Source organism: Streptomyces sp. NPDC001070, assembly GCF_053598835.1.
In genome coordinates this window covers 168,392-281,129 of the sequence record NZ_JBSFLB010000006.1, presented here as the reverse complement: position 1 = coordinate 281,129, position 112,738 = coordinate 168,392, and the positions used below count along the sequence as shown (strand labels likewise).

The 112,738-nt window shown below is 72.8% G+C and carries 100 protein-coding genes and 2 pseudogenes (2 of these 102 cut by a window edge); 51 read left to right on the top strand and 51 right to left on the bottom strand.

Going from position 1 to position 112,738, the window contains the following annotated elements:
• The 4 genes in view from ACWDAS_RS10470 to ACWDAS_RS10455 are tightly spaced (at most 12 nt apart) and all read right to left on the bottom strand, a layout consistent with a single transcriptional unit that may run on beyond the window.
• On the bottom strand, positions 1-321 hold the 5' portion of the coding sequence (locus tag ACWDAS_RS10470) for a TadE/TadG family type IV pilus assembly protein (protein ID WP_450388465.1). Its footprint begins 63 nt before the window's first position; 321 of the gene's 384 nt are visible here — the first part of the coding sequence; it begins with the start codon at positions 319-321; its stop codon lies off the left edge, out of view.
• Positions 318-1,883, bottom strand: coding sequence for an AAA family ATPase (locus ACWDAS_RS10465; RefSeq protein WP_450388464.1), 1,566 nt, complete (start codon positions 1,881-1,883; stop codon positions 318-320). The genes ACWDAS_RS10470 and ACWDAS_RS10465 overlap by 4 nt, the downstream gene beginning before the upstream one ends.
• On the bottom strand, positions 1,880-2,593 hold the full coding sequence (cpaB, locus tag ACWDAS_RS10460) for a Flp pilus assembly protein CpaB (protein ID WP_450388463.1): 714 nt from the start codon (positions 2,591-2,593) through the stop codon (positions 1,880-1,882). The genes ACWDAS_RS10465 and cpaB overlap by 4 nt, the downstream gene beginning before the upstream one ends.
• 12 nt (positions 2,594-2,605) lie before the next feature.
• A complete protein-coding gene (locus ACWDAS_RS10455; protein ID WP_450388462.1) occupies positions 2,606-3,439 on the bottom strand; it encodes a hypothetical protein in 834 nt (277 codons plus the stop codon).
• A gap of 291 nt (positions 3,440-3,730) precedes the next feature.
• On the opposite strand from ACWDAS_RS10455, the gene ACWDAS_RS10450 reads away from it, so the two are divergent.
• Positions 3,731-5,233 carry a chitinase gene (locus tag ACWDAS_RS10450; RefSeq protein WP_450388461.1) on the top strand — a complete coding sequence of 501 codons (1,503 nt, stop codon included), beginning with the start codon at positions 3,731-3,733 and terminating at the stop codon, positions 5,231-5,233.
• A gap of 92 nt (positions 5,234-5,325) precedes the next feature.
• Here the strand turns inward: ACWDAS_RS10450 and ACWDAS_RS10445 are convergent, their stop codons facing one another.
• From ACWDAS_RS10445 to ACWDAS_RS10430, 4 genes are read right to left on the bottom strand one after another with little or no spacing between them, the layout of a single operon-like run.
• Positions 5,326-6,876, bottom strand: a complete 1,551-nt coding sequence (locus tag ACWDAS_RS10445) for a GntT/GntP/DsdX family permease (RefSeq protein WP_450388460.1) — start codon at positions 6,874-6,876, stop codon at positions 5,326-5,328.
• Between the two features lie 52 nt (positions 6,877-6,928).
• Positions 6,929-7,333, bottom strand: coding sequence for a RidA family protein (locus tag ACWDAS_RS10440; RefSeq protein WP_450388459.1), 405 nt, complete (start codon positions 7,331-7,333; stop codon positions 6,929-6,931).
• On the bottom strand, positions 7,330-8,088 hold the full coding sequence (locus ACWDAS_RS10435; RefSeq protein WP_450388458.1) for an IclR family transcriptional regulator: 759 nt from the start codon (positions 8,086-8,088) through the stop codon (positions 7,330-7,332). Before ACWDAS_RS10435 ends, ACWDAS_RS10440 begins: the two co-directional genes overlap by 4 nt.
• Complete coding sequence (locus ACWDAS_RS10430; RefSeq protein WP_450388457.1) at positions 8,085-9,008, bottom strand: sugar kinase; 924 nt, start codon at positions 9,006-9,008, stop codon at positions 8,085-8,087. Before ACWDAS_RS10430 ends, ACWDAS_RS10435 begins: the two co-directional genes overlap by 4 nt.
• A 114-nt stretch (positions 9,009-9,122) precedes the next feature.
• Between ACWDAS_RS10430 and ACWDAS_RS10425 the strand changes: the two genes are divergently transcribed.
• From ACWDAS_RS10425 to ACWDAS_RS10410, 4 genes are all read left to right on the top strand, one after another.
• On the top strand, positions 9,123-10,382 hold the full coding sequence (locus ACWDAS_RS10425) for an alanine racemase (protein WP_450388456.1): 1,260 nt from the start codon (positions 9,123-9,125) through the stop codon (positions 10,380-10,382).
• A 94-nt stretch (positions 10,383-10,476) separates the two neighbouring features.
• Positions 10,477-12,033, top strand: a complete 1,557-nt coding sequence (locus tag ACWDAS_RS10420) for an N-acyl-D-amino-acid deacylase family protein (protein WP_450388455.1) — start codon at positions 10,477-10,479, stop codon at positions 12,031-12,033.
• A gap of 67 nt (positions 12,034-12,100) precedes the next feature.
• Positions 12,101-13,312 (top strand): pyridoxal phosphate-dependent aminotransferase, encoded by a 1,212-nt coding sequence (locus tag ACWDAS_RS10415; RefSeq protein WP_450388453.1) that lies wholly within the window; start codon positions 12,101-12,103, stop codon positions 13,310-13,312.
• An 82-nt stretch (positions 13,313-13,394) separates the two neighbouring features.
• The gene (locus ACWDAS_RS10410; protein WP_450388452.1) at positions 13,395-13,799 is read left to right on the top strand and encodes an SCO4983 family protein; all 405 of its coding nucleotides are present in this window, start codon (positions 13,395-13,397) and stop codon (positions 13,797-13,799) included.
• 192 nt (positions 13,800-13,991) lie between these two features.
• Here the strand turns inward: ACWDAS_RS10410 and ACWDAS_RS10405 are convergent, their stop codons facing one another.
• A complete protein-coding gene (locus ACWDAS_RS10405; protein ID WP_450388451.1) occupies positions 13,992-15,803 on the bottom strand; it encodes a phosphoenolpyruvate carboxykinase (GTP) in 1,812 nt (603 codons plus the stop codon).
• A gap of 256 nt (positions 15,804-16,059) precedes the next feature.
• Here ACWDAS_RS10405 and trhA point away from each other — a divergent pair, with 256 nt between their 5' ends.
• From trhA to ACWDAS_RS10390, 3 genes are all read left to right on the top strand, one after another.
• Positions 16,060-16,761 (top strand): PAQR family membrane homeostasis protein TrhA, encoded by a 702-nt coding sequence (gene trhA / locus ACWDAS_RS10400; protein WP_450388450.1) that lies wholly within the window; start codon positions 16,060-16,062, stop codon positions 16,759-16,761.
• Between the two features lie 145 nt (positions 16,762-16,906).
• The gene (locus ACWDAS_RS10395; protein ID WP_450388449.1) at positions 16,907-18,448 is read left to right on the top strand and encodes an MFS transporter; all 1,542 of its coding nucleotides are present in this window, start codon (positions 16,907-16,909) and stop codon (positions 18,446-18,448) included.
• Positions 18,445-19,056, top strand: coding sequence for an acyl-CoA-like ligand-binding transcription factor (locus ACWDAS_RS10390; RefSeq protein ID WP_450388448.1), 612 nt, complete (start codon positions 18,445-18,447; stop codon positions 19,054-19,056). The genes ACWDAS_RS10395 and ACWDAS_RS10390 overlap by 4 nt, the downstream gene beginning before the upstream one ends.
• A gap of 392 nt (positions 19,057-19,448) precedes the next feature.
• On the opposite strand, the gene ACWDAS_RS10385 is transcribed toward ACWDAS_RS10390, so the two are convergent.
• Positions 19,449-21,479: a thioredoxin domain-containing protein gene (locus ACWDAS_RS10385; RefSeq protein ID WP_450388447.1), complete on the bottom strand. Its 2,031-nt coding sequence runs from the start codon at positions 21,477-21,479 to the stop codon at positions 19,449-19,451.
• Positions 21,480-21,690: 211 nt separating this feature from the next.
• Here ACWDAS_RS10385 and ACWDAS_RS10380 point away from each other — a divergent pair, with 211 nt between their 5' ends.
• A complete protein-coding gene (locus ACWDAS_RS10380) occupies positions 21,691-22,689 on the top strand; it encodes a helix-turn-helix domain-containing protein (protein ID WP_450388446.1) in 999 nt (332 codons plus the stop codon).
• A gap of 72 nt (positions 22,690-22,761) precedes the next feature.
• On the opposite strand, the gene ACWDAS_RS10375 is transcribed toward ACWDAS_RS10380, so the two are convergent.
• Entirely contained in the window at positions 22,762-26,142 is a 3,381-nt protein-coding gene (locus ACWDAS_RS10375) for a S8 family peptidase (RefSeq protein ID WP_450388445.1), read from the bottom strand.
• A 237-nt stretch (positions 26,143-26,379) separates the two neighbouring features.
• Between ACWDAS_RS10375 and ACWDAS_RS10370 the strand changes: the two genes are divergently transcribed.
• Positions 26,380-29,517, top strand: a complete 3,138-nt coding sequence (locus ACWDAS_RS10370; protein WP_450388522.1) for a tetratricopeptide repeat protein — start codon at positions 26,380-26,382, stop codon at positions 29,515-29,517.
• 77 nt (positions 29,518-29,594) lie between these two features.
• Positions 29,595-29,924 (top strand): hypothetical protein, encoded by a 330-nt coding sequence (locus tag ACWDAS_RS10365; protein WP_450388444.1) that lies wholly within the window; start codon positions 29,595-29,597, stop codon positions 29,922-29,924.
• A 43-nt stretch (positions 29,925-29,967) separates the two neighbouring features.
• On the opposite strand, the gene ACWDAS_RS10360 is transcribed toward ACWDAS_RS10365, so the two are convergent.
• The gene (locus ACWDAS_RS10360; protein ID WP_450388443.1) at positions 29,968-30,231 is read right to left on the bottom strand and encodes a hypothetical protein; all 264 of its coding nucleotides are present in this window, start codon (positions 30,229-30,231) and stop codon (positions 29,968-29,970) included.
• A 4-nt stretch (positions 30,232-30,235) separates the two neighbouring features.
• A complete protein-coding gene (gene mca, locus ACWDAS_RS10355) occupies positions 30,236-31,108 on the bottom strand; it encodes a mycothiol conjugate amidase Mca (protein WP_450388521.1) in 873 nt (290 codons plus the stop codon).
• 107 nt (positions 31,109-31,215) lie between these two features.
• Here mca and ACWDAS_RS10350 point away from each other — a divergent pair, with 107 nt between their 5' ends.
• Both ACWDAS_RS10350 and greA read left to right on the top strand, forming a co-directional pair.
• Complete coding sequence (locus ACWDAS_RS10350) at positions 31,216-31,626, top strand: DUF4307 domain-containing protein (RefSeq protein ID WP_450388442.1); 411 nt, start codon at positions 31,216-31,218, stop codon at positions 31,624-31,626.
• Positions 31,627-31,814: 188 nt separating this feature from the next.
• Positions 31,815-32,312, top strand: a complete 498-nt coding sequence (gene greA / locus ACWDAS_RS10345; protein WP_450388441.1) for a transcription elongation factor GreA — start codon at positions 31,815-31,817, stop codon at positions 32,310-32,312.
• An 87-nt stretch (positions 32,313-32,399) separates the two neighbouring features.
• Here the strand turns inward: greA and ACWDAS_RS10340 are convergent, their stop codons facing one another.
• From ACWDAS_RS10340 to ilvA, 3 genes are all read right to left on the bottom strand, one after another.
• Entirely contained in the window at positions 32,400-33,257 is an 858-nt protein-coding gene (locus ACWDAS_RS10340) for an ABC transporter permease (protein ID WP_450388440.1), read from the bottom strand.
• On the bottom strand, positions 33,254-34,216 hold the full coding sequence (locus ACWDAS_RS10335; RefSeq protein ID WP_450388439.1) for an ATP-binding cassette domain-containing protein: 963 nt from the start codon (positions 34,214-34,216) through the stop codon (positions 33,254-33,256). Before ACWDAS_RS10335 ends, ACWDAS_RS10340 begins: the two co-directional genes overlap by 4 nt.
• 238 nt (positions 34,217-34,454) lie before the next feature.
• A complete protein-coding gene (gene ilvA, locus ACWDAS_RS10330) occupies positions 34,455-35,615 on the bottom strand; it encodes a threonine ammonia-lyase (protein WP_450388520.1) in 1,161 nt (386 codons plus the stop codon).
• 232 nt (positions 35,616-35,847) lie between these two features.
• Between ilvA and ACWDAS_RS10325 the strand changes: the two genes are divergently transcribed.
• Genes ACWDAS_RS10325 through ACWDAS_RS10315 form a run of 3 tightly spaced genes read left to right on the top strand, consistent with a single transcriptional unit; the run spans position 35,848 to position 37,081 of the window.
• Positions 35,848-36,342 carry a MarR family winged helix-turn-helix transcriptional regulator gene (locus ACWDAS_RS10325; RefSeq protein WP_450388438.1) on the top strand — a complete coding sequence of 165 codons (495 nt, stop codon included), beginning with the start codon at positions 35,848-35,850 and terminating at the stop codon, positions 36,340-36,342.
• A gap of 32 nt (positions 36,343-36,374) precedes the next feature.
• Positions 36,375-36,836, top strand: a complete 462-nt coding sequence (locus ACWDAS_RS10320) for a sigma factor-like helix-turn-helix DNA-binding protein (RefSeq protein ID WP_450388437.1) — start codon at positions 36,375-36,377, stop codon at positions 36,834-36,836.
• Positions 36,833-37,081 carry a hypothetical protein gene (locus tag ACWDAS_RS10315; RefSeq protein ID WP_450388436.1) on the top strand — a complete coding sequence of 83 codons (249 nt, stop codon included), beginning with the start codon at positions 36,833-36,835 and terminating at the stop codon, positions 37,079-37,081. Before ACWDAS_RS10320 ends, ACWDAS_RS10315 begins: the two co-directional genes overlap by 4 nt.
• Positions 37,082-37,144: 63 nt before the next feature.
• On the opposite strand, the gene ACWDAS_RS10310 is transcribed toward ACWDAS_RS10315, so the two are convergent.
• Positions 37,145-38,299, bottom strand: coding sequence for a cystathionine gamma-synthase (locus ACWDAS_RS10310; RefSeq protein WP_450388435.1), 1,155 nt, complete (start codon positions 38,297-38,299; stop codon positions 37,145-37,147).
• 66 nt (positions 38,300-38,365) lie between these two features.
• On the opposite strand from ACWDAS_RS10310, the gene ACWDAS_RS10305 reads away from it, so the two are divergent.
• The 3 genes and pseudogenes from ACWDAS_RS10305 to ACWDAS_RS10295 form a co-directional block, all read left to right on the top strand.
• Positions 38,366-39,406 carry a hypothetical protein gene (locus ACWDAS_RS10305; protein WP_450388434.1) on the top strand — a complete coding sequence of 347 codons (1,041 nt, stop codon included), beginning with the start codon at positions 38,366-38,368 and terminating at the stop codon, positions 39,404-39,406.
• Positions 39,403-40,047: a peptide-methionine (S)-S-oxide reductase MsrA gene (msrA, locus tag ACWDAS_RS10300; RefSeq protein WP_450388433.1), complete on the top strand. Its 645-nt coding sequence runs from the start codon at positions 39,403-39,405 to the stop codon at positions 40,045-40,047. The genes ACWDAS_RS10305 and msrA overlap by 4 nt, the downstream gene beginning before the upstream one ends.
• A gap of 66 nt (positions 40,048-40,113) precedes the next feature.
• Positions 40,114-40,409: pseudogene (locus ACWDAS_RS10295) on the top strand (serine hydrolase domain-containing protein); the annotation flags it as partial.
• A gap of 224 nt (positions 40,410-40,633) precedes the next feature.
• Here the strand turns inward: ACWDAS_RS10295 and ACWDAS_RS10290 are convergent.
• The gene (locus ACWDAS_RS10290; protein WP_450388432.1) at positions 40,634-41,644 is read right to left on the bottom strand and encodes a LacI family DNA-binding transcriptional regulator; all 1,011 of its coding nucleotides are present in this window, start codon (positions 41,642-41,644) and stop codon (positions 40,634-40,636) included.
• Positions 41,645-41,972: 328 nt separating this feature from the next.
• Here ACWDAS_RS10290 and ACWDAS_RS10285 point away from each other — a divergent pair, with 328 nt between their 5' ends.
• The 3 genes from ACWDAS_RS10285 (at position 41,973) to ACWDAS_RS10275 (ending at position 47,043) form a co-directional block, all read left to right on the top strand.
• On the top strand, positions 41,973-45,320 hold the full coding sequence (locus ACWDAS_RS10285; protein ID WP_450388431.1) for a S8 family peptidase: 3,348 nt from the start codon (positions 41,973-41,975) through the stop codon (positions 45,318-45,320).
• A 171-nt stretch (positions 45,321-45,491) separates the two neighbouring features.
• The gene (locus ACWDAS_RS10280) at positions 45,492-46,433 is read left to right on the top strand and encodes a D-alanyl-D-alanine carboxypeptidase family protein (protein WP_450388430.1); all 942 of its coding nucleotides are present in this window, start codon (positions 45,492-45,494) and stop codon (positions 46,431-46,433) included.
• A 97-nt stretch (positions 46,434-46,530) separates the two neighbouring features.
• Complete coding sequence (locus ACWDAS_RS10275; protein WP_450388429.1) at positions 46,531-47,043, top strand: hypothetical protein; 513 nt, start codon at positions 46,531-46,533, stop codon at positions 47,041-47,043.
• A gap of 51 nt (positions 47,044-47,094) precedes the next feature.
• Here the strand turns inward: ACWDAS_RS10275 and ACWDAS_RS10270 are convergent, their stop codons facing one another.
• From ACWDAS_RS10270 to ACWDAS_RS10260, 3 genes and pseudogenes are all read right to left on the bottom strand, one after another.
• On the bottom strand, positions 47,095-47,781 hold the full coding sequence (locus ACWDAS_RS10270; RefSeq protein WP_450388428.1) for an ABC transporter ATP-binding protein: 687 nt from the start codon (positions 47,779-47,781) through the stop codon (positions 47,095-47,097).
• Between the two features lie 101 nt (positions 47,782-47,882).
• Positions 47,883-49,325: an ABC transporter permease gene (locus tag ACWDAS_RS10265; protein WP_450388427.1), complete on the bottom strand. Its 1,443-nt coding sequence runs from the start codon at positions 49,323-49,325 to the stop codon at positions 47,883-47,885.
• 257 nt (positions 49,326-49,582) lie between these two features.
• A pseudogene (locus ACWDAS_RS10260) lies at positions 49,583-49,888 on the bottom strand (ABC transporter permease); the annotation flags it as partial.
• Between the two features lie 205 nt (positions 49,889-50,093).
• Here ACWDAS_RS10260 and ACWDAS_RS10255 point away from each other — a divergent pair.
• Complete coding sequence (locus ACWDAS_RS10255; RefSeq protein WP_450388426.1) at positions 50,094-51,473, top strand: hypothetical protein; 1,380 nt, start codon at positions 50,094-50,096, stop codon at positions 51,471-51,473.
• Here ACWDAS_RS10255 and ACWDAS_RS10250 read toward each other — a convergent pair.
• Complete coding sequence (locus ACWDAS_RS10250; protein ID WP_450388425.1) at positions 51,461-52,189, bottom strand: LmeA family phospholipid-binding protein; 729 nt, start codon at positions 52,187-52,189, stop codon at positions 51,461-51,463. The two genes, ACWDAS_RS10255 and ACWDAS_RS10250, sit on opposite strands and share 13 nt — an antisense overlap.
• Positions 52,186-54,621, bottom strand: a complete 2,436-nt coding sequence (locus ACWDAS_RS10245; protein WP_450388424.1) for an MMPL family transporter — start codon at positions 54,619-54,621, stop codon at positions 52,186-52,188. Before ACWDAS_RS10245 ends, ACWDAS_RS10250 begins: the two co-directional genes overlap by 4 nt.
• 103 nt (positions 54,622-54,724) lie before the next feature.
• Here ACWDAS_RS10245 and ACWDAS_RS10240 point away from each other — a divergent pair, with 103 nt between their 5' ends.
• From ACWDAS_RS10240 to ACWDAS_RS10230, 3 genes are all read left to right on the top strand, one after another.
• Positions 54,725-55,423, top strand: coding sequence for a response regulator transcription factor (locus ACWDAS_RS10240; protein ID WP_450388423.1), 699 nt, complete (start codon positions 54,725-54,727; stop codon positions 55,421-55,423).
• 553 nt (positions 55,424-55,976) lie between these two features.
• Positions 55,977-57,362, top strand: a complete 1,386-nt coding sequence (locus tag ACWDAS_RS10235; RefSeq protein ID WP_450388422.1) for a sensor histidine kinase — start codon at positions 55,977-55,979, stop codon at positions 57,360-57,362.
• 91 nt (positions 57,363-57,453) lie between these two features.
• Positions 57,454-58,464 carry an aldo/keto reductase gene (locus ACWDAS_RS10230; protein WP_450388421.1) on the top strand — a complete coding sequence of 337 codons (1,011 nt, stop codon included), beginning with the start codon at positions 57,454-57,456 and terminating at the stop codon, positions 58,462-58,464.
• A gap of 48 nt (positions 58,465-58,512) precedes the next feature.
• On the opposite strand, the gene ACWDAS_RS10225 is transcribed toward ACWDAS_RS10230, so the two are convergent.
• Together ACWDAS_RS10225 and xylA are read right to left on the bottom strand one after the other, a co-directional pair.
• Positions 58,513-59,016 carry an N-acetyltransferase family protein gene (locus tag ACWDAS_RS10225; protein WP_450388420.1) on the bottom strand — a complete coding sequence of 168 codons (504 nt, stop codon included), beginning with the start codon at positions 59,014-59,016 and terminating at the stop codon, positions 58,513-58,515.
• A gap of 52 nt (positions 59,017-59,068) precedes the next feature.
• Positions 59,069-60,238: a xylose isomerase gene (gene xylA, locus ACWDAS_RS10220; protein ID WP_450388419.1), complete on the bottom strand. Its 1,170-nt coding sequence runs from the start codon at positions 60,236-60,238 to the stop codon at positions 59,069-59,071.
• Positions 60,239-60,311: 73 nt separating this feature from the next.
• Between xylA and xylB the strand changes: the two genes are divergently transcribed.
• From xylB to ACWDAS_RS10205, 3 genes are all read left to right on the top strand, one after another.
• Positions 60,312-61,724: a xylulokinase gene (gene xylB / locus ACWDAS_RS10215; RefSeq protein WP_450388418.1), complete on the top strand. Its 1,413-nt coding sequence runs from the start codon at positions 60,312-60,314 to the stop codon at positions 61,722-61,724.
• Between the two features lie 267 nt (positions 61,725-61,991).
• Complete coding sequence (locus ACWDAS_RS10210; RefSeq protein ID WP_450388519.1) at positions 61,992-63,140, top strand: ROK family protein; 1,149 nt, start codon at positions 61,992-61,994, stop codon at positions 63,138-63,140.
• A gap of 145 nt (positions 63,141-63,285) precedes the next feature.
• The gene (locus ACWDAS_RS10205; protein ID WP_450388417.1) at positions 63,286-64,173 is read left to right on the top strand and encodes a prohibitin family protein; all 888 of its coding nucleotides are present in this window, start codon (positions 63,286-63,288) and stop codon (positions 64,171-64,173) included.
• Positions 64,174-64,275: 102 nt separating this feature from the next.
• Here ACWDAS_RS10205 and ACWDAS_RS10200 read toward each other — a convergent pair whose 3' ends face one another.
• The gene (locus tag ACWDAS_RS10200; RefSeq protein ID WP_450388416.1) at positions 64,276-65,565 is read right to left on the bottom strand and encodes a L,D-transpeptidase; all 1,290 of its coding nucleotides are present in this window, start codon (positions 65,563-65,565) and stop codon (positions 64,276-64,278) included.
• 249 nt (positions 65,566-65,814) lie between these two features.
• On the bottom strand, positions 65,815-66,189 hold the full coding sequence (locus tag ACWDAS_RS10195) for a hypothetical protein (RefSeq protein WP_450388415.1): 375 nt from the start codon (positions 66,187-66,189) through the stop codon (positions 65,815-65,817).
• A 189-nt stretch (positions 66,190-66,378) separates the two neighbouring features.
• Here ACWDAS_RS10195 and ACWDAS_RS10190 point away from each other — a divergent pair, with 189 nt between their 5' ends.
• Positions 66,379-66,666 carry a hypothetical protein gene (locus ACWDAS_RS10190; RefSeq protein ID WP_450388414.1) on the top strand — a complete coding sequence of 96 codons (288 nt, stop codon included), beginning with the start codon at positions 66,379-66,381 and terminating at the stop codon, positions 66,664-66,666.
• Positions 66,667-66,701: 35 nt separating this feature from the next.
• On the opposite strand, the gene hutH is transcribed toward ACWDAS_RS10190, so the two are convergent.
• The 5 genes from hutH to ACWDAS_RS10165 all read right to left on the bottom strand — a co-directional run bounded on the left by hutH (position 66,702) and on the right by ACWDAS_RS10165 (position 72,612).
• A complete protein-coding gene (gene hutH / locus ACWDAS_RS10185) occupies positions 66,702-68,252 on the bottom strand; it encodes a histidine ammonia-lyase (RefSeq protein ID WP_450388518.1) in 1,551 nt (516 codons plus the stop codon).
• Between the two features lie 118 nt (positions 68,253-68,370).
• Positions 68,371-69,522, bottom strand: coding sequence for a diguanylate cyclase domain-containing protein (locus ACWDAS_RS10180; RefSeq protein WP_450388413.1), 1,152 nt, complete (start codon positions 69,520-69,522; stop codon positions 68,371-68,373).
• Positions 69,523-69,621: 99 nt separating this feature from the next.
• Positions 69,622-70,425, bottom strand: a complete 804-nt coding sequence (locus tag ACWDAS_RS10175; RefSeq protein WP_450388412.1) for an enoyl-CoA hydratase/isomerase family protein — start codon at positions 70,423-70,425, stop codon at positions 69,622-69,624.
• Positions 70,426-70,494: 69 nt separating this feature from the next.
• The gene (locus tag ACWDAS_RS10170; protein WP_450388411.1) at positions 70,495-71,679 is read right to left on the bottom strand and encodes an adenylate/guanylate cyclase domain-containing protein; all 1,185 of its coding nucleotides are present in this window, start codon (positions 71,677-71,679) and stop codon (positions 70,495-70,497) included.
• 90 nt (positions 71,680-71,769) lie between these two features.
• The gene (locus tag ACWDAS_RS10165; RefSeq protein WP_450388410.1) at positions 71,770-72,612 is read right to left on the bottom strand and encodes a biotin--[acetyl-CoA-carboxylase] ligase; all 843 of its coding nucleotides are present in this window, start codon (positions 72,610-72,612) and stop codon (positions 71,770-71,772) included.
• Positions 72,613-72,830: 218 nt separating this feature from the next.
• Between ACWDAS_RS10165 and ACWDAS_RS10160 the strand changes: the two genes are divergently transcribed.
• The 4 genes from ACWDAS_RS10160 to ACWDAS_RS10145 all read left to right on the top strand — a co-directional run bounded on the left by ACWDAS_RS10160 (position 72,831) and on the right by ACWDAS_RS10145 (position 75,499).
• Positions 72,831-74,420 carry an acyl-CoA carboxylase subunit beta gene (locus ACWDAS_RS10160; RefSeq protein WP_450388409.1) on the top strand — a complete coding sequence of 530 codons (1,590 nt, stop codon included), beginning with the start codon at positions 72,831-72,833 and terminating at the stop codon, positions 74,418-74,420.
• A gap of 15 nt (positions 74,421-74,435) precedes the next feature.
• Positions 74,436-74,642, top strand: coding sequence for an acyl-CoA carboxylase epsilon subunit (locus ACWDAS_RS10155; protein ID WP_450388408.1), 207 nt, complete (start codon positions 74,436-74,438; stop codon positions 74,640-74,642).
• Between the two features lie 99 nt (positions 74,643-74,741).
• Complete coding sequence (gene mmpB, locus ACWDAS_RS10150; RefSeq protein WP_450388407.1) at positions 74,742-74,873, top strand: morphogenic membrane protein MmpB; 132 nt, start codon at positions 74,742-74,744, stop codon at positions 74,871-74,873.
• A 5-nt stretch (positions 74,874-74,878) separates the two neighbouring features.
• On the top strand, positions 74,879-75,499 hold the full coding sequence (locus ACWDAS_RS10145) for a Maf family protein (RefSeq protein WP_450388406.1): 621 nt from the start codon (positions 74,879-74,881) through the stop codon (positions 75,497-75,499).
• 22 nt (positions 75,500-75,521) lie between these two features.
• Here the strand turns inward: ACWDAS_RS10145 and ACWDAS_RS10140 are convergent, their stop codons facing one another.
• Entirely contained in the window at positions 75,522-75,983 is a 462-nt protein-coding gene (locus ACWDAS_RS10140; RefSeq protein ID WP_450388405.1) for a hypothetical protein, read from the bottom strand.
• Between the two features lie 376 nt (positions 75,984-76,359).
• On the opposite strand from ACWDAS_RS10140, the gene ACWDAS_RS10135 reads away from it, so the two are divergent.
• Complete coding sequence (locus tag ACWDAS_RS10135) at positions 76,360-78,132, top strand: acetyl/propionyl/methylcrotonyl-CoA carboxylase subunit alpha (protein WP_450388404.1); 1,773 nt, start codon at positions 76,360-76,362, stop codon at positions 78,130-78,132.
• A gap of 101 nt (positions 78,133-78,233) precedes the next feature.
• On the opposite strand, the gene ACWDAS_RS10130 is transcribed toward ACWDAS_RS10135, so the two are convergent.
• Together ACWDAS_RS10130 and ACWDAS_RS10125 are read right to left on the bottom strand one after the other, a co-directional pair.
• Complete coding sequence (locus ACWDAS_RS10130; protein ID WP_450388517.1) at positions 78,234-79,223, bottom strand: DeoR/GlpR family DNA-binding transcription regulator; 990 nt, start codon at positions 79,221-79,223, stop codon at positions 78,234-78,236.
• Positions 79,224-79,379: 156 nt separating this feature from the next.
• Positions 79,380-80,828, bottom strand: coding sequence for an NAD(P)H-quinone dehydrogenase (locus ACWDAS_RS10125; RefSeq protein WP_450388403.1), 1,449 nt, complete (start codon positions 80,826-80,828; stop codon positions 79,380-79,382).
• A gap of 63 nt (positions 80,829-80,891) precedes the next feature.
• On the opposite strand from ACWDAS_RS10125, the gene ACWDAS_RS10120 reads away from it, so the two are divergent.
• The 3 genes from ACWDAS_RS10120 (at position 80,892) to ACWDAS_RS10110 (ending at position 84,397) form a co-directional block, all read left to right on the top strand.
• Entirely contained in the window at positions 80,892-81,329 is a 438-nt protein-coding gene (locus tag ACWDAS_RS10120; protein WP_450388402.1) for a gamma-glutamylcyclotransferase, read from the top strand.
• 215 nt (positions 81,330-81,544) lie between these two features.
• Positions 81,545-82,378 carry a purine-nucleoside phosphorylase gene (locus tag ACWDAS_RS10115; protein WP_450388401.1) on the top strand — a complete coding sequence of 278 codons (834 nt, stop codon included), beginning with the start codon at positions 81,545-81,547 and terminating at the stop codon, positions 82,376-82,378.
• 279 nt (positions 82,379-82,657) lie between these two features.
• Positions 82,658-84,397 (top strand): phospho-sugar mutase, encoded by a 1,740-nt coding sequence (locus ACWDAS_RS10110; protein WP_450388399.1) that lies wholly within the window; start codon positions 82,658-82,660, stop codon positions 84,395-84,397.
• A gap of 89 nt (positions 84,398-84,486) precedes the next feature.
• Here ACWDAS_RS10110 and ACWDAS_RS10105 read toward each other — a convergent pair whose 3' ends face one another.
• The 3 genes from ACWDAS_RS10105 to ACWDAS_RS10095 all read right to left on the bottom strand — a co-directional run bounded on the left by ACWDAS_RS10105 (position 84,487) and on the right by ACWDAS_RS10095 (position 86,780).
• Positions 84,487-85,140 (bottom strand): PH domain-containing protein, encoded by a 654-nt coding sequence (locus ACWDAS_RS10105; protein ID WP_450388398.1) that lies wholly within the window; start codon positions 85,138-85,140, stop codon positions 84,487-84,489.
• Positions 85,141-85,218: 78 nt separating this feature from the next.
• Positions 85,219-86,202 (bottom strand): hypothetical protein, encoded by a 984-nt coding sequence (locus ACWDAS_RS10100; protein ID WP_450388397.1) that lies wholly within the window; start codon positions 86,200-86,202, stop codon positions 85,219-85,221.
• Entirely contained in the window at positions 86,199-86,780 is a 582-nt protein-coding gene (locus ACWDAS_RS10095) for a SigE family RNA polymerase sigma factor (protein ID WP_450388396.1), read from the bottom strand. The genes ACWDAS_RS10100 and ACWDAS_RS10095 overlap by 4 nt, the downstream gene beginning before the upstream one ends.
• A gap of 130 nt (positions 86,781-86,910) precedes the next feature.
• Between ACWDAS_RS10095 and deoC the strand changes: the two genes are divergently transcribed.
• From deoC to ACWDAS_RS10080, 3 genes are read left to right on the top strand one after another with little or no spacing between them, the layout of a single operon-like run.
• The gene (deoC, locus tag ACWDAS_RS10090; protein ID WP_450388516.1) at positions 86,911-87,906 is read left to right on the top strand and encodes a deoxyribose-phosphate aldolase; all 996 of its coding nucleotides are present in this window, start codon (positions 86,911-86,913) and stop codon (positions 87,904-87,906) included.
• Positions 87,907-87,914: 8 nt separating this feature from the next.
• Positions 87,915-89,402, top strand: coding sequence for an aldehyde dehydrogenase family protein (locus ACWDAS_RS10085; RefSeq protein ID WP_450388395.1), 1,488 nt, complete (start codon positions 87,915-87,917; stop codon positions 89,400-89,402).
• A complete protein-coding gene (locus ACWDAS_RS10080; protein ID WP_450388394.1) occupies positions 89,395-90,288 on the top strand; it encodes an aldehyde dehydrogenase family protein in 894 nt (297 codons plus the stop codon). Before ACWDAS_RS10085 ends, ACWDAS_RS10080 begins: the two co-directional genes overlap by 8 nt.
• 123 nt (positions 90,289-90,411) lie before the next feature.
• On the opposite strand, the gene ACWDAS_RS10075 is transcribed toward ACWDAS_RS10080, so the two are convergent.
• On the bottom strand, positions 90,412-90,762 hold the full coding sequence (locus ACWDAS_RS10075) for a hypothetical protein (RefSeq protein WP_450388393.1): 351 nt from the start codon (positions 90,760-90,762) through the stop codon (positions 90,412-90,414).
• A gap of 171 nt (positions 90,763-90,933) precedes the next feature.
• Between ACWDAS_RS10075 and ACWDAS_RS10070 the strand changes: the two genes are divergently transcribed.
• On the top strand, positions 90,934-91,557 hold the full coding sequence (locus ACWDAS_RS10070) for an ATP-binding protein (RefSeq protein WP_450388392.1): 624 nt from the start codon (positions 90,934-90,936) through the stop codon (positions 91,555-91,557).
• A 142-nt stretch (positions 91,558-91,699) separates the two neighbouring features.
• Here ACWDAS_RS10070 and ACWDAS_RS10065 read toward each other — a convergent pair whose 3' ends face one another.
• Positions 91,700-92,458 (bottom strand): SigE family RNA polymerase sigma factor, encoded by a 759-nt coding sequence (locus ACWDAS_RS10065; RefSeq protein WP_450388391.1) that lies wholly within the window; start codon positions 92,456-92,458, stop codon positions 91,700-91,702.
• 190 nt (positions 92,459-92,648) lie between these two features.
• Between ACWDAS_RS10065 and ACWDAS_RS10060 the strand changes: the two genes are divergently transcribed.
• The 5 genes from ACWDAS_RS10060 to ACWDAS_RS10040 all read left to right on the top strand — a co-directional run bounded on the left by ACWDAS_RS10060 (position 92,649) and on the right by ACWDAS_RS10040 (position 96,362).
• Entirely contained in the window at positions 92,649-93,326 is a 678-nt protein-coding gene (locus ACWDAS_RS10060; RefSeq protein WP_319658662.1) for a response regulator transcription factor, read from the top strand.
• A 50-nt stretch (positions 93,327-93,376) separates the two neighbouring features.
• Positions 93,377-94,876, top strand: a complete 1,500-nt coding sequence (locus ACWDAS_RS10055) for a sensor histidine kinase (protein ID WP_450388515.1) — start codon at positions 93,377-93,379, stop codon at positions 94,874-94,876.
• Positions 94,873-95,532 carry a hypothetical protein gene (locus ACWDAS_RS10050; protein ID WP_450388390.1) on the top strand — a complete coding sequence of 220 codons (660 nt, stop codon included), beginning with the start codon at positions 94,873-94,875 and terminating at the stop codon, positions 95,530-95,532. Before ACWDAS_RS10055 ends, ACWDAS_RS10050 begins: the two co-directional genes overlap by 4 nt.
• Before the next feature lie 53 nt (positions 95,533-95,585).
• Complete coding sequence (locus ACWDAS_RS10045) at positions 95,586-96,077, top strand: VanZ family protein (RefSeq protein ID WP_450388389.1); 492 nt, start codon at positions 95,586-95,588, stop codon at positions 96,075-96,077.
• An 84-nt stretch (positions 96,078-96,161) separates the two neighbouring features.
• The gene (locus ACWDAS_RS10040; RefSeq protein ID WP_450388388.1) at positions 96,162-96,362 is read left to right on the top strand and encodes a PspC domain-containing protein; all 201 of its coding nucleotides are present in this window, start codon (positions 96,162-96,164) and stop codon (positions 96,360-96,362) included.
• Between the two features lie 73 nt (positions 96,363-96,435).
• Here the strand turns inward: ACWDAS_RS10040 and ACWDAS_RS10035 are convergent, their stop codons facing one another.
• Positions 96,436-96,765 (bottom strand): hypothetical protein, encoded by a 330-nt coding sequence (locus ACWDAS_RS10035; RefSeq protein ID WP_450388387.1) that lies wholly within the window; start codon positions 96,763-96,765, stop codon positions 96,436-96,438.
• 166 nt (positions 96,766-96,931) lie between these two features.
• Entirely contained in the window at positions 96,932-98,125 is a 1,194-nt protein-coding gene (locus ACWDAS_RS10030) for an adenosine deaminase (RefSeq protein ID WP_450388386.1), read from the bottom strand.
• Positions 98,126-98,226: 101 nt separating this feature from the next.
• Between ACWDAS_RS10030 and ACWDAS_RS10025 the strand changes: the two genes are divergently transcribed.
• Positions 98,227-99,012, top strand: coding sequence for an alpha/beta hydrolase (locus ACWDAS_RS10025; protein ID WP_450388385.1), 786 nt, complete (start codon positions 98,227-98,229; stop codon positions 99,010-99,012).
• A 205-nt stretch (positions 99,013-99,217) separates the two neighbouring features.
• Positions 99,218-99,418 (top strand): DUF5999 family protein, encoded by a 201-nt coding sequence (locus tag ACWDAS_RS10020; protein ID WP_450388384.1) that lies wholly within the window; start codon positions 99,218-99,220, stop codon positions 99,416-99,418.
• Here the strand turns inward: ACWDAS_RS10020 and ACWDAS_RS10015 are convergent.
• Complete coding sequence (locus ACWDAS_RS10015) at positions 99,405-100,385, bottom strand: LysR family transcriptional regulator (protein ID WP_450388383.1); 981 nt, start codon at positions 100,383-100,385, stop codon at positions 99,405-99,407. The two genes, ACWDAS_RS10020 and ACWDAS_RS10015, sit on opposite strands and share 14 nt — an antisense overlap.
• 63 nt (positions 100,386-100,448) lie before the next feature.
• Between ACWDAS_RS10015 and ACWDAS_RS10010 the strand changes: the two genes are divergently transcribed.
• Positions 100,449-101,723, top strand: coding sequence for an MFS transporter (locus tag ACWDAS_RS10010; protein WP_450388382.1), 1,275 nt, complete (start codon positions 100,449-100,451; stop codon positions 101,721-101,723).
• 58 nt (positions 101,724-101,781) lie between these two features.
• On the opposite strand, the gene ACWDAS_RS10005 is transcribed toward ACWDAS_RS10010, so the two are convergent.
• The 8 genes from ACWDAS_RS10005 to ACWDAS_RS09970 all read right to left on the bottom strand — a co-directional run bounded on the left by ACWDAS_RS10005 (position 101,782) and on the right by ACWDAS_RS09970 (position 111,921).
• Positions 101,782-103,059 (bottom strand): thymidine phosphorylase, encoded by a 1,278-nt coding sequence (locus ACWDAS_RS10005; RefSeq protein ID WP_450388381.1) that lies wholly within the window; start codon positions 103,057-103,059, stop codon positions 101,782-101,784.
• Positions 103,060-103,074: 15 nt separating this feature from the next.
• On the bottom strand, positions 103,075-103,497 hold the full coding sequence (locus tag ACWDAS_RS10000; protein WP_450388380.1) for a cytidine deaminase: 423 nt from the start codon (positions 103,495-103,497) through the stop codon (positions 103,075-103,077).
• Positions 103,494-104,783: an ABC transporter permease gene (locus ACWDAS_RS09995; protein ID WP_450388379.1), complete on the bottom strand. Its 1,290-nt coding sequence runs from the start codon at positions 104,781-104,783 to the stop codon at positions 103,494-103,496. The genes ACWDAS_RS10000 and ACWDAS_RS09995 overlap by 4 nt, the downstream gene beginning before the upstream one ends.
• Positions 104,780-105,895, bottom strand: coding sequence for an ABC transporter permease (locus ACWDAS_RS09990; protein ID WP_450388378.1), 1,116 nt, complete (start codon positions 105,893-105,895; stop codon positions 104,780-104,782). The genes ACWDAS_RS09995 and ACWDAS_RS09990 overlap by 4 nt, the downstream gene beginning before the upstream one ends.
• On the bottom strand, positions 105,892-107,442 hold the full coding sequence (locus ACWDAS_RS09985) for an ABC transporter ATP-binding protein (protein WP_450388377.1): 1,551 nt from the start codon (positions 107,440-107,442) through the stop codon (positions 105,892-105,894). Before ACWDAS_RS09985 ends, ACWDAS_RS09990 begins: the two co-directional genes overlap by 4 nt.
• 267 nt (positions 107,443-107,709) lie before the next feature.
• Positions 107,710-108,759 carry a BMP family lipoprotein gene (locus tag ACWDAS_RS09980; protein WP_450388376.1) on the bottom strand — a complete coding sequence of 350 codons (1,050 nt, stop codon included), beginning with the start codon at positions 108,757-108,759 and terminating at the stop codon, positions 107,710-107,712.
• A gap of 154 nt (positions 108,760-108,913) precedes the next feature.
• Positions 108,914-110,116, bottom strand: a complete 1,203-nt coding sequence (locus ACWDAS_RS09975; protein ID WP_450388375.1) for a M20 family metallopeptidase — start codon at positions 110,114-110,116, stop codon at positions 108,914-108,916.
• 242 nt (positions 110,117-110,358) lie between these two features.
• A complete protein-coding gene (locus tag ACWDAS_RS09970) occupies positions 110,359-111,921 on the bottom strand; it encodes a glycosyltransferase (protein ID WP_450388374.1) in 1,563 nt (520 codons plus the stop codon).
• A 206-nt stretch (positions 111,922-112,127) separates the two neighbouring features.
• On the opposite strand from ACWDAS_RS09970, the gene ACWDAS_RS09965 reads away from it, so the two are divergent.
• Positions 112,128-112,738 carry the beginning of a hypothetical protein gene (locus tag ACWDAS_RS09965; RefSeq protein WP_450388373.1) on the top strand. 1,231 nt of this gene lie beyond the right edge of the window, so 611 of the gene's 1,842 nt are visible here — the first part of the coding sequence; its start codon is at positions 112,128-112,130; its stop codon lies off the right edge, out of view.

Sequence of the window (112,738 nt, the reverse complement as noted above, 5' to 3'; positions counted from 1 at the left end):
GTCGAGGCCCGGGAAGACCGAGGGGATGTCGACCTTCGCGGTGGCCCGCACGGAGTCGTCCCCGCTGGTCGTGGTCACCGTCGTACCGTCACGCAGCCAGGAGCTCACGGCCTCCGTGCCCGCGGCCGAGCCGCTCACCCGGTGGTCGTGCAGTGCCTCCATCCGCGCGGCGGCGCGGGCGGCCGTACCGGCCTGGGCCGCGGTGTAGGCGGCGAGGCCCAGTTGCACTCCCGCGAGGGCGATCAGCAGCAGGATCGGCAGCATCCCCAGGAACTCCAGGGAGGCGCTGCCCCGGTCGCGGCGCCGGAAGCGGCCGGTCACGGGGCGTCCGCCCGCTCGTCGACCGCGGCGGCGTGGCCGTGGACGGTCAGCGGGAAGTCGATCGCGCCGGGGAAGAGGACGGGGACCTTGAGCCCGACGGTCACCGTGACCATGCCGTCGGACCTGGTGGTGCCGAAGCCGTCGATCGTCCAGGCGCCCGGCAGGTCGTCGGCTGCCGCCGCGTGGGCGTCCTCGCCGACCGCCGCCGCCCGCGCGGCCTCGTCAGCGGCGTGGCCCGCGAGGGTGAAGGTGTACCCGGCCAGCACCGCCTGCCACACCAGGACGAGCACCAGCAGGATCAGCGGTGTCATGCCGAGCGTCTCCAGGGTGACCTGGCCGCCCTCCCCACGGCCCCGGCGGCCCCGCCGGGGCGCCACGGCGTGCCCGGGGCCGGCGACGCCGACCTCGGCGGCGAGCGTCCACACGCCCTGCTTGACGCTGGAGCGGTTGTCCAGGTCCTGGAGCCGTCCGGCGTCGACGACCGCCTGGAGTTCCCGGTACGCCGCGGGGACCACCGCGGAGGCGACCCGGGTGCCCGTGATGCGGGCGATCAGCGACGGCTGGATCTCGCTGCCGCGGGTGTGCCGGTTGACGGTGAGGACGACGTCCTGGGGCTTGCGGATCTGCAGCCGGTCCCACATGCGCACCATGCGCTTGGCGGCGCGGACGGCGACCACGTCGGGCGTGGTGACCAGCAGCGCGGTGTCCGCGGTCTCGACGGCGACGGCGTTGGCGCCGGTCATCTGGGTGCCGCAGTCGACGATCACGACCTCGTACCGCTGCCGGAGGGCCTGCAGCACGTGCCGGGCCGCGCGGTCGGTGACCTCCTCGCCGCGTTCGCCCTCGCCGGGCGCGAGCAGCAGCGCGGGCCCGGACTCGTGGACGTACATCGCGTCCTGCAGCACGCGTGTCGTCACGTCGGCGATGTCCGCGAGGTCGGCGACCGAGCGGCGGAACTGGACGTCGAGGTAGGAGGCGACGTCGCCGCCCTGGAGGTCGAGGTCGACCAGGGCGGTGGACTTGCCGGCCGCCTGCGCGGCGAGGGCGAGCTGGACGGCGACGACGGTCGTGCCGACGCCGCCCTTCGCGCCGGCGACGGCGACCAGCCGCCCCCCGGGTACGGCCGGCAACGCGGGTTGCCGGGGGCTGAGGTGGCGCCGTACGCCCGCCGCCCAGGCGGCCGCCGCCTCGACGCGGGCGCCGAGCTCGTCGTACGACAGGGGGAGCCCGGCGACGCCGCGCGCGCCGGAGTCCATGGCGCCGGACAGGACGGCGGGGCTCGGGTCGGCGGTGAGCAGGACGACGCCGACCGCGGGGAAGCGCAGCGCGATCTCGCGGATGACCTCGAGCGCGGGCATCGGTGTGATGCGGTCGTGGACGACGACGACCTCGGGCAGTTCGTCGACGCCGGTCTCGGCGGCGCGCGCGAGGACGTCGAGGAGGGTGGTGGAGTCGGGGAGCGCGGGCCCCGGTTCGGCTCCAGGCAGCTGGTGGAGGAGGCCGGTGAGGGCGCGGGCGGTGTCGGGGTCGGGGGTGCCGGACAGGATGCGGACACCGGTCATGAGGCGGCTCCGTCGCGGGCGAGGGTGTAGGTGCGGTCCCGTTCGGAGGGGGCGGTCGCGTCGCCCGGGGCGACGAGGGCGAGGCGTACGTGCCGGGCGAAGGACTCGGCGAAGGCGACCCGCTGGGCGTCGGCGGCGTCGAGGGCGAAGGTGATGGGGACGCCCTGGCTGCTGACGCGGCGGCTGTCGCCGCCGGTGTCGAAGGCCTTGATCTCGCCGACGTCGATGACCCGGGCGTTCGACACGATGATCTTCGAGACCTCGGGGTCGGTGTCCTTGCGCGGGGCGAAGGTGGCGAAGATGTTGACCCTCGCCCCCGGGGTGATCTTCCCGGCGACGCCGGTCTCCGCGTCGATCATGATCGCGATCTCCATCTGCCCGGCCTGGAGCGCGGGCCGTTCGGCGACCATGTCCGTCTGCAGCAGGGAGCCGCGGTGCAGCGGGACGGCGGCTATCTTGCCGCTGAGCCGGCCCACGTCGCGGACGGCGGTGGCGGGCAGCCAGCGCTTCGGTATCCGGACCTCCTGCAGCTGGGAGCGGCCGATGCTCTCGTACGCGGGTACGTCCTCGGCCAGCCGGTACGCGGTCACCTTCGGTCCGACCTGGGAGCGGGCGTCCCCGATGACGGTGACGACTCCGGCGAACGCGGCGATCGCACACAGCGCGGAGACCACGAGGAGGACGACGCCGCGACGCTGACGTGAGTTCATAGAGGTGGGGCCCTATCGCTCAAGTGCCGAGTGCTGGTGGGGGGAGACCTGCGGGACGGGGGACGCCCGGGAGGCCAGGGAGGGGGCGCGGGGACCGGAGTGCACGACCTGGCGCGGCCGCTCGGGGGGCCGGATGCGCTGCTGTCCGTCCACCGCGGCCGAGCAGAACGGGCAGCGGTCGCCGATCACCGCCAGGCCGCACCAGCCGCAGGCGTCCCGGCGGACCGAGGTGACCAGCTGGTAGAGCACGCCGACGTCGGCGATGTAGGCGGTGAACTCCACGAGTCTGCCGGTGCCCCACCAGCGCGCGGAGTCCGCGGGCAGCGGCACCTCCCGCACGTGCTGGCTCCGCCAGGCGCGGGCCAGCGGGCCGGTGACCCAGCCGGGGTCGACGCCGTGGCCGTGCGCGACGGCGAGCTGGGTGAGGAACGCGGGCCCGGCCGGTACGGCACCGGGCTCGGCCTCGCCGAAGTGCGGTTCGGGGTGGGCGAGGACGGCGAAGTGGCGTCCGGGCATGAGGGACTTCAGGTGGGCGCCGACGGGCACGTCCACCCGGTCGAGCCGGGAGACCGAGCCGAGCAGCGCACCGGAGTAGAGGTAGTACGACAGCAGCCGCGCGGCGCCGGCGAGGACGCCGGGCCCGAGGTCGGTGGCGGCGAGCTGGCGCAGTTGCTCGGCCAGGAGGACGGCGGCGAGCGGGGGCAGGTCGACGGGGACGATCGCCACCCGGTCCGCCTCCAGGGCGGCCCGCACGGTGTGGACGCGGCGGCGCAGCGGGTCGGCGGGTTCCGGCGGGACGAGGACGACGAGGTGGCCGTGGGCCTCCAGGGCGGCGGCGGTGCGCATCACATGCTGCTCGAGTGGGAGCGCGAGATCGTCCGCCGTAACCGCTATGACGCTCGACACCCGCGACCTCCCGGAACTCCCGCCCAGTCCCTGCCCGGAGAGCCTATCCGTGCGTAGCCGAAGCAGCGCGGAAAGTCGCCGAACAGTTGATGAATCCGGTGGTACCCACGGGGCGCGGGACTACGCACGACGGCAAAGGCATTGACCAATGGATTGGTCTGGACCAAACTGCGTCCACACAAGAGTGGCCACTCGCGTACCCGCCCAACTCCTCGCCCCCAGGAGGCAGTAGTGGAACACGCACGCCCACGGCGCACCGCCCTCAGAGCCGCGGCGGCCGTCGGCGCCGCCGCCCTCGCGGTGGCGGGATTCGTCGCCACGTCCGGCAGCGCGAGCGCGGCGGACCCCAGCCTGGTGACCAACGGCGGCTTCGAGAGCGGCCTGACCGGCTGGTCCTGCACCGCCTCCAGCGGCGCCTCCGTCGGCACCCCGGTGCACGGCGGCACCAAGGCCCTCCAGGGCACCCCGTCCTCCTCGGACAACGCCCGGTGCTCCCAGACGATCAGCGTCCGGCCCAATTCCACCTACCAGCTGAGCGCCTTCGTGCAGGGCTCGTACGTCTACCTCGGCGCCACCGGCACCGGGATGACCGAGGTCTCCACCTGGACGCCGTCCGCCGCCTCGTACCAGCAGCTCTCCACCAGCTTCACCACCGGCGCGAGCACCACCTCGGTCACCGTCTACCTGCACGGCTGGTACGCCCAGCCCGCGTACTTCGCGGACGACGTGACCCTGCTCGGCGCGGCCGGCACGGCGACTCCCACGCCCACCCCGACGCCGACCCCGACTCCCACGCCCACCCCGACCCCGACTCCCACGCCCACACCGACCCCGACCCCGACCGGCGACGGCTCCCTGCCGCGGCACGTGCTGACCGGCTACTGGCAGAACTTCGACAACGGCGCGACGGTCCAGACCATCGCCCAGGTCCCGAGCCAGTACGACATCATCGCGGTGTCCTTCGCCGACGCCACGACCACGCCCGGCGCGGTCTCCTTCACCCTCGACCCGGCGCTGAACTACCCGGTGAGCCAGTTCAAGGCCGACATCGCGGCGAAGAAGGCGGCGGGCAAGAAGGTCATCGTGTCCGTCGGCGGCCAGAACGGCACGGTCAGCGTCACCGACTCGGCCTCGGCGAACAACTTCGCCGACAGCGTCTGGTCGCTGATGCAGACGTACGGCTTCGACGGCGTCGACATCGACCTGGAGAACGGGATCAACGCGACCTACATGACACAGGCGCTGCGCTCCCTGTCGGCCAAGGCGGGCTCCGGGCTGATCATCACGATGGCCCCGCAGACCATCGACATGCAGTCGACGTCCTTCGGCTACTTCCAGACCGCACTGAACGTCAAGGACATCCTGACCGTCGTCAACACCCAGTACTACAACAGCGGTTCGATGAACGGCTGCGACGGGAAGGTGTACTCGCAGGGCACGGTCGACTTCATCACCGCGCTCGCCTGCATCCAGCTGCAGAGCGGTCTGGCCCCGTCCCAGGTCGGCATCGGCCTGCCGGCCTCCACCCGGGCGGCGGGCAGCGGCTACGTCTCGCCGACCGTCGTCGACAACGCCCTGGACTGCCTGACCAAGGGCACCAACTGCGGCTCCTTCAAGCCGTCCACCACCTGGCCGGCGCTGCGCGGCGCGATGACCTGGTCCACCAACTGGGACGCGTCCAACGGCAACGCCTTCTCCAACACGGTCGGCCCGCACCTCGACGCCCTGCCGTGACGCGGTAGCCGTCCACCGTCCCACCGCGCCCCCGGGAGAGGTCCCGTCCCCCGGGGGCGCGGTGCCCCACAGGCCCGGCGCGCGGGCGCGGGTCAGCGCAGGGGGCGGAAGAACGCCCGGATGTCGGCGGTCAGCTCCGCCGGGTGCTGCATCGCGCCGAAGTGGCCGCCCTCGTCGAACTCCGTCCAGTGCACGATGGCGTTGGCCCGCTCGGCCAGCGTCCGGATGGAGCGGTAGTCGTCGGGGAAGACCGCGACCCCGGTCGCCACGGGGTTGGGCTCCTCCTTCTCCCAGGCCCCGGCGCGGGCGTCCTCGTAGTACAGCCGCGCGGACGACCCGGCGGTGCCGGTGAGCCAGTAGAGGGTGACGTTCGCCAGGAAGTGGTCGCGGTCGACGGAGTCGGCGACGTCGCCGAAGCCGTTGAAGAGCTCGGAGTTCCAGGCGAGCTGCCCGGCCGGGGAGTCGGTCAGCCCGTACGCCAGGGTCTGCGGGCGGGTGGAGTGGATGTGCTGGTAGCCGGCCCGCGACTGGAAGCGGCCCGCGATGCCCAGCCGTTCACGGTCCTCGGGGGTCAGCCGGGCCGACTCCTCCGGGTCGCCCGAGGGGAAGGCGAAGACCTGCAGCACATGCGTGCCGACCAGGCCCTCCGGATGGAGCACGCCCAGCTGCCGGCCGACGATCGCGCCGATGTCCCCGCCGTGCGCGCCCCAGCGCCCGGCGTAGCCGAGCCGTTCCATCAGCTCCACCCAGGCCCGCGCCACCCGGGCGCTGCCCCAGCCGGTCTCCCGGGTCGGCCCGGACAGCCCGTAGCCCGGCAGGGACGGGACGACCACGTGGAAGGCGTCCTCCGGATCGCCGCCATGCCCGCGCGGATCGGTGAGCGGGCCGATCATGTCGAGGAACTCCACGACCGAGCCGGGCCAGCCGTGCGTGAGCACCAGCGGCAGGGCGTCCGGCTCGGGGGAGGTGGCGTGCAGGAAGTGCACGTCGGTGCCGTCGATCGCGGTGACGTACTGCGGGTACCGGTTGAGCCGGGCCTCGTACGCCCGCCAGTCGAAGGCGGTGCGCCAGTACTCGGCCACATCCTTGACCCAGGCCGGCGGCACGCCGTAGTCCCAGCCGGCTCCCGGGAGTTCGTCGGGCCAGCGGGTGCGGCCGAGGCGGTCGACGAGGTCGTCGAGGTCGGACTGGGGGAACTCGACCCGGTAGGGCCGCAGTTCGCCCGCGTGCGCGTTCTCGCTTCGGTGCGTCATGTCCGCGACCCTAGGGACCGATGCGGTCGGTTTCCGTCCGCATCGGTCCCTGGGCCGAAGGGGCGCGGCCGCCGCCGGCGACGCCCCGGGCGAGCCGCCCTGGACGGCGAGGCTCGGTGCCCCGGCGACCGCGAAGCCCGCCACCGACAGCGCGGACTCCACCACCGTCCATGTGCGCAGGGTGTCGCGCTCGCTGATGCCGAAGTACTTGGCGGCCATCCAGAACCCGCCGTCGTCGACGTGCGAGGCGAAGATCGAGCCCGCCGAGATCGCGGCGATCACCAGCAGCCCGGCGGTGCCGGGGATCAGGGCTGTGAGACCGCCGCCGGGGGGGGGACGGGTCCGGGGTTGACGGGGGCTCCCGGCGGGTTTCGGGCATGGGGGGACCACCAGACGGCGTGCGGGTGAAGTGGGGGGCGGGTGACCCGGTGGGGACGGAGGCTCAGTCCAGGACGGCGAGGGCGTCGATCTCGACGAGCAGCCCGGCGGGCAGTCCGACGTAGACCGTCGTGCGGGCGGCGGGGGCACCCGTGAGACCGGCGAAGAACTCGTCGAAGAGGGCGTTGAACTCGGTGAAGTGCGCAGTGTCGGTGAGGTAGACGCGGATCATGACGACGTCCTCCCAGGAGGAGCCGCCCTCCTCCAGAACCGCCTGCACGTTGGCGAGGGTCTGCAGGGTCTGCTCGCGCAGCCCCGGGCCGACGGGCGCGGGGGCCTGGCCCGGCACGGCCGGACCGAAGCCGACCTGGCCGGCGACCTGCAGGATGTTGCCCTTGCGGACGCCGTGGGAGAACTTGGCCGGCGGCGTCGTGTGGGTGGCGGGGGTGATCGCGGTCTTCTCGCTCATCGGGTTCCTTCGCTGGGTTTTCCGGAGTACTCGCGGCTGATCGCCTCCGCTGTGCGCTGGACCTGCGGGCGCAGCTTCAGCAGGTCCTCCGCGCTGACGACCACATTGGGGGCGGAGAGCGAACAGGCGGCCGCGACGCGCCCGTCGGCGCCGCGGATCGGCGCCGCGACGCAGTTGACGGACTCCTCGTGGCCGCCGAGGTCGGCCGCCCACCCCTGCTCGCGGACACGGGCGAGTTCGGCCAGGTGGGCGGCGGCGTCGGGGGTGGAGCGGGCGGTGTAGCGCGGGTACTCCAGGCCCTGTGCCACCGCGCGCCGCTCGGCCTCGGGCAGGTCCGCCAGGAGCAGTTTCGCGACGGCCGCCACCGTGATGGCGACGGGCCTGCCGATCCGCGAGTACATGCGCACCGGGTAGCGGCTCTCCACCTTGTCGATGTAGACCACCTCGCCCTCCTCGTACACCGCGAGGTGGACGGTGTGCCCGGTCAGCTCGTTGAGAGCGACGAGGTGGGGATGGGCGATGCCGCGGACGTCCAGGTTCTCCATGGCCTCCTGGGCGAGGGCGAACAGCCGCGCGCCGAGGCGGTAGCGCTGGTCGTCCTGGCGGTAGACCATGCCGTGCTCGTGCAGGGTGCGCAGCAGGCGCAGCGCGGTGGACTTGTGCACGTCCAGGCGGGCGGCGACCTGTTCGAGGTTGGCGGGCCCCTCCGCGAGCAGGGGCAGGATGCGCAGCGCGCGGTCCACGGTCTGGCTCATGCGCGCAGTCTCCCCCACGCCTCGTCGCCGAGGGCGGCGAGGGAGTCGCCCCGTACCCCGATCACCGCGGCGGCCAGGGCGTGGCCCCGGACGAGCCGGTCCCGCAGGGGCAGCCCGCGCAGCGTGGCCGACAGGAAGCCGGCGGCGAAGGCGTCGCCCGCGCCGACGAGGTCGACGACCGGCGTGTCGGGCGCGGGCACGAAGACCCCTTCGCCGGTGCCCTCGTACGCGGTGGCGCCCCGCGCCCCCTGCTTGACGACGAGGACGGCGGGCCCGGGCAGCACCTCGCGCACGGCGTCGGCGTCCGGCAGGCCCCAGGCCGCCTTCGCCTCGTCCTCGCCCACCAGGACGAGGTCGCAGCGGGCGGCGAGCCCGGCGAGGCGCCCCGCGTCGGCCGAACGCCACAGGGCGGGGCGGTGGTTCACGTCGAAGGAGACCAGCGGGCTTTCCGGGCCGGGGGCGGTGAGCCCGTGGACGAGGTCCGCGCAGCCCTCGGAGAGGGCGGGCGTGATGCCGGACAGATGCAGGACCCGGCCGGCCCAGGCCCCGTGGCGGGCGACGTTGTCCGGGCCCATGGCGGTGGCGGCCGAACCGGCCCGGTAGTACGCGACCTCGCCGTCGCCGGTGCGGAAGCAGACGCCGGTGGGGCGGCCGGGGTCGCGGCGCACCCCGGAGACGTCGACGCCGGCCGCGGCGATCGCCGCCACCAGGTGGTCGCCGAAGGGGTCGGCCCCCACCCGGCTGATCCAGCGCACGGTGTGGCCGAGCCGGGCGAGCGCACAGGCGACGTTGGACTCCGCGCCGCCGGTGCCGCACTCGAAGGAGGCGGCCTCGGCGAGCCGTTCACCGCGCGCCGCGGGCACGAAGGTGACCATGGATTCACCCACGCAGACGACGTCCACGGCCGCGGCCCCTGTCACTTCGGCCCCTCTCCGCGCACCGTTGACCCGGTGCTGGCCGGGATGTTAGACAGCGGGAAACACAGTACGCAACGGCTGTTGCACATATTGCAACGGCGGCGGACGGGAGGCGGGATGGACCAGGTCACGGGCATCGACGAGCTGCACCGGGAGCGGGTGGACCACCGCTTCAAGGGACTCCCGCCGGACGCCGAGGGCCTGACGGTCGGCGAACTCGCCGCCGAACGCCGCACCGTCTTCGACGGCGGCTTCACGACCCCGCTGCTGACGCTCTCCGGCCCCGCCCTGGAGCACAACCTCGCCCAGCTGGCCGGCTACGCCCGCAAGCACGGCCTCGCCTTCGCCCCGCACGGCAAGACCTCCATGGCCCCGCAGCTCTTCGCCCGCCAGATCGACCACGGCGCGTGGGGCATCACCGCCGCCACCCCGCACCAGGTGCGGGTCTACCGGGCGTTCGGCGTGCGGCGCGTCTTCCTCGCCAACGAACTCGTCGACGCGGCGTCGCTGCGCTGGCTCGCCCGCGAACTCGCCGGCGACCCGGACTTCCGCTTCGTCTGCTACGCCGACTCGGTACGCGGGGTCGAGCTGATGGACGCGGCCCTGGCGGAGGCGACCGTCCCGGTCGACGTGGTCGTCGAGCTGGGCGCGGCGGGAGGACGCACGGGCGTACGCGGCGCGACGGAGGCGGCGCGCGTCGCGGACGCGGTCGCCGCGGCGGGGCACCTGCGGCTGGTCGGCGTCGCGGGCTACGAGTCGCCTGCGGCCGACCCTCGCGCCTGGCTCGCCGAACTCATGGCGCTGGCACGGGACTTCGACGCGGCCGGGCGTTTCGGCGCGGCCGAGGAGATCGTGGTGAGCGCGGGCGGCAGCGAATGGTTCGACGCGGTGGCGGAGGCGTTCGATGCCCTCGGCGCGTTGTCGCGCCCCGTGCTCAAGCTCCTGCGTTCCGGGGCGTACGTCACCCACGACGACGTCCACTACCGCGATCTCACCCCCTTCCACGACCGCATCCCCGCGGAGGGGTCGCTGGAGCCCGCCTTCCGCCTCTGGACGCAGGTGCTCTCCCGTCCCGAGCCGGGCCTCGCCCTCCTCAACGCGGGCAAGCGCGACGCGCCGTACGACCTCGACCTCCCGGTGCCGCAGATCGTGCGCCGGGCCGACGGTTCCGCCGTCCCGGCGGCCGGGCTGACGGTCACCAAACTGGCCGACCAGCACGCGTTCGTGGACGTCGCGCCCGACGCGGCGGAACTGGCGGTCGGCGACTGGGTGGGGCTGGGGGTGTCGCATCCGTGCACGACGTTCGACAAGTGGCAGCTCATTCCTGTCGTGGGCGAGGGTGGGGTCGTCGCGGACTTCGTCCGCACGTTCTTCTGACCAGGTGATCGTCGTGTGCGGGTGCGCTGCGCCCGCCGCAGGCGCAGCGCACCCGCACACAACCACAGATCGCACTGGCACAGGAGAGGCACCGATGGACTTGGCGATCCGGGGCGCGACCGTCGTGGACGGGACCGGGGGGACCCCGGCGTACCGGGCGGACGTCCGCGTCGAGGGCGGCCGCATCACGGAGATCGGGACGGTGCGCGGCGCACGCCGCACGCTCGACGCGACCGGGCTCGCCCTGGCCCCCGGGTTCATCGACATGCACGCCCACAGCGACCTGGCACTGCTCACGGACCCGGCGCACGAGGCGAAGGCGGCGCAGGGCGTGACCCTGGAGGTGCTGGGCCAGGACGGGCTGTCGTACGCCCCCGTGGACGACCGCACCCTCGCCGAGCTGCGCCGCCAGATCGCCGGGTGGAACGGCGACCCCCCGGACCTGGACTACGACTGGCGCAGCGTCGGCGAGTACCTGGACCGCCTGGACCGGGGCGTGGCCGTGAACGCCGCCTATCTGGTCCCGCAGGGCACCGTCCGGATGATGGCGGTCGGCTGGGAGGACCGCCCGGCGACCCCGGCGGAACTCGACCGGATGAAGGGGCTGGTCGCCGAGGGGCTGGCACAGGGGGCGGTGGGGATGTCGTCCGGGCTGACGTACACCCCCGGGATGTACGCGTCCGACGCCGAACTGACCGAGCTGTGCCGCGTGGTGGCCGCCCACGGCGGTTACCACTGCCCGCACCACCGCAGCTACGGCGCCGGCGCGCTCGACGCCTACGCGGAGATGATCGCGGTCACGCGGGAGGCCGGCTGCGCGCTTCATCTCGCGCACGCCACGATGAACTTCGGCGTCAACAAGGGCCGCGCTCCCGGGCTGATCGCGCTGCTGGACGAGGCGCTCGCGGCGGGGGCGGACATCACCCTGGACACCTATCCCTATCTGCCGGGGTGCACGACACTCGTCGCGACGCTGCCCGGCTGGGCCACCGAGGGCGGCCCGGAGGCGACCCTCGCCCGGCTCCGCGACGACGCGCAGGCGGAGCGGATCCGGCACGCGATGGAGGTGGAGGGGTCGGACGGCTGCCACGGCGTGCCCGTGGAGTGGTCGTCGATCGAGGTCTCCGGGGTGCGCGAGCCCGCGCTGGCAGGTCATGTCGGGCGCCGGGTGCCGGACTTCGCGGCGGCCCGCCGGCTGCTGCTCGACGACCGCCTGGGCACGACGATCCTCCAGCACGTGGGCCACGAGGAGAACGTCCGGGCGATCATGCGCCACCGCGTGCACACCGGAGGCAGCGACGGCCTGCTCGTCGGCGACAAGCCGCATCCCCGCGCGTACGGGACCTTCCCCCACTACCTCGGCCGCTACGTCCGCGACCTGGGCGTCCTCTCCCTGCAGGAGTGCGTCGCCCACCTCACCGGCCGCCCCGCCGCCCGTCTGCGGCTGCCGGACCGCGGCCTGGTGCGCGTGGGGTACCGCGCCGACCTGGTGCTCTTCGATCCCGCGACGGTCGCGGCGGGCGCGACGTTCGAGCGGCCGCGGGCGCTTCCCACGGGCATTCCGTACGTCCTGATCGACGGGCGGTTCGTCGTAGAGGAGGGCCGTCGGACGGACGTCCTGGCGGGGCGTTCGGTGCGGCGCCGCGGGTGACCCCGTTCGGCTGCACGTGGCCAAGAACACGGGGCGATCGGCGTTACGTGGCCGTAAGCTCACGGACATGCAGGTGATCCAGTCCACGAAGCTCTCCAACGTCTGCTACGACATCCGCGGCCCCGTGCTGGAGGAGGCCATGCGGCTGGAGTCGGCCGGTCACCGCATCCTGAAGCTCAACACGGGCAATCCCGCGGCGTTCGGGTTCGAGTGCCCGCCGGAGATCCTGGAGGACATGCTGCGCACCCTCGGCGGTGCGCACGGCTACGGCGACTCCAAGGGCATCCTCCCGGCGCGGCGGGCGGTCATGCAGCACTACCAGACCAAGGGCATCGAGCTGGACGTCGAGGACATCTACCTCGGCAACGGCGTCTCCGAGCTGATCCAGATGGCGATGCAGGCACTGCTGGACGACGGCGACGAGGTGCTGATCCCGGCGCCCGACTACCCGCTGTGGACGGCCGCGGTCTCGCTGTCGGGCGGCACCCCGGTGCACTACCGCTGCGACGAGCAGTCGGACTGGTTCCCGGACCTCGCCGACATCGAGCGCAAGATCACCGACCGCACCAAGGCACTGGTGATCATCAACCCGAACAACCCGACGGGCGCGGTCTACGACGACGAGCTGCTGCGGCAGCTGACCGACATCGCCCGCCGGCACAACCTGATCGTCTGCTCGGACGAGATCTACGACAAGATCCTCTACGACGGGGTGACCCACACCCCGACCGCGGTGATCGCCCCCGACCTGCTGACGCTGACCTTCAACGGCCTGTCGAAGGCCTACCGGGTGGCCGGCTACCGCAGCGGCTGGCTCGCGGTGTGCGGCCCGAAGGAGCACGCGACCAGTTACCTCGAGGGCCTGACGATCCTGGCGAACATGCGCCTGTGCGCGAACGTCCCGGCGCAGCACGCCGTGGCCACCGCCCTGGGCGGCCGCCAGTCGATCAAGGACCTGGTGCTGCCCGGCGGCCGGCTGGCGGAGCAGCGGGACGTGGCGTACGAGCTGCTGACCCAGATCCCGGGCGTCACCTGCGTACGGCCGAAGGGCGCGCTGTACGCGTTCCCGCGGCTCGATCCCAAGGTCTACAAGGTCAAGGACGACCAGCAGATGGTGCTCGACCTGCTGCGGGCCGAGCGGATCCTGGTGGTGCAGGGCACCGGCTTCAACTGGCCGGAGCCGGACCACTTCCGCCTGGTCACGCTGCCGGCCAAGGAGGACCTGGCGGACGCGGTGGGCCGGATCGGGCGCTTCCTGGACGGCTACGGGCAGCCGTAGCCCGGGCCGATACCTCGAAACGCCCCCTTCTTGGACTGAGTCCAAGGTAGGATGTACTCCTGATTGGAGGAGGAGTGCACCCATGTACGAGCCGATCCGCACCAAATCGGTCCATACGACGGCGGCGCCCACCCTTCCGCGACGCAGTCGTGACGAGGAGCTGGACCTCCAGCTCGCCGGACACCTCGCCGCCCTGCTGACCGTCACCGACGAGCTGCGGGCGCTGGAGTCCAGCCCAGAGCTCGACCGTGCCGCGGAGCAGCTCGCCGAGGCCGTGACGGGCCTGCACCGAGGGCGTCCCCCGCTGCGGCTCTCCCCGGCGGCCCCCGCCGGGCGGGCATCCGCCGAGGCCGCCCGGGTGGCGGCCCTCCACCGGAGGGCGCGCGCGCTCGCCGGCCGGGCCCTGGTGGTCGCCGAATCACGCCAGAACGCGGAGGCCGCGGCGCTCGCCGAGCGCCACATCGCGGTCCACACCGCAGCCGCCTGAGAGACAGACCGAGGGCCGGGACCGGATTTCGTGACATCCGGTCCCGGCCCTCGGCTGTGAGGGTCGGCGCGGCCCGCCCACGGGGGCGATGGTCAGGGTCGGGGTCCCCGCGGCGCGGCCATGCCTACCGCCGGGCGGCCCACCCGCGCCGCACGCACGGGGAGGGTCGGGCCGCCCGGATCCGGTGGGGGCTCAGCCCAGGCGCTGCACCAGCGCGCGGTACTCGTCCCACAGCTCCTTCGGCGTGTGGTCGCCGAAGGTCTCCAGATGGGACGGGATGAGGGAGGCCTCGTGCCGCCAGGTCTCGACGTCGACCGAGAGCAGCAGGTCGAGGTCCTGCTGCGAGATGTCGAGCCCGGTCGTGTCGAGGGAGCCCTCGGCCGGCAGGATGCCGATCGGCGTCTCGACGCCCTCGGCCTGGCCGTTGAGGCGCTCCACGATCCACTTCAGCACGCGGCTGTTCTCGCCGAAGCCCGGCCACACGAACCGGCCGTCCGCGTCCTTGCGGAACCAGTTCACGTAGTAGATCTTCGGGAGCTTGTCGGCGTCGTGCTTCTGGCCGAGCCCGACCCAGTGGCCGAAGTAGTCGCCCATGTTGTAGCCGCAGAACGGCAGCATGGCGAACGGGTCGCGGCGCAGCTCGCCGACCTTGCCCTCGGCGGCGGCGGTCTTCTCGGAGGCGACGTTGGCGCCGAGGAAGACACCGTGCTGCCAGTCGAAGGACTCGGTGACCAGCGGCACGGCCGAGGCACGGCGGCCGCCGAAGAGGATGGCCGAGATCGGCACGCCCTTGGGGTCCTCCCACTCGGGCGCGATGGTCGGGCACTGGCTGGCCGGGACGGTGAAGCGGGCGTTGGGGTGGGCGGCCGGGGTCCCGGACTCCGGCGTCCAGGAGTTGCCCTTCCAGTCCGTGAGGTGGGCCGGGAGCTCCTCCGTCATGCCCTCCCACCAGACGTCGTTGTCGTCGGTGAGGGCGACGTTGGTGAAGACCGAGTTGCCCCACAGGGTCTTCATCGCGTTGGCGTTGGTGTGCTCACCGGTGCCCGGCGCGACGCCGAAGAAGCCGGCCTCGGGGTTGATCGCGTAGAGGCGGCCGTCCTCGCCGAAGCGCATCCAGGCGATGTCGTCGCCGATGGTCTCCACCGTCCAGCCGGGGATCGTCGGCTCCAGCATGGCGAGGTTGGTCTTGCCGCAGGCGCTCGGGAAGGCGGCCGCGACGTACTTGGCCTCGCCGCGCGGCGGGGTGAGCTTGAGGACGAGCATGTGCTCGGCCAGCCAGCCCTCGTCGCGGGCCATGACCGAGGCTATGCGCAGGGCGTAGCACTTCTTGCCCAGCAGCGCGTTGCCGCCGTAGCCGGAGCCGAAGGACCAGATCTCACGGCTCTCGGGGAAGTGCGAGATGTACTTGGTGGAGTTGCACGGCCACGGCACGTCGGCCTGGCCGGGCTCCAGCGGGGCGCCGACGGAGTGCACGGCCTTGACGAAGAAGCCGTCCTCGCCGAGCTCGTCGAGGACGTCCTGGCCCATGCGCGTCATCGTCCGCATGGCGGTCGCGACGTACGCGGAGTCGGTGATCTCCACGCCGATCGCGGACAGCTCGGAGCCCAGCGGGCCCATGCAGAACGGGACGACGTACATGGTGCGGCCACGCATGGCGCCGCGGAAGAGTCCCTTCTCACCGCTGAAGATCTCCCGCATCTCGGCGGGGGCCTTCCAGTGGTTGGTCGGACCCGCGTCCTGCTCCTCCTCGGAGCAGATGAAGGTGCGGTCTTCGACACGAGCGACGTCGGTCGGGTCGGAGGCGGCGTAGTACGAGTTGGGGCGCTTGATCGGGTCCAGCTTCTTGAAGGTGCCCTTCGAGACGAGTTCGTCCGCGAGGCCCTGGTACTCCTCCTCGGAGCCGTCGCACCACACGATCTCGTCCGGCTGGGTCAGCTCGGCGATCTCGCCGACCCATGCGATCAGGTCCTGGTGATTGGTGGGAGCCGCATTGACGCGCGCCACGATCGCTCCGTTCCGCCCGGTGTGCACTCACCTGGCGTCAGATATCCGAGGGTGTGTTGTAGGCCCCTTGGGGGCTGCGACCCGGATGCTGCTTTTCGTGGGTTGCTCATCCGGTGCCGTCCGCACTCATATGAGTATCAGGATAGGAAACGCGATCTGTCCAGGGCGCGTGGGGTGAGCATCGCCACTCCCAACGTCCGGCGACACCGCGTACTACGTATCGGTAACCTACGCAACCGTAGGTAGCATTGACCTCATGAGCTCCGTGGACGAGACTCCCGTTGTGCCGCCCGCCCTTGAAGAACTCGCATCCGTCGCCGCCCCCCTGAAGCCGAAGCTGAGGGGGTGGCTGCATGCCGGCATGTTCCCGGCCGTCCTGATCGCCGGGGTCACCCTGACCGCGTTCGCCGAGAGCACCCGCGGGCGGATCGCCTGCGCCGTGTTCACCCTGACCGCATGCGCGCTTTTCGGCGTGAGCGCGCTCTACCACCGCGGGAACTGGGGACCGCGGAGCGAGACCGTGCTGCGCCGGCTGGACCACGCGAACATCTTCCTGATCATCGCGGGCACCTACACGCCCTTCACGCTCCTGCTGCTGCCGGCCGGCAAGCAGCAGATCCTGCTCTGGCTGGTCTGGGCCGGAGCACTGGCGGGCATCGCCTTCCGGGTCTTCTGGGTGGGCGCGCCACGCTGGCTCTACACGCCCTGCTACATCGCGCTCGGCTGGGCGGCGGTCTTCTTCCTGCCCGACTTCATGCGGCACGGCGGCATCGCCGTGCTCGTCCTCATCGTCGTCGGCGGCCTGCTCTACAGCATCGGAGCGGTGATCTACGGGACCAAGCGCCCCAACCCCTCACCGCGCTTCTTCGGCTTCCACGAGGTCTTCCACTCGTTCACGCTCGCCGCGTTCATCGTCCACTACGTCGGCATCTCGCTGGTCGCCTACAACCACGCGTAGCCCGCGCCGGACGCAGGAAGCCCCCGCACACCGCCGGTGTGCGGGGGCTTTCGCATGCCCGGATTGATAGCTACTATTTTTTGAGAGTCGCTGTCATTTGGCGGTGACTTTCGAAGGTGGCGACTCGATCACCCGGAGACCTCCCATGACGACAACGGCCGACCCCCGGCGCTGGTGGGCCCTCGGGGCCCTGGTCGCCGGCATGCTCGTACTCGGTTTCGACATGACGATCCTCAACGTCGCGCTGCCGACCATGGCCGCCGAGCTGGGCGCCGACACCGGCGACCAGCAGTGGATCGTCGACGGCTACACCGTGGTCTTCGCCGCCGCGATGCTCCCCGCGGGCCTGCTGGGCGACCGCTGGGGACGGCGCCGGATGCTCATCACCGGCCTCGGGATCTTCCTCGCCGGCTCCGTGCTCGGCGCCCTCGCCGGCAGCCCCGGACCGGTCGTCGCCGCCCGCACGGTGATGGGCCTGGGCGCGGCCCTCGTCATGCCGCTGGCGCTGTCCGTCCTGCCGTCGCTGTTCGGACCCGGGGAGCGGTCCAAGGCGGTCGGCGCGGTCACCGCGGCCATGGCGCTGGGGATGCCGCTCGGGCCGATCATCGGCGGCACCCTGCTCGACCACTTCTGGTGGGGCTCCATCTTCGTGATCAACATCCCGCTCGTCGCCATCGGCATCGCCGCGTGCCTGTTCCTGCTGCCCGAGACCAGCGACCCCGGCACGCCCCGGGTCGACCCGTCGAGCACGGCCCTGTCGGTGACCGGGCTCGGCGCCCTGGTGTTCGGCATCATCGAGGCGCCGCGCCGGGGGTGGGGCGACCCGCTCGTGCTGCTGACGCTCTTCGCCTCGGTCGCGCTGCTGACGGGGCTGGTGCTCCGCGAGCGCCGTCAGACGCGGCCCATGCTCGACCTCGGCCTGCTGCGGCAGCGGGGCTTCCTGTGGAACGCGGTCGCCGCCACGCTGGTGACCTTCATCCTCACCGGCCTGCTCTTCGTCCTGCCGCAGTACCTGCAGGCCGTGCTCGGCAACGACGCCCTCGGCACCGGCGTCCGGCTGCTGCCGATGATGGGCGGCCTGCTCGTCGCCGCCCGCGGCAGCGCACCGCTGGTCGGGCGGTTAGGGCCGCGGCCGGTGGTCACAGCGGGGCTGCTCCTGCTCACCGCGGCCGCGGTGCTCGGCGGCCGCACGGACGTCCACGACGGCTACGGGGCGACCGCGCTGTGGCTGTCCATCACCGGTTTCGCCTTCGGCTTCGCGATGATCCCCGCCATGGACGCGGCGCTGGGCGCGCTGCCGCGGGAACGGGCCGGCAGCGGCTCCGGGCTGCTGATGACCCTGCGCCAGACCGGCGGCGCCATCGGCGTCGCGGTCCTGGGCAGCCTGCTGGCGGCTGCCTACGAGGACCGCCTCGACACCTCGGGCCTGCCCGCGGCGGCCGCCGACGCCGCCTCGGGCTCCGTGGGGGCCGCGCACGCCGTCGCTGCCGCCCTCGGCGACCCCGCGCCGGCCGTCTCGGCGAACGCGGCGTACGTGCACGGAATGGACGTCGCCCTGCTCGCCTGCGGCGCCGCCTCGCTCGCGGCGGCCGTGCTGACCGCGCTCTTCCTGCCGGACGCCCGCGCCGCGAAGGAGGTGCCCGGCACCGCGGAGATGGCCCCGCCCTCGGTCGATGCACGACAATGACCAGCGTGACCGCACCGACCAGACCCAGCCTCCGCGAGCGCAAGAAGATCCGGACCCGCCGGGCCATCCGCCGCGCGGCCTGCCGGCTCTTCGAGGCGCAGGGGTACGACGGCACCACCGTCGAGCAGATCGCGGAAGCCGCCGAGGTCTCGGCCAGCACGGTCTTCCGGTACTTCCCCACCAAGGAGGACATCGTCCTCACGGACGAGTACGACCCGGTCATGGTGGCCGCGCTGCGCGCCCGCCCGGCGGACGAGTCCATCGTCGCCTCGCTGCGCCACGCCCTGCTGGGGCCGCTGCGCGAGATGCTCGCCGACGAGGCCGAGTTCGAGGAGATGCGGCAGCGGCTGCGGCTGGTGCGCTCGGTGCCGGCCGTCCGTGCCCGGATGGGCGAGAACATCCAGGAATCCAGCCGGCTGCTGGCCTCCGTCACGGCCGAGCGCCTCGGACGCCCCGAGGACGACTTCGAGATCCGGGTCGTCGTCGGGGCGCTGATCGGGGCCTGGTCCGAGGCCGTCTTCCACTGGCTCGACTCCGACGGCGCCGAGGACCTCGCCGCCGTCCTCGACCGCTCGCTGGGGCTGCTCGCGGCCAACCTCTGCCGCTAGAGCCTCTCGCCCACCGACCGGGCGCCCCCTGTCGCCGCGGTCGCAGGCCCGGCCGTCGTGGTCGGTGTCCAGCCGCGGCGGGCGGCGGAGGTGCGGGCAACCGCCTTCGGGAACGCGACCGGGACGCATACGTCCGCGGTGCCGCAGCCGCGGACGCAGCCCGAGACGCTCACCCCGACCGGTGCCGAGGCCCGCTTCCCGCCGGGCTTCACAGGCCCGCTCGCGAGGTCGTCGCGAAGTCGTGGACGTGCGGGGAGGGCTGTTCGGCGGCCCCGGTCGCGGAGCGCGCCGCGGACCCGGACCCCGTCGCCGCGGCATCCGGATGGACCCACTTCGCCACCTACGGCCCGCCGTTCGCGTCGACCGCGAAGAGCAGCGCGGGGACCTCCGCCTCAACGCGCGCCCAACTGCTCCCCCAGCGCGTCCGCGTCGGCCGTCGGCGCCGCGCACACGAAGTGCCGGCAGACGTAGGCCGCGGGACGTCCGTCGAGCAGCGGGCGGTCGGCGAGGAGGGCGTACTCGTCGGTGCCGGGCTCACCCGCGGCGACCACCGCGCCCGGGGCGGTGCCCAGCAGCGCGGCGCGGTGCAGTGCCGCCGTCCCCGCGTCGCCGGCCGGGCCGACCACGGCGACCTCGCGGGGGCCGTCGAGCGCCGCCTCGGCGACCGCCAGCCCCCAGCCGATGAACCGCGGCACCCGGCCGGCGAGGGCGCCCACGACGCCCAGCGCCTGCTCGGCGGCCTCGCGGTGCCGGGTGGAGCCGGTGTACGCGGCGTACGACAGCAGCGCGCCGGCCGCGCCCGTCCAGCCCGAGGGGGCGGCGTTGTCGGTCGGGTCCTGCGGGCGGCGGATCAGCGCCTCCGCGTCGTCGGCGGTGTCGTAGAGCGCTCCGCCCTCTCCGGTGAAGTGCCGCAGCACGGAGTCGAGCAGCAGCCCCGCGAAGTCCAGCCACACGCCCTCGCCGGTCACCGCGCTGAGCGCGAGAAAGCCCTCCGCGACGTCCGCGTAGTCCTCCAGCACACCGGCGTTGCCGCCCACCACGCCGTCCCGCGAGGTCCGGGCGAGCCGGCCGTGCTCGTCCATGTGGACCCGCACCAGCAGGTCCGCGGCCTCCACGGCCGCCGCGACGAGGTCCGGGCGTTCGAAGTACGCGCCGGTCTCGGCCAGCGCGGCGACCGCCAGCCCGTTCCAGGCGGCGACGACCTTGTCGTCCCTGCCGGGACGGGGCCGGCCCTCCCGCGCCGTGAACAGCCGCTCGCGCACGGAGGCGATCCGCTCCGCGTCCACGAAACCCCCGTCGGCGGGGAGTTGGAGCACGGAGGCGCCCTCCTCGAAGGTGCCGTCCTCCGTGACCCCGAAGAACTCGGCGGCCAGCGCCGCGTCCGCCTTGCCCAGGACGTCCTCCAGTTCCGCCGGCGTCCAGACGTAGAACGCCCCCTCGCCGTGGCCGCCGCCCGGCCTGTCGCTGTCGGCGTCGAGCGCGGAGGCGAAGCCGCCCTCGTGGGTGCGCAGCTCGCGGACGAGGAAGTCGGCGGTCTCCAGGGCCACCCGGCGGGCCAGATCGGAGCCGGTGGCGCGCCACAGGTGGGCGTAGACCCGGCACAGCAGTGCGTTGTCGTAGAGCATCTTCTCGAAGTGCGGAACCACCCACTTCCGGTCCACGGAGTAGCGCGCGAAGCCGCCGCCGAGCTGGTCGTAGATGCCGCCGCGGGCCATCGCCTCACAGGTGTCCCGGGCCATCTGCAACGCGCCCTCGGAACCGGTGCGCGCGTGGTGCCGCAGCAGGAACTCCAGGGCCATCGACGGCGGGAACTTGGGCGCGCCGCCGAAGCCCCCGTACGTGGCGTCGTAGTCCCGGGTCAGTCCCAGCAGCGCCGCCGCGAGCTCCTGCTCCCCCGGGGCGGCCGTCCCGCCGAGGGCCATGGAGCGCCCGCCCAGGTCCTTCACGATGGCCGCCGCGACCGCCCCGACCTCGTCGCGGCGCTCGCGCCAGGCCGCCTCCACGCCTTCCAGCACCTGCCGGAACGAGGGCATGCCGTGCCGCGGGGCGGGCGGGAAGTAGGTGCCGAAGTAGAACGGCTCGCCCTCGGGGGTCAGGAACACCGTCATCGGCCAGCCGCCCTGCCCGGTCGCCGCCTGCACGGCCTCCATGTAGACGGCGTCGACGTCGGGCCGCTCCTCCCGGTCGACCTTCACCGACACGAAGTGCTCGTTGAGGTAGGCGGCGGTCGCCTCGTCCTCGAAGGACTCGCCGGCCATGACATGGCACCAGTGGCAGCTGCTGTACCCCACGCTGAGCAGCACCGGCAGCCCGCGCTCCCGCGCCTCCGCGAAAGCCTCCTCGCCCCAGGGCCACCAGTGCACGGGATTGTCCGCGTGCTGCAGCAGGTACGGGGACGTGGAACCGCTCAGTCGATTGGCCATGCCCCCAGCCTCACACATCGCGCCCCGCCGCCGCGCCCGCGCCCGCGCCGGCCGGCTCGGCACCGGCCGGCGCCCGCCCCGTAAGGGGCCCCAAGTTGTCCACCGCAACCAACGTTGTCCCAGCTCGGGGGGCCTGGTGGAATCGACCGCCGGACCGGACGCGTGTCCCGACGCCCGGACGGACACGCCGGTCGGCGAAGGGAGCGGCGGCATGCTGGAGACGGTGGGCCTCACGGCTGCCGAGGGCGAGGTGTACCGCCTTTTGGTCGTCACCGAGGCGGCGTCCGCCGAGGAGATCTCCGGCCGTTGCGGCCTTGACGCCCCGACGGCCCGGCGGCTGCTGCTCGCCCTCGAGGCCAAGGGACTGGCGAGCGCGGTCGAGGAGAGTCCCGGCTGGTTCACGGCCGTTCCCCCGGATACGGCGCTCGTGCCGCGGCTGCGGCGCCACTCCGACGCCCTGGAGCAGACCCGGGCGGCCGTGCGCGATCTGGTGGAGACCTACCGCCGCAGCGCGCGGGCCTGGGGCGAGGGCGAGGCGATCGAGATCATCAGCGGCGCCGCCGCGCTGCGGCAGCACCTGCGGCAGGTCCAGGACGGTGCCCGCCACGAGATGCTGTGGTTCGTCAAGGCCGGATATGTGGCCATGCCCCCGGAGAGCAACCAGGAGGAGTACCACGCGCTGTCCCGGGGCGTGCTCTACCGGGCTCTTTACGAACAGGCGTACTTCGACGACCCCGGCGCGGTGGACAACGTCGTCAGCGGTGTGCGGGCCGGCGAGGTCTCCCGGGCGGTGCCCCAACTGCCCCTTCGCATGGCGATCGCCGACCGGTCGGTGGCCGTCCTGCCGCTGGCTTCCTCCTCCGCGCCCGGCAGCCCCCAGCCCCTCAAAGCGGCGCTGGTGCGGGGAAGCAGTCTGCTGGAGGCGCTCATCGACCTGTTCGACCACTACTGGGAGGTCGGCGCCCCGCTCCGGGTGACCGAGGAAGGCCAGATCGGCCGGGCCGGCCACACCGACACCCCGTCACCGGTCGCGAAGGATCGGCACTTGCTGTCCCTGATGGTCGCGGGCCTGACCGACGAGGCGATCGCCGGACAGCTCCGCGTGAGCAAGCGCACCATTCAGCGGCGCGTCCAGGTGCTGATGAGTCTCGCGGGCGTCACCACCCGCATGCAGCTGGGATGGCACGCGGCCCGCCGGAACTGGCTCTGAGGCGCCGGCCGGCGCCGGAACGCGAACGGGCCCGCCGGACGGATCCGGCGGGCCCCGCGCCGCCTGCCTGCGCTACTTGAGCAGGTAGGCCTTGATGACGGTCTGCCGGAAGGAGTTGCCCTCGGCGTCCTTGACGTACGTACGCAGTGAGACCGAGCCGCCCGGCGAGAGGTGCGGGTGGTTCACGGTCACGGTGCGCTGCACGCCCGTGCCCGTGACCTCGGCCGCGTGCCAGGTCCTGCCCTCGTCGTAGGAGACCTCGACGGTGAAGGTGCGGATCGGTACCTCGGCGGCGCCGGCCGTGCGCTGGATCAGGACCGGAATGTCGAACCTGCAGTCCGCCTTGGCCCGGTTCCACTCGTCCAGCTGCGGCGACATGAGCACCGCGTACAGCGGCAGCGCCTGCTGGGTCGCCGTGGTCTGCGACCGGAACCGCCATTCGGCCCGCAGGCTCGTGGAGATGGAACTGGGAGCGAGGTCGCGGTCCTCCGCGACCGTCAGACGGTAGTCGGCGGGGGTGGCGTCGGCCGGTACGTAGCCCGTGTCCAAGTTCTGGGAGACCAGTTCGCCGTTGCGCCGCAGCTCCGCCGTCGGCCTGCCGGTATTCGTGTCGGCCGCCAGGTCGAGGTTGCCGTTCGCGGCCCACTCGATGGGGTAGAACATCATGTCCCCGTCGCGGTAGGCGCCCATCTCGGGCGAGAAGCCGACGCCCTGGATCCCGTTGTTCCAGTGCTCCTCGACCTTGGCTCCGGCCCTGTAGCCGTGCAGGGAGCTGAGGAAGAGCTGTCCGCGCTTGTCCGGGTCGAGGAAGCTGGTCTGGTCGAAGGCGGTCTGCCAGCGCAGGCCGTCGGCCGCCGCGAAGTAGTCGACGCGCCGGCTGGGAACGGGGAGTCCGTCAAACCCGTGCACGAGGAACCGGATGTCGTCGATGTGCATGTAGAGGCCACGGAAGGCCGTGGTCTGCGGGGCGGTGGCGGCGAACGTGGTGGTCACCTGGGCCAGCTCCGACTTGCGGGGGTGGTAGCCCGGATCCGCCGGGATACCGCCGTGGACCGGCCGGACCAGGTAGTAGATGGACGAGGGAATCCCGCCGTCAGCGCTGGGCTCGCCCCAGACGGTGTTGTCCACATAGGCGAACTTCGAGTCCTCGTACTGGGCCGTCGGAACCGCGTACAGGCCCTCGACGCGGTCGCCGCCGATCGCGTTGTTCATGACGAGGGATGTGAGCTGGTCGCCCAGGCCGATCGTGTCGAACTCGGCCGACATGATGCGCGCCGAACGGCTCGGGGCCGAGACCGTGACGGGCTTGGCGGTCCGGGCGTCGATGGTCGCCGTCTGGTCGGTGGTCATGACGACCTTCGGCACACCGAGCATGGTGCCCTCGGTGAACGCCGCGTCGGCGAAGAAGCCGCTCACGGAGTAGGTGTCGTTCGGGATCCGCAGCACGGTGCTGTCCTGGCCGAGCAGTTCCCGCTCGTACAACCTGCCGTCGGCCGAGCTGACGAGCAGGTAGGCGAAGTCGGGAGCCGCGCCCGAACGGCTCCTCATGGTGATCCGCAGATCGTGGGACGGCTGCTCGATGTCGGCGCCGAACGGAACTCGCACCGAGACGCTGTCGTCCGCGGTGGCCGCATGCACCACGCCGCTGAAGGCGGCGTAGAGCGTGGTGGCCTCCGGGTTCACGGTGAGGGTGACGTCCGCGGTTCCGTGCGCGGGAACGGTGACTGTGTCGGTGCTGAGGCTGAACAGGTTCTCGGGCGCGGGTGCCTTGCCGGCCTTGTAGCCGGCGTTGTGCTCCAGGTGGAGGGTGAGCGGCTCGTCGCCCGGGTTGCGGTAGGTGATCGTCTTGCTCACCGGCGGGCGCACGCCGTCGGTCCAGCGGACCAGCCCGAAGTCCAGTCCGGTGGGCTCGGCGGTGACGTGCTGGTCGACCGCCCGGGCGATGTCCACGCGCCCGGCGCCCTGGTAGTAGGCGCCGCTCTCGAAGGCACCCGTCGTCGAGTGCATCAGCTGGCGTTTGACCTGCTCCGGGGTCCAGTCGGGGTGCTGCTGGAAGAGGATGGCGGCGGCGCCGGTCACGTGCGGCGTGGCCATGGAGGTGCCGCTCATCGCGATGTAGCCGTCGTCGGCGGTGGTGCCGCCTGCCCTGGCGGCGACGACCCCGACGCCGGGGGCGACGAGGTCGGGCTTGAGACCGGAGTCGCCGACCCGCGGGCCGATCGAGCTGAAGTAGGCCAGCTCGTCGTCGACATCGGTGGCGCCGACAGCGAGGGCGCTGTCGGCGGAGGCGGGGGTGGAGACCTTGCCGGGGCCGGAGTTGCCGGCCGCGGCCACGACCAGGGCGCCGTAGTCACGGGTGACGGTGTCGACCATGGCCTCGATGGCGTCGGTCTCCGGAGTGTCGGGCTCACCCAGGCTGAGGTTGATCACCTTTGCGCCGTGCTCGGCGGCCCAGGCCAGCCCCTCGATGATGGCGGAGTCGGCGCATTGGCCGTTCCTGGTGCAGACCTTGCCGGACAGGATCCGCGCGCCCGGCGCCACGCCCTTGTACCGGCCTCCGGAGGCCGCACCGGAACCGGCGATGATCGAGGTCACATGAGTGCCGTGGCCCATGAGGTCGTCGGTGTTCGGCTCGGTGGTGAAGTTCGCGGATTCGGCGACGAGGCCCTTGAGGTCCGGGTGGTTCGGGTCGAAGCCGGTGTCGAGCACCGCGACCTTGACGCCGGCACCCGTGTAGCCCTTCTCCCAGGCGTGCGGGGCCCCGATGAGCGGCACTGTTTTGTCGAGTTGGACCTTGGCACGGCCGTCGAGCCAGACCCGGCGTACGCCCGCCCCGAAGGACGCGGCGCCCGCCTTGGCGGGGGCGATGCCCTCCCAGAACTCCGCGGCGGCCTTGCGGTCCTCGCGGAGGGTCGCGAAGGAGGTACCGGGGACGGCGCGGACCCCGTCGGCCCCGGCCGCGGTGAGCCGGCTCCCGGCGGTTTCCGCGTCACCCGCGTACTGGACGATGAGCGGCAGGCTCGCCCGCTCGGCGTACTTCGCCTTGACCAGGGCCGATACGTTGAACAGCGCCCTGTCGAGGCGGTCCGCCGCGAGCAGGGGAAGCGCGTCGACGGGTATGACCGTCCAGTCGCGCCCGTCCTGACGCTTGACGAAGGTGATGTGCTCGCGGCCCTCGGCAGGCTCGACCGAGACGCTCTGCCGGCCCGCCGGGTCGGTCTCCAGCGTGACGCGGTCGCCCGTGATCAGGGTGACCTGGTGCCGGGTGGCCGCGGTGGACCCGGTGGACCCGTTGGCCGTGCCCGCTACGGCCGGGTCGGCCGGCCCGGTACCCTGAGCCGCGCCGGGTGTGGCGGTCAGACCTGCCAGCAGCGCCGCGAGAGCGGCGGCGGCCACATACTGCGGCCGGGGGCTTCTGGCCCTCGGCCGCCACCTGTTGTTCATCTGTCTCATGGGGAGACAGCGTGGCGCCGCCGTCGGCGGGGGTCAGCACTTTCCGTTGTCGAGCAGACGCCAAGTCACCTTTGCGCCACGGCGCGGCGGCCCCGCAGACGCACGGACGCCGGGCCCCGGGCCGGTCCCGCGTGCGGACGCGGTGTCGCGATGTGGCCTGTTCGGCAGGACACTTGGGGACGAGTGGCGACCGAGGGGGCAGTGTTGACGAAGCACACGCCGCAACTGCAGAAGCAACTGCGCACGTCCGACCGGGCCGAGGTGTTACGGCTGCTGGAGCGGGCCGTCGCCGGGGAGTTGCGGGGCGGGAGCCCCGGGGAGGCGGAGGAGACGCTGCGGCGCGGACGGGCGGCGCTGGACGAGATCGCGGGCGAGGCGGCGGCCGAGTACGCCGCGTACACCGCCGCGGTGGCGGCGGAACGGGCGGGCCGCCGGTCGGGACTGGGCACCCCGGCGCTGGTGACCGCGGTCGCGGCCGTCGCGGCGTGTGTGGCGGACCTCGGCTGGGGCACCCCGACGGCCACGGCGCTGGGCGCGGGCGGCGTGGTCGCGGTCGCCGGGGCGGCCGTGACGGCGGCACTGGCGACGGGCGGCGGCGCCGGACCGGCGCAGGAGCTGCGGGGGGCCTGGCTGGAGGCCGTGGAGCAGCGCGGCGTCCGCCCGTTCCTGGAACGCCGGCCGGCCGCGGCGGCCCCCGCCAAGGTGCCGGCGCAGCGCCGTACCGACCGCAGCGCCGCGGCGCGGGGCCGCAGTGTGCTGGAGCAGTCCTTCGCCCATCTGCCCGCCACCGAGGGGCCGTTCGCCGGGCGCCGGGAGCACGTGCGGCAGATCGCCCAGTGGGTGCACCAGGCGCGGGTCTCCCCCGCCTCGGAGCCCGTCGTGGTGGTGCTGCACGGGCAGGCCGGGTCCGGGCGCACCACACTCGCGGTGCGCGCCGCCCAGCAGCTCAAGGACCAGTTCCGCGGTGCCTGCGTCGTCGATCTGCGCGGTGCCGCGCCCGGGGAGCGCCCGCTGCCCGTCCGGGACGCGCTGCTGCATCTGCTCAACCGGCTCGGCGCCCCCCGCGAACAGCTCCTCTTCCGCGAGCGCACCTCCCGGGAGCAGCATCTGCGGCGGCTCGCCGACCAGTACCAGAAGCACCTCACCGATGTCCCCGTCGTCATCGTCCTCGACGACGCCGCCGGCCCCGAGCAGATCCGCGCCCTGGTCCCCGAGCGTTCCGACAGCCTCGTGCTCGTCACGTCGGCGGAACCGCTCGCCCTCGACATCCCGGCTGCCCGCGTCTACGCCCTGCCCGTGGACCCGCTGGGGGCGGACGCGTCGCGGGAACTGCTGGCCGGGCTCGCGCCCGGCACCGTCCCGGCCGTCCCCGCCGCGGAGGGCTCCGGTACCGCCGACGCCGTGCGGCGGCTGTGCGGCGGGCTGCCGCTGGCGCTGCGCATCGCGGGCAGTTCGCTCCCGGAGCGCGGCGCGGAGCGGCTGGCGGCTGACCTCGCGGCGTACGGCCCGGTGGGCCCGGTCGACCGGGCGCTGGCGCTGCGCTACCACGACCAGCCGGAGCCGGGGCGCCGGCTGCTGCGGCGGCTGGCGCTCGCGGGGCGGACGAGCCTGGGCGCGGCGGCGGCCGCGGCCCTCCTCGGGGCCGAGGAGCAGGAGGGCGCGCGGCGGCTGGGCGAGTTGGCGTCGGCCGGCCTCGTCGAGCACGTGCGCGGCAGCCGCTACCGGCTGCACGACCTCGTACGGCGCTTCGCCCACGCGCGCCTGCTCGACGAGGAGGACCCGGCCGAGCGGGCCGCCGCCCAGGAGCGGCTGATCCGCAGCTACGCCGAGCTGGCGGACGCGGTCATCCGCCTGGTCGACGGCCGGACCTCGACCCGCGCCGACCGCTTCGGGCCGCAGGGCTTCCCCTCGCTGGACCAGGCGCTGCGCTGGCTGGACGAGGAGTCGAGCTTCATCACCGCCGCGCTGCGGCACTCCGACGGCGTCGACCAGCGGGTGGTGCAGCATCTGCTCGGCGCGCTGTGCGACTACTGCCTGCTCCGCGGCGATCTCTACCGCCTCGGCGAGATCAGCGAGCTGGCCCAGGCGCACCAGCGGGAGGCGGACCAGTCGGTCCTGGTCCGCTCGGTGCAGTGGCGAACCGGCATCGCCGCGCGGCAGCTGGGCGAGCTGGACAAGGCCCGCTCGACGCTGTCGTCGGTGGTCGACCTGTACTTCGAGGCGCAGCACCCGGCGGGCGCCGCCCGGGCCCTGTGCAGCCTCGGCATCACCCTGCAGCAGCAGGGCAGCCTGCACGAGGCGGAGACCAAGCTGCGGGAGGCCCTGGAGCTGCAGTCCGGCGACGAGCTGCGGGCCGACCGGGCCTGGACGCAGCACGCGCTGGCGGCGGTGCTGCGGGACGCCGGGCGGCTGGCGGAGGCACGTGAGCTGCTGACCGAGTCGCTGGCCCTGCACCGGGAGAGCGAGAGCGTGCACGGCGAGGCGTGGGCCCATCTGCAGCTGGGCCAGTTGCTGCTGTTGCTGGGCGACGCGGAGCGCGGCGAGACGGAGCTGCGCGCCGCGGACGAGTGCTACGCCGCCACCCGCGACCCGCGCGGCGAGGCCTGGACCGCCACCCAGCTCGGCCGGGCCCGCCTGCTGCGCGCCGACGCCGCCACGGCCCAGCGGGTACTGCGCGACGCCCTCGCCCGCCACCGGGCCAACGAGGACGCCAGGGGCGAGGCGTGGTCCCTGTACTACCTCGGCCAGGCGCTGGAGGAGGGCGGCGAGCTGGACGCGGCCCTGCGGGCCCTGGAGCGCTCCCGGACCATGTTCAGCCGGATGCGGGACGTCTACGGGCTGGCCTGCGCCCGCCACCACTCCGCCCGGGTCACCCGCGACCAACGGGCGGCGCTCACCGGCAATCTGCGCAACAGCGGCTTCGCCCGCCAGCTCCTGCAGGACGCCCGCACCGACTTCCACCGCATCGGCGTCCCCCACGGCGAGGGCTGGTCCTGCGTGGAGCTCGCCGTCATCGACGCGGGCAACGGCCGGCTCTCCGCGGCCCTGGAGCTGGCCCGGGAGGCCGAGCGGCTCTTCGCCGGCATGAATGACCGGCGCGGTCTGGACTGGGCGCGCTTCCTGCAGTGCACGCTCCTGCCGCTGCTCTCGCCGGCGGGCGCCGCCGAGGCCCGCGAGCGGCTCACTCCGCTGCTGGGGGACGCGTACGAGGGCCGTGACCTGGACCTGGAGGAGTACGCGGAGGCGTACACCCTGCTGCTGGAGCGCGGTGTCCAGCCGGGCACGCCGTGGGAGGCGTGGCGGCTGGGCATGGTCCCGTCGCGGGGCGCCCGGATGGTGATGGCCGTCCCGGTGGACCGGGCGGTGGAGGGCTGAGGGCCCGGTCCAGCGTGTCACCGGCTCCCGGGCCCCCCGCGGGCGACAATCGCGACGGGGACCGACCGTGAGAGGACGTGACCATGGACCGGCTGCCCGCTTCGCTCCAGCCCATCCGCGACCGGGAGCAGGCGCTGCCGCACGAGGCGAGCGTCTACCGCGAGAGCCCGGTGCGGCACACGATCACCTTCGCGTGGGACGGCCCCGACGGCCCGGACGGCGGCGATGACGCCGGCCTCGCAGTGATCGTCTCCAGCGGCGCGCTGCCCGTACCGGCCGTCGGCGAGCACGTCGCCGTCCACGGCCACGACGTGCGGGTGGTCGCGGTGCGGACCTCGTACACCCGGTCCGACGACGAGGGTGTCCCACTGCTCTTCACGCGGGTGGGCGTCGCCGGGCCCGGCTGAGCGCCGCACCCCCTCCGCCACGGGAAGGGGTGCGCGGCATGTCTCAGCCGTTGCGGCCGGAGCCCTCGGAGCCCGCACCGGCGGAGGCCTTGGCCTGCGCGTCCGGGTGCCCGGGCTGCTCCGGCTGCTCCTCGAAGTCGATCTTCTTGAACTGCTTGTTCATGTTCTTCATCAGCCACCACAGGGAGAGGCCGATGATGGCGAAGATGACGAAGCCGAGGAGGCCGGGCGTCACCTTGTCTTGGTCCAGGTCGTTGGCGGCGAGGGGGACGAGCTGGGCTGCGGCCGTGCCGAGAGTCGCGTTCACGCGCTCAATTCTCCCGGATGCCCGCGAAGAGGTCGTCCTCGGGGAGGCTGGTGTCCACCCGGGTCTTCGCGAGCTCGTAGTCCTCGTTGGGCCAGACCTCCTTCTGGATCTCCATCGGGACGTGGAACCAGGCGCCGTCGGGGTCGATCTGGGTGGCGTGCGCGAGCAGCGCCTTGTCCCGGATCTCGAAGAAGTCCGAGCACGGCACGTGGGTGGTGATGGAGCGCTCGGGCCGGTCGAAGGACTTCCAGCGCTCCAGCCACTCGCCGTACGGGGACTCCAGCCCGCGGGCGAGCAGCGCCTCGTGCAGGGCGACGGTGCGCTGCCGGTTGAAGCCCTGGTTGTAGTAGAGCTTCAGCGGCGTCCACGGCTCGCCGGCCTCGGGATAGCGCTCCGGGTCGCCGGCGGCCTCGAAGGCGACCATCGAGATCTTGTGGGTCATGATGTGGTCGGGGTGCGGGTACCCGCCGTTCTCGTCGTACGTGGTGATCACGTGCGGGCGGAACTCGCGGATGAGCTTCACCAGCGTGCCCGCGGCCTCGTCCACGTCCTGGAGGGCGAAGCAGCCCTCGGGCAGCGGGGGCAGCGGGTCGCCCTCGGGAAGCCCGGAGTCGACGTAGCCGAGCCAGGACTGCTTGACGCCGAGGATCTCGCGCGCCTCGTCCATCTCCTTGGCGCGGACCTCGTGGATGTGCTCCTCGATGTACTTGTCGCCCTGCAGCTTGGGGTTGAGCACGGAACCGCGCTCGCCCCCGGTGCAGGTCGCGACCAGGACGTCGACGCCCTCGGAGACGTACTTGGCCATGGTGGCCGCGCCCTTGCTGGACTCGTCGTCGGGGTGTGCGTGCACGGCCATCAGCCGCAGCTGCTCGGTCAAGGTCGGATCCTCAGTCATGGGTCGTAGGTAGCGGCTTCTATAGTGACCGAAGCGAGGGGCTGTTTGATTCCAAGGCGGGATTCCCCGGGCCCCGGGAGGACTGATTGATGAGCGCGGTGCGCGACGGACTGCCCGAGGGACGGTACGGGCGGGGTGCCGACGCCGACGCGCGCGCGGACCGCAGGCTGCGTGCCGTGGGCTCCGTGCTCGGCGTGCTCATGCTGTTCTTCATCGGCTGGATCGCCTGGGACAAGCTGACCGGCACCGGGGTCAGCGCCGAGGTGATCAAGTTCCAGGTCGCCTCGGACCGGGAGGTCCAGGTCCACATCGAGGTGCGCAAGGACGCCGGCGTCCCGGCGGTGTGCACTCTGCGCTCGCTCGCCGAGGACCACGGCGAGGTGGGCCGCAAGGACGTTCGCCTCAATCAGCACAGCAGTCGCATCGATACCGTCGTCACCATTCGCACCACCAGTCGCGGCACTTCCGCGGAGTTGGTCGGCTGTCAGCCCGCAGGCTGATCCGACCTGCCCGGCCGTTCGGCCTCTGCCACATCTGACCTGGGGTTATGGCTTCCTGGTGATTTTCCTCTCGCCGATTGTCGGGGGGAATTGTTACGCTCGTGGTTTCGCCCTCCCGCGAAGACGCATCTTTTTGGGTAGGGCGTTCATTTGTAAGCAAGCGAGTTCGAGTACGACGAGGAGCACCTGTGACCCAGACCAGCGAGAACGTCACCTGGCTGACCCAGGAGGCGTACGACCAGCTCAAGGCCGAGCTGGAGCATCTGTCGGGTCCCGCACGCGCCGAGATCGTCGCCAAGATCGAGGAAGCCCGCCAGGAAGGCGATCTCAAGGAGAACGCCGGCTACCACGCGGCACGCGAGGACCAGGGCAAGCTGGAGCTCCGCATCCGCCAGCTGACGCAGCTGCTGCAGCACGCCAAGGTGGGCGAGGCCCCGGCGGACAACGGCGTGGTCGCGCCGGGCATGGTCGTGACGATCGCCTTCGACGGCGACCCCGACGACACCCTGACCTTCCTGCTGGGCTCGCGTGAGTACGTGTCGTCGGACCTGGAGACCTACTCGCCGCAGTCCCCGCTGGGCTCGGGTGTGAACGGCAAGAAGATCGGCGACGACGCGAGCTATGAGCTCCCGAACGGCAAGAAGGCGTCGGTGAAGATCCTCGACGCCAAGCCGCACAGCGGCTGACGCCGCCCCACACACACGCGGCGAGCCCCCGGCCGGGAAGGCCGGGGGCTCGCCGCGTGCGGTGGGCCGATGCCCGCGGGACGGGTGTCAGGCCGTCGCCGAGCGGTACTTGCGCACCGCGAGGGTGCGGAAGACCAGGATGATCACGACGGACCAGAGCACCGAGGCGAGCGCCGGGTGCTGCATGGGCCAGGCGTCCGGGACCTGGTAGTTCGGCGGAAGGTTGCCGAACAGCTCGCGGCAGGCCAGCACGGTGGAGCTGAACGGGTTCCACTCGGCGATGTGCCGCAGCCAGGGGGTCATCTGGTTGGGGTCCACGAAGGCGTTCGACAGGAACGTCAGCGGGAAGAGCCAGATGAGGCCGCCCGAGGTGGCCGCCTCCGGGGTGCGGACCGACAGGCCGATCAGGGCACCGATCCAGGAGAAGGCGTAGCCGAGCAGGAGCAGCAGGGCGAACGCGCCGAGCGCCTTGGGCAGGCCCTCGTGGATGCGCCAGCCCACCAGCAGGGCGACGATCGCCAACACGAGCACGGTGAGCGCCGTCTGGACCAGGTCGGCCAGAGTGCGGCCGGTGAGCACCGCGCCGCGGGCCATCGGCAGCGACCGGAAGCGGTCGATGAGGCCCTTGTGCATGTCGTCGGCGATGCCCGCGCCCGCGCCCGCGGTGGCGAAGGTCACGGTCTGGGCGAAGATGCCCGCCATCAGGAACTCGCGGTAGACCGTCGAGTCGGTGGAACCGCCGACGTTCATGGAGCCGCCGAAGACGTAGCTGAACAGCACCACGAACATGATCGGCTGGACGAGGCCGAAGATCACGACCTCGGGGATCCGCAGCATGCGGATCAGGTTGCGCCGGGCGACCACCAGCGAGTCGCGGACGGACTGCACGATCGGGTTGGAGGTGCGCGGCGCGCTGGTGGAGACCGCGTCGGTCACCGTGGTCACTGGGACTCCTCTTCCTTCTCCTCGGCGGCGTGGCCGGTGAGCGACATGAAGACATCGTCGAGGGTGGGCCGGCGCAGACCGATGTCGTCGATCTCGATGCCGCGGGTGTCGAGCTCGCGGATGACCTCCGCGAGCAGCTTGGCGCCGCCGGCGACCGGTACGGTGATCCGGCGGGTGTGGTCGTCCAGGGTCGTCTCGCCCTTGCCGAAGCCCTTCAGCACCTCGGTGGCGGTCGCCAGGTGGGCGCGGTCGTGGACGACGACCTCCACGCGCTCGCCGCCGGTGCGCGCCTTGAGCTCGTCCGACGTGCCGCGGGCGATGACCTTGCCGTGGTCGATCACGCAGATGTCGTGGGCGAGGTGGTCGGCCTCCTCCAGATACTGCGTGGTGAGCAGCAGCGTGGTGCCGCCCGCCACCAGGTCCTGGATGACCTCCCACAGCGCGAGGCGGTTGCGGGGGTCGAGGCCGGTGGTCGGCTCGTCCATGAACATCACCGGCGGCCTGACGACCAGCGCGGCCGCCAGGTCGAGCCGGCGCCGCATGCCGCCGGAGTAGGTCTTCGCCGTGCGGTCGGCCGCATCGGCGAGGTTGAAGCGCTCGAGCAGCTCCGCCGCCCGGGCCTTCGCGTCACGGGCGCTCATCTGGTAGAGCTGGCCGACCATCTGCAGGTTCTCGCGGCCGGTGAGGTACTCGTCGACGGCCGCGAACTGACCGGACAGGCCGATCTGCCGGCGCACCTCGTTGGGGTGCTTCAGCACGTCTATCCCGGCCACGACGGCCTTGCCGCTGTCCGGCTGCAGCAGGGTGGTCAGGACGCGCACGGCGGTCGTCTTCCCGGCCCCGTTGGGGCCGAGGAGGCCCAGGACGGTCCCTTCCGGGACGTCGAGGTCCACTCCGTCCAGTGCCCGTACGTCACCGAAGGTCTTCACCAGACCTTCGGCATGGATGGCGCCTGGCATGCGATGTCTCCGATTCGGGGCTTGGCGGTGCATGGGGACTGTTCCGGTGCGCGGCCGTGCGGCAGCGCACCACGATGCGTCGCGAGCATCGCAGACGCGATATATCGCGTCAAGCGAATTTCTCCGGGTTCCCTCCCCCGCGCCACATCCCGCGTCCGCGACACCCTCCGAACACCATGCCGCACGCCACTGACAATCCGGCCCCACCGCCCTCGCCGGGCACCGCCGGGGCCGTACGTCAGAGCAGTACGTACCCCGCCGTCCGCAGCGCCGCCGCCACCGCGGCCCGGTGCTCGGGCCCGCGGGTCTCCAGCTGCAGCTCGACCTCCGCCTCGGTCAGCCCCAGCCGGGGATCCGTGCGGACGTGCGCGATGTCCAGCACGTTTGCGTCACTCGCCGAAAGGATCTCCAGCAGCGCCGCCAGCGCCCCCGGCCGGTCCGTGAGCCGCAGCCGGAAGGACATGTAGCGCCCCGCGGCGGCCATGCCGTGCCGCAGGATGCGCTCCATCAGCAGCGGGTCGACGTTGCCGCCGGACAGCACGGCCACGACCGGCCCGTCGAAGGCGTCCGGCCGCGACAGCAGCGCGGCCACCGGGCTCGCCCCGGCCGGCTCGACCACCAGCTTCGCCCGCTCCAGGCACAGCAGCAGCGCGCTGGACAGCTCGTCCTCGGTGACCGTGCGCACCTCGTCCACCAGATCCCGGACGATGCCGAACGGCACGTCCCCCGGGCAGCCCACCTTGATGCCGTCCGCCATGGTGGCCACCGAGTCCAGCGCCACCGGCCGCCCCGCCGCGAGCGACGGCGGATACGCCGCCGCGCCCTCCGCCTGCACCCCCACGACCCGCACCTCCGGGCGCACCGACTTCACCGCCAGCGCCACACCCGCCGCGAGCCCGCCGCCGCCCATCCCCACGACGACCGTGCGCACCTCCGGGCACTGCTCCAGGATCTCCAGCCCCACCGTGCCCTGCCCGGCGATGATGTCCGGGTGGTCGAAGGGGTGGATGAGGACCGCGCCGGTCTCCTGCGCGTACTCCTCGGCGGCACGCAGCGTCTCGTCCACCACGTGCCCGTGCAACCGCACCTCCGCCCCGTAGTCGCGGGTAGCCGCGATCTTCGGCAGCGGTGCGCCGGACGGCATGAAGACGGTGGAGTGCACCCCCAGCAGCGACGCGGCCAGCGCCACACCCTGCGCGTGGTTGCCGGCGCTCGCCGCCACCACGCCCGCCGCCCGCTCCTCCAGCCGCAGCCCGGCGATCCGCACATAGGCGCCGCGGACCTTGAAGGAGCCCGTACGCTGCAGGTTCTCGCACTTCAGATGCACCGGTGCCCCGACCAGCCCGGAGAGATACCGGCTGCCCTCCATGGGTGTCACCCGGGCCACACCCGAGAGCATCTTGTGCGCGCCGCGCACATCGTCGATGGTGACCGGACACGATCGCGCGGGAACCGCCGCGCGACTCGTGAGACGTGCCGGACCGGCGGGGCTTTCCATGGTCCCCAGTCTTGCAGCAGCGGCCTCCGCCCGGACGGACCGAGCAGTTTTCCGCGGCGGGGTCCCGGGGTGACGCTCTCCGCGTACTCTTCTCCCAACCTTCGCAGGACCGACAGAACGCGAGCTTCCGGCCATGCCCATTCCCCCCTCGGAGACCACGACCGACCTCCTCGAGCGCCTGCAGCACGAGGTGGCGCTCTTCGCCCGCCGCGCGGAACAGACCCGCCTCGGTGGCGTGGGCAAGGCCCGCAACTCCATGGACCGGGCCGCGTACCTGCTGCTCCACCGCCTGGACAACGAAGGCCCGATGGGTGTGAAGGCACTCGCGGAGGGCATGGGCATCGACTCCTCCACCGTCACCCGGCAGGTCGCCCCGCTCGTGGACAGCGGTTTGGTCAAGCGCACCTCGCACCCCGAGGACGGTCGTGCGGTCGTGCTCGCGCTCTCCCCGCGCGGGCGCTCGCGCCTGGAGGAGGTCCGCTCCTCGCGCCAGCGGCTCATGGAGGTCGTGACGGAGGAGTGGACGCCGCAGGAGCGCGAGGTCTTCACCGATCTCCTCGGCCGTTTCAACACCGCGCTCGCGCTGTACCACGCCTCCGTCACGCAGGGAGACGAGCAGAACTCTTGACCTGAGGTCACCGTCTGCCGTCCCATGTCGCTGTGGGAGAGCGCCGGGCGGCAGCGGAACGCCTGCGCGACGCCGAGTTCGAGGCGTTCGCGGCGGGCGCAGCAGGACGGCTGCTGCATGCCGCCATCCTGCTCACGGGGGATCGGGGGGAAGCGACCGAGCTGCTGTGCGCCGCCCTGTCCCGCACTTACGCGGACTGGTTCCGGATGCGCGGCGAGGACCCGTACGCCTGCACCCGCGCCGAGATGGTGCGCCGCTTCGCCCACCGGCCCCGGTGGCGCCGCCCGCGCTCCGGGGTGCTCGGGCCGCTCAACACACGGGAGCGGCTGGTGATAGTGCTGCGGCTGTACGAGGGCATCGCCGAGGAGCAGACCGCCGCGCAGCTCGGCATGCCGGTGGAACGCGTGAGGGCGATCACCCTGCGGGCCACCGCGGCCCTGCGCAGCCGGCCCGCGCGCGGCGCGGTCCCCCGGGTGCGGGAGACCGCGCCATGAGCCCGTACGACCGCAAGGAGGACGAGGTCCGCCGGCTGCTCGACGGACCGCACCCCGTGGTTCCCGTGGACCTCGCCCCGCGCGCCGCCGAGCGCGGCCGCCGCGTCCTGGCGCGCCGCCGCGTCCTGCACGCCGTCCTGTGGACCCTGCTCGTCGTGGGCCTGGTGACGGCGCTGGTCCTGGCCTCCCTGTGGTGGCCGTCCCCGGAACCGCTCGACACGACGCCGAGCATCGGCCACTGGTAGCGGCCGAGCGGGCCGGCCCGGCCGGTTGCATGACGAACCGCCGCCCGCCGGCCGCGCGCGACCCTACGCGCCCAGCGCCTGCCGCAGGTCCTCCAGCAGGTCGTCCACCGACTCGATGCCGACCGACAGCCGCACCAGGTCCGCCGGGACCTCCAGGGCCGAACCGGCGACCGAGGCGTGCGTCATCCGGCCCGGGTGCTCGATCAGGGACTCGACGCCGCCCAGGGACTCGCCCAGCGTGAACAGCCGCGCCCGGTTGCACACTTCGACGGCCGCCTCCTCGCCGCCCGCGACGCGGAAGGACACCATGCCGCCGAACCGCTTCATCTGCTTGGCCGCGACATCGTGGCCGGCGTGCTCGGGCAGACCCGGGTAGAAGACCTGGGTGACCTTGGGGTGCAGCGAGAGCAGTTCCGCGACCCGGGCCGCGTTCTCGCTGTGCCGGTCCATGCGCACCGCGAGGGTCTTGATGCCCCGCATCACCAGCCAGGCGTCGAAGGGGCCGGCGACCGCGCCCATCGCGTTCTGGTGGTAGGCCAGTTCCTCGCCGAGCCCCGCGTCGGCCGCGACCAGCGCGCCGCCGACCACGTCCGAGTGGCCGCCCATGTACTTGGTGGTGGAGTGCACGACCACGTCGGCGCCGAGCGCCAGCGGCTGCTGCAGGTAGGGGCTGGCGAAGGTGTTGTCGACGACGAGCCGGGCGTCCGCGCCGCGCGCGATGTCCGCCAGCGCCGCGATGTCGGTGATCCCGAGCAGCGGGTTGCTGGGCGTCTCCACCCAGATCACCTTGGTCTCGGGCCGGAGCGCGGCCCTGACCGCGGCCGGGTCGGAGGTGTCGGCCACCGACCACTGCACGCCCCAGCGCTCGACGACCTTCGCGAAGAGCCGGAAGGTGCCGCCGTAGGCGTCGTTCGGGATGACGACGTGGTCGCCGGGCTTCAGGACCGTGCGCAGCAGGCAGTCCTCCGCGGCCAGCCCGGACGCGAACGCCAGACCGCGGCGACCGCCCTCCAGCGCCGCGAGGTTCTCCTCCAGCGCGGTACGGGTGGGGTTCGCGGACCGGCTGTACTCATAGCCGCCGCGCAGGCCGCCGACCCCGTCCTGCTTGTACGTGGAGACCTGGTAGATCGGCGTGACCACGGCCCCGGTCTGGGCGTCGGCCGGCTGGCCCGCGTGGATCGCGAGGGTCTCGAAGTTCTGGTGCTGCTGCTCGCTCATACCGCCGAGCGTAGTGCGAGCCGCGGGCCGGGACGCGCCACCCGGGCCCGCGTAGGCTTGCTCATCATGGAATTCCTGTGGGTGCTGTACGGCGTGCTGCTGATCTCCGGGATCGTGCTGCTGCCCCGCATGCTGCGCGGCCGCGGCATGCGGGCCGCGGCCGCGGTCGACCCCGCCCAGTACGGCTTCGTACCGCGGGAGGAGATCGACATCCGGCTGCCGGGACCGGACGAGGAGCTGACGCAGGCGCTGTCGGTGACCCAGCGCACCCAGGACTGGCACGCGGTCGCCGCCCTCCTCAAGGGCACCCCGGCGGAAGGCGAGGCCCGCTGGCAGCGGGTCCAGACCCTCGCCGGCGCCGCGGCCGTGGAACTGGCGCAGAACCCCGGGAAGGGCGCGGCCTGGCTGCGCACCTGGCGGGTAGAGGACCCGAAGGACGCCGGCGGCGCGGCGGTCCACGCGGCGTTCCTGGTGCAGCAGGCGCGGCGCGCGCCGGCCGGCTCCCCGGACGTGCCGATCATCCTGGAGGAGGCCCGCACGGTCGCGGCCGAGGCCACGCTGCTCGCGCCGGGCGACCCCGTCCCGCACATCGTCGAGCTCGCCGCCGCCGGGGACTTCGCGACCGCCTGGGACGAGATCGCCTCCCGCGCCCCGCACCACATGGGCGCCCACCTGACCGCCCTCGCCCGCCTCCCGGAGGACGCCGCCCGCGACTTCGCCGAGCGCGCCGCCGCCTCCGCGCCCGAGGGCAGCCTGCTGCCCGCACTGCCGCTCTTCGAGCTCTACGCGCACCTGCCCGACGTCATCCTCGTCCGCAGCTTCTACGAGAGCGAGGTCGTCTCCCGCGCCATCGGCGGCGCCCTCTACGCCACCGAGCACGCCTCCCCCAGCGACCCCGTGCTGCCCGTGGTGCGGCACCTGCTGGCCGCCTTCCTGCTGCGCGCCGAGCGCTTCCCCGAGGCCGTCGAGCAGTTCCGCCACGTCGACGGCTACGCGGGCGCGGCCCCCTGGGCGTACGAAGCCGACCCGGCCGCGGCGTACACCGCGCACCGCGCGCAGGCGCTCACGGGCCTGCACTGGAGCGCCCAGCACGGGACCGCGCGTTGACGCCGCGTCTGCCCTCCCCCGAGGAGGCCATCCCGGGCCGCGCCGCGCCCATCCACGCCGTGCCGGACCGCCACACCGTCCTGGGCAGGCCCCTCTCCGGGCCCTACCCCGCCGACCTGGAGGTGGCCGACTTCGCGCTGGGCTGCTTCTGGGGCGCCGAACGCGTCTTCTGGCGGACGCCCGGCGTGTGGACCACGCTCGTCGGCTACGAGGGCGGGCACACGGAGAACCCGACGTACGAGGAGGTCTGCAGCGGCCTCACCGGCCACGCCGAGGCCGTCCGGGTCGTCTTCGACCCGGCGCTGCTCCCGTACGGAGAGCTGCTGCGGGTCTTCTGGGAGGCCCACGACCCCACCCAGGGCTTCCGGCAGGGCAACGACATCGGCACCCAGTACCGCTCCGCGGTGTACACCCACTCCCCGGAGCAGCTCGCCACCGCCCTCGCCTCCCGCGACGCCTACCAGTCCGCCCTGCGCGCGTACGGCCGCGGCACGATCACCACGGCGATCCTCCCCGCGGGCCCCTTCTACCCGGCCGAGGCGGATCACCAGCAGTACCTGGACAAGAACCCGGCGGGTTACTGCGGCATCGGCGGCACGGGCGTGGCCTGCCCGGTGGGCGTCATCCCGCCCGAGGGCTGACCGGCGCGCGCCGCGCCCTCGTGCGGCGCGGGGCATTCGATCGCCCCTGACGGCCGATGGGCGTTCATACGGCGCACGGCCGATATCCAGGGCACGTACGACGACCTGTTCACCGCGGTGCCGAGTGCGCCGGCCCGATTGCTGGACGACGGGGACGCGGGCGCCTCGGTCGCGGTCTTGGTCGACGGCGAACCGGTGGTGGACGTCTGGGGCGGGTCCGCCGACGCGGACCGCGCGGTCCCGTGGCAGCGGGACACGATCGCCGATGTCCGGTCCTCACCAAGACGATGGCGGCACTGTGCGCGCTGGTCCTGGCCGACCGCGGCGACCTCGGCCCCGCCGCGCCGGCCGGCCGGTACTGGACGGGGAGCCCGGCCGGCCCGAGGGACGGAGCGGGGCGACGGCGACCGGCTCTGCCGGGTGGAGCGGCCGCGACGGAGCGGCGCCGTCGCACCGGACGGTGCGTGGCAGCCCGTGGGGATGGTGATGCGGGTCCTCGCCGGGCTGCACGGAGGGAGAACGTGCGCCGGGTGGTGTGGTTCGGCAACTGATGCGTCGACCGGGCGGGGCTCGGGCTCCGTCGCCCTCACACGGGGGGCGGCGGGCCGCTGCTCGCGCGTACGGTCAGCTCGGGCCCGAGGAGCCGGACCTCCTCCGCGGGGTTCCCGGTCAGTTTGGCGATGACGAGCTCGACGGCGTGGCGGCCCATCTGCTGCGCGGGGATGGCGACCGAGGTGAGCTGGGGGGCGGCCTGGGTGGCCACCTGTTCGGGGCAGACGGCGACCACGGAGACGTCCTCGGGCACGGCCCGGCCCTGTTGCCGCAGGAGCGCGAGGAGGGGGCCGATGGCGGACTCGTTCTGGACGACGAGCGCGGTGGTGTCGGGCCGTTCCTCGAAGATGCGGGAGAGGGTGCCGGCGGTGGACTCGTAACTGCCTTCGCAGGGGCGGTGGATGAGCCGCAGGCCGCGCTCGGCGGCGGCGGAGCGCAGGCCCTGGAGGGTGCGCTCGGCGAAGCCGGTGTGGCGCCGGTAGACGGCGGCGGCCTCGCCGACGACGGCGACGGAGCGGTGGCCGAGGTCGGCGAGATGGGCGGCGCACAGCGCACCGGTGGCCTCGAAGTCCAGGTCGACGCAGGTGAGACCGGTGGTGTCGGCGGGCAGGCCGATGAGCACGGCGGGCCGGCCCGCGGCGCGCAGCAGCGGGATCCGCTCGTCCTCCAGCTCGACGTCCATGAGGATCATCGCGTCGGCGAGTCCGCTGGCCGCGACCCGGCGGACCGCGGTGGGGCCCTCCTCGCCGGTGAGCAGGAGCACGTCGTGGCCGTACTGACGGGCCGTCGTGGCGACGGCCATGGCGATCTCCATCATGACGGGGACGTACATGTCTGTACGGAGGGGCACCATGAGGGCGATGATGTTCGAACGGCTGCTGGCCAGCGCCCGCGCGCCGGCGTTCGGGTGGTAGCCGAGTTCCTGGATGCTCTGTTCGACCCGCCTGCGCGTGCCGTCGGAGATGGACCGCTTGCCGCTCAGGACGTACGACACGGTGCTGGCGGAGACTCCGGCGTGCCGGGCGACCTCGGCGAGTGTGACCATCCGGTCCTCCGTCCGGCCGGGGGTGGTGAAGCGCTTCGACTCCGACCGTATTCCGGGCCGGGTTCAGGTGTCCAGACGTCTGTCGAAGCGCTTCAACGAACCGCGCTCCAGAGCCTCTCGAACCACCCCGAACGCTCCACCCGTGGCACGCGTGGCCGAATTTGACGGGGCGTTCGCTGTGCGGCTCTTGAGCTGTTCGCGACAGCAGGTACATACTCCGTATGCAAGGTGGGGGCATCATCGGGGGGAACGCCGTGGGGGAACATCGCGTGCGCGCGCCCGGGAACGAGGCCTCCCGCGTGTCATGACGCAGACACAAGGGGAAGAGTTGCACTCACGATGGGGAAAGGCGCGCGCGACAGCGCTCGCAACGGGGGTCGCGGCGGCACTGACCGCCGGCGCCGTCGTACCGGCCACCGCGGCCGGGCCGTCGGGCCCGGAGCCGGCCCGCTCGGCGTCCGCCACGGCGGCCAGGAACAGCACGTGGATCACGCTGATCACGGGTGACCAGGTCGCCGTGAACGCGAAGGGCAAGCCCGTCGCCCTCAAGCGTGCCAAGGGGCGCGAGAACATACCGGTGCAGATACGCCGGCAGCACGGGCACGTCTACGTCGTCCCGCAGGACGCGGTGCAGCTCATCGCGAAGGGCCGGGTCGACCGCCGGCTCTTCGACGTGACCACGCTGAGCCGCGCCGAGTACCGCAGGGCCGCCGAGCACCGCGGCCTCGGACTGATCGTCACCTACAAGGGCAGCAGGCCCGAGGCCAGGACCGAACTGCACCAGGCCGACGGCGCCAAGGTGACCCACACCTTCAAGCGGCTGAACGGCGAGTCCGTCACCGCGCCCCAGGACGAGGCGGCCGGGGTATGGACGGCGCTGACCAACGACGTGTCGGGCTCCCCGTACGCGGCCGCCGAGTCCGGACTGCGCACGGTCTGGCTGAACGCGATCCAGAAGGCCGCGGCCGAGCCGAGCTGGAACACCCGGCAGATCCATGCGCCGGACGCCTGGGACGCCGGCTACGACGGAACCGGCGTCAAGATCGCGGTGCTGGACACCGGCGTCGACAAGAGCCACCCGGACCTGACCAGCCGGGTCGTCGCCGAGAAGAACTTCTCCACCGCCGACAACCTGCTCGACCACTTCGGCCACGGCACGCACGTCGCCTCCATCGCCGCCGGCACGGGCGAGAAGTCGGCCGGAGCCTACAAGGGCGTGGCGTCGGGCGCGCAGATCATCAGCGGCAAGGTGCTGGACGACGAGGGCTACGGTGACGACGCCGGCATCATCGCGGGCCTGGAGTGGGCCGCCGCGTCCGGCGCCAAGGTGGCCAACCTGAGCCTCGGCGGCGCCGACACCCCGGGCGTGGACCCGATCGAGGAGGCGGTCAACCGCCTCTCCGCGGACACCGGCACGCTGTTCGTCATCGCGGCGGGCAACGAGGGCGACGACGACTCGACGGTCGGCTCCCCCGGCAGCGCGGACGCCGCGCTGACCGTCGGCGCGGTCGACAAGGACTCCAAGCTCGCCGACTTCTCCTCGCGCGGCCCGCGCGTGGGCGACGGCGCGGTCAAGCCCGATGTCACCGCCCCCGGCGTGGACATCACCGCGGCCGCGGCCAAGGGCAGTGTCATCGACACCGACCCCGGGGTCCCGCACCCGGCGGACGGCTACCTGACCATCTCCGGTACCTCGATGGCCACCCCGCACGTGGCGGGCGCCGCGGCCATCCTCGCCCAGGAGCACCCGGACTGGACGGGCACGCAGATCAAGGCCGCGCTCGTCGGCTCCACGGCGGACGGCGGCTACACCGCCTTCCAGCAGGGTTCCGGCCAGATCGACCTGGCCAGGGCGATCCACCAGGACGTCGTCGCCGAGCCGGTCTCGCTGAGCTTCGGTGTCGCCCAGTGGCCGCACAACGACGACGCCCGGCAGTCCCGGACGATCACGTACCGGAACTCCGGCACCTCGGACGTCACGCTGGACCTGTCGGTCACGGGCAAGGGCCCGAACGGCGGGGCGGCCCCGGCGGGCTTCTTCACGCTGGACAAGCAGCAGGTGACCGTCCCGGCCGGAGGCACCGCCGAGGCGGCGCTGACCGCCGACACCACCCTCGGCGGCACCCTCGACGGCGCGTACAGCGCGGCCGTGGTGGCCACCGACGGGACGCGGTCCGTACGCACCGCGGCGGGCGTGGTGCGCGAGGCCGAGTCGTACGACCTGCGGATCGACAACCTGGACCGCGACGGCCGGGCCGCGGCGACCTTCGACACCCTGGTCACCGGTCTGAACGTCGACGCGTCCGAGGAACTGACCAACGACGGCGGCAGCACCGTGCTGCGCCTGCCCAAGGGCGACTACGCCGTCGACAGCCTCATCGTGAAGCTGGCGGCCGACGGCCGGACGCTGAAGAGCATGAACTGGGTGAGCCGCCCGGTGGTCAAGCTCACCCGGAACACCGTGCTGACGCTCGACGCGAGCAAGGCGAAGCCGTTCGCGTTCACGCTGCCGGACCGGGCCGCCAGGCAGACGGACCTCATGGTCGCCTACAACCTGAACTACGGCATGAGCGGCAACGGCCTGGGCATCAACACCGGCGCGCTCAAGGACTTCCGTACCGCGCACACCGGTCCCGCGCTGACCGCCGCGCAGTACCAGGCGACCGTCGCCGGCCTGTTCGAGCACGGCTCGAAGGTCTACTCGGTGGCGTACGGCCGGACCAAGTCCTTCTACACGGGCTACACCAGGACCGTGAAGAGCACCGACCTGGCGAAGATCAGCACCACGGCCGGCTCCTCGGCGCGGAACAAGCTCGGTGCGCTGTTCCACACCCCGTTCGTGAACGAGGCCATGGTGATGCCGAGCGGCTTCCTCTCCAGGCTGCCGCTCACCAGGACCGTGTACGTCAACGGCTCCGGGGTCACCTGGGCGCAGGACTTCCTGCAGACCGACTCCTCCGGCGAGACCCCGGAGGCTTACTACGCGGTCCCGGCGCGGAGCTACACCAAGGGCAAGAGCTACAGCCGCAGCTTCAACGTGGGTGTCTTCGGCCCGAAGCTGGACAAGCAGTCGGGCCTCTACCGGTCCGGTGACGAGATCTTCGGCTCCGCCGGCCTCTTCACCGACGGCCAGGGCCACAACGGCTTCACGTCCTACGACAAGGCCACCACGACCATCTACCGCAACGGCACGAAGGTCGGGACCGTCGACGGCACGCTCGACGACGGCGCCTTCTTCACCGTCGGGCGCGCCAATGCCGACTACCGGCTGACCACCTCGGTGACCCGCAGCAAGGTCGCGGCCGTCAGCACCCGGATCACCGCGTCCTGGACGTTCTCCTCCAAGCACGTCTCCGAGGCCACCCTGGCCGCGCTGCCGGCCTCGGTCGTCCGCTTCACCCCCTCCCTGTCGAGCACCAGCACCTCCAAGGCGAAGGCCACGGTCAAGGTGCCGGTGACGGTCCAGGGTTCGGCCGCGGGCCGCAACCTGAAGTCGCTCAAGGTGTACTACTCCACCGACGGCGGCGCCCACTGGTCCAAGCTGACCGTCAAGAGCGGCAAGGTGACGCTGAAGAACCCCAAGTCGGGCAAGGGCGTCTCCTTCAAGGCCCTGGTCAGCGACAAGAAGGGCAACACCCTCTCCCAGGTGATCTACAACGCGTACCTCGCGAGGTAGCCCAGAACGGCACTAATCAGGGCGACCCATCCGGAACGAATTCCTCCGTTCCGGGCGGGTCGCCCGCCTTTTGTACGCGTCACGTCACAATGCCACCCCTCCGAGCAAGTGTTCGCCGGACGGGTGTCAGGATGTGCCCCTGATCCCATCCCATCAACCCATGGAGTTTCGTTGAGACTCGGCATCACGAGGACTCACCGGCTCGGGGCCGCACTCCTGGCGTCCGGCGCCCTCGTCGTCGCTGCCCCGCTGGCCGCTCCCGCCTATGCGGCCCCCGCGCCACCCACGGTGACCGCCAAGGGCGCCTACCTCCTGGACAACACGGCGAACAAGAAGCTGTGGAGCAAGGGCGCGGACACCAAGCGGCAGATGGCCAGCACCACCAAGGTGATGACGGCCGTCACGGTCCTCGGCACGGCGAACCTCGACCTGAACAAAAAGGTCACCATCAAGCAGGACTACCGGAACTACGTCACCCGCAACGGCGCCAGCACCGCCGACCTGAAGACCGGGGACAAGGTCACCGTCAAGCAGCTGCTCTACGCACTGATGCTGCCGTCCGGCTGCGACGCGGCGATGGCGCTTGCCGACACCTACGGCACCGGCACCACCGTCTCGGCCCGCACCAAGTCGTTCATCAAGAAGATGAACACCACGGCCGGCAAGCTGGGGATGACGAACACCAAGTACGACTCGTTCGACGGCATATCCTCGGCCGGCAACAACTACACCACGCCGCGCGACGCGGCCGCCCTGGCCCGCAAGGCGCTGACGTACAGCACGCTGCGCGGAGTCGTGAAGACCCAGAAGACCGTGCAGAAGGCCACCAACGGCCGGACGTACACCTGGTACAACACCAACAAGCTGCTGGGCTCCTACAGCGGCGCGATCGGCATCAAGACCGGCACCGGCACCTCCGCGGGCCCGTGCCTGATCTTCGCCGCCACCCGCAACGGCCGCACGGTCGTCGGCGTCCTGCTCCACAGCAGCTCGGGTGACGCGCGCTACACCGACGCCGCCAAGATGCTGAACTACGCTTTCAACACCAGCAGTTCCTCTGCGGCGGGCACCTTGAACCTGCGGCAGCTCCCGGCCAGCGCGCAGCGCGACTGACCGGCCCTCCTCGCCCGAGCGATCCCCGGCGCCCCAGGCGGGCCCGGGGATCGCCCGTATCTTGCGCCGCCCCGCCGGGCGGGATAGGAACCGGACCATGAATGCCACGTTCGGCGCGGTGATCACGGCAGTCGTCGGTGTGCTGGGCACCCTGCTGGCCCCCGTGCTCGCCCAGCGCGGCAGTGACCGGCGGCGTCTGACGGAGGCCGCGGAGGCCGAACGGCTGCGCCGGTTCGAGGAGCGCCGATCGGTGTACACGGCGATGAACCGCGCCTCGCGGCAGTTCCACACGCTGCTCAAGGACGCCCTGCACCGGATCCGGGACGGGGTGTACTCCGCCGAGGAGCGGGACCAGGTCGAGGAGTCCCGCCGCGACTACCGGGACCGGTACGCCGAGGCCCAGATGATCGTCCCGGAGCGGATCCTCGCGGCCTCGCGGGACGTCAACCGGATCCTGGCCGAGGCGGACGCCGCGGCCAAGCGGCTCGACCGCGGCCTCACGCGGGACGGCGAGAGCCCGCAGAGCGTGCTCGACGCCCTCAAGGAGGCCGAGCCGCGGCTCAGGACCCTGCAGCGCCTGATGCGCGAGGACCTGGGCGTCACGGACTGAACGCCGCACGGCCCCCGTCACCGCTGCGCCGGGGGCCGCGCGGAGGCGTTCTCACGCCGCGGGCGTCCGGTCGGTGATCGTGACCCGGCCCTTCTTGATGGTGGCGACCCGGGTCGCGCGCCGGGCGATGGCGGAGTCGTGGGTGACCATGACGAAGGTCAGCCCGTACTCCTTCCACAACCCCTCCAGGAGCGCCAGGATCTCGTCCCGGGTGTCCTCGTCGAGCGCGCCGGTGGGCTCGTCGGCGAGCAGCACCTTGGGCCGCTTCACCAGGGCGCGGGCGATCGCCACCCGCTGCTGCTGACCGCCCGACAGCTCGCCCGGCAGATGGTGCAGCCGGTCGCCGAGACCGACGGAGGCGAGGGCCTCGGCGGCACGGGTACGGCGTTCCGAGGCCTTGACGCGCAGCGGCACCAGGGCGGTCTCGACGTTCTCCTGGGCGGTGAGGGTCGGGATCAGGTTGAAGCTCTGGAAGATGATGCCGATGTTCTCGGACCTGACCTTGGTCAGCCGGGCCTCGCCCAGCCGGGCCAGGTCGACGCCGTCCAGCTCCACCGAGCCCGCCGTCGGGCGGTCCAGGCCCCCGAGCATCTGCAGCAGCGTCGACTTGCCGCCACCGGTGGGGCCCTGGATGACGAGCTGGTCGCCGTCCTCGATGACCAGGTCGACGCCGCGCAGCGCGTCCACGACGTCCTTGCCGCGCGAGTAGCGCTTGGTCACGCCGCTCAGCTTGTACATGAGGTGACTCCTGAAGTCCTGAAGGGGGAAAGGCGGGGGCCGCGTCACGCCGGGGGAAGGTGCCGAACGCGGCCCCCCGACTCGTGGGGCGCGCGTACGGGCTACTCGACGCGGCGCAGGGCGTCCGCGGGACGCAGCCGCGAGGCCCGCCAGCCGCCGAAGGTGCCCGCGATCAGACCTCCGGCGACCGCCAGGACCACCGCGAGGACGATGGTGCTGACGTTCACCGGCGCCTCCAGTGCGATCTTCAGGGCGCCGGAGGCCGCGCGCCGGGCGGGACCGCCCGCGAAGCCGCCCGGACCGCCGCCCGGGCCGCCGGCACCGCCGCCCACGGTGGCCTCCAGGGTCGGGCTGATCGTCGTGATCAGATACGCGCAGCCGAGGCCCAGGGCGATGCCGAGGGCCCCGCCGATGAGGCCGTTGACGAAGGCCTCGCCCATGACCTGGCGGATGACGCGGCCGCTCTTCCAGCCGAGCGCTTTGAGGGTGCCGAACTCGCGCACCCGGCGGCTGACGGCGGATGAGGTCAGCAGTCCCGCCACGAGGAAGGCCGCGATGAGCACGGCGATCGAGAGCCACTTGCCGACGTTGGTGGCGAGGTTCGAGGCCGTGGACAGCGAACCGGAGACGGTGGAGGCCAGGTCCGAGGAGGTGGTCACCGTCGTACCGGAGATGTTCTTCTGGATCGCCGCCTTGACGGAGTCGATCTTCTGGGAGTCGTCGGCCTTCACATAGATCGTGGTGACCTTGTCCTTGGCGTCGGCGAGCGTCTGCGCCTGCTTCAGCGGGATGTAGACGTTGGCGGAGGAGGAACCGCTGTCGGCCGTCGCGATGCCGATGATCTCGAACTTGGTGCCGGAGATCGTGAGCGTCTTGCCGACGGTCAGCTTCTTCTGCTTCGCGTAGGCGCTGTCCAGGATCGCGACCTTGGCAGTGCTCTGCGCGCTAGTGAAGGACTTCCCCTTGGTGATCTTCGAGGAGGTCAGCGGGCCGAGGCCGAGATGGGTGACGTCCGTGCCGTAGACGGTGAAGTTGTTGATGTCGAAGTCGGCGCCGCCACCGCGCACCGTACCCTGGGGCTGCCCGGCACCCCCGCCCCTCTGCCGGTTGCCGCCGTTGGGGGGCTGCTGGAACTCACCGCGCTGGAACTGGCCGTTGACCTTGATGACGACCAGGCTCAGCCCGCCGACCGCCTCCTTGACCCCGCTCTGTCCGTCGACCTGGCCGACGACCGAGGACTTCAGCGACTGGAAGCCCTGCACCATGACGCGGTCGCTGCTCTGCTCCTTGTCGTCGCCGCGCGCGTCGAACTGGAACCGCGGCCGTTCGGCGGAGGCGGAGCTCGGGTCCGCGGCCTTGGTGACGGTCATGTCGGTGCCGAGGCCGTACAGCGACTCCAGCACTTTGCCCTGGGCCTGTGTCATGCCGGCCGACACCGAGTTGACGGTGATCACCAGGGCTATGCCCAGCGCGAGGCCCATCGCGATGACGAGCGCCGCCTTTCTGCGGCGTCGGAGTTCGCGCCGGAGATACGTGAAGAACATGCGATTCCTCGCCGAGTCGGAAGAACGGGATGCGGGAGGGAGGGCCGTACCTCCCTCCCGCCGTGGCGACGGTAGGAACCAGCTGTGATGAGAGTGTGAGCTGGGGATGAGAGCCGCATGAGAAACCCCCCGCGCACCTCCCGGGGGGTACCGTGCGGCGACCGCCGCACCGGTCGGTACCCGGCGGGGGCCGCGTGCCGGGGCCTCCGCCGGAACGGGCCCCGTGGCCTCGGGGTTGCCGGTCACGGTCACCTCACCTGGAAGCCCTGCACCATCACGTTGTCGGAACTCCGCTTCCTCGCAATGCCGTTGTCGTCGGTATCGAACTCGGACCGGGACGCCCCGCTACTGCCGGACGACGGTTCGGTGCGCGCCTTGGTGACGGTCACGTCGGTGCCGAGGCCGTACAGCGACTCCAGTACCTTGCCCTGGGCCTGTGTCATGCCGGCCGAGACCGAGTTGACCGTGATGACGAGCGCGATGCCGAGGGCCGGCCCCGGCGATATGCCCAGGGCGGCCTTGCGCCGGCGGCGGAGTTCGCACCTGAGGTGGATGAGAAACATGCTTATCCTCGCGTGTCGCCCCGATGGGGGACCGTGGTTGCGGGGCACCCGTGCGAGGCCACGGCGAGACGCCACGACCGCGGATTCGCGGAAGGCTGAGGCGGGGATGTGGGGCGGATGAGAAGGTCGGCGCCTGAATGAGAAGCGTCCTCACGGGGACATCGGTGACCGCACGAGTGACCGCACAGGATGGGGAGACGCGGATATGACGGACGGAACGCCGTGGGGCGGCGGCTGGGGCCCCGGTCACGGGACGGGAGACGGCACGGGAGGCGGCGGCTTCGGACCGCCGCCTCCCCCGCCGCCACCGCCGTACGGGGCGCCGATGCCGCCGTACGCGCCGCAACCGCCGTACGCGCCGCAGCCGCAGGCCCACCACGGATCGCCCTGGTACCCGCCCCACCCCGGATTCCCCCCGCCGCGGCCCCGGCGGCGCGGCCCGCTGCTGGCCGCGGCCGGACTCGCCACCGCGGCCCTCGTCGCCGGCCTCCTCATATGGGCGCCCTGGAGCGGCGACGGCTCCGGGGACGGCAACGGTCCGTCGGCCACCGCGAGCAAGGACCCGGCCGCGGAGGCCGAGCGCATGCTGCGCGAGGCCTCGGAGACCGTCGGCAACACCCAGGTCCTGTCCTACCGGGGCGACTTCGCCCTCGACAGCGGCACGAACACCCCTTTCGACCTGCAGACCACCCAGGGCGGCTGGGGCCGCGGCTCGCTGCGGGACGAGGGGGCCACCGTGCGGCTGCTCACCACCGACGACCACCGCCTCGCCAAGGCCGACAGGGCCTACTGGAAGGACCGCGGCTACACCGGCGACCTCCTCGACCGGATCGACGACCGCTGGCTCGACTCCTCCGGCGACCTGCCCGAGATCGACGACCTGACGGCCCCGCTGGACCCGGCCAACGTCTCCGCCCTGCTCCGCGACGCCGCCGACCGCGGCCGCCCGGACTCCGTCTCGTCCACCACGGTGGCCGGACGTCCCGCCACGCTGCTGAGCACGACGACCGGCCGCTTCTGGATCAGCGACTCCTCCCCCCGCACCCTGCTGCGCCTCGCCTCCGGGAACTCCGTCGGCGCCTCGGGGCCGCTGCCCCTCCCCGAGGGCCTGGACACCACGGTCACCGCGCTCGACGGCGCCGATCTCAAGACCTTCACCGAGGCCTACGGACAGGACCTCACCGCCCTGAAGTCCGCCGTCGACCCGGCGATCGGCTTCAGCACCACGGGCAAGGCCCGCTTCACCCCCTGCGGCAACAGCAGTTGCACCGCCCGCTTCACCATCCAGAACTCCGTGTACGACGGCGCGTACGCCGAGGAGAACGCCGACGACGCCGTCTACGCGGAGATCACCATCGGCATCACCCTCGACGGCCGCAAGGTCAAGACCTGCGCCTACCACAAGAAGATGCGCCCCTCCGGCACCGTCTCGCTGACCTGCACGGCCACCTACACCGCCGCGACCAGCAAGAACCACACCGTCCGCGGTCTCCCGGACGCCTGGGCGCGCGCGGTGCCGGACGACGAACTCGCCCGGCTGCGCGCCGACTTCGCCAAGGGCGTCGCGGACGGTCAGGCCGCCTGAGCCGCCCGTCGGGGCAGTGCGGCACGGCCGCCGTCGAGGGTGACGCGCAGGCCGGCGGAGGTGACGTCGGCGGAGGTCGCCCGCAGCGCGAGGGGATAGCGCGCCCGCGGCGACCGTTCCGCCAGCCGCCGCTCGATCCGGTCGACGACCGCCGGCGCGGCGGCCCGGCCCAGGAACTCCGCGCCGGTCACCGTGAGCGTCACACGGCCGTCGCGCAGCACCGGCCGCACGGTCACCCGGCCGATCCCGCCGCCGAGTTCGAGCCGCAGTGTGCCGGCGGCCGGGTCGGGGACCACGGCGGTGACGGGCAGCACGCCGTCCGCGTCACCGGCGTCGCCCCCCGAGCGCGCCGCCAGCGCCCCGGCGGGAACGCGGACGTCGGCGTGCGTCGACCCGACGGTCGGCGCGCCCCCGAGCCGCAGGTCGTCCATGCGAACGTCCACCGAGACCCCTGGCAGCCGCCCCACGGTGGCGCCGTCGCTGCTCAACTCGACGCGGTCCAGCCTGCGGTGAGCGAGGGCGAGCAGCGCGGACCCGTCCTCCGTTCCGACCGTCACCCGGTCCGGGGCCACGCCGAACGCGCGGGCCGCCGCGGCCGCCACGCGGTGGTGGACGACGCCCCGGGCGATCAGTTCACCCGCCCCGCCGGTCAGGGCCGTCAGCGCGGCGGCCACCGCGAGGACGGTCCTGGCCCGGCGCCGCCGCCGGGCCGTCATCGTGCCTCCCCGCCGGCCTCGGCGAGCGCCGGGGCGGGAGCCGCCGCCCCGTGGCCGCCGCCCTCCGGGTCCAGACGCGGCAGCAGCCGGTCCAGCCGGGCCGGTAGCCACCAGTTGGCCCGGCCGAACAGGTACATCGTCGCCGGGACGAGGAGCAGCCGGACGATCGTGGCGTCGATGACGACGCTGACCCCGAGCCCCAGCGCCAGCATCTTGATGACGACACTGGTCGAGAGGAGGAAGGCCAGGAACACGCTCGTCATGACGATCGCGGCGCAGGAGATGACCCGCGCGGTGGCGGCGAGCCCGGTCGCCACGCTCCCGTGGTTGTCGCCCGTCGCCAGCCAGGACTCGCGGATCCGGGAGAGCAGGAAGACCTCGTAGTCCATGGACAGACCGAAGACGATGGCGAACATCATCATCGGGACGTAGGACTCCACCGGGACGGTCTCCCCGACGCCCAGCCACGAACCGCCCCAGCCCCACTGGAAGACGGCCACGACCACGCCGTACGCGGCCCCGATCGAGAGCAGGTTGAGCACCGCGGCCTTGACCGCGACCAGCAGGCTGCGGAAGACGGCGAGCAGCAGCAGGAACGCCGCGCCGACGACCACCGCGACGATCACCGGGAGCCGGTCCCGCACGACGTCCCGGAAGGCCAGCTGGGCGGCCGTGGTCCCGGTGACGTGGCCCTCGGCGCCGCTGTCCCGGAGGGCGGCGGGGAGCACGTCGTCCTGCAGGCGGTGCACCAGGTCGGAGGTGGACCGGTCCTCGGGCCCTCCGCTGGGGGTGACGGTCGCGACGAGCAGGGCCCCGTCGGGGGTCGCGGCCGGGGTGGTCGCGGAGGCGACGCCCTCGGCGCCGGCGAGGGCGTCGTGCAACGAGGCGGCCAGCCGTTCCCGGTCGGCACCGGTACGCGTGCGGTCCCGGTCGAGGGCGGCGACCACGGTGAGCGGGCCGTTGGTGCCGGGGCCGAAGCCCTCGGAGAGCAGGTCGTACGCGCGGCGGTCGGTGTACCCGGCCGGTCCCGCACCGGCGTCGATGTGCCCCAGCCGCATGGAGGCCAGCGGGACGGTGAGCACCCCGAGCGCCAGCACGCCCGCGGCGAGGAAGAGCCAGGGCCGCCTCCCGACGACGCGGGCCCACCGGTGCCAGACGTCGGCGCCGCCCGGGGCGGGCTCGTCGACCGGCGGGCGGACGTGCCAGCGGTCGATCCGGCGGCCGAGCAGCCCGAGCAGCGCGGGGGTGAGGGTCAGCGAGGCCACGGCGGCGACCGCCACCGTGACGCCCGCGGCGGCGCCGAGCGTGCCGATGAAGGCGACCCCCGAGGCGTACAGGCCGGCCAGGGCCATCGCGACCGTGGCGGCCGCCACGATCACGGCCCGGCCGCTGGTGGCGAGGGCGCGGCCGGCGGCCTCCACGGGATCGTCGACGGTGTGCAGCAGCCCTCGGTGGCGCGTGGTGAGGAACAGCGCGTAGTCCAGGCCCACGCCGAGGCCCGTCATCGTCGCCAGCGTCGGGGCGGCGGCGCCGAAGGACCAGGCCGCCGCGAGCAGCCCGAGCACGGCCATCCCGGCGCCCAGTCCGAGGACGGCGGTGAGCAGCGGCAGCCCGGCGGCCGCGAGGCTGCCGAAGCCCAGCAGCAGCACGGCCACGGCGGTGCCCAGGCCGATCACCTCCGAGACCCGGTCCGCCGCCTTGGGACGTGCCAACTGGCCGAGTTGGCCGCCGTACTCCACGGTGACGCCGTCGGCGCGCAGGGCCGAGGTGGCCGTGTCGACCTCGCCGACGTAGGAGGGGCCGAGGGTCACGGGGTTCTTGTCGAAGCGGACGGTGATGCAGCCGATGGTCCCGTCGGCCGACACCGCGCCCGGGGTGGCCAGCGGGTCGGCGGCGGACAGGACGTGCGGCAGGTCCGCGACGCGGGCGACCGCCGCGGCCACGGACTCCCGGTGGCCGGCCAGTCCTCCGTGCCGGGCCCGCAGCACGAGCTGCGAGGCCGTGCCCCGGGTGCCGGGCGCGCCGTGGGCGTCGAGGAGGTCCGCGCCGGTCTGCGCGGAGGTGCCGGGCAGCGCGAAGTCGTCCTCGTACGCACCGCCCCAGGCCCGCTCCGCGGCGACCGCGGCCAGCAGCACCAGCAGCCAGGCGGCGATCACCCGCCACGGGTGCCGGGCGCAGCCGCGTCCGGCCCGGTGGAGCAGGCCGGGCCCCGGCTCCGCGGGCTCGCGCTCCGCCGGATCCGGCTCCGGCTCCAGATCCGGCTCCGCGGGGTGCGGCGAACGGGTCCGCCGCAGCAGCAGTACGACGGCGACGAGCGCGACGGCGCCCGCCGCCAGGGCGACGGCCGGCAACGCGGGCTCCGCGCCGGCGGGTGGGAATGCCAAGACCGTGTCCTCCCTCCGCCCGGCCGGTCCGCCGGGCACCACCCGCATGCTGGCCGACGAACGCAAGGGGGGCGTTGGCGGAGTGTTCGGGGAGTGTCAGGATCCCCGCCGCCGGCCGGGCCGGCGCAAGGGGGGTGGTTAGCATCGGGCCATGGCGGAAGAACGCGGCCTCGTCCTGGTCGTCGAGGACGAACGGCACATCGCCGACCTGCAGCGGCTGTACCTGACACGGGAGGGCTTCGGCGTCCATGTGGAGGCCGACGGGCTCTCCGGGCTCGCCGCGGCACGCCGGCTGCGGCCGGTGGCGATCGTGCTCGACATCGGCCTGCCCGGCCTCGACGGCACCGGGTTCTGCCGCGCGCTGCGCGACGAGGGCGACTGGACGCCGGTCCTCCTCGTCACCGCGCGCGACGAGGAGGCCGACCGGATCCTGGGGCTGGAACTCGGCGCGGACGACTACATCATCAAGCCCTTCTCGCCCCGTGAGCTCGTCGCCCGCGTCAAGACCGTCCTGCGCCGCGTGGACGGCCCGCCCCGCGGCGAACGGCCGCACACGCTGGGCCCGGTGGCCCTGGACCCGGTGCGCCGCACCGTCCACAAGGACGGCCTGCCGCTCGCCCTGACCACCACGGAGTTCAACCTGCTGGCCTGCCTGATGAGCCGCCCCGGCCAGGTCTTCACCCGCGACCAGCTGCTCGCCCACGTCTGGGGCCGGCCGGACTACCGCGAGGGCCGCGTGGTCGACGTCTACATCTCCCAGCTGCGCTCCAAGCTCGGCGACCCCACCCTGATCCGCACGATCCGCGGCGTCGGCTACAGCGCCGCCCCTCCCCGCCCCGCCCCCGCGTGACCGCGCCCCACCACGCCGCCCCCACCGGGCGGTTCCTCCGCGCGCGGGCGTCAGCCGCTCCCGCCTCCGCCGACCGCACCCCCGCGAAGGACCGCCCGGCCACCGGCGGCCCGCCGCAGGCGAGCCCGCGCGACACCCCCACCGGGCCCCCCGTCCCGGCGTCGGGGACTCCGGCCCGCCGCGTCACGGACCGCACCCCCGCGAAGGACCGCCGCACCCCGGGCGACGAGCCCACGGCCACCCCACCGGCACACGCGCCCTCGGCCGTAAGCCGCGCACCGCGGGCGGGCCGCCACGACACCCCGGCCACACGCCGCGCCTTCCCGGCGTCGGCGGGGCCGGGCCGCGCCGCGCACCGCGGCCCCGCACGGGGCGGCGGGTTGGCGGATGCCCGCCGGACGGCAGAGCCTACGGTCGCGGCCCGCGGTGCCCGGCCGGCCACGGGGGCGGGCAGCCATCGCGCCGTCACGGCATCGGCACACCGCCACAGCCTGGGCGCCGCCGCCGGCATCCGCGCCGGGGCGCGCCGGCGCACGGAGAACGGGGGCGCACCATGAAGTGGCGCGGGGGCCCGAAGGGCCAGGGCCGCGGGCGCGGGTCGCTCGCGGGGGACATCGTGCTGCTCACCACCGCCGTGGCGGCCGTCGCCGTCCTGCTGGCAGGGCTGGCGTCCTGGCACACGATCCGCACCAACGCCGAGGTGCAGGAACGCGATCAGCTGGCCCGGCAGGCCGACGTGCTGAGCCGCACACCGGCGCTGTCGTCGCTGCTGCTGGAACGGGACCAGCGACTGGCCGGGTCGAACGGTGTCGAGCTCGCGGTGGTCGCCCCGGACGGGACGGCGGCCGGCCCGGCGGCGCCCGCCGTCACCACGGCCGTGCTCGCGGCGCTGCGCGGCGGTGAGGCCGCCTCGGCGACGGCCACGCTCCACGGGCATCCCGTGCTGGTGGAGGGTCACCCCTCCCGCAACGGCGGCGCGGTGGTGCTCACCAAGCCCTTCACCGCGGTGGACGAGGCCGCCGCCCGCATCCGCGGTGGTCTGGCGGTGCCGCTGGTCGTCGGTCTGGCGGGCGCGGCCCTCGCCGGTGCCCTGCTGGCCCGGCGCCTGGCCCGTCCGCTGACCGGGGCGGCCCGTACCGCCCGCCGCCTCGCCGCCGGCGAACGCGGGCTGGCCCTGCCCGGCGACGGCCCCGCCGAGGTCGCCGAACTCGCAGCCGCGCTCACCGCCCTCGACTCCGCCCTCGCCCGCAGCGAGAACCGGCAGCGCGAGTTCCTGCTCTCCGTCTCGCACGAGATCCGCACCCCGCTGACCACCGCACGCGGCTACGCCGAGGCACTGGCCGACGGCGTGATCGGCCCCGGCGAACTCACCGAGGTGGGCCGCACCCTGCTCGCCGAGACCGGCCGCCTCGACGGCTTCGTGCGCGACCTGCTGGACCTCGCCCGCCTGGAGGCCGACGACTTCAGGCTCGACGTGGGGACCACCGACCTCGACGCCCTCGTCGAGGACGCCGGCGTCGTGTGGGCCGGCCGCTGCGCCCGCCACGACGTCGGCTTCCGCCTCGAACGCCCCGGCCGCCCGCTGCTCGCCGACACCGACCCCTTCCGGGTCCGGCAACTCCTCGACGGCCTGGCCGAGAACGCCCTGCGGGTCACCCCTGCGGGCCGGCCGCTCGTGCTCGCGCTGCGCGCCGAGGGCTCCGAGGCCGTGTTCGAGGTCCGCGACGGCGGTCCGGGCCTCACCGACGACGACCTCGCCGTCGTCTTCCACCGCGCCGCCCTGGCCACCCGCTACCGCGGCCTCCGCCCGGTCGGCACCGGCCTCGGCCTGGCCATCGCCCACCGCCTGACCGGCCTCCTCGGCGGCACCGTCACGGCCGCGGGCACCTCCCCCGAGGGCGGCGCGTGCTTCACGGTGCGGCTGCCGGCCGCTCCCTGACGTACGGCGGAACCGGCCCGGAACACCGGCAAGCCCCCAGCCGGGCAACGGCCTTGCCGTGAGTTCACTCGAAGGCGTTGGCTGGTGCCCCATGAAGTACACACAGCTCGGCCGCACCGGTCTCAAGGTCGGCCGCATCGTGCTGGGCACGATGAACTTCGGCGGGCAGACGGACGAGGCCACCAGCCACACGATCATGGACGCCGCGCTCGACGCGGGGGTCAACTTCTTCGACACGGCGAACATCTACGGCACCGCCGAGGACAAGGGCCTGACGGAGAAGGTCATCGGCTCCTGGTTCGCACGGGGCGGGGGTCGGCGCGACAAGGTGGTCCTGGCCACGAAGGGCTACGGGAACATGTCGGCGGACGGAAGGGCGTGGAACGAGGAGTCGTGGCCGAACCACGACCGGCTCAGCGCGCTCAACATCCGCAGGGCGGTCGAGGCCAGCCTGCGGCGGCTCGGCACGGACCGCATCGACGTCTACCAGTTCCACCACGTCGACCGGCGCACGCCGTTCGAGGAGATCTGGCAGGCGGTCGACGTGCTGGTCCGGCAGGGCAAGATCCTCCACGCGGCGTCGTCGAACTTCCCCGGCCACAAGATCGCGCAGGCCAACGAGATCGCGGCGAACCGCGGGTCGATGGGCCTGGTCAGTGAGCAGTGCCTGTACAACCTCGCGGAGCGGCGCGCCGAGATGGACGTGATCCCGGCGGCGCGGGCCTACGGCCTCGGCGTGATCCCGTGGTCGCCGCTGCACCAGGGCCTGCTGGGCGGCGCGCTGCGCAAGGAGCGCGAGAACAGCGGTGCGCGCACCAAGACGGGCCGGTCCGCGGCGGGCCTGGCCGATCCGGCGGTCCGCGCGCGGGTGCAGGCGTACGAGGACCTGCTCGACAAGCACGGGCTGGAGCCCGGCGAGGTGGCGCTGGCCTGGCTGCTGACCCGGCCCGGGGTCACCGGGCCGATCGTGGGGCCGCGGACGACTGAGCAGTTCGCCTCGGCGCTGCGCGCGGTGGAGCTGGAACTGGGCGAGGAGCTGCTGGCGGGGCTGGACGAGATCTTCCCCGGCCCGGGTCCGGCCCCGGAGGCCTTCGCCTGGTGACCGCCGACCGGTGACCGCCGACCGGCGATCACCACCTGGTGATCATCGTCACACCGGGGGCGCCGGGAGCCGCTTCGTCATGACGCGCTCCCGGCGTCCGTCGGGCATGAGGCCGCCGGGCCCGCCGGCGTCCTCGAAGCCGTTGCGCCGGTAGAGGGCCGTCGCGAGCGCGTTGCCCTCGGCCACGGCGAGGTGGAGCACGGCGGCGCCCGCGGTCCCCGCGGCCCACTCCTCGACGGCCCGGATCAGCCGGTCGGCGACGCCGCGGCCGCGGGCGTCGCCCGCCACCCACATCGAGATCAGCTCGGCGGTGCCCGGCTGTTCGCCCGGAACGCCGCTCGCCATCCCGGAGGGCCTGCCGGCCACGAGGGCGACGAGGTGGTACGAGCCGGGGACGGCCAGCCGGCCGCGCCAGCGCTCCTCGCGGTCGCCGTCGCCCTGCCAGTCCGCGAGCCGGGAACCGAAGGCCTGCGGCGCGTCGGCGAGCGCGCGCAGCCGCAGCTCCCGCCAGAGCGGCCAGTCGTCGGGGGTGAGCACCCGCAGTTCGATCATCCCGGCAGTGTGCCGCCGGGCCGTGCCCGGCGGCAACCGTGTCTCCCGCAGGTCAGCGCGCGCCGAGCAGGTGGTCCATCGCGAGCTGGTCGAGCTGCTCGAAGGCGAACCCGCGCTGCGCGGCGGCCTCGACGTCGAACTCCTCGAACGCGGTGCGGTCGGCGAGGAGACCGGCCAGGGTCTCACCCTCGGCGAGGGTCGGCTGCGCGAGCTGGTCCAGGCGCGCGGCCTTCAGCGCCTCCTGCACGGCCGGGTCGGCGCGGAACGCGGCGGCCCGGTCCTTGAGGATGAGGTAGTTGCGCATGCAGCCGGCCGCCGAGGCCCACACGCCGCCGAAGTCCTCGGTCCGCGGGGGCTTGAAGTCGAAGTGGCGCGGGCCCTCGTAGCCGGCCGTCTCCAGCAGGTCGACCAGCCAGAACGCGGAGCGCAGGTCACCGGCGCCGAAGCGCAGGTCCTGGTCGTACTTGATGCCGGACTGGCCGTTGAGGTCGATGTGGAAGAGCTTGCCGTGCCACAGCGCCTGGGCGATGCCGTGCGGGAAGTTCAGCCCGGCCATCTGCTCGTGGCCAACCTCGGGGTTGAGGCCGACGAGCTCGGGGTGGGCCAGCTCGTTGATGAACGCGAGCGCGTGGCCGACGGTCGGCAGCAGGATGTCGCCGCGCGGCTCGTTGGGCTTGGGCTCGATGGCGAAGCGAAGGTCATAGCCCTGCTCCAGGACGTACTCGCCGAGGAGGTCGAAGGCCTCCTTGAAGCGGTCCAGGGCGACCCGCACGTCCTTGGCGGCGCCGGACTCGGCGCCCTCGCGGCCGCCCCAGGCGACGTAGACCTTCGCGCCGAGCTCGGCGGCGAGGTCGATGTTGCGGATGGTCTTGCGGAGCGCGTACCGGCGGACGTCGCGGTCGTTGGAGGTGAAGGCACCGTCCTTGAAGACCGGGTGGGTGAAGAGGTTGGTGGTGGCCATCGGCACCTTCATGCCGGTGGCGTCCAGCGCCTGGCGGAAGCGCTTGATGTGGCCCTCGCGGGCGGTGTCGTCCGACCCGAAGGGGATCAGGTCGTCGTCGTGGAACGTGACGCCGTACGCGCCGAGCTCGGCCAGGCGGCTCACGCTCTCGACGGGGTCGAGAGCGGGGCGGGTCGCGTCGCCGAAGGGGTCGCGGCCCTGCCAGCCGACGGTCCAGAGACCGAAGGTGAACTTGTCCTCGGGGGTGGGGGTGAAACTCATCGCGGCGGCTCCTATTCGTAAGACCGTTGAACAAATTAGTATGCGGGAGCCGCTTTGTGAAGGGAGCCGCAGGATGGGTAACGGACCGATCGCGCTGGGTGTGGACAGTTCCACCCAGTCGACCAAGGTGCTCGCCGTCGACGTGGAGACGGGTGAGGTGCTGGCCAGGGGACAGGCCCGGCACACGGTCAGCGAGGGCGCCGGCCGCGAGACCGACCCGGAGGTGTGGTGGCGCGCGCTCGGCACCGCCCTCGCCCAGATCGGGCCGTACGCGGAGCGCGCCGACGCCGTCTCCATCGGCGGCCAGCAGCACGGCCTGGTCGTCCTCGACCCGGTCGGCCGGCCCCTGCGGCCCGCCCTGCTGTGGAACGACGTACGGTCCGCGCCGCAGGCCGACGCGCTGGTCGAGCGGCACGGCGCCGCGTGGTGGGCGGAACGCTTCGGCAGCGTGCCCGGCACGAGCTTCACCGTGACCAAGTGGGCCTGGCTCGCCGCGCACGAGCCCGAGACGGCCAAGGCCGCGGCGGCGGTGCGGCTCCCGCACGACTTCCTCACAGAGCGGCTCAGCGGCGCCGGCGTCACCGACCGGGGCGACGCCTCGGGCACGGGCTGGTGGGCCACGGACACCGAGGCGTACGACGAGGCGCTCCTCGCCGAGATCGGCCTCGACCCCGCCCTGCTGCCCCGGGTCCTCGGCCCCGGCGAGGCCGCCGGGATCACCCTGCCCGGGCTGCCTCTGCGCGAGGGCGTCCTGGTCGGCTCCGGCACCGGTGACAACGCCGCCGCGGCCCTCGGCCTCGGGCTCGCCCCCGGCCAGCCCGCGCTGAGCCTCGGCACCTCCGGCACGGTGTACACCCCCGCCGCCACCCGGCCCACCGACCCCTCCGGGATCGTCGCCGGCTTCGCGGGCGGGCACGGCGACTGGCTGCCGCTCGCCTGCACCCTCAACTGCACCCTCGCCGTCGACAAGATCGCGGGGCTGCTCTCCCTGGACCGCGAGGCGGTCGAGCCGGGCGGCCGGACGGTGCTGCTCCCCTTCCTCGACGGCGAGCGCACCCCGAACCTCCCGTACGCCTCCGGGCTGCTCACGGGGCTGCGGCACGACACCACGCCGGGGCAGATCCTCCAGGCCGCCTACGACGGCGCGGCGTACGCCCTGCTGACCGCCCTCGACCAGGTGCTCGCGGTCGACGGCGCCCCCTCGGACGCCCCGCTGCTGCTCATCGGCGGCGGCGCCCGCGGCACCGCGTGGCGGGAGACCGTCCGGCGCCTGTCGGGACGGGCCGTGCAGATCCCCGTCGCGGACGAGCTCGTCGCGCTGGGGGCGGCCGCGCAGGCCGCGGGGCTGCTCACCGGGGAGACCCCGCAGTCGGTCGCCCGCCGCTGGAACACCACGGCCGGCCCCTCCTACGACCCCGTCGCCCGCGACGACGCCGCGCTCGACCGCCTCGCCACGGCGCTCGCGGACGGATTCGGCGTGCGGTGACCCCCGGGGGGCGGCGCACCCCGGTGCGGGTGCGCCCCCGCGGGCCGTCCGCCCGTGCCCGCGAGGCCGCCCACCGGCGGTGAGCACCCCGGCCGTGCGGCCGGCGGAGGGGGGTGGGGCGGGGTCGGGCCGGAGGGGGCGTGCGAGGGTGGGGGCAGGACAACGTGTGACCAGGACGGATGACGGACGACAGCGGAAGGGGACCGGAGCGTGGCGGAAGGGCCGGGGTCGCAGGCAGGACTGCGACGGCGGAATCTGGCGCTGGTGATGCAGGCCGTGGCGGACCACGGCGAGGTGTCGCGCGCGGCCGTCGCCGGCGAGGTCGGACTGACGCGGGCCACCGTGTCGACCCTCGTCGACGAGCTGCTCGCCACGGGGCTGCTCATCGAGCTCGGCGCCCAGCGTCCCGGTACGGTCGGCCGCCCCGGCACCGCACTCGCGCTGAACGACACCGGCCCGGCGGGCCTCGGCGCCGAGGTCGGGGTTGACCACCTCGCCGCCATCGCGGTCGACCTGCGCGGCACGGTCCGCGCCCGCGCCCGTGTCGAGGCGGACAACCGCGGCCGCCCGGCGCCGGAGGTGCTGCGTGAACTGGCGGCGCTCGTCGCGGAGGTGCGGCGGGAGTCGCAGGCCGCCGGCCTCACCCCCGCCGGCCTGACGCTGGCGGTGCCGGGCCTGGTCGGCCGGGACCGGCAGGTCGTGATGCGGGCGCCCAACCTCGGCTGGGAGGACGTCGACGCCGCCGGCTGGTTCGCCGCCCCGGACGGTCCCGCCGCCCCCGCCGGCATCCCCGTCACCGTCGAGAACGAGGCCAATCTCGGCGCCCTCGCCGAGCTCTGGCTGGGCGGCCACGAGGGCGTCACCGACTTCGTGCACGTCTCGGCGGAGATCGGCATCGGCGCGGCACTGATCGTCGACGGCCGTCTGTTCCGCGGGGCGCGCGGCTTCGCCGGGGAGCTGGGCCACGTGCCGGTACACCCGACGGGCCCGCGCTGTTCCTGCGGGGCCCGCGGCTGCCTGGAGCAGTACGCGGGCGAGGAGGCCGTGCTGCGCGCCGCCGGGATCGCGCCGGAGCGGCCGGACGCGCTGAAGGCGCTCCACGCGGCCGCCGCGGAGGAGGACCCGGCGGCGCTGAAGGCACTCGCGGCCGCCGGGCAGGCCTTCGGGATCGCGCTGAGCGGCGCGGTGAACCTGCTGGACCCGCAGGCCGTCGTGCTGGGCGGCACGCTGGCCTCGCTCGCGCCGTGGCTCCGCTCGGCCGTCGAACGGGAGCTGGGCCGCCGCGTGACGGACCGCCAGTGGCGGGCGGACGCCGTGCTCGTCTCCCGGCTGGGCCGCGAGGGCGTGCTGCTCGGGGCGGCGTACAGCGTGGTGCGCTCCGTCCTGGACGACCCGCAGGCGCTGCGCGCGCAGTAGCCCCCGCGGCACCTCACGACGGCCCCGCAACAGCCTCGCAACAGCCCGCGCGGCACCGAACGAAGCGGTCACCCGGGGCGGTTACGATGCGCTGCGCGGCGCGCCCGAGCGGTGGCGCCGGTCCGTTTCACGAGGGGGGATTCCTGTGTTCGTGCTGTCCATCCTGCTGCTCATAGCGGCGGTCGTGCTGTTCTTCGTCGGCCGCAGCCAGAGCTCCGTCGGCTGGAAGCTGGGAGCGGCGCTCAGCGCCGTGGCGGGTGTGCTGGCCGGCGTCTTCGCCTGCGTCTACGTCGTGAGCGCGTACGAGGTCGGCGTGCCGGTGACCTTCGGCAAGATCGGCACGCCGCTGACCTCCGGCATCCACTTCACGTCGCCCTTCACCGACGTCACCTCCTTCTCCACCCGCCCGGTGGACCTCAACCTCTACGACAAGGACGTGGTCGAGGTCCGCTCCTCGCAGGGCGGCGTGCTGTACGCCGACGTCACGATCAAGTGGGCCGCGGTGCCCGCGAAGGCGGTCGAGCTCTACCGGCTGGCGGGCAACGAGGAGGCCATCCAGCAGCGGCTGGTGCTGCCCGACAGCCGCGAGATCATCCGCAACGTCTTCGCCAAGCACACCAGCGAGGAGGGTTACGCCTCCGCCCGTGAGCAGATCGGCGCGGAGATCGACACTCTGATCAAGGAGCGCCTGGCCCCGCGCGGCATCGACGTCACGGCCGTGAACCTGCGCAATGTGCGGCCCTCCGACAAGCTCCAGGAGCAGATCGACAAGAAGATCCAGCAGCAGCAGGCCACGGAGCGGGCCGTCGAGGCGGCCCGGACGGCGAAGGCCGAGGCGGAGCGCAAGCGCATCGAGGCGCAGGGCATCGCCGACGCCAACAAGATCATCGAGCGGTCGCTGAGCGACAAGGTCCTCTACAACCGGTGCCTGGACGCCTACCGGGAGGCCGCGAAGTCCCACCCGGTGTACGCGGTGCCCTGCGGCACGGGTTCCAACGGCGCTCCGGTCATCGTCGACGGCACCAAGAACTGACGGCACCGGGACCGTCGGCCCGCAAACGGCGCAGGGGCCCGGAACCTCGCGGTTCCGGGCCCCTGCGGTGGTACGGGCCGCTGGTCGGCGGACGGTGCGGCCTCAGACCGCGCTGCCCGCCTTCCAGGCGCTCCAGCTCATGTTCCAGCCGTTCAGCCCGTTCGCCGGGTCGACGACCTTGTCCTTGGAGTTCTTCACGATCACGACGTCGCCGACCATCGAGTTCGTGTAGAACCAGTAGGCGTCGGTGGAGGTGTCCTTGGCGCCCTTGGTGTCGTTCAGGCCCACGCAGCCGTGGCTGGTGTTGACGTTGCCGAAGACCGAGTCGGCGCCCCAGTAGTTGCCGTGGATGAAGGTGCCGGACGTGGTCAGGCGGATGGCGTGCGGCACGTCCTTGATGTCGTACTCGCCCTTGCCGTCGTCGTCGGTGAAGCCGACCGTGGCGCCGTTCATCCGGGTCTCGGTGAACTTCTCGGACATCACCATCTGGCCGTTGTAGGTGGTGTTCTGGTCCGAGCCGGCCGAGATCGGGATGGTGCGGACGACCCGGCCGTCGCGGACGACCTTCATCTGGTGGGTCGAGGCGTCGACCGTGGAGACCTGGCTGCGGCCGATCTTGAAGGTGACGGTCTTCTCCTGGACGCCGTAGACGCCGCTGGAGCCCTCGACGCCGTCCAGGTTCAGCTTGAGGGTGACGGTGGAGCCGGCCTGCCAGTAGGCCTGGGGGCGGAAGTCCAGCCGGGTGGAGTTGAACCAGTGGCCGACGACCTCCTGGCCGCTGCTGGAGCTCACCGAGATCGCCGACTGGACGGCCTTCTTGTTCTCGATCGCCTTGGTGAAGTTGATCGACACCGGCATGCCCACGCCGACGGTCTGGCCGCTCTCGGGCGTGTAGTAGCCGATGAAGCTGTGCTCGGGGCTGACCGTGGTGAAGGTGGAGTTCTCGGTGGCCTTGCGGCCCTTGCCGTCCTCCGCCTTGGCGGCGATCTTGTACTGGGTGGCGCGCTGCAGCTGCCCGTTGGGCGCCCAGCTCTTGCCGTCCGCGGAGATCGTGCCCTCGATGTTCTTGCCGTCGGCGACGGAGGTCATGACGACGCTGGTGAGGTCGCCGCCGGTGACGGCGACCTTGGTGCCGGTGTTGATGCTCACGTTCTCGGCGCCGGTCTTCGGCGTGATGGATATTCGGGCGTCGGAGGCGTCCTTGGCGGCCGCCTCGTCGACCGAGTCCTGCGACTTGACGTTGTTGTCGGAACCGGCGCCGCCCACCTTGTCTCCCCCGCAGGCGGTCAGAGTGATAGCCCCGACCGCCAGCAGCGCGAGCGCTGCGAGCCCTGCTCGCCGCTTGCGAGAGGGACGCGGGTCAGTGGCTGTGCCGGTCTCGGCGCGCTTCACACAGATCTCCAATGTCTTCCAGGTACGCGTTCCCCCGGCCCGCATGCGTCGCGGGCCACGGCCCTCGAACGAGCCTCACTCGTACGTCCAGGAACTGCCAGGGTCTTTGGTCCGTTCCCCCCCGCCGGAAAGTGTGGGGAAGAACACGCGCGTGACTCAGGTGACATGGGCGCGGTCCTGCGGCCCGTGCGAAACCCCGGACCCATGATGAGCCCGGGGCCTGTGAGTCACGCACTGCCGAAGACGCGTTCAGCGTCCCTGCGGTTCCTCCTCGTCGATGTCGGCTTCGTCGTCGGCCTCGTCGTCGTAGAGGTCCCACTCGTCGGAGTCGGGGTCGTACTCGGTGTGGGCGCAGGACCAGGACGCCTGCACCAGCTCGATCCCGGGCACGCTGGTGACCAGGTCGAAGGGGTCGACCAGGTACGCCAGCGCCTCCGATTCGTCCTGCCGCACCGACGCCTCGGCGTGCTGCCGCTCGTCGTCCGGCATGTACTCGTCGCCGCCGATCTGGTCGAGCGCGGCGTCGGTCAGCTCGCCGGACCCGGTGATCTCCAGGACCAGCTCCACCTGGAGCCGCACGTAGCGCGGCCCGCTCTCCCCGGTGGGGATGTCAGTAGTGCTCATGTGACGGAGCGTATGCGGGGGAACGGCCCGGGAAGCGCAGGCAGTCCGGATCCGGGGCGGAAGGATACCCGCGGCGGCCGGTCCGGAACCCGTGGAAGCTCCGGTTCCGGGACCGAACTTCCCTCCACGGCGGTTGTCTCACTAACATCGGGCTCCACGGTCAAGTCGCCGCAACCGCTGGGGGATCCGTTGACCTCGCACCGCCCGCCCGCCTTCGTCGCCGTCACGGCTGCCGCTGTCCTCGGCGCGCTGTACTTCGTGCCCAACGCGTCCGCCAGTGCCGAGCACGCGACGAACACGAGCACACAGTCGTCCGCTTCCACCGCCGCCACCGCGTCGGCCGTCGGCCAGGGGCAGCACCTGGCGGACACCGGAAGCGTCGACACCACGCCGTACCTGATCGGCGGCACCGCGTTCCTCGGCATGGGCGCGGCGCTCGTGGTCAACGCGAGCCGCCGCGCCCGCGACGTGTACTGACCCCCGGGGCCCGGACCCCGGGCCCCGGGGCCGGCTCAGGCGAGCGGGCCGGTCACCGACTCGGCCGCCGCCACCAGGCCGCCGCCGCGCACGAAGTCGTACGCCGCCGCCAGGTCCGGGGACAGGAAGCGGTCCGGCCCGGGGCCGCCCACTCCCGCCTCGCGCGCCGCCTTCAGCACCGCCTGGGTCGCCGGGGCGGCCACCAGCACCTCGCTGCCCTGCACGCGCAGCTCGATCGCGCGGGACGCGGCCATCAGCTCGATCGCCACGATCCGGGCCAGGTTGTCCACCGCCTGCCGCAGCTTGCGCGCGGCCGACCAGCCCATCGAGACGTGGTCCTCCTGCATCGCCGAGGACGGGATGGAGTCCACCGAGGCCGGCACCGCCAGCCGCTTGTTCTCGCTGACGAGCGCGGCCTGCGTGTACTGAGCGATCATCAGACCGGAGTCCACACCGGGGTCGTCGGCCAGGAAGGCGGGCAGGCCGTGCGAACGGCTCTTGTCCAGCAGCCGGTCGGTGCGCCGCTCCGCTATCGAGCCGAGGTCGGCGGCGGCGATGGCCAGGAAGTCCAGCACGTAGGCGACGGGCGCCCCGTGGAAGTTGCCGTTGGACTCCACCCGCCCGTCGGGCAGCACGACCGGGTTGTCGACGGCGGAGACCAGTTCGCGGTCGGCCACGGTCATGGCGTGCGTCACGGTGTCCCGGCCGGCGCCGGCCACCTGCGGGGCGCAGCGGATCGAGTACGCGTCCTGCACGCGCGGGGCGTCGTCCTGGTGGTGGCCGGTGAGCCCGGAGCCGGCGAGCACCCGGCGCATGTTCTCGGCGCTGGCCGCCTGGCCCGGGTGCGGGCGGATCGCGTGCAGCTCGGGGGCGAGCACCTTGTCGGTGCCCAGCAGCGCCTCCAGCGACAGCGCGGCGGCGATGTCGGCGGCGGTGAAGAGCCGGCGCAGGTCGTCGATGGCCATGACGAGCATGCCGAGCATGCCGTCGGTGCCGTTGATGAGGGCCAGGCCCTCCTTCTCGCGCAGTTCCACGGGCTCGATCCCGTGCTCGGCCAGCAGCTCCGCGGCGGGGCGCACGACGCCGTCGGGGCCCTCCGCCTCGCCCTCGCCCATCAGGACCAGCGCGCAGTGCGACAGCGGCGCCAGGTCGCCGGAGCAGCCCAGCGAGCCGTACTCGTGGACGACGGGGGTGATGCCGGCGTTGAGCAGCGCGGCCATCGTCTCCGCGACGACGGGACGGACACCGGTGCGGCCGGACGCCAGCGTCTTCAGCCGCAGGAACATCAGCGCGCGCACCACCTCGCGCTCCACGCGCGGGCCCATGCCGGCCGCGTGCGAGCGCACCAGGCTGCGCTGCAGCTGGGCGCGCAGCTCGGGGCTGATGTGCCGGACCGCGAGCGCGCCGAAGCCCGTCGACACGCCGTACACCGGCTCCGGCTTCGCCGCCAGCGCCTCCACGACCTCGCGCGACGCGGCGATCCCGGCCAGCGCCTCCGCAGACAGCTCGACCCGCGCACCGCCGCGGGCCACCGCCAGCACATCCTCCGCCGCGGCCCCGTGGGCCCCGATCACCACGTTATGCATACTCATATTCACGAACCCTACGGACTGAATCGCAACCTGTCACGTGTCGGAAGGTCCTCTTCCGCGCGGCCCCCGCCGCACCCTCGCCACCGCCTCCCGGCCCCGCCGGTCCCGCACCTCAGTCCCGTCCGCGGAACCGGCGCCGCTCCACGTCGTGGCCCGCGGGCTGGTCGGCGAGCCGGACGACCGGGTCCTCCGGCGCCCCGCGCCCGGCGACCACCGGCTCCACCGAATGCAGGGCCTTCGCCCGGTACTGGGCCGCGTCCGCCAGCCGGAACAGCCGGCGCCCCGAGGTCACCACCCCGATCTCGGCATCCGTGGACGCCACCCCCACGGCGACCCCGTCCCCCAGTCCCAGCCACTTGGTGCGCACACACAGCTCCTCGGCGACCCGTACGACCTCCTCGGCCCCGTGCCCGACCGACAGCAGGCAGAACTCGTCGCCGCCCAGCCGCGCCACCAGGCTGCCCTTCAGCGCGGCGCCGCACAGCGACAGGACGGACCCGAAGCCGACCAGCAGCCGGTCCCCGACCGCGTGCCCGAGCTGGTCGTTGACCCGCTTGAGCCCGTTGAGGTCGCAGACGACCAGGCTCACCGGGGTCCCGTCGGCCCGGTGCCGTTCCACCGCCTCCTCCAGCCGCTGGTCGACCGCCCGCCGGTTGGCAAGCCCGGTCAGCGGGTCGGTGAAGGCCAGCCGGCGCACCTCCGCCAGCCGCTCGGTCTGGGCGATCCCGGCCGCCGTCAGCGCCGCGAGCACGGTCGCGAACTCCGCGTCGTCGCGGTCGAAGACCGGCCGCCCGGCGCCCCGGGCCACGTACAGCTCGCCCCAGGCGAGCCCGTGCAGCATGATCGGCGCCACTACGCACGACGTGCGCCCGCGCCGCCGGAGGGTGGCCACCCGCTGGTGGCAGTAGGCGCCGGCGCGGCCCGCCGCCGGACCCTCGGCGGTCTCGATCCAGGCGTGCGGCTCCCCGCCCTCGGTCCACTTGGCGTGCAGGAACTCCACGATCTCGGGGAAGTCCGCGACCGAGTAGACCTCCTCGGCCGGCTGCGGCTCCTCGTCGGGCGCGAGGTCCCCGTCGTTGACCAGGACCCGCAGCCGTCCCCGGTCCCGCTCCCAGCGGGAGATCGCCGACATCGTGCCGCCGAGGGCGGCCCGGGCGGCGGACGCGGCGGCGACCGCCGCCTCCATGGGCGACCTCGCCGCCGCCACCGCCCGCGCGAGCTCGGCGACGGCACGCAGCCGAGCGTCCCCGCCGGTGCCGTTCATGCGCCCGTCTCCCGTCGCCCGCACAACTTTTTACCAGTTTGCGACGTTCGCACGGACCCGCACGTTACGCGCCGTCGGCGCGGTCGTTTTCCGCCTCAATCACTCACCCGGCCACACCGGATCGCGCTTCTCGTTGAACGCCGCGACGCCCTCGGCACGGTCCCCGGAGAAGGCGACCGTGCGCCAGGCCGCGTCCTCGACGTCGAGACCCGTCCGCAGGTCGGTGCCCTGGCCCAGCCGCAGCGCCCGCTTGGCCGCCCGCAGGCCGACGGGCGAGTTCGCCGCGATCCGCGCGGCCAGCGCCAGCGCCTCGGCGCGGTCCTGGCCCTCCTCGGCCAGTACGTCCACCAGCCCCAGCGCCAGCGCCTCCGCCGCGGGCACCCGGCGCCCGGTGAAGATCAGCTGGGCCGCCCGCGCGGCACCCACCCGGCGCGGCAGCAGCTGCGTGCCGCCGCCTCCGGGGATCACGCCGACCGAGACCTCCGGCAGCCCCACGACGGCCGTCGGGTCCGCGACGATCACGTCGCAGGCCAGCGCCAGCTCGTACCCGCCGCCCAGCGCGAAACCGTGCACGGACGCCACCGACGGCATCGGCAGCTCCAGCACGGCCGTGTAGGCGGCACGCGTGTACGGACGCTGCCGTCCCAGGTCGGCGTCGGTGAAGGAGTTGCGCTCCTTCAGGTCGGCGCCCACGCAGAACGCCCGCTCATGGGTCGAGGTGAGCACGACGCAGCTCACCGACCGGTCCCCGGCCAGCGCCGCGCACGCCTCGGTGACCGCCCGCGCCATGTCCGTGGAGATGGCGTTCATCGCCTTGGGCCGGTCCAGCACCAGTTCCGCCACCCGCCCGGCGTCACCGTGCCTGCGTACCGCCACCCACTCGCCAAACCGCTGCTCGGTCATCGCGCCTCCACCTCCGCGTCGCTGTTAACGGTCGTGAACCGCCGACGGCCAGCGTAGTGGGGCTCCCGCTCAGCCTCCGCGACGGCTCAGCAGCCAGGGCTCGACCACGCCGAGACCGCGGACCGGCCGCCGCCACATCGGCTGCAGCCCGAAGCGGTACTTCTCCTCCGAACCGGGCTCGATCTCCGCCTCCGACTCCGGTGCCTCGCCCGCCGCGACGAGGGCCTGCGCCAGTTCGCCGTCCACGAGCACCGCGTCCCGTGGCGCTATCGACGTCAGCCGGCTCGCCAGGTTCACCGTGGTGCCGAAGACGTCGCCCATGCGCGTCGTGACGGTGCCGAAGGCCATGCCGACGCGCAGCGCCGGCATCGTCTCGTCGCCGTTCATCGTCTCGATGAGCCGCATGCCGATCTCGGCGGCCGTCCCCGCGTCGTCGGCGATGAACAGCACTTCGTCACCGAGGGTCTTGACGAGCCGTCCGCCGTGCGCGGCCACCTGGTCGGCGGCGGTGGTCTCGAAGGCCTCGACCAGTTCGCCGAGTTCCTCCTCCTCCAGGCGGCGGGTGAGCCGGGTGAAGCCGACGAGGTCCGCGAAGCCGACCGCGAGCCGGCGGTCGACGGCCTCTTCGTCGTCCGAGCGGACGACCCGGCTGGTGGACGCGGCCAACTGGCGGCGCCACACGTACGTCAGGAACTCCTCCAGCTCCGGCAGCAGCAGCTCGACCAGCGGATAGGCCACCTCGGCCCGGGTCATGCCGGGTTCGGGCGGCTCGGTGAGCTCCTCCAGGAAGGAGTCGGTCTGCCACTCGGCCAGCCGGGCCGTGGTCTGGCCGGTGGACCGGGCGACCTGGATCGCCGTGCTCTCGCTGATCAGCCCGGCCTCGACCAGACCGGACAGGCGCCGCAGCGCCAGGACGTCGGCCTCGGTCAGCGCGCGGGCCTGGCCGATGTCGGCGAAGCCCATCGCGCGCCAGAACCGCGCGGCGAGATCCATGGAGACGCCCGCGCTGCGGGCGGCCTGGAAGGGTGTGTAGTGCCGTCCCGCGCCGAGGATCAGCTGCTCCAGGCGCAGGGCGATCGGGTCCTCTTCGATGCCGGGCGACCGGGCCGGCTCGCCGTGCTCATCGGGCTCCCCGAGCTCGCCGGGTTCCTCGTGCTCCTCGGGCTCTTCGCGCTCCTCGCGTTCCGCCCGCTCGCGTCGAGGCCCGCCCGGCTCTTCGTGCGGCGGGAGGTCGCTCGCGTCGTCCACGGTCACCGCCCGCCCCCTCCTGGGTCCCTGCGCACCGGCCTTCCGATCACCGCGCCGGAGGCTGCCGCCTCAACAATACGGCAGGTGTGGCCTGGCTCACTCTCCCGCCGGCCGCACATGGACGACGTCGCCCGCGGCGACCGCGCGCTCGCCGTCGTCGGTCGCGACGACCAGCCGCCCGTCGTCGTCGACGGCGACGGCCCGCCCGCCGACCTCGCCCCCACCGGGGAGTTCGGCCCGTACGGTGCGTCCCAGCGTCACGCAGCCGGCGGCGTACGCCTGCTGCAGGCGGGAGCCGACCGGGTCGCCGTCGACGCGCAGCCACTCCCCGTACCAGTCGGCCAGGGAGCGCAGGATCGCGCGCAGCAGCGGATCGCGGTCGGTGACCTTGGCCCCGGCGAGGGCCAGCGAGCCCGCGGCGGGGACCGGCAGTTCGTCCTCACGGAGTGTCACATTGAGGCCGATGCCGAGGACGACGGCGTCGTCGCCGACGCGTTCGGCGAGGATCCCACCGGTCTTGCGCTCCTCGCCGTCCACGGTGACGAGCAGGTCGTTGGGCCACTTCAGCCCGGTGTCCACACCCGCCGTCCGCGCGACGGCGGTGGCCGCGGCGACCCCAGCCAGCAGCGGCAGCCAGCCCCAGTGCCGCGGCGGAACGGCGGTCGGCCTCAGCAGCACGGAGAAGAAGAGCCCGGAGCGGGCCGGGGCCCGCCACTGGCGGTCGAGGCGGCCGCGCCCCGCGGACTGCTCCTCGGCGACCAGGACGGCGCCCTCGGGGGCCCCCTCCCGGGCCCGGGCACCCAGGTCGCTGTTGGTGGACCCGGTGGACTCGACCACGTCCAGGTCGGTCCACAGGCTGTCGGGAGTGACGATCGCGCGGCGCAGGGCGGCCGCGTTGAGCGGCGGCCGGTCGAGGTCGGACCAGCGGTTCGATGTCATACGTCCCAGCCTAGGGTCTGCCCTCCGGATCGACGCGGAGGAAGCGGCGGCGTCCGCCGCGGGCAGCCGGGAGGCGGCGGGCGGACCCCGGGAGCGGAGTGTGGCCAACGCCGCACTGACCGGGCAGCAGCCGCGCGGTTACGCTACGAAAACAGCATTACTCGCCAGTCACGTCACACCCTCAGCACGACCCGACGAGAGCAGGAGAGCCGCCTCCCATGGCCGAGCCGGAGATCGACATCCACACCACCGCGGGGAAGCTCGCGGATCTGCGCCGCCGAATCGACGAGGCGACCCATGCCGGCTCGGCGCGCGCGGTGGAGAAGCAGCACGCCAAGGGCAAGCTGACCGCGCGTGAGCGCATCGAACTGCTGCTGGACGAGGGCTCCTTCGTCGAACTGGACGAGCTGGCCCGGCACCGCTCGACCAACTTCGGCCTGGAGAAGAACCGCCCCTACGGCGACGGCGTCGTCACCGGCTACGGCACCGTGGACGGCCGCCCGGTGGCGGTGTTCTCGCAGGACTTCACCGTGTTCGGCGGTGCGCTCGGCGAGGTCTTCGGCGAGAAGATCGTCAAGGTCATGGACTGGGCGCTGAAGACCGGCTGCCCGGTCATCGGCATCAACGACTCCGGTGGGGCGCGCATCCAGGAGGGCGTGACCTCGCTCGGCCTGTACGGCGAGATCTTCCGCCGCAACACCCACGCCTCCGGCGTCATCCCGCAGATCTCGCTCATCATGGGGCCCTGCGCGGGCGGCGCGGTCTACTCCCCCGCCATCACCGACTTCGTGGTGATGGTCGACCAGACCTCGCACATGTTCATCACCGGCCCGGACGTCATCAAGACCGTCACCGGTGAGGACGTCGGCTTCGAGGAGCTGGGCGGCGCCCGTTCGCACAACAGCGTCTCCGGCAACGCGCACCACATGGCCGGCGACGAGAAGGACGCCATCGAGTACGTCAAGGCGCTGCTGTCCTACCTGCCGTCCAACAACCTCCAGGAGGCCCCGGCCTACCCGCAGGAGGCGGACCTGGGGATCTCGGCCGAGGACCTCGAGCTGGACACCCTGATCCCGGACTCGGCGAACCAGCCGTACGACATGCACCAGGTCATCGAGCACGTGCTGGACGACGGCGAGTTCCTGGAGACCCAGTCGCTGTTCGCGCCCAACATCCTCACCGGTTTCGGCCGGATCGAGGGCCACCCCGTCGGCGTCGTCGCCAACCAGCCGATGCAGTTCGCCGGCTGCCTGGACATCAACGCCAGCGAGAAGGCGGCGCGCTTCGTCCGCACCTGCGACAGCTTCAACGTCCCGGTCGTCACCTTCGTCGACGTCCCCGGCTTCCTGCCCGGCACCGACCAGGAGTGGAACGGCATCATCCGGCGCGGCGCCAAGCTGATCTACGCGTACGCCGAGGCCACCGTCCCGCTGATCACCGTCATCACCCGCAAGGCCTTCGGCGGCGCGTACGACGTCATGGGCTCCAAGCACCTGGGCGCCGACCTCAACCTGGCCTGGCCCACCGCCCAGATCGCCGTCATGGGCGCCCAGGGCGCCGTCAACATCCTCCACCGCCGCACCCTGGCCGAGGCGGGCTCCCCGGAGGAGGCGGAGGCGCTGCGCGCCCAGCTGATGCAGGAGTACGAGGACACGCTGCTCAACCCCTACGTGGCGGCGGAGCGCGGCTACGTCGACGGGGTCGTCCTGCCCTCGGAGACCCGTACGCACCTGGTGAAGGCGCTGCGGACGCTGCGCAACAAGCGCGAGACCCTGCCCCCCAAGAAGCACGGCAACATCCCCCTGTAAGGAGCGTGCCCAGCCATGGTGATCAAGGTCGAACGGGGCAATCCGACGCCCGAGGAGCTGGCGGCCGTCGTCGCCCTCGTCCAGGCGCGGGCCGCGGCGGCAGCGGGGCTCGCCGACGGCCCGCGACCGGCCGACGAGTGGGCCTCCCCCGCGCGCAACGTCCCCGGCCGGATGCTGCGCCCGGCGCCGGTGGCCTGGCGCGCCACGTACTGGCCGCACTGACGCGTCCGCCCCGAGGCGGACGCGAATGGTCCTCTTGCCGCCCGCGCCTGAGTATCCGTACTCAGGCGCGGGCGTTCTCCACCGCGCAACCTGGACGGCATGCTGTGGTCAGACCCGTCCGACGAACCCCCCGAGGAGATGCGGCAGGCCCAGGCGATGATGCGCCGGGCGATGCTCGTGATCGCTGTCGCCATCCCCGTGATCACGGCCCTGGTGGCCTGGCGCGGCTGACTACGATGACGGGCATGACCGACAGCAGCCGCAGCCCCCGCCCGCTCGTCCTCGCCTCCGCCTCCCCCGCGCGTCTGGGGCTGCTGAAGCAGGCCGGGTTCGACCCGCGGGTCATCGTCAGCGGTGTCGACGAGGACGCGATCAGCGCGGACACCCCCGCCGAGCTGGCCCGGGTGCTGGCCGAGGCCAAGGCCTCCGCGGTCGCCGTGCAGCTCTCAGACGGCGAGGTGGTCGTCGGTTGCGACTCCGTCCTGGACCTGGACGGCGAGCCGCTGGGCAAGCCGTCCGACGCCGAGGACGCCACAGCCCGCTGGAAGTCGATGCGCGGCCGCTCCGGCGTGCTGCGGACCGGCCACTGCGTGATCGACCTGGCCACCGGCCGCCGGGTCTCGGCCACCGCCTCCACCACGGTGCGCTTCGGCACCCCGGACGACGCCGAGATAGCGGCCTACGTCGCCACGGGCGAGCCGCTGTACGTGGCGGGCGCCTTCACCCTGGACGGCCGCTCGGCCCCGTTCATCGAGGGCATCGAGGGCGACCACGGCAATGTCATCGGCATCTCGCTGCCGCTGCTGCGCGGCCTCCTCACCGAGCTGGGCCTGCGGATCACCGACTTCTGGGTCTGATCCGGCCGCCCGGTCGGACCAGTCAGACCGCCGCGGGGGCGACGGGCGGCGGGGGCGTGCTCTCGCCGGGCTCGTCGCCCGGGCCGGCGACCGGCGTCTCACCCGCGTAGAGCACCAGGGCGAGCACCACGAACCCCAGGATCACCATCATCCCCACGAACGCCGCCCAGCCCACCGGCGCCGCCAGGCCCGCGCCGAGGACGCCGTGGGTCACCGCGCACACGATCAGCAGGATCCGGCCGAAGCGGCCCGGACCGCGGTCGCGCAGGGCCATGCGGAGGAGGACGATCCCGCAGCCGATGAGGAAGAGCGCCATCACGACACCGGCCGCCCACGCGCCCGCGGCCATCGCGCCGGGGTCGAGCCCGGCCAGGGACATCTGCTGGTGGCGCACGGCGATACCCATGATCCAGTTGACGAAGGCGAACACGAACGCCTCCAGGATCAGCAACACAGCCGCCGCCACGGCGACACTTCTGCGCACAGTGCGCCCCCTGTCCCAGGACCCCATTACCGGCGGTATTTCGTTGGCCGCACGCTACTAACGGGTAGGAGTTGCGGCAAGAGTTTGAACGGCGCCACCCGTATGGGGCGCCGGCCCGGCAAAGATTTCCCCGGGCCTTCGTGGAGTTCCCACAAAAAAGGCGCCACGTGGGTCACGGTGGAAGGCGGTGACCCGGCCCACACCCCAGGGCCTCAAGCACCGGGATAAATGGGGCTTTACCGTAGGAAGCCAAGGCATCCGGGTCCCGCTTGGGGGCCCGTATCACCCTCCGTGTGGGCAAGCTCACCCCCAGGGGTGCCTCGGCACGAAGTGTCGCCAGTACCTAAACTCTGCTTGTTTCAAGGAGGGAGCCATCGTGCGCAAGGTGCTCATCGCCAACCGCGGTGAAATCGCAGTCCGCGTCGCCCGTGCCTGCCGGGATGCCGGGATCGCCAGCGTGGCCGTCTACGCGGAGCCGGACCGGGACGCGCTGCATGTCCGCGCGGCCGATGAGGCCTACGCGCTGGGCGGTGACACCCCGGCCACCAGCTACCTGGACATCACCAAGGTCCTGGCCGCCGCGGCCGAGTCCGGAGCCGACGCCGTCCACCCCGGCTACGGCTTCCTGTCGGAGAACGCCGACTTCGCCCAGGCCGTCCTGGACGCCGGCCTGACCTGGATCGGCCCGCCCCCGCAGGCCATCCGCGACCTCGGCGACAAGGTCGCCGCCCGCCACATCGCCCAACGCGCCGGCGCCCCCCTGGTCGCCGGCACCCCCGACCCCGTGTCGGGCGCCGACGAGGTCGTGGCGTTCGCGCGCGAGCACGGCCTGCCGATCGCGATCAAGGCCGCCTTCGGCGGTGGCGGCCGCGGCCTGAAGGTCGCCCGCACCCTGGACGAGGTCCCCGAGCTGTACGAGTCGGCCGTCCGTGAGGCCGTCGCCGCCTTCGGCCGCGGCGAGTGCTTCGTCGAGCGCTACCTCGACAAGCCCCGGCACGTGGAGACCCAGTGCCTGGCCGACACCCACGGCAACGTCGTGGTCGTCTCCACCCGTGACTGCTCCCTGCAGCGCCGCCACCAGAAGCTGGTGGAGGAGGCCCCCGCGCCGTTCCTGACCCCGGAGCAGAACGCCCAGCTGTACGCGGCGTCCAAGGCCATCCTCAAGGAGGCCGGCTACGTCGGCGCCGGCACCTGCGAGTTCCTGGTCGGCACGGACGGCACCATCTCCTTCCTGGAGGTGAACACCCGTCTGCAGGTCGAGCACCCGGTCACCGAGGAGGTCACCGGCATCGACCTGGTCCGCGAGATGTTCCGCGTCGCCGACGGCGAGGCGCTCGGCTACGACGACCCGCCGCTGCGCGGCCACTCGTTCGAGTTCCGCATCAACGGTGAGGACCCGGGCCGGGGCTTCCTCCCCGCCCCCGGCACCGTCACCCGTTTCGACGCGCCCACCGGCCCCGGTGTGCGTCTGGACGCCGGCGTCGAAGCCGGCAGCGTCATCGGCCCCGCCTGGGACTCCCTGCTGGCCAAGCTGGTCGTCACCGGCGCCACCCGGCAGCAGGCCCTGCAGCGCGCCGCGCGCGCCCTGGCCGAGTTCCAGGTCGAGGGCATGGCCACCGCCATCCCGTTCCACCGCGCGGTGGTCGCCGACCCCGCCTTCGCGCCCGAGGTCCACGGCAAGCCCGGTCCGTTCACCGTCCACACCCGGTGGATCGAGACCGAGTTCGTCAACGACATCAAGCCCTTCGCCGCCCCGGCCGACGCCGAGGAGGACACCGAGCCCGGCCGCGAGACCGTCGTCGTCGAGGTCGGCGGCAAGCGCCTGGAGGTCTCCCTCCCGGCCTCACTGGGCATGACCCTGGCCCGCACCGCCGCCGCCGGCGGCGCCCGCCCCAAACGCCGCACCGCCAAGAAGACCGGCTCCGCCGCCTCCGGCGACTCCCTCGCCTCCCCCATGCAGGGCACCATCGTCAAGGTCGCCGTCGAGGAAGGCCAGGAGGTCAAGGAAGGCGACCTCGTCGTCGTCCTGGAAGCCATGAAGATGGAACAGCCCCTGAACGCCCACCGTTCCGGCACCATCAAGGGCCTCACCGCCGAAGTCGGCTCCTCCGTCTCCTCCGGAGCCCTCATCTGCGAGATCAAGGACTGACGTCCGGTCCGCAGACGGCAGCACGACGCCGCGGGCCCCGGCCGATCACTCGGCCGGGGCCCGCGGCGTTCTCCCGTTGGGGACGGCCGGGCAGCCGGGGTCTAGCGGCGGCGCGGGGCGAGGTCGGCGATCCGGGCGGCCTGCTGTTCCCCGGCCAGTTGGGCGGTGCGCAGCGGGGACATCCCCGACACGCCGCCGGCTGACTGGCCGGCGGCCCTGGCACGCGGCTCGCCGGGTGCCGTACCGCCCGGATAGGTGCCCGAGGGGTGCTGATGGCGCCGGGGTCCCGGAACGGGCGGCATCTCCCGTCGCTGCCGCCCGTGGGACACCCCGTTGTCCGCCCCGTCGGTCGACGCGACCGCGACCTGGACGCCGCGGTCCGCGAGCGCCTGGAGCTCGGTCGCGGCGCGGTCGTCGCCCGCCGGCGGCTCGTCCGTGACCAGATGCGTGATCAGGTCCGTGGGCACGGTCTGGAACATGGTGTCCGTGCCCAGCTTGGTGTGGTCGGCCAGCACCACGACCTCCGCCGCCGCCTGGACCAGGGCCCGGTCGACGCTCGCGGAGAGCATGTTGGACGTGGACAGCCCGCGCTCCGCGGTCAGTCCCGCCCCGGACAGGAAGGCCCGCGACACCCGCAGCCCCTGGAGGGACTGTTCGGCGCCGCTGCCGACCAGCGCGTAGTTGGAGCCGCGGAGCGTGCCACCGGTCATCACGACCTCGACCCGGTTCGCGTGCGCCAGGGCCTGCGCCACCAGCAGGGAGTTGGTGACGACGGTCAGCCCCGGGACCCGGGCGAGCCGGCGTGCCAGCTCCTGGGTGGTCGTGCCGGCGCCGACGACGATGGCCTCGCCCTCCTCGACGAGACCGGCGGCGAGATCGGCGATCGCCGTCTTCTCCGCGGTCGATAGATGGGATTTCTGCGGGAAGCCGGACTCCCTGGTGAAGCCCCCCGGCAGCACCGCACCGCCGTGCCGGCGGTCGAGCAGTCCTTCTGCCTCCAGCGCCCGCACGTCACGCCGTACGGTCACTTCCGAGGTCTGGACGACGCGGGCGAGCTCACGGAGCGACACTGCCCCGTTCGCGCGCACCATTTCGAGGATCAGTTGGCGACGTTCTGCTGCGAACACGAAACTGACAGTAACGCCAATGACCGTCTGCTATCAGCAGTTTGCACCGATTAACAGAAGTTGTTCGCAAGGCCGAACGCCGCGTGCTATACGAGCGGCGGCATCCGCGCGGGTGACCCGCTAGAGCTCGCCGGCCGCCTTCCGGGTCGCCAACTGCCGTGCGGCCTCGGCGATCGAACCCGACAGCGAAGGGTAGACCGTGTAGGTGTTCGCCATCTGCTCGACGGTCAGATTGTTGTCGACCGCGATCGAGATGGGGTGGATGAGCTCGCTCGCTCGCGGCGAGACGACCACACCGCCCACCACGATGCCCGTGCCCGGACGGCAGAAGAGCTTCACGAAGCCGTCCCGGATGCCCTGCATCTTGGCGCGCGGGTTGCGCAGCAGCGGGAGTTTGACGACCCGTGCGTCGATGATGCCGGCGTCGACGTCGGCCTGTGTGTAGCCGACCGTCGCGATCTCGGGGTCGGTGAAGACGTTGGAGGAGACGGTCTTGAGGTTGAGCGGGCCGACCGTCTCGCCCAGGAAGTGGTACATCGCGATCCGGCCCTGCATGGCCGCGACCGAGGCGAGGGCGAAGATGCCGGTGACGTCACCGGCCGCGTACACGCCGGGTGCCGAGGTGCGGGAGACCTTGTCGGTCCAGATGTGGCCGGAGTCCTTGAGCTTGACGCCCGCGCCCTCCAGGCCCATGTCGGAGGTGTTCGGTATCGCGCCGACCGCCATGAGGCAGTGGCTGCCGGTGATGACCCGGCCGTCGGAGAGGGTGACCTCGACGCGGTCGCCGACCCGCTTGACGGACTCGGCGCGGGAGCGGGCCATGACGTTCATGCCGCGGCGGCGGAAGACGTCCTCAAGGACGGCGGCGGCGTCCGGGTCCTCGCCGGGCAGCACGCGGTCGCGGGAGGAGACGAGTGTCACCTTGGCGCCGAGCGCCTGATAGGCGCCGGCGAACTCGGCGCCGGTCACGCCGGAGCCGACCACGATGAGCTCCTCGGGCAGCTCGTCCAGGTCGTACACCTGCGTCCAGTTGAGGATCCGTTCGCCGTCCGGCTTCGCGTCCGGGAGCTCGCGGGGGCGGCCGCCGGTGGCGATCAGCACGGCGTCGGCGGTGAGGGTCTCGGAGGTGCCGTCGGCCGCCTCGACGACCACGGTGCGGGAGCCGTCGATCGCCTGCATGCCCTCAAGCCGGCCTCGGCCGCGCATCACACGGGCGCCGGAGCGGGTGACGGAGGCGGTGATGTCGTGGGACTGGGCGAGCGCGAGGCGCTTGACCCGTCGGTTGACCTTGCCGAGGTCGACGCCGACGACACGGGCGGCCTGCTCGATGTGCGGTGTGTCGTCCGCCACGATGATGCCCAGTTCCTCGTACGACGAGTCGAAGGTGGTCATCACCTCGGCCGTCGCGATCAGGGTCTTCGACGGTACGCAGTCGGTGAGCACCGAAGCCCCGCCCAGACCGTCGCAGTCGACGACGGTCACCTCCGCGCCCAGCTGGCTGGCCACCAGGGCCGCTTCGTATCCGCCGGGTCCGCCACCAATGATCACGATCCGAGTCACGTACCCCATTGTCCCGCACGCGCCAAGTGATCACTTACGGGGGCGGTGCCCCGCTGTCGTACTCTCGTCACCATGTCGCTCTACGCCGCGTACGCCGGCAACCTCGACGCGCGGCTGATGACCCGCCGCGCCCCGCACTCGCCCCTGCGCGGCACCGGCTGGCTCAGCGGCTGGCGCCTCACGTTCGGCGGCGAGCAGATGGGCTGGGAAGGCGCGCTCGCCACCCTGGTCGAGGACCCGCTGCACCAGGTCTTCGTCGGCCTGTACGACATCGCGCCGGTCGACGAGGAGTCCATGGACCGCTGGGAGGGTGTCCCGCTGGGCATCTACCGCCGCCACATGGTGCGGGCGCACACCCTCGACGGCGACGTCCCCGCGTGGATCTACGTCCTCAACGACTACGAGGGCGGCCTGCCCTCGGCGCGCTACCTGGGCGAGGTCGCCGACGCGGCGGAGTCCGCGGGCGCGCCGCACGACTACGTCATGGAACTGCGCAAGCGCCCCTGCTGACCCCGTCGGGAACCCGCCTGGCAGTCGTCCCGGGCGACAGCCACGACGCCCCGCCCGGGGACGCACGGCGACCGGGCGCGCACCGGCGGAACCGGCAGCCGGAGGGCGCCCCGACAGCCCTACGGGCCCCGTCAATCGGCGGATCCTCCGAAATTGCGCAGACCGTGACCTGGGACGTCTACGCGCGTAGGAGTAAACCGGCTACTCTCATCCGCGTGAACTCTTCCGCAACTCCCCACGCCGCCCGCACCCCGCTGGGCGACCCGTACGCCGCCGCCACGTCCGCCGCCGCTCGCCTGCGCGAGCTCACCGGTGACGAGACCCACGACGTCGCCCTGGTCATGGGCTCCGGCTGGGTTCCGGCCGCCGACGCCCTCGGCGAGGCCGAGTACGAGTTCGCGGTGACCGAGCTGCCGGGCTTCCCGCCGCCCGCCGTGGCCGGGCACTCCGGCAAGGTGCGCTCCGTGCGGATCGGCGACAAGCGGGCGCTGGTCTTCCTGGGCCGCAACCACTTCTACGAGGGCCACGGCGTCGCCACGGTCGTGCACGGCGTGCGCACCGCCGTCGCCGCCGGCTGCAAGACCATCGTCCTCACCAACGGCTGCGGCGGGCTGCGCCCCACGTACCGCCCCGGTCAGGCCGTGCTGATCAGCGACCACATCAACATGACGGCCGCCTCCCCGATCGTCGGGGCCAACTTCGTCGACCTCACCGACCTGTACTCGCCGCGGCTGCGCGGCCTGTGCAAGGAGGTCGACCCCTCCCTGGAGGAGGGCGTCTACGTCCAGCTCCCCGGCCCGCACTACGAGACCCCCGCCGAGATCAACATGGTCCGGGTCATCGGCGGCGACCTGGTCGGCATGTCCACCACGCTGGAGGCCATCGCGGCCCGCGAGGCGGGCGCCGAGGTGCTCGGCATCTCCCTGGTCACCAACCTGGCCGCCGGTATGACGGGCGAGCCCCTGAACCACGAGGAGGTCCTGGAGGCCGGCCGCGACTCCGCCGCCCGCATGGGCAGTCTCCTCGCCCGGGTGCTCGAGCGGATCTGATCGCGCCGTGCCCGGTGGGGAGGGCTGACGTCCGCCCGCCGGCACACCGCGCGCGATCCCGGGGGTGCCCGCACCCTGGTTAGGGAAGGCGCCCCACGGGGAGGTAACCCAGCGGCGCGCGTCGCGGCAGCCCGCTCTGCCGCCGCCCCGCCGGACGGGGCCCTCTCGCGCGGCCTCCCGCTGTCGCATCAGTCGCCGGCATGACGGGCCGGGAGGCCCCAGGCCGACCCGTGCGCCTCGCGGGCGGCACCGAAGACCGAGACATCGCAGGAGCATCACGTGGCAAGCGCAAGCGACAACGCGGAGCTGATCCGTCAGGCGCGCACCTGGCTGGCCGAGGATCCGGACCCCGACACCCGCGCCGAGCTGGAGGCCCTGCTCGCGGCCGCCGAGGCCGGTGACGAGGCGGCGCCGGCCGACCTCGCGGCACGGTTCGACGGGACGCTGCAGTTCGGCACCGCGGGGCTGCGCGGGGAGATCGGCGCGGGCCCGATGCGCATGAACCGCTCCGTGGTCATCCGGGCCGCCGCGGGCCTCGCCGCGTACCTGAAGGCGCAGGGCAAGAGCGACGCACTGGTCGTCGTCGGTCACGACGCCCGCCACAAGTCCGTGGACTTCGCCCGCGACACCGCCGCCGTCATGGTCGGCGCTGGCCTGCGGGCGGCGCTGCTGCCCCGGCCCCTGCCGACACCGGTGCTGGCCTTCGCGATCCGCCACCTGGGCGCGGCCGCGGGCGTCGCCGTGACGGCGAGCCACAACCCGCCGCGCGACAACGGCTACAAGGTCTACCTGGGCGACGGCTCGCAGATCGTGCCGCCCGCCGACGCCGAGATCGCCGCCGAGATCGCCGCGATCGGCTCACTGGCCGACGTACCGCTGGCCGACGAGGGCTGGCAGGTCCTCGGGGAGGAGGTGACCGAGGCCTATCTGGACCGTGCCGCCTCGGTCGTGGACCGGCACTCCCCGCGTGATCTGTCCGTCGTCTACACCCCTCTGCACGGCGTCGGCCGCGACGTGCTGACCGCCGCCTTCGAGCGCGCCGGGTTCAGCTCCCCGCACGTGGTCGCCGAACAGGGCGAGCCCGACCCGGACTTCCCGACGGTCGCCTTTCCCAACCCCGAGGAGCCGGGGGCGATGGACCTGGCCTTCGCCGCCGCCCGGGCACTCGGCCCCGACGCCGACGTCGTCATCGCCAACGATCCCGACGCCGACCGCTGCGCCGTCGCCGTGCCGGACCGCGCCGCCGAGGGCGGCTGGCGGATGCTGCGCGGCGACGAGGTCGGCGCGCTGCTCGCCACCCACCTGGTGCACCGGCGCGCCACCGGCGTCTTCGCGGCGAGCATCGTCTCCTCCTCCCTGCTCTCCCGCATCGCGGCCGGCGCGGGCCTGGACTACGCGGACACGCTGACCGGCTTCAAGTGGATCTCCCGGGTGGAGGGTCTGCGCTTCGGCTACGAGGAGGCCCTGGGCTACTGCGTGGACCCCGAGGGCGTGCGCGACAAGGACGGCGTCACCGCCGCCCTGGTCGTCGCGGAACTGACCGCCGAGCTCAAGGCCAAGGGCCGTACGCTCACCGACCTGCTGGACGACATCGCCCTGGAGTACGGGCTGCACGCCACCGACCAGCTCTCGGTGCGGGTCTCCGACCTCTCGGTCATCGACGACGCGATGAACCGGCTGCGGGAGCGGCCGCCCAGCTCGCTGGCCGGCCTCGCCGTCGTCACCGCCGAGGACCTGAGCAAGGGCAGCGAGGAGCTGCCGCCGACCGACGGCCTGCGCTACCGGCTGGCCGGCTCCCCGGCCGCCGGTGTGGAGTCGGCCCGGGTGATCGTGCGGCCGAGCGGCACCGAGCCCAAGCTGAAGTGCTACCTGGAGGTCGTCCTGCCCGTGCCGGGCGCCGACCGGCTGGCCGCCACCCGCGCTCAGGCCGACGAGGTGCTCGCGGCCGTCAAGGCCGACCTCTCGACCGCCGCCGGGCTTCCGCCGGTCGCCCGGGACGAAGCGGGGGCGCAGGCCTGAGGGCCGGCCCCGGGCCGTCCCACGGACGCCGCCCCGGTCGTGCCTCGCGGCACGGCCTGGGCGGCGCGCTGTTCACCGGGCCGGCCGGCTCAGCCGATCGCGAGCAGGACGACCAGCACGATCGCTCCCGCCACCGCGGGGGCGATCACCTCGTAGGCCCAGCGGACCGTGACCTCGCCCTGCGCGGTGGCGCGGGCCGTGTTCTTCTCCGCCAGCTCCCGCAGCTCGTCCACCGCCTGGTCGGACCAGGCACGCGTCCGGTCCGGGGCGCCCGGACGAGCGCGCAGGGTCGCACCCGGGTCGCCCGCGGCGGCGGCGCGCGTCTTGACCCGGGCAGCCCGCTTGCGGGCGCGCATCGACACGGGGATGGCCCACAGCTGGTACTTCTTGCCCTCCGCGAACAGCTCCGTCGAGTACCCCGAGCGCAGCCCCTCCACGGCCCCCCAGGGCGCGGTGATGGTGCGGAAGGGGTTGCGTACCCGGATGCGGTCCTCACCGGCGTGGACGACCGGGCGCAGGGTGAAGGCGACGATCAGCGGCACGATCAGCAGCAGCAGCGCGAGGGCCAGCCAGGGCGTGCGGTCCGTGCCGCGGACGATCGCGTCGATGCCGAGCCACAGCGCGATGGCGAGCATGAGCACGCCGCCGGCGATACCGGCCGCCGAGCGGTAGGAGCGCTCGGCGTACTTCGGCTGCCCGGGGCCGGGCTGCGGTTCGGGGGCGGGGTTCTCGGAGCTCGTCATGAGATCAGATTGTGCCTGACCTCGGGTCGGCGCCCCGCGGGGCGGAGGTTGCGTTAGTGCATCGGCGTCGGCGGTCTCCTATTGGTATCCCTTGTCCTTCGCCGAGTCGTAGACGAGCTTGCCCGCCGCGTCGTAGCCCTTGATGTGCGGCAAGGAGGTCGCCGCCCTGGTCAGGACACCCGTGGCGACGAAGCAGCCGTGGTCGAGGACCGCCCGCCGTGTGACGCCGCCGTAGGAGACGGTGACCTCGGCCACCTCGGGCTTCACCGTGCCGATGCTGCCCCAGCGGAAGGGGAAGCGGTAGGGCAGGCCCGGGCCGGTGGCGGTGTCCTGCTTGTAGAGCCGGAAGGCGTTGCTGTCCGGAATGACGGGCCCGCTGCCGGGGTGGTCGTCGCTGCCCATGCTGCCGTTGAGCCCCGACGCCTGACCGTCCTTCTCGGTGCAGATCAGACGCACGGGCTTGGACTCCCGGGTGCCGACCGCCACGACCCTGATGCCGTCGCCGGGGGAGTTGACGTCGCCCGTGGCGCTCAGCGCGAGGATCACGCGGTAGTCCTCGGCCTTGCCGTAGTCCTGCCGGAAGGCGGACGCCTTGGGCTGGTGCGCCTTGTTGAAGGCGATGCACTTCTCCAGCGCCTCGCCCGCCCGCTCCAGCGTGATCCCGTCCACGAGCTGGCCCGCTGTCGCCGGCCCCTCCGGCCCGCTCGGCGGAGCGCTCGTCGACACGGATGGCGCAGGGCTCGTCGACACGGACTGCGGCGCGCTCACCGACGCGGCCGGCGAGGCGTCCCCCGCCGGCGAGGCGGTCGTGCTCTGCCCGTCCGGCTGGAAGTGCACCGCGAGGGCCGCACCGGGCAGCGCGACCAGTGCGGCCAGCCCCGCTCCGGCGGCGGCCATGCGGCGCCTGCGGCTGTTCCTGCCCTGCCGCAGGATCGAGGTGTAGGGGGCCTCGCCCGCGCGGAACCCGTCCGTCTCCTGCTCCAGGAGCTCGCGCAGCTTCGCCTCGAACTCCGTGTCCCCGTAGGCGGGGCCGTGCTCCGCCCCGTCTCGCGTGTGCCTCATAGGACTCCTCCTCCGACCTTTCCGCTCGCCTGTGTGGTCCATGCCGTCGCTCCCGGCCCCGTGCCGGCGGCCGCTCCTTCCCCGGTTCCCACGGCCGTTCCCAGCCGTGCGCGCAGCTTTGCCAGGCCCCGGGCGGCCTGGCTCTTGACCGTCCCGACCGAGCAGCCCAGGACCTCGGCCACCTCGCTCTCCGACAGGTCGTCCCAGTACCGCAGGACCACCACGGCCCGCTGCCGGGAAGGCAGCTCGCCGAGCGCCGCCAGCAGCACCTCGCGCTGTGCCACCCGGGCGGTGGGATCGGCGCCGGCGCCTTCCGGCGGCATGTCCGTGAGCCGTTCGGCCACGCGTTTCTTGCGGAACCGGTCCTTGTTGCACGTGATCAGGATCCGCCGCACATAGGCGTCCGGATTGTCGCTGCGCTGTACCCGGCGCCACGACCGATAGGCCTTGGCCAGGGCCGTCTGCGCCAGGTCCTCCGCGTGATGCCCGTCACCTGTGAGCAGGTAGGCGGTCCTCACCAGATGGGCCCATCTGGCGCGGACGTAGCCTTGGAACTGCGCCTCGTCGTCTGGATTCATCGATGACCCCTTTCACCCACCAGACCACCGGTTCCGCGGATTCGGTTGCCGGGCCCCGCAGACGGGATCAGACGGATCCCTCCCCACCGGTGACATTCGCTACGCGCGTAGATATGCTGATCTGGTGACCATGCCCACCACTGTTCCCGCTCACGGCCCCGACGCCGCGGCCAGGCTGGCGTCCATGTCCGACGTCACCGCCTCCGACGCCGCGCTGCGCCGCTTCCTGCACGGGCTGCCCGGCGTCGACGCGGTCGGTCTCGAAGGCCGCGCCGCAAGCCTCGGCACCCGTTCGATCAAGACCACGGCGAAGGCGTACGCCATCGACCTGGCGATCTCGATGATCGACCTGACCACGCTCGAAGGCGCGGACACCCCGGGCAAGGTCCGGGCGCTGTGCGCCAAGGGCGTCAATCCGGACCCGACCGACCGCACGACCCCACAGGTCGCCGCGATCTGCGTCTACCCGGACATGGTCGCCACCGCCAAGGAGGCCGTCGGCGCATCCGGCGTGCGCGTCGCCTCGGTCGCCACCGCCTTCCCGGCCGGCCGCGCCGCCCTTCCGGTCAAGCTCGCCGACACCGCCGACGCGGTGGCCGCGGGCGCCGACGAGGTGGACATGGTCATCGACCGCGGCGCCTTCCTCTCCGGCCGCTACCTGAAGGTCTTCGAGGAGATCAAGGCGGTCAAGGAGGCCTGCCGCCGTCCCGACGGCAGCTCCGCCCACCTCAAGGTGATCTTCGAGACCGGCGAGCTCGCGACGTACGACAACATCCGCCGCGCCTCCTGGCTCGGCATGCTCGCCGGCGCCGACTTCATCAAGACCTCCACCGGCAAGGTCGCGGTCAACGCCACGCCCGCCAACACCCTCCTGATGCTCGAGGCCGTGCGCGACTTCCGCGCCGCCACGGGCGTCCAGGTCGGCGTGAAGCCCGCCGGCGGCATCCGCACCTCCAAGGACGCCATCAAGTTCCTGGTCCTCGTCAACGAGACCGCGGGCGACGAGTGGCTGAGCAACGAGTGGTTCCGTTTCGGCGCCTCCAGCCTGCTGAACGATCTGCTCATGCAGCGTCAGAAGCTGAGCACCGGCCGCTACTCCGGTCCCGACTACGTGACGGTGGACTGAGAACTCCGATGACAAAGACCAAGCAGACCCAGCAGACCCAGCCCGCCGAGCAGCCGAAGCCGGGCTCCGCCTTCGCGTACGCGCCGGCGCCGGAATCCCGTTCCGTCGTCGACATCGCCCCCTCCTACGGCCTGTTCATCGACGGCGAGTTCACCGACGCCGCCGACGGCAGGGTCTTCAAGACCGTCAGCCCGTCCTCCGAGGAGGTCCTCTCCGAGGTCGCCCAGGCGGGCGAGGCCGACGTGGACCGGGCGGTCAAGGCCGCCCGCAAGGCCTTCGAGTCCTGGTCGGCGCTGCCCGGCTCCGAGCGCGCCAAGTACCTCTTCCGCATCGCCCGGATCATCCAGGAGCGCTCCCGCGAGCTGGCCGTCCTGGAGACGCTGGACAACGGCAAGCCGATCAAGGAGACCCGCGACGCGGACCTCCCCCTGGTCGCCGCGCACTTCTTCTACTACGCCGGCTGGGCCGACAAGCTGTCGCACGCGGGCTTCGGCCCGGCCCCCCGCCCGCTGGGCGTGGCCGGCCAGGTCATCCCGTGGAACTTCCCGCTGCTGATGCTGGCGTGGAAGATCGCCCCGGCGCTGGCCACCGGCAACACGGTCGTCCTCAAGCCGGCCGAGACCACGCCGCTGTCCGCGCTGTTCTTCGCCGACATCTGCCGCCAGGCGGGCCTGCCCAGGGGCGTCGTCAACATCCTCCCCGGTTACGGGGACGCCGGAGCCGCGCTGGTCGCGCACGAGGGCGTGGCCAAGGTCGCCTTCACCGGCTCCACCGCCGTCGGCAAGCAGATCGCCCGCACCGTCGCGGGCACGAAGAAGAAGCTCACCCTGGAGCTGGGCGGCAAGGGCGCCAACATCGTCTTCGACGACGCCCCGGTCGACCAGGCCGTCGAGGGCATCGTCAACGGCATCTTCTTCAACCAGGGCCAGGTCTGCTGCGCCGGTTCCCGGCTGCTGATCCAGGAGTCGGTCGCGGACGAGGTGCTGGACGCCCTCAAGCGCCGGCTGTCGACGCTGCGCGTCGGCGACCCGCTGGACAAGAACACCGACATCGGCGCCATCAACTCCGCCGAGCAGCTGGCCCGGATCACCGCGCTCGCCGAGGCCGGCGAGGCCGAGGGCGCCGAGCGCTGGTCGCCCGCCTGCGAGCTGCCGTCCGCGGGCTACTGGTTCGCGCCGACGCTGTTCACCGGCGTCACCCAGGCGCACCGCATCGCCCGCGAGGAGATCTTCGGCCCGGTCCTGTCGGTGCTGACCTTCCGCACTCCGGCCGAGGCCGTGGAGAAGGCCAACAACACCCCGTACGGCCTGTCGGCCGGTATCTGGACGGAGAAGGGCTCGCGCATCCTGTCGGTCGCGAACCAGCTCCGCGCCGGAGTGGTGTGGGCCAACACGTTCAACAAGTTCGACCCGACCTCGCCCTTCGGCGGCTACAAGGAGTCGGGCTTCGGCCGCGAGGGCGGCCGCCACGGTCTGGAGGCGTACCTCGATGTCTGACGCAAGGCTCTCCGTCTTCAAGACCTACAAGCTGTTCGTCGGGGGCAAGTTCCCCCGCAGCGAGAGCGGGCGGGTGTACGAGGTGACCGACTCCAAGGGCAGGTGGCTCGCCAACGCCCCGCAGTCCTCCCGCAAGGACGCCCGTGACGCGGTGTCCGCCGCCCGCAAGGCCTTCGCCGGCTGGTCGGGCGCGACCGCGTACAACCGGGGGCAGATCCTCTACCGGATCGCGGAGATGCTGGAGGGCCGCCGGGACCAGTTCGTCCGCGAGGTGGGCGAGGCCGAGGGACTGTCGAAGTCCAAGGCGGCTGCCGTGGTGGACGCCGCGATCGACCGCTGGGTCTGGTACGCGGGCTGGACCGACAAGATCACCCAGGTCGTGGGCGGCGCGAACCCGGTGGCGGGCCCGTACTTCAACCTGTCGAGCCCGGAGCCGACCGGTGTGGTCGCGGTCGTCGCGCCCCAGGAGTCGTCCTTCCTCGGCCTGGTCTCGGTGATCGCCCCGGTGATCGCCACCGGCAACACCGCGGTCGTCGTGACCAGTGAGAAGGCCCCACTGCCCGCCCTGTCGCTGGGTGAGGTGCTGGCCACCTCCGACCTGCCGGGCGGTGTCGTCAACATCCTGTCCGGCCGCACCTCCGAGGTCGCACCGACGCTCGCCGCGCACATGGACGTCAACGCGCTCGACCTGGCGGGGGCCGTGGACGACGCGGGCCTGGCCAGGGAACTGGAGGTCGCCGCCGCGGACAACCTCAAGCGCGTGCTCCGTCCACAGGCTGTGGACTGGGCCGTCGAGCCCGGCACGGACCGCATGACGGCGTTCCTGGAGACCAAGACCGTCTGGCACCCCGCGGGTGCCGGCTCGGCCTCGGGCTCCGCGTACTGACCCGGTTCCCCGGCGGCCCGTCCCGTCGCCGGGGAACCGGCATCGCCCGCACGACCCGGCGGCGGGCCCCCGCGACAGATGTGTCCCCGCGGAGGCCCGCCGCCGTCGTGCGTCCCGGGGCCGTCAGCCGCCCTGGAGCGTCCGCACCGTGTCGCCGAGCAGCGGCAGGTCGGACACCGTGCGGCTGTCGGCGATGGGCTTGGTGACGTCCGCGGTGGAGACCGGCTTGAAGTCGCTCACCTGGGAACCCACCGAGTTGTCCAGGGGGTTGACGCTGGTCTGCGCGAACGGGTTGACCGGCAGGTGGTTCACCGTGCCGATCAGGGCCGACGTCGTCTGCCGGCCGGCCTTGGCGGCCGTGGCCGATCCGCCGCCTTGGGTGTCCGCGTGCGCCGCCCCCGCCGAGGCGACGGCCGCGACGGACGACACCGTGAGGACGGCGGCTCGGAGAAGGGTGCGGGAGAACTGCGGCATCAAGATCCACCTGCCTGGTCGCCGGTTCGCGCGAGGGGCCGGTGCCGGGGCGCCGGCGGCCGTCTCCGTGCGCGACAATGACGTCACTTACCGTAGTTGGTTGAACATCACGCATCCAAAACATGTCCCGGCGGGTCACTCCAAAGGCGGAATGCCCCACACTGGTGTCCCGTGAGCTCCCACCCTCCCGCCGCCCGCGTCATCCTGCTGACCGGCCCCTCCGGGTCCGGCAAGTCCTCGCTCGCCGCACGCGCCGGGCTGCCGGTCCTGCGCCTGGACGACTTCTACAAGGAGGGTGACGACCCGACCCTCCCGATGCTGGCCAGCGGCATCGGCGCGGACTGGGACTCGCCGCTGTCCTGGAACGCGGACGCGGCCGTCGCCGCCGTCGCCGAACTCTGCGCCACGGGCCGGACCGACGTCCCGGTGTACGAGATCTCCTCCAGCTCCATCACCGGCCGGACGGAGGTCGGCCTCGACGGTGCCCCGCTCTTCATCGCCGAGGGCATCTTCGCCGCCGACATCGCCGCGCGCTGCGCGGAACTCGGCGTGCTCGCCGACGCGCTGTGCCTGAGCCGCGGCGCGGTCACCACCGCCCGCCGCCGCTTCGTGCGGGACCTGCGCGAGGGCCGGAAGTCGGTGCCCTTCCTGCTGCGCCGCGGCTGGCACCTGATGCGGGCCGAACGGGACATCGTGGCCCGGCACTCGGCACTCGGGGCGTATGTGTGCGACCGGGACGAGGCGCTGGACCGGATCGGCCGTGCCTCTTTCGAGCCGGTCGCCGTTCGGGTTTGAACGAATCGGCACGCGCGTCCGTAAGGACATGCGTGAGGGAGCGGTGCGCACAGACCCCCCGCTGGGCGCGACCGCTCCCTCTCTTCCTCCCCCGGTTCCCCGTGGACCGCCCGATCCCCCGTTTCCCCGTTCCCCCCGGACGTCAGGCGACCAGCTCGCCGAACGCCGCTTCCTCGTCGACGCCCGCGCTGAGCGTCTCGTCCTCGCGCAGCCGGCGCAGGGAGCGCCAGATGCTGCTCTTCACCGTGCCGACGCTGATGCCGAGGATCTCGGCGATCTCCGGGTCGGTGCGGCCCTCGTAGTAACGGAGCACCAGCATGGTGCGCTGCGGCTCCGGGAGCTTGGCCAGCGCCTGCCACAGCACGGCCCGCAGCTCGGTGCCGCGCATCGCGTCCGTCTCGCCCGCCGTCTCCGGCAGCTCCTCGGTCGGGTACTCGTTGAGCTTGCGGCGCCGCCAGGCGCTGATGTGCAGATTGGTCATGGTGCGGCGCAGGTAGCCGCCGACCGCGGCCTTGTCGCTGATCCGGTCCCAGGCGCGGTAGGTGGAGAACAGCGCGCTCTGCAGCAGGTCCTCCGCCTCGTAGCGGTCGCCCGTCAGGTGGTAGGCGGTCGCGTACAGAGAGGCCCGGCGCTCCTGGACGTAGGCGGTGAAGTCCGCCTCCGCCATGAGTCGCCCGTCCCCCGTGGTCTCTCCGTACGCGGCACCCCCGTACCCCCCGTCTCCCCCGTGACCGCCCTCGATCGCCGTGATGTACGGCGGACGGTTGCGGACCACCTGACGCCCGGTGCCACGAGCGCACCCCCGCCCGCCCGTGGCACCGGACTTCTCGACGCCCCGGCCCGCGGTGTGCTGGCGCGGCTGAAGGACTGCGGTGGTCGTCGTGCTGTGCAGTGCGTTCATTTCGCGCCCCCCGTGGGTGGAGCCGGCCTGGGTTTTCGTTCCTGTCCGGCGAGGGGCCGCCCGGTGGCGGTCCCCGTCGATGACCAATAGCCTGCCGCGCCAGTTTCATGGCGCTGTCCGCCGAGTGTCACAGGCCCGTCACAGACGACGGCGGTACCTTCCGGACGCCCTCTTGGGAGAGAATGCGGGCGTGCCTTTCCTGTTGCTCATCGAGGACGACGACGCCATCCGAGCGAGCCTCGAACTCGCCCTGTCACGCCAAGGCCACCGAGTGGTGGCCGCGGCGACGGGCGAGGACGGGCTGAAGCTGCTGCGCGAGCAGCGCCCGGACCTGATCGTGCTGGACGTGATGCTCCCGGGCATCGACGGCTTCGAGGTGTGCCGCCGCATCAGGCGCACCGACCAGCTGCCGATCATCCTGCTGACCGCGCGCAGCGACGACATCGACGTCGTGGTGGGTCTGGAGTCCGGGGCGGACGACTACGTCCTCAAGCCCATCCAGCCGCGCGTGCTGGACGCCCGCATCCGCGCGGTGCTGCGCCGGGGGGAGCGGGACAGCTCCGACTCGGCCGCCTTCGGCAGCATCGTCATCGACCGCTCGGCGATGACCGTCACGAAGAACGGCGAGGACCTGCAGCTGACGCCGACCGAGCTGCGGCTGCTGCTGGAGCTGAGCCGCCGTCCGGGGCAGGCCCTGTCCCGGCAGCAGCTGCTGCGCCTGGTGTGGGAGCACGACTACCTGGGCGACTCCCGGCTGGTGGACGCCTGTGTCCAGCGGCTGCGCGCCAAGATCGAGGACGTGCCGTCGTCGCCGACCCTGATCCGTACCGTGCGCGGTGTCGGATACCGCCTGGACGCGCCGGCGTGAGTCAACCGCACCACGACAACACGGCCGGTGACGAGGAGACGGATCAGCGGCTGAGCGGCTGGAGGTCACGGCTGCTGCGGCTCACCAGCCTGCGGCTGCGACTGGTCGCCGTCTTCGCCGCCGTGGCGCTGGCCGCCGCCGTCTCCGCCTCCGGCATCGCGTACTGGCTCAACCGCGACGCGGTGCTGACCCGTGCCCAGAACGCCGCGCTCAACGACTTCCGCGCCTCCATGACCCGCAACGCGGGCTCGCTGCCGCGCCATCCGTCCTGCGACAAGCTGGCCGACGCCGCGCGCAGCATCGGCACGAGCACCCAGAACTACCAGGTGCTGCTGATCGGCACCGGTCCGGACGGCGAGCGCTGCGCGACCAAGTCGCAGAGCGACGGATTCTCGCTGGACGCGGTCCCGTCGGCGCTGCGCAAGGCCGTCAGCAAGCGCAACCCCAAGCCCGGCGACCCGGCCGAGTACCACCTGTACTGGCAGCGGGTCACCCGCAACGGCCAGCCGTACCTGGTGGGTGGGGCCAAGGTCATCGGCGGCGGCCCCACCGGCTACATGTTCAAGTCGCTGGAGGCCGAGCGGAAGGACCTCAACTCGCTGGCCTGGTCGCTCGGCATCGCCACCGCCCTCGCCCTGATCGGCGCCGCGCTGCTGGCGCAGGCCGCGGCCTCCACCGTGCTGCGGCCCGTGGCACGGCTCGGCGACGCCGCCAGGAGGCTCGGCGACGGCAAGCTCGACACCCGGCTGCGGGTCACCGGCACCGACGAACTCGCCGAGTTGTCGAGGACGTTCAACCGCACCGCGGCCCGGCTGGAGCGGCGCGTCGACGAGCTCAGCCAGCGCGAGGCGGCCAGCCGCCGCTTCGTCGCCGACATGTCGCACGAGCTGCGGACCCCGCTGACCGCGATCACCGCCGTGGCCGAGGTGCTGGAGGACGAGGCGGACTCCCTCGACCCGATGATCGCCCCGGCGGTGCGGCTGGTGGTGAGCGAGACCAGGCGGCTGGGCGAACTGGTGGAGAACCTGATGGAGGTCACCCGCTTCGACGCGGGCACCGCCCGCCTGGTCCTGGACGAGGTGGACATCTCGGACATGGTCACCGCCTGCATCGACACCCGCGCCTGGCTGGACGCGGTGGAGCTGGACGCGCCGCGCGGCATCATCGTGCGGGTCGACCCGCGGCGGCTGGACGTGGTCCTGGCCAACCTGATCGGCAACGCCCTCAAGCACGGCGGCTCGCCGGTCCGGGTCAAGGTGCGGCAGGACGGGGACGAGCTGGTGGTCGAGGTCTCCGACAACGGCCCCGGCATTCCCGAGGACGTGCTGCCGCACGTCTTCGACCGCTTCTTCAAGGCCGACGCGTCCCGGGCGCGTTCCGAGGGCAGCGGTCTCGGCCTGTCCATCGCCTTGGAGAACGCCCACATCCACGGCGGTGAGATCACCGCGGCCAACAGCCCCGGCGGCGGCGCGGTGTTCACGCTGCGGCTGCCGATGCGCACCGGGGCCGACCAGGCGCCGGACGGCGAGGAAGGGAACGAGAGCAAGTGACGCAGCCGTCCCGGGGTGCCGCCCCGGACGCACCGGGCCTCCCCTCCCCGGGTGCCGCCCGGCGGTGGCGCGCCCCGCTCCTGACCGTGGTCGGCGCGGCCCTGCTGGCCGGCTGCGGCATCCGTACCACCTCGGTACCGGTGGACGCGGGGCCGGCGCCCTCCCGGGTGTCGTGCGCGGTGCCGGACGAGAAGGCGACCGCCACGGCCACCGCCACGGCCTCACCGGGGGGCCTGACCGCCCGGGTCTACCTGGTGTGCAGCGCCCAGGTGGCCGGCGTGAACCGCACGGTGCGGACCGAGGGGCTGGACCGGCTGGACATCGCCGTGCTGCTGCTGCGCGAACTGCAGCGCAGGCCGCGCGACGGCGAGTCGGCGGCCGGCTTCACCACGGCCGTACAGGGCGATCTGGCCGTGGAGGGGCCGCGCCGCGGCGACCCGCGCGATTCGCTCCGGCTCAGCGCGCCGCTGGGCGACCTGCCGCCGTTCGCGCTCGCGCAGCTGGTGTGCACCTACGCCGGTACGGCCGCGGGCTCGACGGGCGGCGGTGTGCTCCTGGGCGGCTCCGACGACACCCCGGTGCGCCGCTTCACCTGCACCGGTGACCTGCGCACCGATCCGGAGGCGGCGGAGACCGCTGGAACCGCCGTGAAGTGACAGACGTCCTTCCAGGCGTGCGGCGCGACGGCTCTCTCCCGAAAGTGCGCGCGGTGGGGCTGATACTCGCCGCGGTCTATCTGGCTCTGGTGGGGTGGCTGATGCTGCGTCCGCAGTACGTGCCGTGGGTGGACGCCCCGAATCTGCGTCCGTTCGCCACCATCCGTGCCGACCTCGCGCTGCCGCCCGCGGACGCGGCCCGCCGCCTCGGCGCCGGACTGGCGCTGCTCGCCCCGCTGGGCGTGCTGCTGCCCATGGCCGGCGGCCGGGTGCGGGTCTCGGCGCCGGGCTCCTTCGCGCGCACGGTCTTCGCGGGACTGATGATCTCACTGGCCCTGGAATTCGTGCAGACCGGGGTCCCGGGCCAGATCTTCGACGTCGACGCCCTGCTGCTCAACACGGCCGGCGTCGCGCTGGCCCACCTCGCCGTGGTGCCCGCGGCACGCGCGTGGGTGCACCGGCGCAGCGTCCGCCGGGAGAGCCGGGGCGTGACCGGCCCTCAGGGGCGGACCCCGAGGATTCCCAGGGTCGGGATCGCACCGTAGAGCGACGATTCGCGGCGGTATGCGCCCGTACGGTGAAGTCATCGGCCGGGAAGACCGGCCCGACCCCCCGAAGGAGCACCCGCCATGTCCGCACTGGTCCGCCCCCGTCACGGCCGGATGATCGCCGGAGTCTGCGCCGGGCTCGCAGACCGGTTCGGCACCTCGGCCACCACGATGCGCGTGATCTTCCTGCTGTCCTGCCTGCTGCCCGGACCGCAGTTCCTGCTCTACCTGGCGCTGTGGCTGCTGCTGCCGGACGAGGGGCGCACGTCGGCCGCCCTGTGAGGCCGCGACCCCGGAGTGCCGACGGACCGCACCCCGAGGGGTGCGGCCCGTTCGCCGTTCGCCCGGGTGCCGCTCAGTGGCCGATCGGCAGGCCCTGCAGCGGGAGCTGACCGAGCGGCAGCTGACCGCCGGCCGGGAGGCCGCCGAGCAGGGCGCTCAGGCCCGTGGGGGTGTTCTGCACGCCGGGGACGACGTTGGCGGTCTTCGGCAGGCCGCCGGCGACGGCGCCGACCGGGACCGACTTCGCCACGTCGGCGACCGGGACGGAGGCCGGCAGGGCGGAGGCGTCCGGCAGCCCCAGGTTGGATTCCGTCGGAGCGGCGGAGGCGACGCCCGCGGCGGCCCCGACGAAGGCCACGCCCAGCGCGGCGGCACCGAGAGTCTTGACGGTTCCGGTCTTCATGGTTGCGATCCTCGTGATGGGGAATGGTGCGTCCGCCGCGGCGCACACGGATGGTGCTCGCGGGTTTCCGGAACGTAGCGACGGAACGCGGGGCGGTGCAAGCAGACGCGCGCGGCCGCCCCGCGGCCGGTCCGGCCCGGCAAGTGGCGCCGGGACAGCCCCCGTGTCACCCCTCTTCCGGCGAGGAATCGCTGGCCACGGCCGTGCTCGCGGCCGTCTGGCGGAACAGCCACTCGGCCTTCAGCTCCGAATATCCGGGCTTGATGACGTCATTGATCATCGCGAGACGTTCATCGAAAGGGATGAAGGCGGACTTCATCGCGTTGACCGTGAACCACTGCATGTCGTCGAGGGTGTAGCCGAAGGCGGCCACCAGTTCGGCGAACTCGCGGCTCATGCTCGTACCGCTCATCAGGCGGTTGTCGGTATTGACGGTGACCCGGAAGTGCAGCCGGCGCAGCAGTCCGATGGGGTGCTCGGCGTACGAGGTCGCCGCGCCCGTCTGGAGGTTGGAGGTGGGGCACATCTCCAGGGGGACGCGCTTGTCGCGTACGTAGTTGGCGAGCCGCCCGAGGGAGACCGTGCCGTCGTCGGCGACCTCGATGTCGTCGATGATGCGCACGCCGTGGCCGAGCCGGTCGGCGCCGCACCATTGCAGGGCCTGCCAGATGGAGGGCAGGCCGAAGGCCTCGCCGGCGTGGATGGTGAAGTGGAAGTTCTCCCGCTTCAGATACTCGAAGGCGTCCAGGTGGCGGGTGGGCGGGAAACCGGCCTCGGCGCCCGCGATGTCGAAGCCGACGACGCCCCGGTCGCGGTAGCGGTTGGCGAGTTCGGCGATCTCCTGCGAGCGGGCGGCGTGCCGCATGGCGGTGAGCAGTGCGCCCACACGGATCCGTCCGCCCGCCTCACGGGCCCGTCGCTCGCCTTCCCGGAAGCCCTCGTTGACCGCCTCGACGACCTCGTCCAGGGAGAGCCCCTGTTCGACGTGGAGCTCGGGGGCGTAGCGCACCTCGGCGTAGACGACGCCGTCCGCGGCGAGGTCCTCGGCGCACTCGGCGGCCACCCGGGTGAGCGCCTCGCGGCTCTGCATGACGCCGACCGTGTGCGAGAACGTCTCCAGATAGCGCTCCAGCGAACCGGAGTCGGCCGCCTCGCGGAACCAGGTGCCGAGCTTGTCCGGGTCGGTCTCGGGCAGGCCGCCGTAGCCCGACGCGCGGGCCAGGTCGACGACGGTTCCGGGACGGACACCGCCATCGAGGTGATCATGGAGCAGCACCTTCGGCGCGCGGCGGATCTGCTCGGGCGTGGGGGCCGCCCCCGCCGCGCCCGCGGGAGAGGGGAGCGTGCTTGAGCTCGTCATTTCCGAAAGATACCCCCTACGCGCGTAGAACTCTTGGACGATGCCGAATATTGACCTCCCGGCCAGGTCGAGCACACCTTCTCGTCTGCCATGGTTACGCCATGGCTTCGCAAGCTTTACCGGTGCGTGGTGCGCGGTTGGGAAAGAGAGTGACTCCGGGTCTGACCCCGGCGGCACGGCGGGAGACGGACGACGAGGCGGTCCGTGCCGCCGTCCTGCTGCTGCCCGGGGGCAGTGCGCTGAGCACCCGGCGTCGCTCGCCCGTGGCCGCCGCGGCGATGATGCCGCTCGCCCGCCGGCTGGTGCGGGCGGCGGGACGCGGCGAGGGACTCGCCGTGCACGTCGTGCACTACCGCTTCCGGGGCTGGAACGGCGGCCACGCCCACCCGGCCGAGGACGCGCAGTGGGCGGTCGACGAGGTCGTCCGCCGTTACGGCGACGTCCCGGTGTCGCTGGTCGGCATGGACATGGGCGGCCGTGCCGCGCTGCGGGCGGCGGGGCACCAGGCCGTCGACTCCGCGGTCGCCATAGCCCCGTGGCTGCCGGACACGCTGGAACCCGATCCGGTGAAGCAGCTGATAGGCCGCCACGTCCTGATCGTGCACGGTACGAACGACGGTTCCACCCACCCCGACCTCTCCTACCGGCTGGCCGAGCGCGCGAAGAAGGTCAACCGGGACATCTGCCGCTTCGAGGTGCACTCCGACGGGCACCTGCTCCAGGACCACCGGTTCGAAGTCGCCGCCCTGACCTCGGACTTCGTCCTCGGCACGCTGCTGGGGCGGTCCTTCGCCCGTCCCGTCGCCGACGCGCTGGCCGCTCCCCCGCCGCTCGGTCTGCGCATGCCGCTGGCCTCGGGCTTCGGACGGTCCCCGCAGCCGCGCTGAACGCGGGCGGCGGCCTCGGCCCCGGGGCACCTGCCGTACAGGCGTACGGTGGGTGTCAGTGGTGTGCCGCAGCATGGAAGGAGTCCGGCCGAAGGAGGCCGGAGGAGCCGGACAAGACGGAGAACCGGCGGGACGGGAAGGCGCAGAGCCGGAAGGGCGCCGCCGAACGGCCCGGCCGGCTGCGAGGAACCGAGGTGCGTCAGTCATGTGTGTGCACCAGCCACCGTGCCCGTCCGCGGACGCTCCCGACCGCGAGGCCGCCCGCGTCGTGATATCCCACGGCGACCAGGGCTGGAGCCTGTTGTGCAACGGCGTCCTGCTCTTCGAGGACACCGGCGAGATCCTGCCCGACGGCCGGGTGGTGACACCGCACCGGCCGACGGACCTCCTCGTCAGTCCGGGATGAGCTGCCCCCGTCTGCCGAGCAGGAACTTCTTGAAGGCGGCGACGGGCGCCGTGTCGGGGTGGCCGCCCAGCCATGCCACACCGATCTCGCGCACCGCGCGCGGCGCGGTCACGGTCAGCTCCACCACACCCGGGCGCGGCACCAGCGGGGGCGGCAGCAGCGCCACCCCGAGCCCGGCGGCGACCAGGCCGCGCAGGGTCTCGGCCTCCTCCCCCTCGAAGGCCACCCGCGGGGTGAAGCCGGCCTCGGCGCACAGGGCGTCGGTGATGCGGCGCAGCCCGTAGCCGGGTTCGAGGCTGACGAACAGCTCGCCGGACGCCTCGGCCAGGCGCACCCTGCGGCGGGAGGCGAGCCGGTGGTCGGCGGGCACCACCAGGCGCAGCCGTTGCTCGTCGAGGCGGCGGCCCACCAGGTCGGGGGCGTCCGGGACGGGTGAGGTCAGGCAGAGGTCCAGCTCGCCCGCGCGCAGCCCGGCCAGCATCGCCTCGCCGTAGTTCTGCACGAGCTGGAAGCGGACTCGCGGGTGGTCGGCGCGGAAGGCCCGCAGCAGGGCGGGGACGGTCTCCGGGCCCAGCGTGTGGAGGAAGCCGAAGGCGACCCGCCCCGACTGCGGGTCGGCGTCGGCGCGCACGGATTCGGCCGACCGCTCCACCTCGCCCAGCGCGCGCTCCACGGAGGCCAGGAAGCCGCGGCCCGCGGGCGTGAGCGAGACCGTGCGGCCCTGGCGGGCGAAGAGCGTGACGCCGAGGTCGAGTTCGAGCCGGACCATGGCCCGGCTCAGCGTGGACTGCGGCACGCCCAGCTCCCGCGCCGCCCGGGTCACGTGCTCGTGCCGCGCCACGGCGGCGAATTGGGCCAGCCGGGGCGCCAGCACCGCCGCCCAGGACCCGCTGTCCAGCTCCGCGCGTATGTCTGTTGCGTCACTGAACGATGACACCGATGCCGTTGACCTCGCTTCATGCACCATGGGAACGATTATGGCGAGTCCGTGCATTGGACGCATGAAACGACCCCGGCCTAGCTTGGGGACATGCCTCCTGCCGATACAGGGGCGTCCACCGTGACACGGCCGGGCGCCTCCACCGCCGCCACGCTCCGCCCGGGTGAACCCGGCTACCGCCGCGCCAACATGGCGCTGTTCGCCGCCGGTCTGGCCACCTTCGCCCTCCTCTACTCGACGCAGGCCCTGCTGCCGGCACTGTCGGCGGGCCTGTCCCTCAGTCCGGCCCAGGCCAGCCTCACCGTCTCGGCCACCACCGCCGCGCTGGCGCTGGCCCTCCTGCCGGTGAGCGCGCTGAGCGAGAAGTACGGCCGCACGGCGGTCATGACGGCATCGGTGTTCAGCGCCTCGGCCCTGGCCCTGGTCATCCCCTTCGCACCGGACCTGACCACCCTGGTCGTCCTGCGCGCCGTGCAGGGTGTGGCACTCGCCGGGCTGCCGGCGACCGCGATGGCCTACCTCGGCGAGGAGATCCACCCCAACGCGGTCGCCTCCGCGATCGGCCTCTACGTGGCCGGCAACAGCATCGGCGGCATGAGTTCCCGGGTCCTGACCGGAGCCGTGGCGCAGGCCTTCGGCTGGCGCGCCGCGCTGCTCGCCGCCGGGGTCATGGCACTGCTGTGCGCGGTCGCCTTCCGCCTGCTGATCCCCGCCGCCCGCAACTTCCGTCCCGGCCCGGTCAGTCCGGCCGCCCTCTGGCGCACGGTCATCGGCCACCTGGGCACCCCCCTGCTGCGCCGGCTCTATCTGATCGGCCTGCTCTTCATGGCGGTCTTCGGCGCCGTCTACAACGTGCTGGGCTACCGCCTCGCCGACGAGCCCTTCGGGCTCTCGCAGACCGCGATCGGGCTGATCTTCCTGGTCTACCTGGTCGGCACCGGCGCCTCCGCGGCCTCCGGCGTCCTGCACGCCCGCCTCGGACGGCGCGGCGCCCTGTACGTCGCCGCGGTCCTGGCCGCGGGCGGTCTGCTGCTCAGCCTCGCGAGCTCGCTCGCCGCCGTGCTGACCGGCCTGGTCCTCATCACCGCCGGCTTCTTCACCGGCCACGCCGTCGCCTCCGGCGCCGTCAGCCGCACCGCCACCACCGGCCGCGCCCAGGCGTCGGCGCTCTACCTGACCGCGTACTACATCGGCAACAGCCTGGGCGGCACCCTGGGCGCCTCCGCCTTCCACGCCGCCGGCTGGGACGGCACCGTCGCCCTGTGCCTGACCGCCGTCCTGGGCATCGCGGGGATCACCGTGTACGCGACCCGGCGCGCGGTCGCCACCCGCCGGCTCGCCGTCCCCGCGGGTCGCCCGGCATGACGAACGGGACCGGTGGGCGTCCACCGGTCCCGTCCACTGCCGCGGTGCGGGCCCCCGGTCAGGCGATGCGGTCCAGCACGATCGGGTTCGGCGCGAACGCCGTGCCCGCCGGGGAGATCTCGACGCCGCCGGCGAGAGCCGCCAGGGCGTAGTCGAACTTCTCCGGGGTGTCGGTGTGCAGGGTCAGCAGCGGCTGGCCCTCCGTGACCTCGGCACCCGGCTTGGCGTGCAGCTCGATGCCCGCGCCGGCCTGCACCGGGTCCTCCTTGCGCGCCCGGCCGGCGCCGAGGCGCCAGGCTGCGACACCGACGGCGTAGGCGTCGAGGCCGGTGAGGACACCGGACCGGTCGGCCTTGACCACGTGCTGCTCACGCGCGACGGGCAGCGCCGCGTCCGGGTCGCCGCCCTGGGCGGCGACCATACGGCGCCACACGTCCATGGCGGAGCCGTCGGCGAGGGCCTTGGCCGGGTCGGCGTCCTTCAGGCCGGCGGCGTCGAGCATCTCGCGGGCCAGGGCGATCGTCAGCTCGACCACGTCGGCCGGGCCGCCGCCCGCCAGGACCTCGACGGACTCGCGGACCTCGAGCGCGTTGCCCGCGGTCAGGCCCAGCGGGGTGGACATGTCGGTGAGCAGGGCGACGGTCTTCACCCCGTGGTCGGTGCCCAGGCCCACCATGGTGGAGGCCAGCTCCCGGGCCTGCTCCAGGTTCTTCATGAAGGCGCCGGAGCCGACCTTGACGTCGAGGACGAGCGAGCCCGTGCCCTCGGCGATCTTCTTGGACATGATCGACGAGGCGATCAGCGGGATCGCCTCCACGGTGCCGGTGACGTCGCGCAGCGCGTACAGCTTCTTGTCGGCCGGGGCGAGGCCGTCGCCCGCCGCGCAGATGACGGCGCCGGTGTCGCCCAGGACGCGCAGCATCTCCTCGTTGGACAGCAGCGCCCGCCACCCCGGGATGGACTCCAGCTTGTCCAGCGTGCCGCCGGTGTGGCCGAGACCGCGCCCGGACAGCTGCGGAACGGCCGCGCCGCAGGCCGCGACCAGGGGCGCGAGCGGCAGCGTGATCTTGTCGCCCACGCCGCCGGTGGAGTGCTTGTCGGCGGTCGGGCGGGGCAGCGAGGAGAAGTCCATGCGCTCGCCACTGGCGATCATCGCGGCCGTCCAGCGCGCGATCTCGGCCCGGTCCATGCCGTTGAGCAGGATCGCCATCGCGAGCGCGGACATCTGCTCGTCGGCGACCTCACCCTTGGTGTAGGCGTCGATGACCCAGTCGATCTGGTCGTCGCCGAGGCGGCCGCCGTCGCGCTTCGTACGGATGACGGAAATGGCGTCCATGGTTCACGTACCTTCTTAGCGGTTGATCAGGTCGTCCGGGCCGAACGCGTCGGGAAGGACTTCGCGCATCGTGCGGATGCCGTCGCCCATCTCCACCAGCAGCTCGGGGCCGCCGTGCTCCCACAGCAGCTGGCGGCAGCGGCCGCACGGCATCAGCTGGTTGCCCTTGCGGTCGACGCAGGTGAAGGCGACGAGCCGGCCACCTCCGGTGGCGTGCAGGATCGACACCAGGCCGCACTCGGCGCACAGGCCGAGGCCGTAGCTGGCGTTCTCCACGTTGCACGCCGAGATGACCCGCCCGTCGTCCACGAGGGCGGCCACTCCCACCGGGAAGTGGGAGTAGGGGACGTAGGCCCGGGACATGGCGTCCCGGGCCTGCGCCCGCAGGCCTTCCCAGTCGACGTCGTCGACGCCGACCGGACCCGCGGTGTCGCTCACTTGCCCTGGCCCTTCCGGTACCTCATACCGTCAGCCTTGGGCATCCGCAGACGCTGTGCCGACAGGGAGAGCACCAGCAGGGTGACGACGTACGGGGTCGCGCCCACGAACTCGCTCGGCACCTCGTCGGTGGCCAGGTACCAGACCAGGACCAGCGCGCCGACGAAGAGGCTGATGCCGCCCTGCCAGAGGTTGCGCTTCCACAGCTTCCAGGCCGCGAGCAGCACCAGCAGGACCACCAGGAGCAGCAGCAGCGCGTGCACCGTCGGGCCGCCGTTGCGCAGCTGGAGCGCGTCGGAGTAGCCGAACAGGCCGGCACCGGTGGCGAGGCCGCCGACCCGCCAGTTGCCGAAGATCATCGCGGCGAGACCGATGTAGCCGCGGCCGCCGGTCTGACCCTCCAGGTAGATGTGCGTGGGCACCATCGCCAGGAAGGCGCCGCCGAGGCCGGCGAGCCCGCCGGAGACGATCACGGCGATGTACTTGTACAGGTAGACGTTGACGCCGAGCGACTCGGCCGCGACGGGGTTCTCGCCGCAGGACCGCAGGCGCAGTCCGAACGAGCTGCGCCACAGCAGGAAGAAGCTGCCGACGAAGAGCGCGGCGGCGATGATCGTCAGCGCGGACACATTGGTGACCAGGCCGCCGATGACGCCGGCGAGGTCCGAGACGAAGAACCAGCCGTGCTTCTCGATGCTCGCCAGCCAGTCGGACAGCCCCGGGAAGTCGAACGACGGCAGGGCGTCGATCGGCGGGGACTGCTTGGGGTTGCCGCCCTTGGCGGCCGCCTCGCCGGAGTTGAACCAGAGCTTGGCCAGGTACTGCGTGGCGCCGAGCGCCAGGATGTTGATGGCGACACCCGAGATGATGTGGTCGACGCCGAAGGTGACGGTGGCGATCGCGTGGATCAGACCGCCCACCGCGCCGCCGATGACACCGGCGAGGACGCCGATCCACGGGTTGGTCTGCCAGCCGGCCCACGCACCGAAGAAGGTGCCGAGGATCATCATCCCCTCGAGGCCGATGTTGACCACGCCGGAGCGCTCGGACCACAGGCCGGCCAGACCGGCCAGACCGATCGGCACGGCGAGGCCGAGCGCCGCGGTGATCTGGCCCTGGGCGGTGAGCTGGTCCTGGCCGGTGATGATCCGCACCACCGACACCAGCGCGAGCGCGGCGGCGATGATCAGCAGGATCACCGGGAAGGAGAGGCGGCCCTTGCGGCCCTTGGCCCCTGCGGCCTTGGGAGCCGCGGGCGGCGGGGTCTGGGTCATCGTGGCGGTCACGCCGTCACCTCCTTCTTGGTGCGGGCCTGGGCGGCGAGCTCCTCGCCGACCTTCTGCTGCTGGCGCTTGAGGCCGTAGCGGCGGACGACCTCGTAGGCGATGACGACGCTCAGGACGATGACGCCCTGCATCACGCCGACGATCTCCTTGTCGTAGCCCTCGAACTCCAGTCGGCCCGAGCCGCGCTCCAGGAAGCCCCAGAGCAGGGCGGCCAGCGCGACACCGACCGGGTTGTTGCGGCCCAGCAGGGCCACCGAGATACCGGTGAAGCCGATGCCGGCCGGGAAGAGGTCGGCGCCGTAGGCGTGGACGTCGTTGAGCAGCAGCGGCAGACCGGTGAGGCCGGCCAGGCCGCCGGAGATCAGCATGCTGGTGACGACCATGCGCTTGACGCTGACGCCGCTCGCGGTGGCCGCGCTCTCCGACAGACCGACGCTGCGCAGGTCGAAGCCGAAACGGGTGCGGCCGAGGACGAACCAGTAGCCGACGCCGATGATCACGGCGAGGATGATGAAGCCGTAGATCTGGCCGTTCTCCTCGCCCATGTCGAAGTTGAAGAGGTGGCCGGAGGAGGGCAGCGGCGTGGTCGACACCGAGGTGCCCGCCTTGTCGAGGTGCCCGAGCCGGCCGTCCTTGAGCAGATAACCGACGATGGACAGGGCGATCGCGTTCAGCATGATGGTCGCGATGACCTCGCTGACGCCGCGCGTGGTCTTCAGAACACCCGCGATGCCGGCCCACATGGCGCCGACGACCACGGCGACCACGATGATGAGCGGGATCTGCAGGAAGCTCGGCAGGGTCACCGCGCCGCCGACGGCCGCCGCGAAGAAGGCGCCCAGGCGGTACTGGCCCTCGACGCCGATGTTGAACAGGTTCATGCGGAAGCCGACGGCGACCGCGATGCCCGCGATGTAGTACGTGGTCGCCTTGTTGAGGATCTCGACCTGGCTGTCACTCTTGAAGCCGTAGTCGAACATCGTGCCGAAGGCGCCGAACGGCTCCTTGCCGGTGGCGAGCAGGACCAGCGCCGTGATCACGAACGCGGCCACGAGCGCCAGCACGGGGGCGGCGACGGCGAGGAGCACGCGCTCCTTGTCGATCTTCTTCATCGGTCCTCTCCCCCATGCGCGGCGTCGCCGTTCTCGTGCTCGAGGTGACCGGCGGCCGCGCCGGTCATCGCGGAGCCCAGCTCCTCCGGGGTGATGGTGGCGGGGTCGGCGTCGGCGACCAGACGGCCGCGGTACATGACGCGCAGGGTGTCGGACAGGCCGATCAGCTCGTCCAGGTCGGCCGAGATCAGCAGGACGGCCAGGCCGTCGCGGCGGGCCTCGCGGATCTGGTCCCAGATCTGCGCCTGGGCGCCGACGTCCACACCGCGGGTGGGGTGCGCGGCGATCAGCAGCTTCGGCCGGTGGCTCATCTCACGGCCGACGATCAGCTTCTGCTGGTTGCCGCCGGACAGCGACGCGGCCGTGACCTCGATGCCGGGGGTGCGGACGTCGTACTCGCGCACGATCCGCTCGGTGTCGCGGCGGGCCGCGGCGGGGTCGAGGAAGCCCCCCTTGCTGTTGGGGCGCTCGGTGACGTGGCCGAGGATGCGGTTCTCCCAGAGCGGGGCCTCCAGCAGCAGGGCGTGCCGGTGCCGGTCCTCGGGGATGTAGCCGATGCCGTCCTCGCGGCGCTTGCGCGTCGTGAGGTGGGTGATGTCGGTGGTGTCCAGGGTGATCCGGCCGGCGTCGGGCTGCAGGATGCCCATGATCGCCTCGACCAGCTCGGCCTGGCCGTTGCCCTCGACGCCCGCGATGCCCAGGACCTCGCCCTTGTGGATGGTGAAGCCGATCCGGTCCAGGACGATGCGCTCGATGCCCTCGAGGTCGGTCTCCGACAGGTGCAGACCGTCGACGGTGAGCATCGGGACGTCGGTGACCGTGGACTCGCGGGTCTCCGGGGACGGCAGTTCGCTGCCGACCATCAGCTCCGCGAGCTGCTTGGGCGTGGTGGTCTTCGGGTCGGCGGAGCCGACCGTGGTGCCGCGCCGGATGACGGTGATCTCGTCGGCGACGGAGAGCACCTCGCCCAGCTTGTGGGAGATGAAGATGACGGTGAGGCCCTCGGCCTTGAGGCCGCGCAGGTTGTCGAAGAGCGCGTCGACCTCCTGCGGCACGAGGACCGCGGTCGGCTCGTCGAGGATGAGCGTACGGGCGCCGCGGAAGAGGACCTTGAGAATCTCGACGCGCTGACGGTCGGCGACACCGAGGTCTTCCACCAGGACGTCCGGGCGCACTCCGAGGCCGTAGGCGTCGGAGATCTCCTTGATCTTCGCCCGGGCCTTGCCGCCGATGCCGTACAGCTTCTCGCTGCCGAGGACGACGTTCTCGAGGACCGTGAGGTTGTCGGCGAGCATGAAGTGCTGGTGCACCATGCCGACGCCGCGGGCGATGGCGTCACCCGGGTCGTGGAAGGTGACCCGCTCGCCGTCGATCGTGATCGTCCCCTCGTCCGGCTTCTGCATGCCGTAGAGGATCTTCATCAGCGTCGACTTGCCGGCGCCGTTCTCGCCCACGAGGGCGTGCACCGTGCCACGGCGAACCGTGATGTCGATGTCGTGGTTGGCCACGACTCCTGGGAATCGCTTGGTGATGCCGCGGAGTTCCACGGCATTCGGGCTGGGGGGGCTGGACGCGTTGATGGCGCACTCTCCTCGCGGAAAAGAGCGGGGCGGGCGGGGTGTGGCGAACGTATCGCGAGGAGGGAGCTCTACGCGCGTAGCGTTGCCAGATCCATAGGGGGGTGAGTCACAACGGAGACCGCTGCGAAGCAATCCGGCGAGATCCGGGGGGAACGCAGGCGCGAGGCCCGGGAGGAGAGAGCCTGAGCTGTCCCCCACCGAGCCTCGCGACCGGAACTCACGAGAGACCGGGCGTCACTTGACGGTCGTGTTGACCTTGATCTCGCCGTTGACGATCTTCTGCTTGGCCTCGTCCAGCTTCGACTTGATGTCGTCGATGAAGCCACCGCTGGTGGACAGGCCGACGCCGTCCTTGGCCAGGTCGTAGGCGTGGGTGCCGGTGAGCGGGGAGCCGCTCTTGACGGACTCGACCGCCTCGTAGACCGCGACGTCCACGTTCTTCAGCGCGGAGGTCAGGATCGACTTCTGGTACTTGGCCAGACCCGGCTGCTGGTACTGGTCGGAGTCCACACCGATCGCCCAGGTGCCGGTCTTGCCCGCGACGGCCTCGATCGCGCCGTTGCCGGAGGAGCCGGCGGCGGAGTAGATGACGTCGACGCCCTTGTCGAGCATGCCCTGGGCGGCGGCCTTGCCCTTGGCCGGGTCGGAGAAGCCGGACAGGTCGGAGCCCGGGGTCAGGTACTGGGTGGTGACCTTGACCTTCGGGTTGGTCTCCTCGACGCCCTGGCGGAAGCCGGCCTCGAACTTGTTGATCAGCGGGATGTCCACGCCGCCGATGAAGCCGACCTTGTTGTCCTTGGTCTTCAGGGCGGCCGCGACACCGGCGAGGTAGGAGCTCTGCTCCTCGGTGAAGACGATGCTGTCGACGTTCTTGGCCTCGACGACGGAGTCGACGATCGCGAAGGTGGTCTTGGGGTACTTCGCCGCCGCCTTCTTCATCGAGTCGCCGTAGGAGAAGCCGACACCGATGACGGGGTTGTAGCCCGCCTCGGCCAGGTCCTCCAGGCGCTGCTCACGGTCGGCCTCGGTGTCCGAGGTCTTGGCCGTCAGCTCCTTGATCTCGACGCCGAAGTCGTCCTTGGCCTTGTCCAGGCCCTTGGCGGCGGAGTCGTTGAACGAGTGGTCACCACGGCCACCCACGTCGTAGGCGACGCCGACCTTCAGCTTGCCGCTGCCGCTGCCGTCACCGCCACTGTCCTTGGAGCTGCTGCCACAGGCGGTCGCGGTGAGCGCGAGAGCCGCGGAGGCTATGCCCGCGGCGGCGAACTTGGTTACCCGGCGCAAGAGGGTCCCCTTCAACTAGAAGCGCCCCGTCCGGCGCTGGCTTAACCCGGAGCTTAACGCGCGTAGATGTCAGGTAAAGGGGGGTTGGCGGCCCGTTATCGGATCGTCGCATTTCGGCCAGGTGACCCGGCCGTGTCGACCGGGTCACCCACCGTCATGCCAGCAGCGCAGCGGAGGTGAAAAGTTCCACGCCGACCTTGATCGCGCCCTCGTCGACGTCGAAGTCACCTTGATGCAGATCACGCTTTGACGTGTCCCCAACGGGCCGTACGCCCAATCGCGCGAGCGCGCCCGGAACCTGCTCCAGGTACCAGGAGAAGTCCTCGCCGCCCAGGCTCTGCTCGGTGTCCTCGACGGTGTGCGCGCCATAGCGGGCCGTCATGGCGTCGCGCAGCAGCTCGGTCGAGTCCGGCTCGTTCACCACCGGGGGCACCCCGCGGTGGTACGTGAGCTCCCACTTCGCGCGGTACATGGCCGCCACCTGGTCGATCACCTCGTGGACCAGGTCCGGGGCCTCGTGCCAGGCGTTCAGGTCCAGGCAGCGGACCGTGCCCTCCAGCTCCGCGTGCTGCGGGATGACGTTGCACGCGTGACCGGCCTCGATGCGCCCCCACACGATGCTCATCCCGGAGCGGGGGTCGATCCGGCGGGCCAGCACGGCCGGCAGCTCGGTGGCCATCTTGGCGGCGGCCATCACCAGGTCGGTGGTCAGGTGGGGGCGGGCCGTGTGGCCGCCGGCGCCGTCCAGGGAGAGCTCCAGCCGGTCCACGGCGGAGGTGATCGGCCCCTGCCGCAGCCCGATCCGGCCGACCTCGACCTTCGGGTCGCAGTGCAGGGCCAGGATCCGGCCCACCCCGTCGAGCGCGTTCGCCTTGATGGCGTCCAGCGCGCCACCCGGCATGACCTCCTCGGCCGGCTGGAAGACCAGCCGTACCGGTCGCCTCAGCTTGCCCTCGCGCTCCAGCTCCGCCAGCACCAGGCCGGCGCCGAGCACCACCGCGGTGTGGACGTCGTGACCGCAGGCGTGCGCCCGCCCGGGCACGGTGGAGCGGTAGTCCACCCGCTTCGTGTCGGGGATCGGCAGCGCGTCCAGGTCTGCGCGGAGCGCCAGCCGCGGGCGTTCCGGGTCGGAGGCGCCGATGTCGCACAGCAGACCGGTGCCGCCGGGCATCACGCGGGGCTTGAGGCCGGCCTGCTCCAGGCGGGCCTTCACCGCGGCGGTGGTACGGAACTCCTGCCGTCCCAGCTCGGGGTTCATGTGCAGGTCCCGCCGAAACGCCACGAGATCGGCCCTGAGCCGCTCGGGCAGCACGCCCAGCAGCGCACCTTCCGGTGCGGCGGGAACCGTGGGCGCCACTGGCACAGGTGTTTCGGAGGGTTCGGAAGGTGAGTCGTTCACCTCCGACAGGCTAGACCGCATCTGTACTCCCGATCGCTACATCGCCGTAAATTCATGCCGCGCGAGAAAGAAAAACTCCCCCGTCGGGCGCGTACCCGGCTGCCTACAGGGGTATGAACCTGGTTTATCCCTCGCCACTCCATAGTGGCCCAACGATCGCCCTGCCGCGAGGCAACGCTCGGTGAGCGGCCGCACTCCCCTCAGACAAGGGTCGCGGGAGCCTCGGATCCGGACAGGTCGGGGGCGGGACGGCGCGGGCCCAGCAGCCGCGCGTAGAGGTCCAGGAGCGGCTCGGACTGGGTCTGCCAGGACCACTCGCGCAGGACCTCCCCGCGTTCGTAGGCCTTGCGGTAGCGGCGCGGATTGGTCAGCACGGCACCGACCGCGCGGACGAAGTCGGCGGTGTCCCCGGAGCGGAAGACCTCGCCGTTGCCGATCTCCAGGGTCGGCCGGGCCAGCACGCGGACGTCGCTGACCACGACGGGCAGCCGGGCGTGGGCGTACTCGAAGTAGCGGGCCGGGAGTGCGACCTGCCGGTCGGGGAGCCGGTGCACCGGGAGCACGCCGATGTCCGCGGAGGACAGGAAGCGCGGGATCTCCGCGGGCGGCACACAGGGAAGGACGTGCAGCCGGCGCGCCACGCCCAGCTCGGCGGCGCGGTCGGTGAGGGTGCCGATCCAGGGGTCGTCCGGGTCGGGGACGATCAGCGCGGCGTGCAGGTCGTACAGCTTGGGGAGCGCGTCGACGACCGTCAGCAGGCCGCGGGCGGGACCGGCGGAGCCGCTGTGGACCAGCAGCGGGACGTCCGGGGCGAGGTGGCACCGGTCGCGGACGCCGGGCGGCGGCGGGGAGGGCAGCGGCTCGTAGGGCGGGGTGTTGCGGGCCACCGCGGGGCGGGCGGGGAGGCCGTGTCGCTCGCGGAGGCGGTCGGCGTAGGTGTCGGCGACGGTCACGACGCCGTCGGTGAGCGGAACATAGGAGCGCTCGTGGGCGTCGCGGGCGACGGCGGCACGACGCGTGGCCTCGGTCTTGGCGGTGGTGTCCCAGACCACCTCGACCCGGTGGCCGGTGCCCTCGGCGCGCAGCGCGGCGCGGACGGCGGTGCCCAGGGTGCGGTGGCCGAGGGCGTGCACGAGGTGCGGGCGCAGTTCGTCCAGCACCGGCCCGTAGGCGATCTCCAGGTCGAGCAGGAGCGGGTCGAGCCGGCGCCAGCAGCGCTTGCCGAGCAGCAGCCGGGCGGCGGTGGCGGCCGCGCCGTCGAGGGGCCCGCCGCGGACGGTGCGACGGCGGACGGCGCCGCGGTACTGCGCCGAGCGCAGTACCGTCCAGGCCCTGCGCAGGGCGTGCCGGAGGCGGGCGCCCGCGTGGCCGAGGCGGGCGGCGGCCTTCACCGGTAAAGGGCGGCGGATCACGTCCAGTTCGGCCCCGCGGGAGGCCAGCAGCGCCGCGTGGGCGGCGAGCAGGGCGTTGCGGTAGGCGTGCGACTCCGCACTGCGGTAGGCGAGTGCGTGCTGCGGGCCGGGCCGGGGGCGCTGCAGACGCCGCCGGTGGAGCGTCTCGGCGACGGTGACGCGGATCAGCCGCACGCCCTCGGGCGCGGCACCGCTGTCGGGATCCTGCCCCTCGGTGGCGCGGCCGATGAGGGTGACCTCGTACCCCGCCCGGGCGGCGGCCGCCGCCACACGGTGCGCCCGGGAGTCACGGTCGAGCGCGCTGTCCGCGAGGACCGCGATGCGGGGCGCGGACCTCGGTGCCGTTGCCATGGATCAAGACAACCGCGTTCGGGTGACCGGTCGGTGACGTGGATCTTGCGCACAGTGGAACGACACCGGCCGCCGGCCCGTGCGCCCTCGCGCGCCCCCGCACTTCGACGCGCCCCGGCGCGTCCGGTTTTCACACTTCCCACACCTTCCGGGGGCGGGGCGGCGGCGCCCACACTGGCGTGACGAGGGGAAATGGGGTGGGGCGTGTGACATCGCGATACCCGGGCGCCGAGAGCACGGAGGGCGCCGGGGAGACGGAGGCGTTCGGCGTGGGGGACGGGGGCACGGCCGGGGTGCCGCCGCCCCGCCCCGCGCAGGCGCCGCGGACACCGCGGTGGGTGTCCGGGGCGGGGTACGGGGGCGACGAGGACTGGAGCGCGTCGACCCGCCACATGTGCGCGGGGGCCCGGCTGGACGAGGGCTTCGCGCGGCGGGTGGTGCACGAGCTGCGCCACGAGAGGTACCGGGCCTGCGCCCCGTCGTACGGCGTCGACCTCGACCGGGTCGGCGTCCACGCCGAGCAGACCTTACGCGACCTGCGCAAACGGGATCTGGCCGTCGGTGCCGTCTTCGTGCTCTCGCTGCTGCTCGCCCCGGTCACCACGCTCGCGTACTGGATCGCCACGGCCTTCCTGCCCGGGGGCGGCACACAGCCGGCCTCGGTGGTGCCGCGGCGCCGCCGCGTCCGCGAGGGACAGCGCGACCCGGCCGTCATGGCGGTGCTGCGGGCGCTGGCGGTGCAGATCACCGTGCTGCTGGCGGCCTCCTGGCTCGGCGCGCTGGTGCCGTACTGGCCGAGCGCCGGGCCGGTCGTGAC

What these genes read in the sequence shown, in the direction of transcription:
- ACWDAS_RS10005 (WP_450388381.1), bottom strand. Translation starts at nt 103,059, where the DNA reads ATGGACGCCATTTCCGTCATCCGTACGAAGCGCGACGGCGGCCGCCTC.
- mmpB (WP_450388407.1), top strand. Translation starts at nt 74,742, where the DNA reads ATGCTGTGGTCAGACCCGTCCGACGAACCCCCCGAGGAGATGCGGCAG.
- ACWDAS_RS10375 (WP_450388445.1), bottom strand. Translation starts at nt 26,142, where the DNA reads ATGAGACAGATGAACAACAGGTGGCGGCCGAGGGCCAGAAGCCCCCGG.
- ACWDAS_RS10040 (WP_450388388.1), top strand. Translation starts at nt 96,162, where the DNA reads ATGTCCGCACTGGTCCGCCCCCGTCACGGCCGGATGATCGCCGGAGTC.
- ACWDAS_RS10440 (WP_450388459.1), bottom strand. Translation starts at nt 7,333, where the DNA reads ATGAGCGAGAAGACCGCGATCACCCCCGCCACCCACACGACGCCGCCG.
- ACWDAS_RS10410 (WP_450388452.1), top strand. Translation starts at nt 13,395, where the DNA reads ATGTACGAGCCGATCCGCACCAAATCGGTCCATACGACGGCGGCGCCC.
- ilvA (WP_450388520.1), bottom strand. Translation starts at nt 35,615, where the DNA reads ATGCTCTCGGGTGTGGCCCGGGTGACACCCATGGAGGGCAGCCGGTAT.
- ACWDAS_RS10350 (WP_450388442.1), top strand. Translation starts at nt 31,216, where the DNA reads ATGAGCGCGGTGCGCGACGGACTGCCCGAGGGACGGTACGGGCGGGGT.
- ACWDAS_RS10455 (WP_450388462.1), bottom strand. Translation starts at nt 3,439, where the DNA reads ATGCGCACCGCCGCCGCCCTGGAGGCCCACGGCCACCTCGTCGTCCTC.
- ACWDAS_RS10385 (WP_450388447.1), bottom strand. Translation starts at nt 21,479, where the DNA reads ATGGCCAATCGACTGAGCGGTTCCACGTCCCCGTACCTGCTGCAGCAC.
- ACWDAS_RS10415 (WP_450388453.1), top strand. Translation starts at nt 12,101, where the DNA reads ATGCAGGTGATCCAGTCCACGAAGCTCTCCAACGTCTGCTACGACATC.
- ACWDAS_RS10195 (WP_450388415.1), bottom strand. Translation starts at nt 66,189, where the DNA reads ATGAGCACTACTGACATCCCCACCGGGGAGAGCGGGCCGCGCTACGTG.
- ACWDAS_RS10075 (WP_450388393.1), bottom strand. Translation starts at nt 90,762, where the DNA reads ATGCCGCAGTTCTCCCGCACCCTTCTCCGAGCCGCCGTCCTCACGGTG.
- ACWDAS_RS10125 (WP_450388403.1), bottom strand. Translation starts at nt 80,828, where the DNA reads ATGGGGTACGTGACTCGGATCGTGATCATTGGTGGCGGACCCGGCGGA.
- hutH (WP_450388518.1), bottom strand. Translation starts at nt 68,252, where the DNA reads ATGCATAACGTGGTGATCGGGGCCCACGGGGCCGCGGCGGAGGATGTG.
- ACWDAS_RS10080 (WP_450388394.1), top strand. Translation starts at nt 89,395, where the DNA reads ATGTCTGACGCAAGGCTCTCCGTCTTCAAGACCTACAAGCTGTTCGTC.
- ACWDAS_RS10085 (WP_450388395.1), top strand. Translation starts at nt 87,915, where the DNA reads ATGACAAAGACCAAGCAGACCCAGCAGACCCAGCCCGCCGAGCAGCCG.
- ACWDAS_RS10230 (WP_450388421.1), top strand. Translation starts at nt 57,454, where the DNA reads ATGAAGTACACACAGCTCGGCCGCACCGGTCTCAAGGTCGGCCGCATC.
- deoC (WP_450388516.1), top strand. Translation starts at nt 86,911, where the DNA reads ATGCCCACCACTGTTCCCGCTCACGGCCCCGACGCCGCGGCCAGGCTG.
- ACWDAS_RS10010 (WP_450388382.1), top strand. Translation starts at nt 100,449, where the DNA reads ATGCCTCCTGCCGATACAGGGGCGTCCACCGTGACACGGCCGGGCGCC.
- ACWDAS_RS10210 (WP_450388519.1), top strand. Translation starts at nt 61,992, where the DNA reads ATGCAGGCCGTGGCGGACCACGGCGAGGTGTCGCGCGCGGCCGTCGCC.
- ACWDAS_RS10250 (WP_450388425.1), bottom strand. Translation starts at nt 52,189, where the DNA reads ATGACGGCCCGGCGGCGGCGCCGGGCCAGGACCGTCCTCGCGGTGGCC.
- ACWDAS_RS10465 (WP_450388464.1), bottom strand. Translation starts at nt 1,883, where the DNA reads ATGACCGGTGTCCGCATCCTGTCCGGCACCCCCGACCCCGACACCGCC.
- ACWDAS_RS10380 (WP_450388446.1), top strand. Translation starts at nt 21,691, where the DNA reads ATGCTGGAGACGGTGGGCCTCACGGCTGCCGAGGGCGAGGTGTACCGC.
- ACWDAS_RS10165 (WP_450388410.1), bottom strand. Translation starts at nt 72,612, where the DNA reads ATGACATCGAACCGCTGGTCCGACCTCGACCGGCCGCCGCTCAACGCG.
- ACWDAS_RS10175 (WP_450388412.1), bottom strand. Translation starts at nt 70,425, where the DNA reads ATGACCGAGCAGCGGTTTGGCGAGTGGGTGGCGGTACGCAGGCACGGT.
- ACWDAS_RS10035 (WP_450388387.1), bottom strand. Translation starts at nt 96,765, where the DNA reads ATGAAGACCGGAACCGTCAAGACTCTCGGTGCCGCCGCGCTGGGCGTG.
- ACWDAS_RS10420 (WP_450388455.1), top strand. Translation starts at nt 10,477, where the DNA reads ATGGACTTGGCGATCCGGGGCGCGACCGTCGTGGACGGGACCGGGGGG.
- ACWDAS_RS10105 (WP_450388398.1), bottom strand. Translation starts at nt 85,140, where the DNA reads ATGACGAGCTCCGAGAACCCCGCCCCCGAACCGCAGCCCGGCCCCGGG.
- ACWDAS_RS10095 (WP_450388396.1), bottom strand. Translation starts at nt 86,780, where the DNA reads ATGAATCCAGACGACGAGGCGCAGTTCCAAGGCTACGTCCGCGCCAGA.
- ACWDAS_RS10245 (WP_450388424.1), bottom strand. Translation starts at nt 54,621, where the DNA reads ATGCGGGTGGTGCCCGGCGGACCGGCCGGGCGGAGGGAGGACACGGTC.
- ACWDAS_RS10265 (WP_450388427.1), bottom strand. Translation starts at nt 49,325, where the DNA reads ATGTTCTTCACGTATCTCCGGCGCGAACTCCGACGCCGCAGAAAGGCG.
- ACWDAS_RS10290 (WP_450388432.1), bottom strand. Translation starts at nt 41,644, where the DNA reads ATGGTCACACTCGCCGAGGTCGCCCGGCACGCCGGAGTCTCCGCCAGC.
- ACWDAS_RS10160 (WP_450388409.1), top strand. Translation starts at nt 72,831, where the DNA reads ATGGCCGAGCCGGAGATCGACATCCACACCACCGCGGGGAAGCTCGCG.
- ACWDAS_RS10315 (WP_450388436.1), top strand. Translation starts at nt 36,833, where the DNA reads ATGAGCCCGTACGACCGCAAGGAGGACGAGGTCCGCCGGCTGCTCGAC.
- xylA (WP_450388419.1), bottom strand. Translation starts at nt 60,238, where the DNA reads ATGAGTTTCACCCCCACCCCCGAGGACAAGTTCACCTTCGGTCTCTGG.
- ACWDAS_RS10310 (WP_450388435.1), bottom strand. Translation starts at nt 38,299, where the DNA reads ATGAGCGAGCAGCAGCACCAGAACTTCGAGACCCTCGCGATCCACGCG.
- trhA (WP_450388450.1), top strand. Translation starts at nt 16,060, where the DNA reads ATGAGCTCCGTGGACGAGACTCCCGTTGTGCCGCCCGCCCTTGAAGAA.
- ACWDAS_RS10030 (WP_450388386.1), bottom strand. Translation starts at nt 98,125, where the DNA reads ATGACGAGCTCAAGCACGCTCCCCTCTCCCGCGGGCGCGGCGGGGGCG.
- ACWDAS_RS10145 (WP_450388406.1), top strand. Translation starts at nt 74,879, where the DNA reads ATGACGGGCATGACCGACAGCAGCCGCAGCCCCCGCCCGCTCGTCCTC.
- xylB (WP_450388418.1), top strand. Translation starts at nt 60,312, where the DNA reads ATGGGTAACGGACCGATCGCGCTGGGTGTGGACAGTTCCACCCAGTCG.
- cpaB (WP_450388463.1), bottom strand. Translation starts at nt 2,593, where the DNA reads ATGAACTCACGTCAGCGTCGCGGCGTCGTCCTCCTCGTGGTCTCCGCG.
- ACWDAS_RS10130 (WP_450388517.1), bottom strand. Translation starts at nt 79,223, where the DNA reads ATGGTGCGCGCGAACGGGGCAGTGTCGCTCCGTGAGCTCGCCCGCGTC.
- ACWDAS_RS10270 (WP_450388428.1), bottom strand. Translation starts at nt 47,781, where the DNA reads ATGTACAAGCTGAGCGGCGTGACCAAGCGCTACTCGCGCGGCAAGGAC.
- ACWDAS_RS10435 (WP_450388458.1), bottom strand. Translation starts at nt 8,088, where the DNA reads ATGAGCCAGACCGTGGACCGCGCGCTGCGCATCCTGCCCCTGCTCGCG.
- ACWDAS_RS10305 (WP_450388434.1), top strand. Translation starts at nt 38,366, where the DNA reads ATGGAATTCCTGTGGGTGCTGTACGGCGTGCTGCTGATCTCCGGGATC.
- ACWDAS_RS10395 (WP_450388449.1), top strand. Translation starts at nt 16,907, where the DNA reads ATGACGACAACGGCCGACCCCCGGCGCTGGTGGGCCCTCGGGGCCCTG.
- ACWDAS_RS10100 (WP_450388397.1), bottom strand. Translation starts at nt 86,202, where the DNA reads ATGAGGCACACGCGAGACGGGGCGGAGCACGGCCCCGCCTACGGGGAC.
- ACWDAS_RS10180 (WP_450388413.1), bottom strand. Translation starts at nt 69,522, where the DNA reads ATGAACGGCACCGGCGGGGACGCTCGGCTGCGTGCCGTCGCCGAGCTC.
- ACWDAS_RS10325 (WP_450388438.1), top strand. Translation starts at nt 35,848, where the DNA reads ATGCCCATTCCCCCCTCGGAGACCACGACCGACCTCCTCGAGCGCCTG.
- ACWDAS_RS10020 (WP_450388384.1), top strand. Translation starts at nt 99,218, where the DNA reads ATGTGTGTGCACCAGCCACCGTGCCCGTCCGCGGACGCTCCCGACCGC.
- ACWDAS_RS10225 (WP_450388420.1), bottom strand. Translation starts at nt 59,016, where the DNA reads ATGATCGAACTGCGGGTGCTCACCCCCGACGACTGGCCGCTCTGGCGG.
- ACWDAS_RS10065 (WP_450388391.1), bottom strand. Translation starts at nt 92,458, where the DNA reads ATGAACGCACTGCACAGCACGACGACCACCGCAGTCCTTCAGCCGCGC.
- ACWDAS_RS09990 (WP_450388378.1), bottom strand. Translation starts at nt 105,895, where the DNA reads ATGAAGAAGATCGACAAGGAGCGCGTGCTCCTCGCCGTCGCCGCCCCC.
- ACWDAS_RS10335 (WP_450388439.1), bottom strand. Translation starts at nt 34,216, where the DNA reads ATGCCAGGCGCCATCCATGCCGAAGGTCTGGTGAAGACCTTCGGTGAC.
- ACWDAS_RS10025 (WP_450388385.1), top strand. Translation starts at nt 98,227, where the DNA reads ATGGCTTCGCAAGCTTTACCGGTGCGTGGTGCGCGGTTGGGAAAGAGA.
- ACWDAS_RS10155 (WP_450388408.1), top strand. Translation starts at nt 74,436, where the DNA reads ATGGTGATCAAGGTCGAACGGGGCAATCCGACGCCCGAGGAGCTGGCG.
- ACWDAS_RS10015 (WP_450388383.1), bottom strand. Translation starts at nt 100,385, where the DNA reads ATGGTGCATGAAGCGAGGTCAACGGCATCGGTGTCATCGTTCAGTGAC.
- ACWDAS_RS10235 (WP_450388422.1), top strand. Translation starts at nt 55,977, where the DNA reads ATGAAGTGGCGCGGGGGCCCGAAGGGCCAGGGCCGCGGGCGCGGGTCG.
- ACWDAS_RS10390 (WP_450388448.1), top strand. Translation starts at nt 18,445, where the DNA reads ATGACCAGCGTGACCGCACCGACCAGACCCAGCCTCCGCGAGCGCAAG.
- ACWDAS_RS10255 (WP_450388426.1), top strand. Translation starts at nt 50,094, where the DNA reads ATGACGGACGGAACGCCGTGGGGCGGCGGCTGGGGCCCCGGTCACGGG.
- ACWDAS_RS10275 (WP_450388429.1), top strand. Translation starts at nt 46,531, where the DNA reads ATGAATGCCACGTTCGGCGCGGTGATCACGGCAGTCGTCGGTGTGCTG.
- ACWDAS_RS10425 (WP_450388456.1), top strand. Translation starts at nt 9,123, where the DNA reads ATGGACCAGGTCACGGGCATCGACGAGCTGCACCGGGAGCGGGTGGAC.
- ACWDAS_RS10120 (WP_450388402.1), top strand. Translation starts at nt 80,892, where the DNA reads ATGTCGCTCTACGCCGCGTACGCCGGCAACCTCGACGCGCGGCTGATG.
- ACWDAS_RS09970 (WP_450388374.1), bottom strand. Translation starts at nt 111,921, where the DNA reads ATGGCAACGGCACCGAGGTCCGCGCCCCGCATCGCGGTCCTCGCGGAC.
- ACWDAS_RS10240 (WP_450388423.1), top strand. Translation starts at nt 54,725, where the DNA reads ATGGCGGAAGAACGCGGCCTCGTCCTGGTCGTCGAGGACGAACGGCAC.